This window comes from Mesorhizobium sp. CAU 1741 (assembly GCF_039839275.1).
Lineage (GTDB): Bacteria > Pseudomonadota > Alphaproteobacteria > Rhizobiales > Rhizobiaceae > Aerobium.
The window spans coordinates 1-112933 of record NZ_JBDOQP010000007.1; the positions used below are offsets into that span (position 1 = coordinate 1).

The following is a 112933-nucleotide window of genomic DNA, read 5'->3' on the forward strand; positions in this document are numbered from 1 at the left end:
GTCGTCGGCGGCCTGGCTGACTTCGCTGGTGCCGGAGCGCATGCCGCCAATGGCGCCCGAGATCGTCGACATCGTCTCCTCGAGCTGGTCGGCGGTGCGGTTGAAGTCGTCCTTCAGCTTCTGCGTCTTCGGAGCGAATGGCGCCGTGATGCGATAGGTCAGGTCGCCAGAAGCCAACGCCGACAGGCCATCGGCCAGCGAGGAGATCGCAACATGGTCCTCCTCGGCGACACGGGCCTTCTCGCTCTCGTTGCGGGCCCGCTCGGCCTCGCTCAGCGAGCGCTCTTCCTCGGTCCGGCCCTCAAGCCGCAGCTTCTCGATCGCGGCTTCCTTGAACACCAGCACAGCACGCGCCATCTCGCCGATCTCGTCCTTGCGCGACACAGCAGGAACCTCGACAGAGTTCTCGCCAGACGCCAGACGGCCCATTACCGAGGTAAGGGCGCTGACAGGGCGAGCGATGCTTCGCGAGAGAAGGTAGCCCAGCACTATCGAGATCAGGACGGCACCGAGAAGTCCCAGATACAGCACGGTTTCGGTCAATGCTTCCGCGGCATTGCGTATCGCCACCGCTTCCGCCACTTCGGCGCGTTCGTCAGCCTGCATTGCGTCCATCGATTCCTCAATGGGAGCAATGAGTCCGTCTGCCTTGCCGCTCTGGCCTACGAGTTCGATTGCGCGAAAGCGGGTAATCGGATCGCGCGCGAGAATCACGCCAGCATCGACGATCTCTGCCTGCCAAGCGCTCATTGCAGCTTGTGCGGCGTCGATCCGTGCGACCATCTCGGCCTCATTATCGTGGCCGCGCTGCCATTCACGCAGGTTGTTGAGTTGTTCGTCGAACGCGGCTCGGTGGCTTGCCAGGCGCTCTATATAGTAAGCGTCGTTGCTCAGCAGAAATCCACGGAAGCTGTTCTCCTGCCGCGAGAGCCGGAACTGAGCGTTGGTGATCGTATCAATGGAGCGGCTCGCCGTGGCTTCGGCCTCGACTGCCTGTTCCAACCTTTGCAGGTTCCAGACCATCGTTGCACACATCAAGATGATGGTTGCAACGACCGCAAAAAAGGCAAGCCCGAGCTTGCGCGATATCGACAGATTTGAGAAGGACACGCGAGACCCCCGTAATTCGTGTTCGTGCTCCGCCGAATCACCGGAGCGCCCCTCGCGCATCGTGATCAATGCGCTCCTAACACATCGTCTGACAAGATTAATAAGATGCTAATGGAAGCGATCGAAAGCCGCCAAAATTAGCTTTCCCTAACGTTATGAGGCGTCGTTTCGTAGCCGAATTGGTCCGTCTGCCGAAAGGCGGATCGACCGATTTGAACGGAAATAAGCGTTGCGGCGGGCGTTCGTTCAGCCCGCCATCGCCGCTTCCACCTCGGCCTTGACACGAAGTGCGGCTTGGTCCTTGACCGGTCCATATCCACGTATCTGCATCGGCAGCGACAGCAGTCGAGCCAGCTCGGAATGAGACTGCGCAGACAGACGCTCCAGCGCCATGTCGATAACCTTTTCGTACCAATCGATGAGGCCGCGTTCCATCCGGCGTTCGGCAGTGTAGCCGAACGGATCGAAGGCGGTGCCGCGCAGACGCTTCATGCGGGCAAGCAGCCTTAACGGCATTCTTATCCATGGCCCGAAACTGCGCTTGAGGGGGCGGCCCCGCGCATCACGCGCTGCATTCAGGAACGGCGGCGCGAGGTGGTGGACGATGCGAAACTCGCCATCGAAGTCGCGCTTCAACGCCTCGGCGAATCCGGTCTCGCAATGCAGTCTCGCGACCTCGTATTCGTCCTTGTATGCCATAAGCTTGAAGAGAGACCGCGCGACCGCCGTTGTCACCTGCTCCGAGCCGCATGGGGCCTCGGCGGCGCGAACACGGTCCAAGACCATGCGGTAATGCGCGGCATAGGCCGCATCTTGGTAGTCGGTCAGGAACTCCGCCCGGCGAGCGATCAGATCGTCGAGGGTTTCGCCCTTGGGTTTCGCGGGCGCGATAAGGTCGGCGAGGCGATCAGGCATCGCAGCCGCGATGCGACCGAGCAGGAAGGCGCGATTATTGGCTTCGGTGGCGACTCCGTTCAACTCGATTGCCTGGGCAAGTGCAGCCGCACCGACCGGAACAAGCCCCTGCTGCCAGGCAAAACCGAGCATCATCACATTGGCGAACACGCCGTCGCCCATCAGGCGCTCGGCCAATAGATTGGCGTCGACCGCGGCCAGATCCGCCGCGACGCCCCTGATGGCGGCAATCCGCTGGTCCACGGCGAGGTCGGCGTCACGCCTGCGCACGATGTCTCCGGTGGGCATCTTTGCGAGGTTGACCACCGCCTTCATGCCCGGCCGATAGCTGGCCGAGGCCTTGGGGGACGAAGAAACGACGACGTCGCAGCCGATCAGGGCGTCGGCCGCGCCTTCGTCGATGCGCACCTGGTTGATCGCCTGCGGTGACGAGGCAATGCGCACGAATGACAGGACCGGCCCGAACTTCTGTGCGAAGCCGGTGAAATCGAGGACGGAAGACCCCTTGGCTTCCAGATGCGCCGCCATGGTGACCAGCGCGCCGATGGTGACGACGCCGGTGCCGCCGACCCCGGTGATCAGCAGATCGAACGGGCGGTCGAGCGCCGGCAGTTCGGGTTCTGGCAGGTTCGCCGACACTCCAGCCAGGTCAATTTCCACGCCGGATTTCCTGCGTCGCGTGGCCCCTTCGAGCGTGACGAAGCTCGGGCAGAAGCCGTTGATGCAGGAGAAGTCCTTGTTGCAGGACGACTGGTTGATGGCGCGCTTGGTGCCGAATTCAGTCTCGATGGGCTCGACCGACAGGCAGTTCGACTCCACCGAGCAATCGCCGCAGCCTTCGCAGACAAGGTCGTTGATGACGACGATCCTTTTCGGATCCTCCATCGTGCCGCGCTTGCGGCGCCGACGCTTCTCGGTGGCGCATGTCTGCTCGTAGATGAGCACGGAGACGCCCTTGACCTCACGCAATTCGCGCTGGACCGCGTCGAGATCACGCCTGCCGTGGATGGTGGTGCCGGCAGGGAAGTCGCGCACGGAGAATTTCTCCGGTGCGTCGCTGACGAGCGCAATGCGCTCCACGCCTTCCGCACGCACCTCATGGGCGATCGCTTGCACGGAGACCGGCCCGTCGACAGGCTGGCCGCCGGTCATCGCGACTGCGTCGTTATAAAGGATCTTGTAGGTGATGTTGGCTTTTGCGGCGATCGCCTGCCGGATCGCCATCGATCCGGAATGATACCAGGTGCCCTCACCCAGGTTCTGGAAGATATGGCCCTTGCCTGTGAACAGCGAGGATGCCGCCCAGTTTACGCCTTCTCCGCCCATCTGGATCAGCGAGGTGGTTTCACGATCCATCCAGCTCGCCATGAAATGGCAGCCGATCCCGGCAAGCGCCTTGGAGCCTTCCGGAACCTTGGTCGACGTGTTGTGCGGACAACCGGAGCAGAAATAGGGCGTGCGGGTCGCGCCTTCTACGCTGATCGAAATGGCTGGCGCGCCGCATATTTGGGCAGCGCGCTCGCCGAAGTCACGCCCCGGAAAAAGGCCGTCCAGCCGCTTTGCCACGATCGGTAAGAGCAGGCGCGGCGACAATTCGCCGGTCCATGGTACGAGACGTTCGCCGGCTTCGTCGCGCTTGCCCACCATACGCTTCGGCTTGTCGCCCGGCCAATCGTAGAAATATTCCTTGAACTGGCTTTCGATGATGCCGCGCTTTTCCTCGACGACGAGCACCTCTTCCTTGCCGCGCACGAAGTCGAGCGCGTCGCGGCGGGCAAGCGGCCACACCATGCCGACCTTGTAGATGTCGATGCCGAGTTCCCGGCATTCTGCTTCGCCGATGCCCAGCAGCCGCAGCGCCTCCATCAGGTCGAGATGGCCCTTGCCGGTCGTCACGATGCCAAAGCGCGCATCCCGGACGTCGTAGATGTGACGGTCGATGGGATTGGCGTCGGCGAAGGCAAGAACGGCCTGCTTCTTGGCCTCCATGCGCTCTTCGATCTGCGGGCCCGGCAGGTCGGGCCAGCGATAGTGCAGACCGCCGGCCGGCCCGTCGAAGTCAGGCTCGTGGAAGGCGCGGTCCTGCTGGAGGTCGAAGGATGCGGCGGATTCCACGGTTTCGGAGACGGCCTTGAAGCCGACCCACATGCCGGAAAAGCGTGAAAGGGCGTAACCCCATTCGCCGAATGCGAGGTATTCGGACACGCTTGCCGGATTGAGGGTCGGCATGAACCAGGCCATGAAGGCGACGTCCGACTGATGTGGCATCGAGGACGAGACGCAGCCATGGTCGTCGCCCGCGACCACCAGCACGCCGCCATGGGGCGACGAGCCATAGGCGTTGCCATGCTTGAGCGCGTCGCCGGCCCGGTCGACACCGGGACCCTTGCCGTACCAAAGGGCGAACACGCCATCGACGGTGCGTTCCGGGTTCGTTTCCACCTGCTGCGACCCCAGAACAGCGGTTGCGGCGAGGTCCTCGTTCACCGCCGGCAGAAACTCGATCCCGGCTTCGGAGATGAGTCGCGTGTTCTTCCATAGTTCAAGGTCGACCCCACCAAGAGGAGACCCGCGATAACCGGAGACGAAGCCGCCGGTGTTCAAACCGGCGGCGCGGTCCCTGCGTGACTGGTCGAGCGCGATACGGACCAGCGCCTGTGTGCCTGTCATGAAGACCCGGCCGGATTGCTGCGCATAGCGATCGTCCAGGCGATAGCGGGACAGGTCCCGGCGCGGTTCGTGAGCGGTCATGGGTGCCTCCTTGCGGTGCCTAGAGCAATTCTACTCCAGACGAAGCGGAAGAACTTTCCATTTTGACCCCAGTGTCGCCTGTATGTGATAGGATCACCCAAACGATGCCAAAAAATGAAAGAATTGACCGATGGAGGGCTAGGTGGAGAAACTAACGGAACAGGATCGGCGCCTTCTGGCCGCACTGCAGGCGAATGCGCGAATTTCGAACCAGGAACTGGCCGAAAAGGTGGGGATGTCGGCCTCCGCATGCTGGCGACGCGTGCGTGCGCTGGAACAGGCGGGCGCCATCCGGCGCTACGCCGCCATTCTTGACGGGCCAAGCGTTGGGCAAGCGTTCCATGCGGTGGTTCACGTCATGCTGGCGCGGCACGATCACAGCCATGTCGACACGTTCATCGCGGAGGTGCAACGTCGCCCCGAGGTGCTGGACTGCTTTGCGGTCACCGGCGAGGCCGATTACCATCTGCGGGTCACCTGCGAGGATCTCGACGCCTATAACCGATTCCTTGAAGGGTTTCTGTTTCGCCTGCCGGGCATCGCCAATGTGCGGACAAATCTCGTCTTGAAGACCATCAAGCAGGAGACGGCGCTGCCGCTGTGAGCGCGTTAAGCAGCGGTTCACCAAGAATATTGGGGCTGGCGATCCGCGGACGGCTTGCATGCTAGAGCGTCTGCCACTCAACGGCAGGCGCTACGAAAACATGGCAATCGACCAGGCTTCACTCTTCATCGCGACGGGGATCTGCTGCGCGGCGCTGGGGCTGACGATGCTGAGCGCCTGGGTTCACAACCGCGCAGATGACTTCCTCGCCGGCTGGACGCTGGGCATGCTGCTTCTGGGGGCAGGCGTGCTCCTCAATTACAGCTATCCGGCCGACCGGCTGGCGATCGTCGCCATGGCTTTCACGCTGGAGACCATCGGTTTCGTGGTCGTCTATCTCGCCGCTCGGCAATTTACTGGCCGCGCGGCGTCGCGCAGAACAGCACTGGCGCTGTTGGTCGCGGTTCCGCCCGTGACGGTGCCGATCGTATTCGGCTTCGACGGTATCGGCATCGCCGTCTACAATCTCGTCGCAGGTGCCTTTCTGGCCGCAACCGGGCTGCAATACTGGTCGGTGCGTGCAGAGGCTCGCTCGAGCATCACGGCCCTGACTGCGCTGTATGTGCTTACCGCACTCTCCTTTTTCGCCTGCGGCACGATCATGCTTCATGAAGGCAGTTGGGTGCTTCTGCGCCATCCGGACAATTGGGCCGAGAAGTTCAACGCGATCATGTGCATCATCGGCATCACCGGTATCGGGGCATTGTCGCTGGGGCTGAACAACGCCCGCGCTGCACGCAGGCATCGCGACGAAGCGCGCACCGACGCGCTGACCGGCCTGCTCAATCGCCGCGCCCTCTTCGACGGGTTCTCACGGGCTCGGCTCGACCCCGGCCATGCCGTGATCGCCTTCGACCTCGATCATTTCAAGGCCATCAACGATCGCCATGGCCATGCAGCGGGCGACGAGGTGCTTCGCCGCTTTGCGATGGCCTTGTCCCAGAACCTGCGTGACGGCGACATGGCGGCGCGCACCGGTGGCGAGGAGTTCGTTCTGGTTCTGCACCACGCGTCGCATCAGGTGGCGACAAGCACCGCCGAGCGGATCCGTGCGATATTCGCCGACGATAAGGTTACAACCGCCGGGCACACGATCATCGCCACGGCAAGTGCCGGCGTGGCGTTCGTTTCAGGGCAAAGCGAGAGCTTCGAAGCAGTTCTGCATCGTGCCGACAAGTCGCTTTATCGCGCCAAGGATGGCGGTCGCAACAGGGTCGTCACGCAGTTGCAGGCAGTGGCCTGACTATCCGACGAAGGCGCGCTCGACGACGAATTCGGCGGGCTTGTTGTTGGAGCCTTCCACCAACCCAAAGCCTTCGACAAGCGCCTTCACGTCGCGGATCATGTCCATCGAACCGCAGATCATCACCCGATCGACCGCGGGATCGAAGGGCTCGACGCCGAGATCGGAAAACAGCGCGCGGTTCTCGATCAGCGTCGTGATCCGCCCCATGCGTGGGTGGTCCTCGCGCGTCGTCGTCGCGTGATGGCGAAAGCGTCCATCGACCAGTTCACCGATCAGCGGGTCTTCGATCAAGCCCTTGGCAAGGTCGTTGCCATAGACGAGTTCGCCGACGTCGCGGCAGGTGTGCGTGAGGAAGACCTGCTCGAACTTCTCGTATGTTTCCGGATCGCGCATCAGACTGGCAAACGGGGCGATCCCGGTGCCGGTGGAAATCATCCACAGGCGCTTGGCCGGGGTGAGGGCGTCGAGGACCAGCGTACCTGTGGACTTCTGGCGCATCAGCACGGTGTCGCCGGGCTGGATCTTCTGCAGGTGCTGCGTCAGCGGGCCGTCCGGAACCTTGATCGAATAGAATTCGATTTCCTCGTCCCAGGCGGGGCTGGCGATCGAGTAGGCGCGGAATACCGGCTTTTCCGCGTTTGGCAGACCGATCATGACGAATTCGCCCGAGCGGAAGCGGAAGCTCTGCGGCCGGGTGATGCGGAAGGAGAACAACCGGTCGGTATAATGCTTCACCGAGACCACGCGCTCTGCGTGAACGCCTGCGGGGATCGGAAATTCGGTGGGCCGTGCGAGGCTGGTGTCCGGGTGCGCGGCTGTGTTCATTCCTGCCGTCCTGTCGATTGATACTGTGGCTGGGAGCCGTATCGCGAAACATGTCGCAGCGAGGGCAAGGGTCGATGCTTGCCACTGAAGTTTATTAGTATACAAATGAATAATGCGTCAAGATCAGGGCATGGTCGGGTGTTCCAAATTGTACGTGCAGGGCAGGTTGTTCATTCCGGATTCGTGCGATGAATGAGAAAACGACAGCCCGTGGCACTGTCGTCGGCATCGATGTCGGTGGCACCTTCACCGATTTGCTGCTTGTCGAGCAGGCCAGCGGCAAGGTCAGGGTCGCCAAGGTCCCCACGACGGTCGACAACCAGTCATATGGGGTCGTTGCCGCGCTGGAAAAGACCGGAGTGCCGATCGCCGACATCGACCTGATCGTCCATGGCACGACGACGACAACCAATGCCGTGCTGGAACGTCGTCTGGCCCGAACCGGCATGATCACCACGGCCGGCTTTCGCGACGTGATCGAGCTCGGCCGGCGCACGCGTCCTCAACCATACGGCATGACCGGGGTTTTCGTGCCTGTCATCCCCCGCAATCTCCGGCTCGAAGTCGCGGAAAGACTGGAAGCGTCGGGCGCCGTCCGCGTGCCGCTTGATGAGGACGGCGTGCGTGCCGCCGTGCGCCAGCTTCTGGATGCGGGCTGCGAGTCCCTGGTCATCCATTTCCTGCATTCCTATGCCAATCCGGCGCACGAACTCCGCGCGGCCGAAATCGCGCGTTCTGTGTGGCCGAACGAACACGTCACGACGGGTCATTCGCTTCTGTCGGAAGCGCGCGAATTCGAGCGCGGGGTGACGGCGGCGGTGAATGCCTCGGTCCAGCCCATTCTCAAGCGCTATGTCAGCCGGCTGGCGGACGAACTGCGCGATCGCGGTTACAGCCGCGACTTCCTCGTCATGAACGGCAATGGCGGCATGATCTCGGCGCGGTTCGTTGCCGACGAGGCGGCCAAGACAGTGATGTCGGGTCCTGCATCCGGCGTCATGGCCGCCGCCTACACGGCGCGCCGCGCGGGCATGCCCAACGTCGTCACCTACGACATGGGTGGCACCTCGACCGACGTCGCGCTGATCCGCAACGCCCAGCCCTCGGTCTCCAACGAGATCGAGATCGAATACGCGATGCCGATCCATGTGCCCATGGTGGATGTCCACACCGTCGGCGCCGGCGGCGGATCGATCGCCCGCGTCGACGAGGCCGGGCTCATCCGTGTCGGTCCGGAAAGCGCGGGCGCGACGCCGGGGCCGATCTGCTACGGCCGAGGCGGTACGCAGCCAACCATCTCCGACGCCAATCTCGTGCTGGGCAGGCTGAACCCAAGGAAGCTGCTCGCCGTCGACAGCCCGGTTTCGGTGGAGGCGGTCACCGGCATCTTCGCGGATCGGATCGGCAGGCCGGCAGGACTGGACGGCGTCGCCGCGGCGGGCGCGGTGCTGCGCCTCGGCAATCTCAAGATGGCGGGTGCCATCCGCATGGTATCCGTCGCCAAGGGTCATGATCCGCGCGACTTTGCGCTCTTCGCATTCGGCGGAGCGGGGCCGCTCCACGCATGCGCGCTGGCTCGGGAACTGTCGATCCCGCGTGTGCTCGTGCCTGCAAGGCCGGGCATCACCAATGCGCTGGGCTGCGTGGTCGCGGATCTGCGCCATGACTTCGTGCGCACCGTCAACAGGCCGGTCGCCTCACTCGACGAGGACCACGTCGCCGCGATCCTGCGGCAGCAGGCTGAAGATGGCCGCTCGCTGATCGACAAGGAAGCGATCCAGCCGGATTCGCTGCGCTTCGTCCACTCCGCCGACATGCAGTTCGTTGGCCAGACACATCTCATCAACGTGCCGCTTCCCGGCCCATCCATCGGACGCGACGCGTTGCAGGAGCTGTTCGACAAGGCCTACTACGCACGATTCAAGGTATCGCTGCCGGAGATCCGCGCCAATCTCGTCAATCTCAACACCTCGGTCATCGGCGTGCGGCCCGAGATCGACTTGTCGACCCTGATCGATCCCGCCGGCCGCGAAGAGACACTCGAGGCGGCACTGCTGGAAATGCGGCCGGTCTGGTTCGACGGGCAGTGGATCGATACGCCTGTCTACGCCCGCGAGAAACTTCCTCTCGACGCCGCCATCACCGGGCCAGCCATCCTCGAACAGCTCGACGCGACGACGGTGATCGAGCCGGGCGACCGGGCGACAGGCGACCACGAAGGCAACATCATCATCGAGGTGGGACGATGACCGTGCTCGACGCCATCACCCTGTCGGTCATCGAAGCGGGGTTGCAGCAGGTCTGCGACGAGATGGACCTCGCCTTCTCGCGCTCCGCGTTTTCGCCGATCATCGCCGAGGCCAACGACCGCTCGGACGGGATCTATTCCGCTGAGGACGGCTCACTGATCGCGCAGGGCGTCGGTGGCCTGCCGGTTTTCGTCGGCGTCATGCAATATTCGACCCGCACGATCATCGAGATGATTGCCGGCGGTCGGTGCCTGCCGCCTGAAGAGGGCGACGTCTACATCGTCAACGATCCCTATCTCGGCGGCACGCATCTCATGGACGTGCGTTTTGCCATGCCGGTCTTTCGGGATGGGCGCATCTTCTGCTGGATGTCGAATACCGGGCACTGGCCGGACATCGGCGGTGCGGTGCCCGGCGGGTTTTCTGCATCCGCAACGGCGGTGGAACAGGAAGGGCTGCGCCTGCCGCCGGTGAAGCTGTTCAAGAAGGGCGTGCTTGACCCGGAAATCTACGCCATCATCACGTCCAACATCCGCATTGCGGAACAACGCATCGGCGACATCAAGGCGCAGGCGGCGGCGCTGCATGTGGGGCAGATGCGTCTGTTCGAAATGCTGGATCGTTACGGAGACGAAACAGTCATAAATGCGATCGCGGAGTTGCGCAATCGCGCGGCCAGCCAGATGCGCAGCAAGATCGCATCGATGGCCGACGGCACCTATTCGGGCATTGCCTATGTCGATTCCGACGGCGTCGTGGACGAACCGCTCGAAATACGGCTTGCAATCACCAAGCAGGGCGAAACCCTGACGTTCGATTTCGCCGGGTCCAGCCCGCCGTGCATCGGGCCAATGAACTCGGTACTGGCGACGACACACTCGTCTGTCTATCTGGCAATGCGTCACATCTTCCCGGACGTGCCGATCAGCGCTGGTGCGTTCGAGCCACTGGTGATCAGGCGCCCGGAAGGAACCTTCCTCGACGCGCATTATCCGCGACCGGTGTCGGGCTGTGCGGCGGAAGTGTCACAGCGCATCGCCGAGGCGGTGTTTTCGGCAATGGTCAAGGCACTGCCGGACAAGGTGACCGCCGCGCCCGCCGGCTCGAGCGGCAATTTCAGCCTTGGCGGCTTCGATCCGGTGCGCAACCGTCCGTTCGTGCTCTATCAGCTTTCGGGCGGCGGCTATGGCGGAAATGTCGACCATGACGGGCTTTGCAACGGCTGCTCGACCATCGGCATCTCCAAGTCTCCGCCGGTCGAGATCATGGAGCAGGGCTACCCCATCCTCTACAATCACTATCGCCTGCGCGAGGGCTCTGGCGGCGCGGGCAAGCATCGTGGCGGCATGGGGCTGGACTACGAGATCGAATTGCTGCGCGGCGACGCGCGGGCGTCCTTCGTCATGGACCATGGGCGCTTCGGTCCGCCAGGGGCGCTCGGTGGCGAGGATGGTGCGGTCAATACGGTGACGGTGTTTCGCGATGGCGGAGCGCATGTGCCCAAGCACCTGTCCAAGGAGCAGGACATCGCGATGACGGCGGGCGACCGGGTGCGGGTCGGCACACCAGGCGGCGGTGGCTATGGCGAGCCATTCGCGCGCGCCGCCGAGACGGTGCTCGACGACGTGCGGCTCGGCTACTACACGGCAGTGCAGGCCCGCAGCCTCTTCGGCGTGGCGATCGACGGCGACCAGGTCGATGCCGCAGAGACCGCCAGTCAGCGTAGACGCTGAGACCGACGCGCACCCGGGGCCGGGCGCACGTCATCTCGATTCCGTAGGTCAGCCGTTCTGCGCGGCGATGATGATGATCTCGACCTTGAATTTTGGCGCGGCGAGCTTTGCCTCGCCGGTGGCGCGAGCGGGCGCATTGCCGGGCGCGACCCACGCATCCCATGCCTCGTTCATCTCGGCGAAATCCGCCATGTCCGACAGCCAGATCTGTGCCGACAGGATTCGTTCCTTGGACGAGTTCGACAGCGCCAGCAGCCGGTCTACCTGGGCCAGGATCGACTGGGTCTGCTCCTTCACGCTGGTGCCTTCGCCCACTTGGCCGGCGAGGTAGACGACGCCGTTGTGGATGTTGGCCTGGCTCATGCGCGGGCCGGACTCGTGACGGATGATGTCCATGGATCGTTCCTTCTGGTTGCGTCGACTTGCGTTCTATTGGGTCGGGCTTTGTCCGGCAATGGTTCAAGCGAAACTTGTCCGCTCGGCCTCGACGGCGGCTGCGATGAAGGCCGACACCACCTGGACCCGCCGCAGCGGGCGGACGGTCTCGTGATACACAAGCCAGTATGCGCGGCGGATGGGCGGTGAAATGGGAAGCGCTACCAGATCGTCGTGAACCCGGGCGATGAAGCTGTGCAGGATGCCTATCCCCGCGCCTGAGCGCACCGCCTCGACCTGGCCCAGGGCCGAGGAAACCGCGAAACTCGCCTGCCAGTCGGGCATGATTTCCGGTCCGTAGTCCAGCGACAGGCTTATCAGCAGGTCCGGCACATAGCCGATCAGCCGGTGCCGCTTGAGGTCGGCCAATGTGTCCGGAACGCCGTGCGTGTCCAAATAGGCTCGCGATGCGTAAAGACCGAGCGTGTAGTCAACCAGTTTGCCGGCTATCAATCGACCCTCGGTGGGCCGCTCCACGGTTATGGCGATGTCTGCTTCACGGCGTGAAAGCGAAAACGAGCGCGGGACCGGCACAAGCTGGATCGACAGTTCCGGATAGCGTTCCGTCAGCGCGCCGAGGCGGGGCGCGAGGAACGCCACGCCGAATCCATCCGGTGCGCCGATACGGACCACGCCGGAAATCTCGTCGCTTTCGCCTGCGACTTCGGCGCGCGCGGCGATCATGTCCGCCTCTATGCGTTCGGCCACAGCGAGGAAGCGCTCGCCTTCCTCGGTCAATTCAGAGCCGGTTGTTAGCCGGCGAAAGAGTTTTGCGCCGAGCGCACGCTCCAGTGCCGCGATGCGCCGCGATACGGTTGCGTGGTTCAGCTCCAGTCGCCGCGCCGCGCCGAGGATCTGTCCCGCCCGCGCGACCGCGAGAAAGACGCGCACATCATCCCAGTTCATGAAGCTCTCCTGACTTCAAGTATTGCAGCAAATGAAGAGCGAAAGCACAAGGGCATCAATCCGCGCACATCGGTTGCGGGCGGGCTCGCGTTGCATTGCCGCAGACGAAGGAGTTGAATGTGTCCAACCAAACGCCAGGGAGAGACATCATGCTCGACATCGGACATTTCATCGGCGGCAAGCGCGTTGCCGGCAAGAGCGGCCGCAGCCAGGACATCATGCAGCCGATGGACGGAAGCGTTCGCGGCAAGATCGCGCTCGCTTCGCAGGACGAGCTACGGGAAGCGGTCGCGAACGCCAAGGCGGCGCAGCCGGCATGGGCGGCAACAAACCCGCAGCGCCGTGTGCGTGTGCTGATGAAGTTCCTCGATCTGGTCCACAACGAGTATGACGAACTGGCCGAGATGCTGGCGCGCGAGCACGGCAAGACCATCGCCGACGCCAAGGGCGACATCCAGCGTGGGCTTGAGGTCGTGGAAGTCTGCATAGGCGCGCCACACTTGATGAAGGGCGAGTTCACCGATGGCGCCGGGCCGGGCATCGACGTCTATTCGATGCGCCAGGCGCTCGGAGTTGTCGCCGGCATCACGCCCTTCAACTTCCCCGCAATGATCCCGCTGTGGAAGATCGCCCCGGCGATCGCCTGCGGCAATGCCTTCATCCTGAAGCCGTCGGAGCGCGACCCGTCCGTGCCGATGCGTATCGCCGAACTCTTCATCGAGGCGGGCCTGCCGGCCGGCATCCTCAATGTCGTCAATGGTGACAAGGAAGTCGTGGACGCGATCCTCGACGATCCGGACATCAAGGCCGTCGGCTTCGTCGGCTCGACGCCGATCGCGCAGTACATCTATTCCCGCGCCACAGCGAACGGGAAGCGCGCCCAGTGTTTTGGCGGCGCCAAGAACCACATGATCATCATGCCCGACGCCGATATGGACCAGACCGTGGATGCGTTGATCGGTGCCGGCTACGGGTCGGCTGGCGAACGCTGCATGGCGATCTCGGTCGCGGTGCCCGTGGGCAAGGAAACCGCCGACCGGCTGCTGGAAAAGCTGGTTCCCCGCGTGGAGAGCCTGAAGGTCGGGCCGTCGACCGACAATTCTGCCGATTTCGGGCCGCTGGTGACCAAGCAGGCGCTGGAACGCGTGAAAGGGTATGTCGATATCGGCATCAAGGAAGGCGCCAAGCTCGTGGTGGACGGGCGCAACTTCACCATGCAGGGCTACGAGAACGGCTATTACATGGGCGGCTGCCTGTTCGACGACGTCACGGCCGACATGCGCATCTACAAGGAAGAAATCTTCGGGCCGGTGCTGGCTGTCGTACGTGCCAACACCTACGAAAACGCGATCCAGCTCGCCAACGACCACGAGATGGGCAATGGCGTGGCGATCTTCACCCGCGACGGCGATGCCGCGCGCGACTTTGCAAGCCGCGTTCAGGTCGGCATGGTCGGGGTCAACGTACCGATCCCCGTGCCGATTGCCTACTATACCTTCGGCGGCTGGAAGGCGTCGTCCTTCGGCGATCTGAACCAGCACGGCGCCGACGCTTTCCGCTTCTACACCAAGACCAAGACGGTGACTTCGCGCTGGCCGTCCGGGGTCAAGGATGGTGCGGAATTCGTCATTCCCACTATGAACTGATCGCAACGTCGAACTGCTTTCAACGGGCGCCTGCGGGCGCCCGTTTCGTATGAGCCAGCAAGGGGCAGGGAGCGGCGACAAGTATTCGTGATGGAACGATATGGGGCCGAGAGTCTTTAAATCTGCAAGTTCCCGACGCTGAAAGCGCCGGAATAGCGAACCCAGAGAGCCGTGCACCAGATCGAGATGCCGGCATAAGGAGGCTGCAATGGCACGCGTTTCGCTTATCCTGTCTGCATTGACCGCCGGCGCCATTCTGGCCGCCTCTCCCCTCGCATCCGCAACCAACAGCGAGCCCGCTGCGCCGCAGCCGCTTCCCGTGCAGACCGTGCAGGAGCAGTTGCCCGCCGAGAGCGCCAACATGCTCAGCATGTCGATGTGCGGCGACCGTGATCAGGTTCTCACCGAACTCGCCCAGCAGTTCCGCGAGAAGCCGATGGCGGTTGGACAGGTCGACGGCAATGCTGTGGTCGAAATCCTGGTCTCGGAGACGGGCAGCTGGACCATTCTTGCAACTGGAACGGATGGCCAGAGCTGCATCGTTTCGGCCGGTGAAGGCTTCGAGAGCACGACGCTGGTGCGTGGCATCGACGCCTGATGCAGTTAACGTCTGGCCCGGGCCTGTTCGGCGAGTTTTCGAAGCATCGCCATCAGGCGTTCGGCCTCGCGCGCGGCATGTTTTTCGTCGCCATCAAGGATGGCGCCGATGAGTCCGACATGGTGCTCGGCGGACTGCGCGAGGCCTGAGTCGATCTGGTAGCGATACCAGAATCTGCGGCTGTGCGTTTGCAGCGGCGACGCCACTCTGGCGGCATAGATATTCTCCGCCGCCGCCGCGATGATCTCGTCGACGAGCTTGTCCGCTTCCAGAAAGGCGAGAACGTTTCCCGCCACGACCGCCTTGTTCATGGCCATCGCTGCCAGGCGTAGTCGCGATGCACCCTCCGGCATGATGTTCCGGGCTGCCGAGCGCGCCAGAACGGTTTCAACCCCCATTCGCGCATCGATCACGAGCATCCAGTCGCTCACGTGAAGTGGCGCGATGGCAAGACCCGAGCGGGGCCGCACATCAACTAGACCTTCCCATGCCAAACGCTGGATCGCCTCGCGTACGGGTGTGCGGCCGAGCGCGAGACGTTCGATGAGATCGGCTTGCGTCAGGACGCTGCCCGGTGGCAGTTCCAAGGTGACGATCATCCGCTCGAGCGCACGATAGGCGCGAGCAGAAGTCGGGTCGGATGCCTTTTCCATGGCTGAACGAAGTCCTGTCTCACACAGAAATGTCCATTGGAGAGAGTCGCATTGACAGGGTTCTCCGCGCCTAGATATATCACTGATATATCAGACTGTGCATCACGTATTCCATATCTCGACGTGACAAACGATCTCGTGCAGAACGTCGGAACAAGCCGAAGTTGCGTTGCAAGGATACAGCAGTGGCGGGACTCGAAGGACGGGAAGCAGACGTCGTCATCGTTGGGGGCGGGATCATCGGCATCTGCGCCGCAATTCACCTCGCCGAGGCCGGGCGTCAGGTGACCGTGATCGACCGAACCGGCATCTGCGAGGAGACGAGTTCCGGCAACGCGGCGGCGCTCGCATTTTCCGACATCCTGCCGCTCGCGCAGAAGGGCATGTTGCGCAACTTGCCCCGGTGGCTGATGGATCCGCTCGGGCCGCTGGCGATCCCACCCGCGTACCTGCCGCGCCTGCTGCCCTGGCTGATGCGGTTCTGGCGCGCCGGATGGCCTGACCGTCATGAATCGAGCCTCGCGGCCCAGGCGTCGCTGATGAAGCTTGCCGAAAGCGAATGGATGTCGCTGATGGACCGGTCAGGCACGCGGCAGATGCTGCGCGAGGACGGTTCGCTGGAGCTCTACGAGAGCGAGGCGGAGTTTCGCGCTTCGCTGCCCGGCTGGAAAGCACGTGAAAGCCATGGCGTCGAATTCTGCCATGTCGAGGGCGACGAACTCGCGCGACTGCAACCCGGCCTCGCGCCACAATTCGTGAAGGGCACGTTCGTTCCAGGCTGGAAGACGGTGGCCGACCCGAAACTGCTGGGCAAGGCACTGTGGACATACGCGCAGGGATTGGGTGCTCAGTTGCGGATCGCGACGGTCGAGCAATTGCGGACGGTAGCGACGGGCCAATCGGAAAGCATGATCGAGCTTCGGCTCGGGGACGGCGAGGTCCTGAGATGCTGGGACCTGGTGATCTGCGCCGGCGCGTGGTCGCACACGCTGGCCCGACTCGCAGGAGATCGCATACCTCTTGAGACCGAGCGCGGCTACAACACCACCTTGCCAGCGGGGGCATTCGACCTGAAGCGCCAGCTCATCTTCTCGGGCCACGGCTTCGTCGTCACGCCGCTGGAAACGGGTATCCGGGTTGGTGGCGCGGTTGAACTTGCGGGGCTGAAGAGGCCGCCGGACTATCGCCGTTCCAAGGCCATGCTCGAGAAGGCGCAGCGCTTCCTGCCGGGCATCGACCCGAAGGGTGGGCGCGCGTGGATGGGCTATCGCCCGTCGCTGCCGGATTCCCTGCCGGTCATAGGCGCCGCTTCGTCGCCCCATGTCTTCTATGCCTTCGGTCATGGCCATCTCGGCCTCACCCAGGCCGCCGCAACGGGCCGGCTCGTCAGTGAGCTTGTGGCTGCCCGCCCGCCGGCGCTAAATCTCACCCCGTTCTCACCGCAACGATTCTGAGGCAACGATGCCGCGCCACTCTTTCTTCTGCATTGACGGACACACTTGCGGAAACCCCGTCCGCCTCGTGGCCGGTGGAGGCCCTAGGCTTGATGGCGCCACGATGATGGAAAAGCGGGCGCATTTCCTTTCCGAATATGACTGGATCCGCAAGGGGCTGATGTTCGAGCCGCGCGGCCACGACATGATGTCGGGATCGATCCTCTATCCGCCCACACGCGACGATTGCGACGTCGGCATCCTGTTCATCGAGACGTCGGGCTGCCTGCCGATGTGCGGGCACGGTACCATCGGAACGGTGACGATGGCGATCGAGCACGGGCTCGTGACGCCAAAAACGCCAGGCGTGCTGCGCCTCGATACGCCTGCGGGGCTGGTCGTTGCCGAGTATCGCCAGGACGGAGAGCATGTCGAGGAAGTACGCATCACCAACGTGCCATCCTTCCTCTATGCAGAAGGGTTGGAGGTCGAATGTCCGGATCTGGGACCGTTGCGCGTCGATGTCGCTTATGGCGGCAATTTCTATGCAATCGTGGATCCGCAGGAGAATTTCTCCGACATCGCCGACCACACGGCTGGCCAACTGATCGCGTGGAGCCCGGTCTTGCGGCAGCGGCTGAACGAAGCCTATTCGTTCTCGCATCCGGAGAACCCGGCGATCGACAGGCTCACGCACATTCTGTGGACGGGCCGGCCGACGGTGGAGGGTGCCCATGCCCGCAATGCCGTCTTCTATGGCGATAAGGCGATCGACCGCTCGCCCTGCGGTACCGGCACGTCGGCGCGCATGGCGCAGCTTCACGCCAAGGGCAAGCTGCGGACGGGCGACGCCTTTGTCCATGAATCGATCATCGGCTCGCTGTTCAAGGGCCGGATCGAGCGCGAGGTGCAGGTGGGAAGCAAGTCGGGCATTGTTCCCTCGATCGCCGGCTGGGCCCGCATGACAGGCCTCAACACCATCTTCATCGAAGACCGCGATCCGTTCGCGCATGGCTTTTCCGTATTGTGAAGCATGTCGATCCGGTCGGGCCGGAATCAGTCGAACTTGCAAACAGCACGGGAAAATCCCGGTGAACATGCATGCCACCGGCGCAATATCGGCTCTCGATGCGCGGACATTGCGCCAGTCCGGTGATAGTTTCCGCCGCGCTCAATACTCGACCGCAGGATTGGCAGGGGTCCGATCAGCAGTGCGAAAGTTGCCGGGTAGCGCGAATTTAATCGTTGCAATCCGGCATCGACGGGCTAGGACTAGGGGAACCAAATAAAAGGATGCGCCGGCAAGGCGACGTTCTCGAGGGGTTGCGTAAACAATGGAATATTTCGTTCAGCAGCTTATCAACGGGCTGACGCTGGGCTCCATCTATGGCCTGATCGCGATCGGCTACACGATGGTCTACGGCATCATCGGCATGATCAACTTCGCCCATGGCGACATCTTCATGATCGGCTCGTTCATCGCCCTTGCGACCTTCCTTGTCCTGACGACGGTGCTCGGCTTCGCCTTCCTGCCGGTGGTCCTTCTAATCGTTCTGATCGTCTCCATGCTGTTCACCTCGGCCTGGGGGTGGACGGTCGAGCGTCTGGCCTACCGGCCGTTGCGCGGTTCGTTCCGCCTGGCGCCGCTGATCACCGCCATCGGCATGTCGATCGTGCTGCAGAACTTCGTCCAGGTGACGCAAGGCGCGCGCGTCAAGCCACTGCCGCCGCAAATCCAGGGCGGTATCACGCTGTGGGAAGGTTCAGCAGAGAGCGGGCAGATGGCCGTTCAGCTTTCCTACATGCAGATCATCATCATTCTCACGACGCTGGCGTTGATGACGGCCTTCACGCTGATCATCTCGCGCACCTCGCTCGGTCGCGCCCAGCGGGCGTGCGAGCAGGACCGCAAAATGGCGGCACTGCTTGGCGTCAATGTCGATCGCACGATTTCGCTGACCTTCGTGATGGGCGCAGCACTCGCGGCCGTCGCGGGCCTGATGTTCCTGCTGCTCTACGGCGTCATCGACTTCTATATCGGCTTCCTCGCCGGCGTTAAGGCCTTCACCGCCGCGGTCCTCGGCGGCATCGGATCGCTGCCGGGCGCCATGCTGGGGGGGCTGCTCATCGGCCTGATCGAGGTCTTCTGGTCCGGCTATTTCAGTGTGGAGTACAAGGATGTGGCGGCGTTCTCCATCCTCGCCATCGTGCTGATCTTCCTGCCTTCGGGCCTGCTTGGCAAACCGGAAGTGGAGAAGGTGTAATGGCGACGGCGACTCCTCCATCTTCCGAACAGAAGCCCGTCGGGGCGCAGCGCGATGCCGAGCGTCGCGCCGCCGCGCCGCTCAAGGCGAACGCGTCCGGTGACAACACGCTTGCCGCGTCCATCAAGAGCGCGGCGGTGGCGGCATTCCTCGTTGCGGTTCTCGGCATCTTCTTCTTCGCGCTTCGTACCGACATTGCACCAGGCGGGCTGGACATAACCACCCGCTGGGGTCTCTGGTTCACGGCGATCGTGATCGTGTTCGCGGGCCGTCTGTTGCTGAACCTGTTCGTGTTCAACACCGACCGTCCGGTCACGCGCATGCTGACGGGGGCCGGAAGCGGGATCGGGACGGCCTTGCCGGACCTTGGCAAATGGCTCGGGAGGGCGCTCTTCGCCTTCGCGATCGTGCTGCCGTTCTTCTTCATTATCTTCTTCCCGTCCCAGCAGCGCCAATACATCGACCTCGCCATCCTGATCATGACCTACATCATGCTCGGCTGGGGCCTGAACATCGTCGTGGGCCTCGCAGGGCTGCTCGATCTCGGCTACGTCGCCTTCTATGCCGTCGGCGCCTATTCGTTCGCGCTGCTGTCGACCTATTTCGACTTCATCGGGTTCTGGGTGGCGCTGCCGCTGGCCGGCATCCTGGCGGCCTTCTGGGGCGTGATCCTCGGCTTTCCGGTGCTGCGCCTGCGCGGTGACTATCTCGCCATCGTGACGCTGGCCTTCGGCGAAATCATCCGAGTGGTGCTTCTCAACTGGTACGAATTCACCGGTGGTCCGAACGGTATTTCCGGAATCCCGAAGCCGACATTCTTCGGCCTCGAATTTGCGCGCGGGGAGGGTGGCTTCGCCGACTTCTTCGGCCTCGAATTCTCGACGATCCACCGCTTCGTCTATCTGTATTACATCATCTTCCTGCTCGCGATCATCACCAATATCGTGACGATGCGGCTGCGGCGGCTGCCCGTCGGGCGCGCCTGGGAAGCGTTGCGCGAAGACGAGATCGCCTGCCGGTCGCTGGGCATCAACACAACCAACACGAAGCTGACGGCCTTCGCCATCGGCGCGATGTTCGGCGGCTTCGCCGGGTCGTTCTTCGCCACGCGGCAAGGGTTCATTTCGCCGGAGAGCTTCACCTTCCTCGAGTCCGCCATCATCCTGGCGATCGTCGTGCTGGGTGGTCTTGGATCCCAAATCGGCGTGGTGATCGCATCGATCGTGATGATCGGCGGCATCGAAATGCTGCGCAATATCGGCTTCCTCGGCGAGATCTTTGGCTCGGGCTTCGATCCGACGCAATATCGCATGCTGATTTTCGGCCTCGCCATGGTGCTGATCATGGTCTGGAAGCCGCGCGGCCTGGTCTCGACTCGAGAGCCCTCGGCCGTGCTCAAGGAGAAGAAGAAGATCGGCGCCGACATGGTCGCGCAGGGCGAGGGACACTGATGGCTTCCGCAGCGATGCAGGCGCCGGCCGTGGCCGGCGGAGAAAAGAACTGGGATGTCGATCCCGTTCTTAGCGTCGAACACCTGACGATGCGCTTTGGCGGCCTTGTCGCCATCAACGACCTGTCTTTCAATGTCGGGCGTGGCCAGATCACCGCCCTGATCGGCCCCAACGGCGCGGGCAAGACGACCGTCTTCAACTGCGTCACCGGCTTCTACAAGCCGACCGAGGGCCGCATTGTGATGCGTCATGGCCCCGGCCGCCAGCAGGAGGCCATCGACAAGCTCACCTCAGGCGGGCTGAAATGGCAAAAGACGCAGGAAGGGGCCGTGTTCCTGCTGGAGCGCATGCCCGACTTCGAAATCTCGCAGCAGGCGCGTGTCGCCCGCACTTTCCAGAACATCCGCCTGTTCGGCGGCATGACGGTGCTGGAGAACCTCCTGGTGGCGCAGCACAATGCGTTGATGAAGGCGTCTGTCTTCACTGTCGGCGGCATCATCGGCATCCCCGGTTTCCGCAAGGCGGAGAGCGAAGCGATCGACAGGGCGGTCTACTGGCTGGAGCAGGTGCGGCTGATAGACCGCGCAGACGACCCGGCGGCGGACCTGCCCTATGGCGCCCAGCGCCGCCTCGAGATCGCACGGGCGATGTGCACGGGGCCGCAACTGCTCTGCCTGGACGAACCCGCCGCAGGTCTCAATCCGCGCGAATCCGCAGAGCTCAACGAGCTGCTTCAATACATCCGTGCCAACCATGAGACGTCCATCCTGCTCATTGAGCATGACATGGGCGTGGTGATGGAGATCTCCGACCACATTGTGGTGCTCGACTACGGCGTGAAGATATCGGATGGCGCCGCCGATTTCGTGCGCAACGATCCAAGCGTCATCGCCGCCTATCTCGGCGTCGAGGACGAAGAGATCGAGGTCGTTCCCGAGGTCGCGTCTCTGGTTGAGGAAGGCCTCGGCAAGGACGCAGCCGGGAAGGCAGACACCGATGTAACGGCCACGGTTTCGCCGGCAATTTCCAGCGAGGCCGAGCATCCCGGCAAGAAGCCCGCCGGGATGTCTGCACCGCGCGAAGCCGGCGCAGACAAGCTGACCCGGATCAAGGGTGTTGGTCCCGTGAACGAGAAAAAGCTCAACGGCCTCGGCATCTGGCATTTCGACCAGATTTCGGCTTGGAAGAAGGCCGAGGTCGAGTGGGTAGGCTCATATCTGGCCTTCCCCGGACGCATCGAGCGCGAGGACTGGGTCGGGCAGGCCAAGGCATTGGCCAAGACGAACGGGCGCAAGGCGGGAGGCGCGAAATGAGCACTGCGGCGCAATCCCCGCTTCTTTCGGTTCGCGGGGTCGAAACCTATTATGGCAAGATCGTCGCCCTGCGGGGGGTCGATGTCGATGTCGAGCGTGGCGAAATCGTCACGCTGATCGGTGCCAACGGCGCAGGCAAGTCGACGCTGATGATGACGATCTGCGGCAGCCCGCAGGCTCGCACCGGCAGCATCGTCTATGATGGCCAGGACATCACCACGATGCCGACGCACGAAATCATGCGCATGGGCATCGCGCAGTCGCCGGAAGGGCGGCGTATCTTCGCGCGCATGACGGTGCTGGAAAATCTCCAGATGGGCGCGCAACTCGTCGACCCGAAGCATTTCGACGAGGATCTGCGCAAGGTCTACACGCTGTTCCCGCGCCTGAAGGAGCGCGCTTCCCAGCGCGGCGGCACGCTGTCGGGCGGTGAACAGCAGATGCTGGCGATCGCGCGCGCGCTGATGAGCCGCCCGAAGCTGCTTCTACTGGACGAGCCGTCGCTTGGGCTCGCGCCGCTGATCGTGAAGCAGATTTTCGAGGCGGTGAAGGAACTGAACCGTAATGAGGGCCTGACGGTCTTCCTGGTTGAGCAGAACGCATTCCATGCGCTCAAGCTCGCGCATCGCGGCTATGTGATGGTCAACGGCAACATCACCATGAGTGGTACCGGCGCGGAACTTCTGAAACGGGAGGAAGTGCGCGCCGCCTACCTCGAAGGCGGACGCCACTGAGCGGGGACGAGACGATGGAACACGAAAACTCGCTGATTTGGGAAGTGACCTTCTGGGAATTTCTGTTCGTCACGGTGATGCTTGCCGGCGGGGCAGCCTATCTCACGGGCCGCGCCATCGCCAATTCATGGCTCGGAACCAAGCATGTGGTCGCCTACATGGTCCTTCTGGCCGCAGCGACCCGCTTCATCCATTTCGCCCTGTTCCAGGGTACGCTTCTGTCGGTGCACTACTACCTGGTCGATCTCATCGTCTTGATCGTGATCGCCACGCTCGGTTTCCGGATGACACGCGCCAAGCAAATGTCGCGACAGTACCGCTTCCTTACCGCGGGAAGCGGTCGCTGAAAGCCAAGCCAAAAGACAAGACGGGGGTTGTACTTCCGTCAAAAGTTCGACGATCGAGCCTTTATTTCATTCGGAAATTGGGCTTGTATGTCGTTCAAGCGGGTTGGGAACACCCGCAGGTCGCCGTCCCGGGGTCAGAACACCATCCCCATCGGCGCGTCTTTCTCAGGTGTTTATGGGAGCAATCATGAAGAAGACACTCTTGGCAGGCGTAGCGCTCGGCTTCGCTTTCTCGAGCCCCGCATTTGCGGACATCGCGATCGGCGTTGCCGGTCCGATGACAGGCCAGTACGCCGCTTTCGGCGAGCAGATGAAGGCGGGCGCCGAACAGGCCGTCGAAGACATCAACGAAGCCGGCGGCGTCAACGGCGAAATGCTCACCCTTGAAGTCGGCGACGATGCCTGCGATCCGCGGCAGGCGGTTTCGGTCGCCAACCAGATGGCCGGCAACGGCGTCGTGTTCATGGCAGGCCATTTCTGCTCGGGCTCGTCGATCCCGGCGTCTGCCGTCTACGCCGAGGAAGGCATCATCCAGATATCGCCGGCGTCGACCAACCCGACCTTCACGGACGAGCGTCCGGGCCCGGGCATCTTCCGCACCTGCGGACGCGATGATCAGCAGGGCGAAGTCGCCGGCAAGTTCCTGCGCGAAAACTTCCCGGACGCCAAGATCGCATTCGTCCACGACAAGACCGCTTATGGCATGGGTCTCGCCGACGCCACGATGGCCGTTTACGAAGAAGCTGGCGGCACGCCGGCGCTCTACGAAGCCTACACGGCTGGCGAGAAGGACTACACGGCGCTTGTGTCGAAGCTCAACGAAGAGGGCGTCGACGTGCTCTATGTCGGCGGTTATCACACCGAGGCAGGCCTGATGGCCCGCCAGATGCGCGAGCAGGGCATGGACACCGTGCTGGTATCTGGCGATGCGCTGGTGACTGACGAGTACTGGGCGATCACCGGCGACGCTGGTGAAGGCACGCTGATGACCTTCTCGCCGGATCCGCGCAAGAACGAAGTGGCTGCTCCGGTCGTGGAGAAGATGGAGGCCGCCGGCCGCTCCACCGAAGGCTACTCGCTCTACACCTACGCCGCGATCCAGGCTTGGGCAGCAGCCGTCGAAGCAGCCGGCTCGGTCGACTTCGACCCGGTCGTTGCGGCGCTCAACGACGGTACGTTCGACACCGTGCTCGGTTCGCTCGACTTCGACGACAAGGGCGACGTCACCCTGCCGGGCTACGTCTTCTACGAGTGGAAGGACGGCGCATACGACTATCTCGAGCAGTAAGCTGCAACAGGTATCGATGTGACTTTGGCCCGGCGCATCGCGCCGGGCCATTTCTTTGCGGCCGGAGTTTGCAGTGCAGCATTTTCTGGCTAAGGATAGCGCGCCTCAATTGCATTCAACGGAGTCCACGTCCTTGAAGATCAAGAAGCTCCTCGTCGCCAACCGTTCCGAAATCGCCATCCGGGTCTTCCGTGCGGCCAACGAACTGGGGATCGAGACCGTCGCGATCTGGGCCGAAGAGGACAAATATTCGCTGCATCGCTTCAAGGCCGATGAAAGCTACCAGGTTGGCCGTGGCCAACATCTGAGCAAGGATATGGGGCCGATCGAAAGCTATCTTTCGATCGAAGAGGTGATCCGGGTCGCGAAGCTCTCCGGCGCCGATGCCATTCATCCCGGCTACGGCCTGTTGTCCGAAAGTCCCGAATTCGCCGAGGCCTGCGCGCAGGCCGGCATCACCTTCATCGGCCCGCGGCCGGACACCATGCGCCGGCTCGGCAACAAGGTTGCCGCTCGCAATCTCGCGGTCGAGGTGGGCGTTCCCGTCGTCCCTGCGACCGAGCCGCTGCCCGACGACATCGAAACCGTCAGGAAGATGGCTGCCGAGGTGGGCTACCCCGTGATGCTCAAGGCATCCTGGGGCGGCGGTGGACGCGGCATGCGCGCGATCCGCGAAGAAGCCGACCTCGCGCGCGAAGTCACTGAGGCGAAGCGCGAGGCGAAGGCGGCCTTCGGCAAGGACGAAGTCTATCTCGAAAAGCTCGTGGAGCGGGCGCGCCATGTCGAGGTACAGGTCCTTGGCGATACCCACGGCAACGCCGTCCACCTGTTCGAGCGTGACTGCTCGATCCAGCGGCGCAACCAGAAGGTCGTGGAACGTGCTCCCGCGCCCTATCTCGACGCGGCACAGCGCGAAGAACTATGCGGGCACGCGTTGAAGATCGCGCACGCGACCGACTATGTCGGCGCCGGTACCGTCGAATTCCTGATGGATGCAGACACCGGCAAATTCTACTTCATCGAGGTCAATCCGCGCATCCAGGTCGAGCACACCGTCACCGAGGAAGTGACCGGGATCGACATCGTCAAGGCGCAGATCCACATACTCGAAGGTGCGGAAATCGGCACCGCGGCTTCCGGCGTGCCGGCGCAGGCCGACATCAAGCTCCACGGCCACGCGCTTCAATGCCGCATCACCACCGAGGACCCGGAGCAGAATTTCATCCCCGACTACGGCCGCATCACCGCCTATCGCGGCGCGACCGGCTTCGGCATTCGCCTCGACGGCGGCACCGCCTATTCCGGCGCGGTGATCACGCGTTTCTATGATCCGTTGCTCGAGAAGGTGACGGCGTGGGCGCCATCGCCCGAAGAAGCGATCGCGCGCATGGACCGCGCATTGCGCGAGTTCCGCATTCGCGGCGTCGCGACCAACCTGACGTTTCTGGAAGCCATCATCGGCCACCAGAAATTCCGCGACAACACCTACACCACGAAATTCATCGATACGACGCCGGAACTTTTCAGCCAGGTGAAGCGGCAGGATCGCGCCACCAAGCTGCTGAACTATCTTGCCGACGTCACCGTCAACGGACATCCCGAAACACGTGGGCGGCCGGCCCCCAAGGATGATGCCGCCGCGCCGCGCGTTCCCTATGTCGATTCGCCGGTTCCCGACGGCACCAAGCAGAAGCTCGATGCGCTGGGCCCGGAGAAGTTCGCGCAATGGATGCGGGCCGAAAAGCGCGTGCTGGTCACCGACACGACGATGCGCGACGGCCACCAGTCGCTGCTCGCCACCCGCATGCGCACCTTCGATATCGCTGGCGTCGCCGGCGTCTATGCGCGCGCCCTGCCGGAACTGCTCTCGCTCGAATGCTGGGGCGGCGCCACTTTCGACGTGGCCATGCGATTCCTGACCGAGGATCCGTGGGAGCGCCTCGCCAGGGTGCGCGAGGGCGCGCCGAACCTGCTGCTGCAGATGCTGCTGCGCGGCGCGAACGGCGTCGGCTACACCAACTACCCCGACAATGTCGTGCGCTACTTCGTGCGCCAGGCGGCGGAAGGGGGGATCGACCTCTTCCGCGTGTTCGACTGCCTGAACTGGGTGGAAAACATGCGGGTGGCGATGGACGCCGTCATCGAGCAGGGCAAGCTGTGCGAGGCGGCGATCTGTTACACCGGCGACATCCTCGACCCCGACCGCTCGAAATATGACCTGAAATACTATGTGGCGCTGGCCACGGAACTCGAGGCAGCCGGCGCGCATATCATCGCGCTGAAGGACATGGGCGGGCTGCTGAAGCCGGCGGCGGCACGCGTGCTGTTCAAGGCGCTGCGCGAAACCACCGACCTGCCGATCCACTTCCACACGCACGACACGTCCGGGATCGCGGCCGCGACCGTTCTGGCCGCCGTTGAGGCGGGCGTGGATGCGGTGGATGCGGCAATGGACTCGCTGTCGGGCAACACGTCGCAGCCATGCCTCGGATCGATCGTCGAAGCGCTGCGAGGAGACGAGCGCGACACCGGACTAAATCCCTCTTGGATCCGGCGAATCTCGTTTTACTGGGAGGCGGTGCGCAACCAGTACGCCGCGTTCGAGAGCGATCTCAAGGGGCCGGCCTCGGAGGTCTATCTGCACGAGATGCCGGGCGGGCAGTTTACCAACCTCAAGGAGCAGGCCCGCAGCCTCGGGCTGGAGACGCGCTGGCACGAGGTGGCGCAGGCTTATCACGACGTGAACCTGATGTTCGGGGACATCGTCAAGGTCACGCCGTCGTCGAAGGTCGTCGGCGACATGGCGCTGATGATGGTGAGCCAGGACCTGAGCGTCGCGGACGTCGAGAACCCCGCCAAAGACATCGCGTTCCCCGATTCCGTCGTGTCGATGCTGCGCGGCGATCTTGGCCAGTCGCCGGGCGGCTGGCCGCAAGCCCTGCAGAAGAAGGCGTTGAAAGGCGAGAAGCCGATCACGGTGCGACCAGGCTCGCTACTGGCGCCCGCCGATCTCGACAAGGATCGCGTCGGGATCGAGGAAAAGCTCGAGCGCACGCTTTCTGACGCCGAGTTCGCGTCGTGGCTGATGTATCCGAAGGTGTTCACCGACTTTGCGGCGGCACAGACGGACTACGGCCCTGTCAGCGTGCTGCCGACGCCTTCCTATTTCTACGGGATGGAGCCCGAGGAAGAAGTCTTCGTCGAGATCGAGCGCGGCAAGACGCTCGTCATCCGCTGCCTTGCGATCGGCGACACGGACGACAAGGGCATGGTCACCGTTTTCTTCGAGCTCAATGGCCAGCCGCGCCGCGTCAAGGTGCCGGACAGGGCGCATGGCGCGGGTGCGGGCAAGGTGCGTCGCAAGGCGGAGGCGGGCAACGCTGCCCATGTCGGCGCACCGATGCCCGGCGTGGTGTCGGCGGTCACGGTCGCTGTTGGCCAGGCGGTCAGTGCGGGCGACGTCCTACTTTCCATCGAAGCGATGAAAATGGAGACGGCCTTGCACGCCGAACAGGACGGCAAGGTGGCCGAGGTGCTTGTCAGCGCCGGCGACCAGATCGACGCCAAGGACCTGCTGGTCGTTTACGCTGCGGAATGACGCCCGCTGCTAGCGATAGCTTATGAAGGTCTTGTAGATGTAGCCCGAGCGGCCTTCATAGGTGACAGCGCACCAGTCACAATCGTCCTGTGCTTCGATTTCGGCAAGCGCGGGCACGACTTCAAGCACCTCGGCGTCGTCCTTCGCCTGCGCCCGCATGTTGACGTAGTTGGTGGTGATCGCGGCACGCGTCTGTTGGGCGGGGATCGCGGCTGTTTGTTCGCTCGACGGAGGGCCGACGTCTTCCTCGACCTCCTCGCGCTGGATCGCCTCGAGCGCGGCAATCTCTTCCTCGCTCTCCGCAATCTCCACGTCTGGTACGAAAGCGTTGGCGTCGCGGGCGGCCGACAGGATCGAGGCCGTGCGCTCCGGATCGGGTTCGTCTGAAGGTGCCTCTACGGGTTCGAGATCGGCCTGTGGCTGCTGCTCCTCCGAGACCCGTGATGGCTGAGGCTCTGGCTCAGGCCGCGATCGCGCCGATGCGACGGCTTCCTCGGGTGCGTCCGCCGTTGCGGTCTCGGCAGGCGTGGTCTGCGCCCGCTCCTGTTGCTGGGCGGCATCGATCTGTGCGGATTGGCCAGGGTCGCCGGAAAGCAGCGTGCCCAACAGCGCGATCACCGCAACCCCACCGACCAGCATGAATGCGATCGGGGCGGCGGAATCCGGCAGGCTTTCGTGGATGCGGCGCCAGCGGGCACGGAATCCGCGCTCGGTACCAAGCGGCGAGAGGAAAGGTTGGTCCTTGTTCTGTTTCATGCTGGAAGACTTCTTCACGGTCGGTTCTCCAAACCGGGCAGGTCGCCCGTCCGTCCCTAACCTTGTTCTGCCCGACGGCGCGGGCTCCATCTTCCATGGAATCGGAATGTGGCTGGTGTTGGTCGGGATTGGGGCAATCCGCACCCAGCGCAAACAAACGTCGGACGCGAGGGCTTGACTGCGGCTTAAACCGATTTAGCCTGCGCGCCTTCTGAACGGATTCTCCAAGCGATGACTGCTGTGACCAAATTCGAGGCGGCCCGGCGCGGGCGCTGGGCCATGACGGCGATGTTTCTCGTCAACGGCTTCATCATCGGAAGCTGGGCCCCCCATATTCCGCTGCTGGTGAGCCGCCTTTCGATAAGCGAGTCGACACTGGGCGTGCTGATCCTGCTTTTCGGTCTTGGCGCGCTCGCTGCCATGCCCACATGCGGATTCCTGATGGCGCGCCACGGCTCGCGAAAGGTGCTGCGAAGCTTTGCATTGCTTTCATGCCTCGGGCTCGGCGCAGCGGTGCTGGCCCCGTCCGTCTGGCTGGCGGGCCCTGCGCTGTTCTTCATGGGCGGGGTGGTCGGCGGCACCGACGTCGCCATGAACACCAATGCAGTTGCTGTGGAACAACGCCTGCGCCGCGCCATCATGTCGGCTTCGCATGGCTTCTGGAGCCTTGGCGGCTTCTTCGGGGGCGCGCTGGGTGGCCTGACGATCCAGAACTTCGGCTATCTCGCCCATGCCGGCTTCGTCACCCTGGTCGCGTTCGGGCTCGTCGCGGGTGCAATACCGTTCCTGCTCGACGATGATCATCAGCCGAAGGCGCAAGCACACGACGCCCGGCGCACGACCATGCCGCGAAATCCGATGATCTATCTCGTCGGCCTCGTCGCCCTGTTTGCCATGATCCCCGAAGGCGCGGTGCTCGACTGGGCAGCGCTTTACCTTCAACAGGAGCGCGGCGCCGACATCGCGACCGCAGGCTTTGCCTTCGCGGCCTTTTCGGGAACCATGGCGGCATTGAGGTTTCTGGGTGACCGCGTGCGCAATCGGCTTGGGGCAGTGACCACCGTGCGGGTCTCCAGCCTGATCGCCGCAACGGGAATGATGGTAGCTGGCCTGTCCTCGCAGCCCTGGCTGGCCATCGCCGCTTTCGCTTTTGCGGGCCTCGGCATCGCAAACCTCGTGCCGATCGCGTTCTCCGCTGCCGGCAATCAGCCCGGCATGGCGACCGGTACGGGCATGAGCATCGTGACCACGATGGGGTATTCGGGAATTCTCGTCGCGCCGTCGGCTATCGGCTTCATCGGCGAGCGGACCGGTTTTGGACCGATCTTTGTCGTGCTCGCCGGTATTCTGATCGTGGTGTGCCTGATGGCGCCGCTGGCGCGCGCTGCGGATTTCGTCGCGCGCCAGCCGGCCGAATGATCAGGCAAGACCGGTTTGGTCGCTGATTATATCCTGCCCATCAACAGCAAGATGAGCACGATGACGACAACGACGCCAAGAATACCCGACGGGCCATAGCCCCAGCCACGGGAGTGAGGCCAGGCGGGTATGGCGCCAAGCAGAATCAATATCAGGATAATGAGAAGAATTGTGCCGAGTGACATGACGGATCCCTCCAAGGAAATGGCTTGAAACGACAAGTCAATGCGGTGCTGTCATGAAAGGTTCCCGGCAGCGGCGGGCGATGCGCCGCCGCCGGGAATGGGCTGTCTATTCCGCTGCCTTCGGGTACTCGATGCCGGTTTCCACCGATGCCGGCGTTTCAGCCGCGGCTTCGGATGTTTGCGATGAGCCACCCCGGCGGAACAGCCGCGAAAGCAGGCTGCGATGGCCGGCCGGTCGCTTGTCGCGGGTGAACACCATCAGGGCTGATGGCGTGACGACGAGCGTCAACACGGTCGCGAAGGCGAGGCCATAGACGATCGCGCTCGACAGGGAAATCCACCATTGGGTCGACGGCGCATTGATCGTCGTCTCGTGATGGAAGAGTTCCAGGCCGAGGCCGAAGGCGATGGGCAGCACGCCCATGATCGCCGATACCGCCGTCAGCACGACAGGCCGCGCGCGTTCCCGGCAGGTCTGGAGCACCGCGTCCACCTTCGACCAGCCTTCTTCGCGCAGCCGGTCATAGGTGTCTATCAGCACGATGTTGTTGTTCACCACCACGCCCGCCAGCGCGATCACGCCGATGCCGGACATGACGATGCCGAAGGTCTGGCCGGTCAGCAACAGGCCGAGGAACACACCGATCGTCGACATTACGACGGTCATCAGCACGAGGAACACGCTGGTGAACTTGTTGAATTGTGCCAGCAGCACCAGGAAGATGAGGAAGATCGCCGCTCCGAACGCGTTCATGAGAAACGCGCTGGCCTCGTCGCTTTCCTGGCTTGAGCCCGCCAGCTTCCACTGCGTCTCGCCCAGATCCATGCCTTCCATCATCTGGGTGACCTGCTGCTGGACCTCGGCGACCTGGAAGCCGGACGCGACGTTTGCCTGGACCACCACGGTGCGCGCGCCGTCGATGCGGTTGAGCGTACCGGTGCGCGGCTCCGGCTCCCTCACGACGAAGTTGGAGATCGGTACCGCGCCTTGCGCCGTTTCGACACGCAACTGGTCGAGGGTCGACAGCGTGCGGCGATCCTCGGGCAGCCGGAGACGAATGTCGACTGCATCATCGGCGCCAGCGGGCCGGTAGTCCGTGAGCTTGAGACCGGTGGTCACGAGCTGCACGACGGTGCCGACGGCATTGGGGCTGATGCCGTACTGCGCGGCCTTGGTGCGATCGATCGACAGCGCCCAGTCAACGCCCGGAGGCGGCAGCCCGTCGGAGATGTCGATGACACCCGGGACATCGGCAAGACGTGCCGCAACGTCCGTCACGCGCTCGTTGAGGTTGGTTGGGTCGGACGCGGAGAGCCTGATCTGAACCGGCTTGCCGGTGGGCGGCCCCGCATCGGGAACGCGAACCTCGACGTCAACGCCGGGAATGCCGGCCATCGCCACGCGCAAATCGTCGAGGATGGCGTTGGCGGACTTGCGTTCGCGCCAATCGACGAATTCGTACTGGATAACGCCGACGACGTCCTCGGCGATCTCCTGGCCGCCGCCCTGTGTCTTGCCGACGCGGGTGTAGACGGACTCGATGCCGGGCCAGCCGAGCAGGCGGTTCTCAGCCTCGCGCGTGGCGGCATCCATCTCGGCAAGCGAGAGGTTGCCGCGTGCGTGGACATAGAGCAGGCCGTAATCGGGCTCGACGCTGGGGAAGAATTCGACACCGGCGCCGAACTGCGAGTAGGAATAGAACACGCCACCGAGCAGGCCAACGGTTAGCAGCAGCACCGCTATGGGGAAGCGCACCGCCTGCTTGACGATCGCCATGTACCAGCCATCGCGATGCTCTTCTTCGGGCTCGTGATGCGCCTTGGCGAACTTGGCGCCCAGCACGGGTGTGAAGACAAGCGCGTAGAGCATCGACGCGGCGAGCGTCACGATCAAAGTGATCGGCAGGTATTTCATGAAGTCGCCGACGATGCCCGGCCAGAACAGCAAGGGCGAGAAGGCGGCGATGCGCGTCATGGTGGCGGCGATGACCGGCCCGGCCATGCGCTTTGCTGCCAACTCGAAGGCCTCTTCGCGCGGCATGCCTTCAGACATGCGCCGCTCAGCGAACTCGGTCACGATGATGGCGTCGTCGACGAGCATGCCGACCGCCAGGATGAGGCTGAACAGCACGATCATGTTGATCGTGTAGCCCATCATCGTCAGCGCCAGTATGCCCATCAGGAACGAGGACGGAATCGCCAGACCGATCAGCATCGAGGACCGGCCGGACAGCGCGTAAAGGATGATGATGAAGACCAGAATGACGGCGATGAGGACGTGGTTCTGCAGGTCGTTGAGGAGCTGGTTGACGAAAACCGACTTGTCCTGCGTGTAGGTGACGTTCATGCCCTCGGGCAACTGCGTCGCGAATTGGTCTGCGAGCGCCTTCGCACCGACGATGGTATCGACGATATTGGCGCCGGTGCGCTTCTTCACCTCGATCGCGATTGCCGGTTCACCATTGATGCGGGTGACCGTCTCGGCGTCCTTGTAGGTCGAGCGGATCGTTGCCAGGTCCTGGGCACGAACGACGGCATTCGGGCCGGCGACGATGGGCAGGTTGGCGACGTCCTCGACCGTCTCGATCAACGACGGCACTTTTACCGAATACTTGCCCTCGCTGCCTTCGATTGCGCCGGCGGCGACAAGGCTGTTGGACGCGCCGACACCCTGGATCATCTGGTCGAGCTGCAAGCCGTAGGATGACAGCTTCATCGGGTCGATGACGACTTCGACAAGGTCTTCACGCGCACCCTGCAGCGTCGCCTCGAGCACGCCTGGAATTTCTTCCATGCCGTCGCGCAGTTCGCGTGCGGCCTTCGTCAGCACCGGTTCGGGAACATGGCCCGACAGTGTCACGACGAGGACAGGGAATTCCGAGATATTGACTTCGCTGACGGTCGGCTCCTCGGCGCCCTGCGGGATGTCCGCCCGGGCGTCGTCGACCTTGTTGCGCGTGTCGTCGAGCGCTGTCTTGAGGTCCGTCGACGGATCGAACTCCAGCAGCACGTAGCCGCCGCCCTGATAGGCGGCGGAGCGCATCTCCTTGAGGCCCTTGATCGTCTTGAGGGTCGTTTCCATCGGCCGCAGCAGCAGGCGCTCGGAATCCTCCGGCGAAATGCCCTGATAGGCGAGGCTCACATACATGATCGGGATCGCGACGTCGGGCTCGGCTTCCTTGGGCACCGACTGGTAGGCGAGCGCGCCGGCGATCAGGAAAAACAGCAGCACCGATATGGTCAGCCGCGAATTGCGGATGGCGAGTTTGACGATGTCCATGACGTCTTGCGTCCCCGGGGGCTACTGGGTCGAGCCGGTCGCTTCGCTGACCAGCTTCTTGATTGTTTCGGGATCGGCCTCGACCGGATCGACCTTGTCCCCCTCCGAAATCAGCTCCTGGCCCGCCACGATGACACGGACGTCCTCCGGGATACCGCCGAGAACGAGACCGCCGGGCGTGTCGTCGACCAGGTCGATCGGGTAGAACTTGACGATGTCTTCGGCGTCGACGGCACGGATGCCGAGATCGCCCTCGGCACTGAGCGTGACGACCGAGCGCGGAAGGACCGTCGCGAGGACGGGCTCGGCGCGCAAGGTGATCTCCGCGGTCATGCCGGCGGGGACGCTGCGATCCTCGTTGGGAATGGCTACCTCGACGCGGAATGTACGTGTGGCGGAGGTGGCGTCGCGGCTGATGTGGCGGATCTCGCCCTCCAGTTCGCGGCCATTGACGAGGCGTATCTGGGCCGGATCGCCCGGCTTGACGTAGCCCAAGTCACGTTCCGAGACTTCGCCACGTGCAAGCACCGGGTCTAGATTGAGCACCGTGGCGACCGGTGCGCCAGCCTGCACGGAGCTGCCCAGTTCGACGTCGACCTTGTCGACCACGCCGGCAAATGGCGCGCGCACGATGTTGCGATCAAGATCGGCTTCAGCGGATTCAAGCTGCGATCGCGCCGCAGCGAGGGCTGACAGCGCATTGTCGAGCTGCAGCTTCGGAATGCTGCCGCGCTCGGCGAGACGACGCGACGCGTTGGCTTCCGCCTCGCGCTGGGCGAGAAGCTGGCGCGCGGTCTCGACCGCCGCTTCCTTGCCTTCCGCGTCGAGCTTGACGATGAGCTCGCCGGCCTCGACCCGATCGCCGAGGCTGATCGGCAATTCGCGCACGATGCCGGCTGCGCGCGTGGCAAGCACGGCGCGCTTGTCGGCATCCGTATAGCCGGAGATGCGGATGGCGCGGGCATGCTCGATGCGTGGTGCATCGACCACTCCCACCGTTCGCAGCAGCGCTGCCTCCTTTGCGGGTTCCTTTTCGGCAGGCGTCTGCGCCTCGTCAGCAGCGCTGCCGACCGAGGAGAACTCTCCGGTCGCCACCCATGCCGCAGTGACGATGAAAACGGCGATTGCCGCTACCTTGTGGAACTTTAGCTTGGCCATTTACTTTATCCGCGGGCGGGCTGTCCCGGTCAGTTATCCCAAGGGAAGCCGTCGATATGGGAGCGGTCTTGCCGCCATTCAATCCGTTCTTTCGTCTTCTTGGCGAAAGGCGGGAACTTCTACGCCTTTTTTGCACTGCAATATAGTCGAAATTATTGAAGCGATCATCAATGCTGCCAACACGGTGGCTGCATGTTTACCTATGGCGCGAACATGTTGACAAATTCTGTATTTTTGTCAAGAGTGGATCCATGGAATCAGTTGCCGGGACACTAACTGCCGCCGCTGGGAGCGCAGACGCCAAGCGCACGCGCATCCTCGACGGCGCGCTGAAGGTCTTTCTCGCCTACGGTTTTGGCCGCACTACGATGGACGACATCGCCCGGGCCGCCGAACTGTCGCGTCCGGCGCTCTACCTCGTCTTCCGCAACAAGACCGACATCTATCGCGAGCTTGGGCGCGGCCTTCTGGCGGAGGTTCTTCGCCGGGCCGAGATGGCGCTTGCGGGGCCAGGAACACTGCTCGAACGCCTCGACCACATGACGTGCTTCGCCTTTTTCGATCTCTTCCAGCATATCGAGGAGTCGCCGCACGGTTCGGAACTTTTCGACATCAAGACCAGCCTTGCCGGCGATTTGATGGCGGATTGGAGGCTGCGGATGGTCGAACTGCTGGAGCGAGCCATCGCCGACGAAGCCAGCACAGCCAATGTCGACCTTGCCGCCTGCGAACTTACCCCGAAGGCGCTGGCCGAAGTGTTCCTCGACTCGCTCGAAGGAATGAAATCGCGGCTCAGCGGGCCTCGGTGTCATCTCGAGGCTTCACAGACGAGTGCGCGGGTTCTTGCCGCCGCGCTTCGCCGGTAGGGTGATGGCTCGCTGAAGGGGGCCGTTTGCGGGTCGCGAGGAAACTGCGAACGCGGGCGCCCGGCGTCTTCTTGCGGATCGCCATGCCGGGCGTGAGTTCCCCTGAAATGTCCATCGTCGCCCGTTCGCCGACTGCATCGTAGTTTTCGGCCAGCCAGTCTTCCGCGGCCGAGCGCCCGAGGTCGCGCAGATATTCGAGGAAGGCCCATTCGGCGTTGACCTTGGAGGATGCGGACAGGTCCTTGAAGGCTTCGTCGGCATCGATGCGATGCATCCGGATATTGCGATAGTGCTCCCGGTCGAGCCGGCCGTTGTCGATCAGTTCGTTGACGAAGGCGATGGCACGGAATTCGCGAAGCAGGCCCGAATTGAAGGTGATCTCGTCGATGCGGTTCTGGATTTCGCGGGCCGAACGAGGTGCGCCTTCACGCACCACCGGATTGATCTGCACGAGCAGCACGTCGTCGGTGGGGGTGGCGTAGAAGAACGGGTAGAGCGCCGGGTTGCCGCCGTAGCCGCCATCCCAATAGGGCGTTCCCTCGATCTCAACGGCCTGGAAGATCTGCGGCAGGCACGCCGATGCCATCACCACGTCGAGGGTCATTTCGGCGGTCTCGAAGACACGCAACTGGCCGGTCTCGACATTGGTCGCCGAGACGAAGAGCTTCGGCCCCTTGGATCGGCGCACCCGCTCGAAGTCGATCTCGTCTCGAACGACGTCGCGCAGCGGATTGTGGTTGAAGGGGTTGGCGCTGTAGGGCGAAAAGACGCGGGAGAACGCTTCGTACCAGAGATAGCCGGGCGAATTCTCCACCGTCCAGTTGCCCCACAACACATCCCACGGCATGCGCCTCACAGGGCTGAAACGGCCTGTCCGGCCGACCGCCTTCCAGAAATCATGCAGCTTCTGGCGGGCGCCATCCGCGCCGCCGCTCGCCCAGCCGTCGGCGAACGCGACGGCGTTCATGGCTCCGGCACTCGTGCCCGAGATGGCCGCCAGCTCGATGCGCCCGTCTTCCAGTAGCTTGTCGAGCACACCCCAACTGAACGCGCCGTGCGAACCGCCGCCTTGCAGCGCCAGATTGACAGACTTGATGACGTCCTTTTCGCTCACTGGGCAGTCCAGCCACCGTCGATCGACAGCGTCGTGCCGGTGATCTGCGCGGCGGCGTCGGAGCACAGGAACGCAACAGACGCGCCGATCTGCTCGACGGTCGCAAATTCCTTGGAGGGTTGTTTCTCGAGGATGACGTCGCGGATGGTGGTCTCACGGTCAAGCCCGGCTTCCCGGGCGCGATCCGCGATCTGCGTTTCTACCAGAGGCGTCAGCACGAAGCCGGGGCAAACCGCGTTGCAGGTGACACCCTTGCCCGCGAGTTCCAGTGCGACGGTCTTCGTCAGTCCGACCACGCCATGCTTTGCCGCCACATAGGCGGATTTGTTCGGCGACGCACGCAGCCCGTGCGCGGAAGCGATGTTGACGATACGGCCCCAGCCAGCCTCGCGCATATGCGGGATCGCGGCGGCGCTGGTGTGGAAGGCGGACGACAGGTTGATCGCGATGATGGCGTCCCATTTTTCGACAGGAAATTCATCGACCGGCGCGACATGTTGGATGCCGGCATTGTTGACCAGAATATCCAGCGTATCGAAGCGCGCGATCCCCTGCTGGACAAGCGCGCGGCACTCGTCGGGTTTGCTCATGTCTCCCTTGATGTACACCGCCTCGACCCCGTGCCGGCTGGCGAGGTCTGCCGCGACGGCATGATCCTGGGTCTTGTCGGAGAAGGAGTTGACGACGATGTTGCATCCCTGTTCGGCCAGCGCGTTGGCGATGGCGAGGCCGATGCCCGATGTTGAACCGGTGATGATGGCCGTCCTTCCCGTCAGCATGGCATTTCCTTCCTGCGATGTTGTGTTCTATGTGTCGGACCATACATATTGCACCGCAACATAGTTGCAAGCATGATGGGGTTTTCACGGTACGCGTCTTGCCGGTGCCAGAATTGCCGGATTGTGCTAGGAGCCCACAAGGCCTAGATAGCAGTGACGATCAGGCAGACAGAACGAGTCCGATCCCGATGCAGCATTTCCTCGACCGCCCCCTCGCACGACGCAGGACCGTAGGTGTTCGCGTCGGCGACGTCATGGTCGGTGGCGATACACCGGTGGTCGTGCAGTCGATGACCAATACCGACACCGCCGATATCGACGCGACGGTGGCCCAGGTCGCAGCGCTGCACCGCGCCGGCTCGGAAATCGTGCGCATCACCGTCGATCGCGACGAGAGCGCCGCCGCAGTGCCGAAGATTCGCGACCGGCTCGCCCGGCTCGGCGTCGAGGTTCCGATCGTCGGAGATTTTCACTATATCGGCCACAAGCTGCTCGCCGATCATCCGGCCTGTGCCGAGGCGTTGGCGAAGTACCGCATCAATCCCGGCAATGTCGGCTTCAAGGACAAGAAGGACAAGCAGTTCGCCGCGATCGTCGAGACGGCAATCCGCCATGACAAGCCGGTGCGCATCGGCGTCAACTGGGGATCTCTCGACCAGGAGCTGCTCACCCGTCTGATGGATGACAACCAGAAGGCCGGCTCGCCTCTCACGGCGGTCGACGTGATGCGTGAGGCCATCGTCCAGTCGGCGCTGATCTCGGCGGAACTCGCCGAGGAGATTGGCCTGCCGCGCGAAAAGATCATTCTTTCGGCAAAGGTGAGCCAGGTCCAGGACCTGATTGCCGTCTATATCGAACTCGCCAAGCGCTCCAACCACGCGCTGCACCTCGGTCTTACCGAGGCCGGCATGGGCACCAAGGGTGTGGTCGCTTCCTCTGCGGCCATGGCGATCCTGCTGCAACAGGGCATCGGCGACACGATCCGGATCTCGTTGACCCCGGAGCCGGGCGGCGACCGAACGCGTGAGGTGCAGGTCGCACAGGAACTGCTTCAGACCATGGGCTTCCGCCAGTTCGTGCCGATCGTGGCTGCTTGCCCCGGATGCGGGCGCACCACGTCGACGGTGTTCCAGGAACTCGCGGCCAGCATCCAGGACGATTTGCGCCGCAACATGCCCGTGTGGCGGGAACGCTATCCCGGCGTCGAAGAGCTCAAGGTCGCGGTGATGGGTTGCATCGTAAACGGTCCGGGCGAGTCGAAACATGCCGATATCGGCATTTCGCTGCCGGGCACGGGCGAGACGCCGACCGCGCCGGTATTCATCGACGGACAGAAGGCGGCCACGCTGCGCGGCTCCAACATCGCCCAGGACTTCCAGCAGATGGTCGCCGACTATATCGAGCAGCGTTTCGGCCAGGGCCAGCGCAAGGCGGCCGAGTAGCAGCCCCCGATACAACGCCGGGCGCTAGGCGCTCAACGCGACCTTGTCTTCAGTCATCCACGCATTGATCTTTGCGGCGAGCTTGTTCGGCGATACCGGCTTCGACAGGTAATCGTCCATCCCAGACTCGATGCATTTTTCGCGGTCGCCCTTGAGCGCATGGGCGGTGACGCCGATGATCGGTGTGCGCTGCCCGGTTCCTTCTTCCGCGTGGCGGATCGCGGCCGTCGCCTCAAAGCCGTTCATGTCCGGCATCGACACGTCCATGAGGATGAGGCGCGGCTTGAACTGGCGCTGCAGTTCCACGGCGATACGCCCGTTGGAGGCGATCCGGTAATTCAGGTTGAGCGAGTCGAGAATCTGGCTGAAGACGAGCTGGTTCACCTCGTTGTCTTCCGCCACGAGAATGTCGAGCTGCCGGACAGCGCTCTTGCGCACGACCTGCTGGGGGGCTTGCGGGGCAAGGTTCGATACCGGCTTCGGCGCCGGGCGCGGAACAGGTGTCGCCCGTGCATGCCGCGGCGCCGACCGTGCTGTCTGCATGAGTGTCACCAGCGTCTCCAGCAGGGCCGACGAGCGGGCGGGCTTGTTCAGGTGGGCGGCAATGCCCGACTCCATCGTCAGCTTGCCGGTGATGGCCTGGTCGACGGAGGTCAACAGCAGCACAGGGATGTTCCATGTCGCGGGATTGGCCGCGATGCGGCGCGCAACTTCGAGCCCGTTGATGCCCGGCATCTGGTAGTCGAGGATGATGCAGTCGACCTTGGCGCCGAGTTCGACGGCACGATCAAGGAAAGCGAGGCCGATCTCTCCATTCTCGGTGGCGGCGCAGTCGAAGTGCCAGCTCCGCAATTGCTCAAGCAGGATGTCGCGGTTGACGCGGTTGTCGTCGATGACAAGCACCCGAGCTCCGGTAACGTCGACCGGAACCGGCTTGGCCGGCCTGAAATCCTCGTGCACGGGCAGGGGCACGGTGAACCAGAACGTCGATCCGCGACCGGGTGTGCTCGACATGCCCATCTCGCCGCCCATCAGGTCCACCAGGCGTGAGGCGATCGCGAGACCCAGACCGGTGCCCTCGTGGCGGCGCGTCGACGACGCATCGACCTGGCTGAACTTTTCGAACACCTTGGCCTGCATGTCCTCGGGAATGCCGATGCCCGTATCTTCGACCCGGACAGTCAACTGCGCCACGGCGTCCTCGACATGACCGCTGACGTCGACAAGGACATGCCCCTTTTCCGTGAACTTGACGCCGTTGCCGACGAGATTGGTGACGATCTGGCGAATCCGTCCGACATCTCCGACGACGCATGCAGGCAATTCGGGGTCGACACGCACGATCAGTTCAAGGTCCTTTTCCGCCACTCGGGTGGAGACCAGCGTCGCCACGTCCTCGATCGCTTCGGCGAGGCGAAAAGGTGCCGGGTCGAGGCTGAGCTGCCCGGCGTCGATCTTCGAGAAATCCAGGATGTCGTTGATAATCGTCAGCAATGCATTGCCCGACTTGAGGATGACATCGGCGAAGGTCTTCTGCCGGCCGTCCAGCGTGGTGCGCATCAGAAGCTCCGCCATGCCGAGAACGCCATTCATCGGCGTGCGGATTTCATGGCTCATATTCGCCAGGAACTCGGATTTGGCACGGTCCGCGGATTCCGCCTTGATGCGGGCCGCCTCGATCGATTCATTGGCTTCCTGCAGGTCGTCATGCGCCTTGGCAATATTGCGCATCATCGGCACGAACACCCACATGGTCGTCGTGATGCCGACGAGGAAAATCGTCGCGGCAACCACGAGCATGACGCCTTGTAGCCGGTCATAGCCTTCCAGCATGTCGGCGCGAAGTTCGGCATCGGTCGCCTCGATGTTCGGCCGCACGCGATCCTTGGCAAGGGTTTGAAGCTGGGCGAAGACGCGTTGCGCGGCCGGCAGTGAATAGTCGGAGAATATGTCGAGGCGATCGGCGAGCGTGATCACCTCGAGCACGTCGCGCTTGAGTGGCGTGTTGCCGTTCTCACCTTCCCAGATGCGCATCAGCGACGCGGGCACCGTGACACCCCTGATGTCGTCGAGAACGGCCTGGAGAGCATCGGTCGACCGCTCGGCCGCGATTTCCGAACCATCGGTTATGCGTTCGCTCTCGCCCATCTGAATGTCGCCGTCGGCCGCGAAACCGAATGCGTGGTAGGCCCGCTCCAGCCGGTTGATCGCGTCGCGAAGGTCGCCGCGCACCGCCTCCGTCACGGCATCGGTGTCGATGCTCTGCGCGGCCGCTGACCTTGACGGCGCCGTCGCAAGGCCGAGTTCAATATCGCGCGTTCTGGCTTGCTGCCGTTCTTCGGCAAGTTCACCCTTGAGCCGGGTCTGGTCGAGCATGAGCGCGTGGTAAATGACGTCGCTTGTGGCCTCGCCCATCACGCCGATGACGGCTCCCACCTTGACGTTGGTACGGGCGTCGCCTGCCAGCCAATAGATGATCGTGGCGCCGATCATCACGGCAAGCAGAAAGCCCGTCATGATGAACATCAGGCGGCCGCGCATGTAAGCGCGTGTTACTGCAAACGACATCGGTCCATGCCACTCGTTACAAAAGACATGCCGTTCAAAATCGAGCAATGGGATTAAAGTGCTGTTAATCGAAGGGAATTGTCTCTTCGCAGCACAGAAGAATCGTCAGAACGTCCGGGAAGCCACAAAGATCGCGGCCTGGCGAAGGCGATCCGCGCGCGCTTCGAACGGGGCAAGAAGTTCGGTCGCCTGCCTCACCAGGCCCGTGAGCTGGGTGCGCGCCCAGTCGACGCCGTGCATGTCGACGAGTGTTGCCTTGCCGGCCTCCTTGTCCTTGCCGGCGGCCTTGCCGAGCACGGTGGCGTTGGAAGTCGCGTCGAGAAGGTCGTCGGCGAGCTGGAAGGCAAGGCCTATGGCGGAGCCGAATTCCGCCAGAATATCGCGTTCGGTTCTGCTGGCGCTTCCGATCATGGCGCCCGCCTCGCAGGCAAACCGGATCAACGCGCCCGTCTTCATCGCCTGCAGGGTGACGATCCCTGCCTCATCGGGCCGTGCGCGGGCGGCGGCGAGGTCGAGCGCCTGTCCTCCCGCCATGCCACCGATGCCCGACGCCCGCGCCAGCCGCAACACCAGTTCCGCGCGGGTCTGCGCCGCAAGTTCGGTCGCCTCGTCGGCGATGATGTCGAAGGCATAGGTAAGCAGGCTGTCGCCGGCGAGGATCGCGGTCGCCTCGTTAAAGGCGCGGTGAACGGTCGGCTGGCCACGGCGCAGGTCGTCATCGTCCATTGCCGGCAGATCGTCATGGATCAGCGAATAGCAATGGACACATTCCAGCGCGGCGGCGACGCGCAAGGCCGCCTCGCCATCCGCGTCGAACAGGGCAGCGCTTTCCATCAGAAGAAAGGGTCGAAGGCGCTTGCCGCCATTGAGCACGCCATGGCGGATCGCTGCCAGGAGTTCTGGAGGCCGGTTGATCTCGCCGTCAGACAGGGCCGAACCAAGCAGCCGGTCGAGCATGGTTTCGACAGCCAGGGCCCGCTGTGCCAGCGCGGTCTCGAAGTCGAGTTCAGGGTTCGCTTTCATCGGCGCGAGCGATGCCGCCAAAACTAGCCACGGTCAAGTGGCGCGAAGCGTTGCGCTCCGGTGGAGGCGACTGTATTCGAAGATGATGAAGTGCGAGACGGATCATTGCCGCCAGACCATATCGAGATCGAGCCGGAAGTGAGGCCGCGGACGAAGCGGACGCGCAGGCGCGGCCGGATGCTGACATGGCTGCGTCGCCTCGTCGTGGTCGTCGTCGTGCTTGGCTTCCTGCCCGCCCTGCTTTCGATTGCCTATCTGCCTTCGGCCGTTCACCCGCTGTCGACACTGATGATGAAGGATCTCGCCACCCTTTCGGGGTACGACCGCCGCTGGGTCGGGCTCGACGACGTCAGCCCGCGCCTGGTTCATTCAGTGATGATGTCGGAGGACGGCCAGTTCTGCTCGCATCACGGTATCGATCTGGGTGAGATGCGCGCGATCATGGAGGATTTCCTCGACGGCGAGGCGACGCGCGGAGGCTCGACGATCACCATGCAGACCGTCAAGAACCTGTTCCTGTGGCATGGCCGTTCGTACATCCGCAAGGCGATCGAACTGCCGTACGCCGTTTACCTCGATTTCGTCATGCCGAAGCGGCGGATCATGGAAATCTATCTGAACATCGCCGAGTGGGGGCCTGGCATCTACGGCGTGGAAGCCGCCGCACAGCACCATTTCGGCCAGTCGAGCGGCGACCTTACCTCAAGGCAGGCGGCGCTTCTCGCAGTGACCCTGCCCAATCCCCTCGAGCGCACGCCGGGCAATCCCGGTCCCGGGCTCAATCGGCTGGCGGCGACCATCGAAAGACGTGCGGCACAGGCCGGTGGCTACAACCATTGCCTTTAATAGGCAGGCTCGAAAAATTTGCGTCCCGGTGCTGGTCAAAACCCGCCTGTGCGTGTATAGGCAGCCAACTTTCTTGGATTTCGGCCGCCATGCATGGCCCTTCATCGAGGGCGGCAGCGGCCGTTTGACCGAACACCGGAGCAGGACAAATGGCTGTACCTAAACGAAAGACCTCGCCGTCGAAGCGCGGCATGCGCCGCTCGGCCGATGCGCTGAAGGTCCCGACCTATGTCGAGGACAAGAATTCCGGCGAGCTGCGCCGCCCGCATCACATCGACCTGAAGACCGGCATGTATCGTGGCCGTCAGGTGCTGGAGCCCAAGGAAGGCTGAGCTTTCCTTTCATGCGCCATCGCAAGCTCGAAGACCGGCTCCCGCGCCGGTCTTTTTGTTTGTCGGGCGCTGGCGGCCGGGTTAGGAAGGTGAGGTTCCGCAACGGAGTTCTCGCCCATGCTTGCCCATATCCCGCTGATGATCGTGCCGTTCATTCTCTACAATATCGGGCTTGCGGGGCTGTTCGGCGACCTGAGCGATCCGTGGGCAGCCGACGTGTTCTCGGTCGGCATGCTGTCGGGCGGCACCTGGACGATGACCATTGCCGACCTTTTCGTGCTGCTGGCCCTGCTGCTTCTGTTCGTGGAGGTGCTGAAGGCCACCCGAACCTCCAACGCCTCGCTGCTCGACCACATGTTGTCGACGCTGGTGTTCATCGCGTTCCTGGTCGAATTCCTGCTGGTCGAGCGCGCAGCCTCATCATTGTTCTTCATCTTGACCGCGGTCGCGTTCATCGATGTGCTGGCGGGGTTCTCGATCTCGCTGCGGGCGGCCTCCCGCGACGTCAACCTCCGCTAGACACCAGGAAAATCCAATGCGCGCATTCGACCTGCCCGGCCGCTCGCCCGTCATTGCCGAAAATGGCATGGCCGCGACATCGCATCCGCTTGCCACCGCCACCGCCATCTCGATCCTGAAGGAAGGCGGCAACGCCGTTGACGCGGCCGTTGCCGCGGCTGCCACGCTGTGCGTCGTCGAGCCACATATGACTGGTATCGGTGGCGACTGTTTCGTGATCCTGGCGGAGCCAGACGGCGCGATCCACGGCCTAAACGGCTCGGGCCGCGCTCCGGCGGGCGCCGATGCCGCCTGGTATCGGGACAACGGCCACACAAAAATGCCCCAGTCCGGGGCTCATTCCGTGACCGTGCCAGGCGCGGTCGACGCATGGTCGCGGCTTCTCGCAAAGCATGGCACGCTCGGCTTCGACCGGCTGTTCGCCGATGCGATTTCTTATGCAGAGGGCGGCTTTGCCGTTCATGGCCGCGTTGCGACCGACTGGGCAAAGGCCGTCGACGCGCTCGGCGCCGACGAAGGCGGGCGGGCACATTGCCTGATTTCCGGCAAATCGCCGGCACACGGCTCGCGCTTCCGCTTTCCTGCGTTGGGCGGCACGTTGAAGGCGATCGCGAAAGGCGGCGCCAAGGCCTTCTACGAGGGAGAAGTCGCAGCCGAGATCGTGGCCACGGTCCAATCCAGGGGCGGCTTCATGAGCGAGGCCGATCTCGCTGCCGTCGAGGCCGAATGGGTTACGCCGATCTCCACCTCATACGGCGGCCACGACGTTCTTGAAATCCCGCCAAGCGGGCAGGGCATCACGGCACTGATCCTGCTGCGGCTGATGGCCAAGCTGGAGACCGGCAAGCTCGAACCGGGCAGTGCCATGCGTCGCCATCTGGAGATCGAGGCAGGGCGGCTCGCCTATTCGGTGCGCGACCATCTGGTGTCCGATCCCGCGACCATGACGCGCACGCCGGACGAACTCCTGTCGGACAGGTTCATCGACGCGCTGGCCGCACAAGTGTCGCGCGACAAGCGCAACCCGTCGATCACCATTCCCGACATGCCGCGCGCCAGCACGATCTATCTCACGGTGGTCGACAAGGACCATCGCGCGGTGTCCTTCATCAACTCGGTCTATGCAAGCTTCGGCGCCAAGCTGGTGACGCTCAAATCAGGCGTTGCACTCCAGAACCGCGGCGGCTGCTTCACCATCGAAGAGGGGCATCCCAACGAACTGCGTGGCGGCAAGCGGCCGATGCACACGATCATCCCGGCCATGGCGCTCAAGGACGGCAAGCCGGCGGTGTCGTTCGGCGTGATGGGCGGCGACTACCAGCCCATGGGACATGCGCATGTGTTCTCCAATCTCGTCGACTACGGGATGGACCCACAGGAGGCGCTCGACCATCCTCGGCTGTTCTGGGGCGAGGACGGCGTGCTGGAGGCCGAACAGGGCATCTCCGACGACGTCCGCGCGACGCTGTCGGATATGGGGCATGAGGTGCGTGCAGCCTCGGCGCCTCATGGCGGCGGTCAGATGATCTCCATCGATCGTGAGAGTGGCTTTCTCATCGGCGCCTCCGACCCGCGCAAGGACGGGTGTGCGCTGGGCTGGTGAGCCGGCAGACTTAGTTGGCCCGCGCTTCTCAGCCCTTGTCGATCTGGTCAAGCTTGCGCTGCATGGCGGCGATCTGCTCTTTCAGGTCCTGAAGATCGTCACCCTTGCTGCTTGTGGCTGCCGCGTCGGGCGTCTCCGGTTGCGCCTGCGTGGCCTGCGGCGGAAACGGTGTGAACATGCGCATGGCGTTCTGGAACAGCTCGATGTTGCGCTTGGCCTGATCCTCGATCGCCTTGATCGGCGTGGTGATCTGCATCATCTCCATCGGAGACTTGCCCATCGCGTCCTTCATCTGGTCACGAAACCGCTCCTGCTCCTGGGCGAAGGCGATCATCGACTGTTCAAGGAAGCTTGGCACGACCATCTGCATCTGGTCGCCGTAAAACGAGATCAACTGGCGTAGGAACGGGATAGGCAGCATGTTCTGCCCATCCTTGTTCTCCAGTTCGAAGATGATCTGCGTCAGGACCGGGTGGGTGATGTCGTCGCCGGACTTGGCGTCCTGAACGGTGAAGTTCTCACCCTTCTTTACCATTTCGGCAAGGTCGTCGAGTGTCACATAGGTACTGGTGCCCGTATTGTAGAGGCGGCGGTTGGCATATTTCTTGATTACCACCGTATCGTCTTTTGCGGGCATTCATGACCTCCCAGAATTCAGGAACGCAACGTAATCAGACGTCAAACTGGCGGCCCGAGCGCGAGCCGAACCAAGAGGATATGCGCAAATGCACGGCAATTGAAAGCGGTTTGTGCAGTGCAGGAGCGGGGAAGGGTTCCTATATTCCGGTTTGACTTGAACCATGGAAACGGCAAGAACTGCCGCTAAACAACTGATCCAGTGAATAAGCGAGGAAAGCCCATGTCCGCTTCCGCCATCGTCGTCGCCAGCGCGGCCCGCACGCCCGTCGGCTCCTTCAACGGCGCTTTCGCCAACACGCCTGCCCACGAGCTGGGTGCGGTTGCGATCCGCGAGGCGCTGGCGCGCGCTGGCGTCGACGGCAAGGAAGTCGACGAGGTGGTGCTTGGCCAGATCCTCTCGGCGGGCCAGGGCCAGAACCCCGCGCGCCAGGCGGCGATGGCTGCCGGCATTCCGCAGGAAGCAACGTCCTGGGGCCTCAACCAGCTCTGCGGCTCGGGCCTGCGCGCGATCGCTATCGGCATGCAGCAGATCCAGACCGGAGATGCCGCCATCATCGTCGCCGGCGGTCAGGAGTCGATGTCGATGGCTCCGCATGTGGCGCATCTGCGCAGCGGCGTGAAGATGGGCGACTTCAAGATGATCGATTCGATGATCAAGGACGGCCTCACCGACGCCTTCTACGGCTACCATATGGGCAATACCGCCGAGAACGTCGCCCGCCAGTGGCAGCTTTCGCGTGACGAGCAGGATGCATTCGCCGTCGCGTCGCAGAACAAGGCCGAGGCCGCGCAGAAGGCCGGACGCTTCAAGGACGAGATCGTTCCGGTTACGCTGACCACACGCAAGGGCGAGGTCGTGGTCGACCAGGACGAATATATCCGCCACGGCGCGACGATCGAGGCCATGCAGAAGCTTCGGCCCGCCTTCGACAAGGAAGGCACGGTCACGGCCGGCAACGCGTCCGGCATCAACGACGGCGCGGCCGCCGTGGTGCTGATGAGCGAGGAAGAAGCCGTGCGCCGGGGCATCACGCCGCTGGTGCGCATCGTGTCGTGGGCCACCGCGGGCGTCGATCCGCAGATCATGGGCACCGGGCCGATCCCCGCGTCGCGCAAGGCGCTGCAGAAAGCCGGCTGGAAGGTCGACGAGCTGGATCTGGTCGAAGCCAACGAAGCCTTCGCCGCGCAGGCCTGCGCGGTCAACAAGGATATGGGCTGGAACCCGGAGATCGTGAACGTCAATGGCGGCGCGATCGCGATCGGCCACCCGATCGGCGCGTCAGGCGCGCGCGTTTTCAACACGCTGGTCTTCGAAATGAAGCGTCGCGGTGCGAACAAGGGGCTCGCGACCCTGTGCATCGGCGGCGGCATGGGCGTGGCCATGTGCGTCGAAGCTATGAACTGAGACAACAAGCAGACAGGGAGTGAGGGAAGAAGAGCGGGCCGGGACCGCCATCCCTTACTCTCAGAAGAGCCATGTGAGGGAGGAGAATGACATGACCCGAACGGCAATCGTTACAGGTGGGACGCGCGGTATTGGCGCTGCCATATCCGTTGCCCTGCGTGACGCAGGCTACAAGGTTGCGGCAAACTATGCCGGCAATGACGACGCAGCGGCAAAGTTCAAGGAAGAGACCGGCATTCCGGTCTACAAGTGGTCGGTCGCCGAATACGAGGCCTGTGTCGATGGTGTGGCCCGCGTCGAGGCCGAGCTCGGCCCCGTGGACGTGCTCGTCAACAATGCCGGCATCACCCGCGATGCGATGTTCCACAAGATGACGCCGCAGCAGTGGAAAGAGGTCATCGACACCAATCTCACCGGTGTGTTCAACATGACCCATCCGCTGTGGTCCGGCATGCGCGACCGCAAGTTCGGCCGGGTGATCACGATATCGTCGATCAACGGCCAGAAGGGCCAGGCGGGCCAGGCAAACTATTCCGCCGCCAAGGCTGGCGATCTCGGCCTCACCAAGGCGCTGGCGCAGGAAGGCGCGCGCGCCGGCATCACGGTCAACGCCATCTGTCCCGGCTATATCGCCACCGAGATGGTCAAGGCGATCGACGAGAAGGTGCTCAACGAGCGCATCATCCCGCAGATTCCGGTCGGTCGCCTGGGCGAGCCGGAGGAGATCGCGCGGGTGGTGGTCTTCCTCGCGTCGGACGAAGCAGGCTTCATCACAGGTTCGACCGTTTCGGCCAATGGCGGCCAGTTCTTCGTCTAAGGCAGAACGTCCCGCATCCTCCCAATTCCAATCAATGCCGCGCGTCCGGTCGGTCTCGCGGCATTTTTCGTGCCCAAAGGTTAACGCGCACGGCGAAAGCCTGTGCGAATCACGGTGGACAAGCTGTGGACTAGTTGTGCGCTGCCTGTGGAAGCCACTACATCTTGTGTGGAACAAACCGGGAAGATTGTCTCAGGGGTGATTCGTCGCCGATTCGTTCCGGGTTTGGTCGGAACGTTAACCGGAAACACCCCGCAACCGGCAAAAGGTTAAGCCGGTGTTAATATTTCCCTAATGAAATCTGAAGCTTAGCCGAGAAGTCGCGCGGCCGCTCGGGGAGGCTGACGGCCTTACGGGGAAAAGTTAACGCCGCTGCCGCTTTGCTCTCGATCGCGGCAAACAGCGATTCAGCATGTGCCCGGACAAGTGTCGGTTCTCACCAGATGTAGTGGTGAACAAAACAGGAATATGCGCAGGTAGGTGATTCGTCGCTGATTCGTTCCAGACTCGTTCCAAACCTTAATATGTGCAGTTTTCATTGGCGTGGGGGCGGCAGTCACCTATCTTCGCATCGGCACGCCGGTCTCTTCCGCTCCACCCGGCCCGCATGATAGTTGGAGCGTCCGCTGATGATGCGCCAAGAGGCCCGACCTCCCACGATGAATATCCTCACCAGAGCAGACGCGCCCCTCGTGCTTACCGGCAGGGACGTCACTGCGGTCCTTGGGCCGACAAACACCGGCAAGACGCATCTGGCCATCGACCGCATGATCGCGCACGAGAGCGGCATGATCGGGCTTCCGCTGCGATTGCTGGCGCGCGAGGTCTATAGCCGCGTGGTCGACCGCGTCGGCGCCGACAAGGTCGCGCTGGTGACGGGCGAGGAGAAGATCGTTCCGCCCGGGGCACGGTATTCGGTCTGCACCGTCGAGGCGATGCCACGGGAGACGGACGTCGCGTTCGTGGCCATCGACGAGGTCCAGCTTGCCGCCGATCTCGAACGCGGCCACATCTTTACCGACCGCATCCTGCACCTGCGGGGCCGGCAGGAAACGCTGCTCTTGGGTGCCGCCACGATGCGCGGCATTCTGGAAAAGCTGCTGCGCGGGATTTCCGTCGTGACCCGGCCACGCATGTCGCAACTCGCCTATGCCGGATCGAAGAAGCTGACGCGCCTGCCGCACCGGTCCGCGATCGTGGCGTTCTCGGCAGACGAGGTCTACGGCATCGGAGAACTCATTCGCCGCCAGCGCGGGGGCGCGGCGGTCGTCCTCGGCGCGCTGAGCCCACGTACGCGCAATTCCCAGGTCGAACTCTATCAGTCCGGCGATGTCGACTATCTCATCGCAACCGACGCGATCGGCATGGGCCTGAACCTCGACGTCGACCACGTCGCCTTCGCGCAGAATCGCAAGTTCGACGGGTTCCAGTATCGCGACCTCACCGCAGCCGAACTCGGCCAGATCGCGGGCCGCGCTGGACGCCATGTGCGCGACGGCACGTTCGGCGTCACCGGCCAGGTCGATCCATTGTCCGACGAGCTCGTCGAACGGATCGAATCGCACAATTTCGATTCCGTCAAAGTGCTGCAGTGGCGAAGCGCACGGTTCGATTTTTCGAGCCTGGATGCGCTCAAACGCTCGATCGACGTGATCCCTCCGGTTGAAGGGCTGACGCGGGCCTTGCCGGCGGTGGACGCGCGCGCGCTGGAGCATCTTTCGAAAGACGAGGAGATCCGCAAGCTCGCCACCGGCGCCAAACGGGTGGAGCTCCTGTGGGAGGCATGCGCGCTGCCCGACTATCGTCGCATCGCGCCGGCCCAGCATGCGGACATCATCGGCTCGATCTATCTCGACCTTGCCCGCAAGGGCCATGTCGACGAAAGCTACATGGCAGAGCAGGTTCGGCGCGCCGACACGACCGAGGGCGACATCGACACGCTGTCGCACCGCATCGCGCAGATCAGGACCTGGACTTTCGTCTCGCACCGTCCTGGATGGCTTGCCGATCCGGCACACTGGCAGGAAAAAACGCGCGAGATCGAGGATAGATTGTCCGATGCGCTTCACGAACGATTGACGAAACGCTTCGTAGACCGCAGGACATCCGTGCTGATGAGGCGCCTGAGAGAAAACGCGATGCTTGAAGCTGAAATCAATCCGTCCGGCGATGTCGTCGTCGAGGGACACCATGTGGGAGCGCTCGAAGGATTTCGCTTCACAGCCGACCAGTCCGCGGGAGGCGAGGATGCCAAGGCCGTGAAGGCCGCCGCGCAAAAGGCGCTCGCCAGCGAGTTCGACGCGCGCGCCGAACGCTTCGCCAATGCCGCCAACGGTGATTTCGCGCTGGCGTCCGATGGATTGTTGCGCTGGATCGGCGCGCCTGTCGCGACCCTTACCGGCGGCGAGGACCCGCTCGCGCCGCGCGTCATCCTGCTCGCCGACGAGCAACTGACGGGTCCGTCCCGAGACAAGGTGGCCGCCCGGGCGGAGCGCTTCGTGCGCTACCAGATGGAGACGTTGCTCAAGCCGCTGTTCGACCTCAAGAACGCCGACCAGTTGAGCGGGATCGCTCGCGGCATCGCCTTCAGGTTGGTGGAGAATTTCGGGCTGCTCAACCGCCGCGATGTCGCGGACGAGGTCAAGTCTCTCGACCAGGAAGCGCGTGCCGCGCTGCGTCGGCTGGGCGTGCGCTTCGGCGCTTTCCACATCTTCGTGCCGACGCTGCTTAAGCCGGCGCCGGCCGGTCTTCTGACCCTGCTGTGGTCGCTTCAGAACGACGGCAAGGACAAGCCCGGTTTCGGCGACGTGGTCAACGGACTGGCGTCCGGGCGCACATCGCTGGTGGTCGACACGGCCTTCGAGCCGGCATTCTACCGCCTTGCGGGCTATCGCTCGCTTGGTCGTCGTGCCGTTCGGGTCGACATTCTCGAGCGGCTCGCCGACCTGATCCGTCCGGCGCTGTCATGGCGCGCGGGCACCGGCCAACGTCCGGAAGGCGCTTTCGACGGTGCCGCGTTCATCGTAACGCCGGCGATGATGTCGATCCTCGGGGCAACCTCCGAGGACATCGAGGAAATCCTCAAGGGCCTTGGCTATCGCTCCGAGGCGAAGCCGGCGGCCGAGGTGCAGGCCCGGCTTGAATCGCTGGACGCCGCGGAACGTGAACGCGTCGCCGCCAAGGCGGCAGAGGCCGCTGCCAGGGAAGCCGCCGCAACGCAGGCTGCCGACGTAGAGGCCGCGGTTGTGGCCGACGAAGGGTCGGCGCCGGATGCCGCTGCACAAGTCGAGGCGGTGGCCACGGACGGCGAAACGATAGTCGAGCCCGCCACTGCGGGGCCGGGCGCTACCGTCCCGGCGGAGCCGGACGTCGAGGCGTCCGTGCCGGCTGAACAGGCGCCGGCGGCCGAGGTTGTCGCGACGCCTGGGACAGAAGAGGCCGTCACGGAAGAGCCTGCCTCCGTTGCCGAACCCGCCGAGGAGCCGAAACCGATCCTTTTGTGGCGTCCGGCACGTTTCGAGGGGCGACAGAGGCAAGGGCAACGGCACGGGCAGAGTCGCGGCCGTCCCCAGGGCCAGCAGAATGCGCGCGGCGAGGAAGGCGAGGCTGCTCGGCCTGAAGGCGAAGGCGCGCGCCAGCGTCACGGCCGTGGCAAGTTCAAGGGCAACAAGCCGGGTGGCGGTGGCAAACCGGGCGGTGAGAATCGCCGCCACGAGCGCAATGGCGAGCGGCAGGCCAACACCCGGCCCGCCGGCAAGCCACGCGACGAACGCCCGGCCAAGGTCGATCCGGACTCGCCCTTCGCCAAGCTCGCCGCATTGCGCGACCAACTCAAGAAGTAGATGCCCGGCGAAGGCCGCCAGCGCGTCGACAAATGGCTGTTCTTCGCGCGCGCCATCAAGTCGCGATCGCTCGCGGCCAAACTGGTGCAGGCAGGCAGGGTCAGGCTCAACCGGGACAAGATCGACCAACCGTCGCATCCGGTGAAGATCGGCGACGTGCTGACGATAACGCTGGAGCGCCGGGTCATCATATGGCGGGTGCTGGCGTCGGGGGTCCGGCGTGGTCCGGCCGAGGAGGCGCGCACCCTCTACGAGGACATGACGCCGCCGGCAGAGGCACGGGACGATTCGCTACCGGACGCATTGGTGCCAGTGCGCGCGCAGGGATCCGGCCGGCCGACGAAGAAAGAGCGGCGGCGTATCGACGCCTTGCGTGACGATGAGTGATGCGCCGGAAATCGGGTGCCGGAATATCGTTCCGCGCCACGGCGATTGCGCGCAATGGTCACCCTTGCACAGGCCCGGCAAAGGCGCTACCTCACCGCCGGACAACAGACTAGCCCGACGGCGGGAGCAGCCACATGACCTATGTCGTCACCGACAACTGCATCAAGTGCAAGTATATGGACTGCATCGAGGTGTGTCCGGTCGACTGCTTCTATGAAGGCGAGAACATGCTCGTCATTCATCCCGACGAGTGCATCGACTGCGGTGTCTGCGAGCCGGAATGCCCGGCGGACGCGATCAAGCCCGATACCGAACCGGGCCTTGAGAGGTGGCTGGAGGTGAACACCGAATACGCCTCGAAATGGCCCAACATCACGGCAAAGAAGGAGCCGCCGGCGGACGCGAAAGAGTTCGACGGGGTGGCGAACAAGTTCGAGAACCACTTCTCCGCAGAGCCGGGGGACGGTGATTGAGCCACTTGCGTTGACCTTGCGTCATCGCTGCCTGACCGCGATTTCTTTTCGGCTTCGGCGACATGGCCCGAAGGCGGCCATGCTCGCTCGTGCGGTAAATTGTTGATTCTTTCCACTTTTCGTGTTACATAAAATCAACATGCCTATGACAGACGTCGATAGATGGCGCGAGCGCACCAATCATTGAAAGGCTGAACGCATTCGGGACCAGTGAGATCTGGACCGGGAGAGCGTGATCGCGTCTCCCTCAGATCGTGAACTGCTTTCGAGGCGCGCACCTTTGTCTTGTCCCTGGCAGGTGGCAGGCCGACTCATCGGCCCCAGTCGTATAGCGCGTAGCCAGATGGTTCGCGACATAAAAAGGAGTACAGGGCGTATGGCAACCCAGCAGAAGAAATCCGCAGCCAGACATGGCTTCAAGACCGGTGAGTACATCGTCTATCCGGCGCATGGCGTCGGACAGATCGCGACCATCGAGGAGCAGGAGGTCGCGGGCATGAAGCTGGAATTGTTCGTCATCGACTTCCAGAAGGACAAGATGCGTCTCAAGGTGCCGGTCGCCAAGGCGACGTCCATCGGCATGCGCAAGCTTTCGGAGACGGATTATGTCGACCGCGCTTTGAAGGTCGTTCAGGGTCGTGCCCGCGTGAAGCGCACCATGTGGTCGCGTCGCGCGCAGGAATATGATGCGAAGATCAACTCCGGCGACCTGATCTCGATCTCGGAAGTCGTGCGCGATCTCTACCGCGCCGAGAACCAGCCCGAGCAGTCCTATTCTGAACGTCAGCTCTACGAAGCTGCGCTGGACCGGATGGCGCGCGAGATCGCGGCCGTCAACAAGATGTCCGATACGGAAGCGGTGCGGCTCATCGAGGTGAATCTCAACAAGGGACCACGTCGCGGCGCAAAGGCCGACAACGAGGAATCCGAGCAGGAAGAGGCAGCATAAACGCTGCTTCCCGTTTGTAGTGTTCGACTGAAAGACCCGGCCCTCGCGGCCGGGTCTTTCCGTTTCAGCGTTCTTCTTCCATCGATCACGGCAATGTGTCGGCGTCGAAATGCGGTCCTGGCGCGAATTTGTCCCTCGAAGGGAACCAATCCGGCTGATGATACGTATTTCCTTGCGGGGGCGCGCGGACCGACGCTCTGAATTGTTCGACGGTCCGTTAGTGGCGCCCGCAAATTCAGAGGGAGCGCGATATGGACGACCCAGCACGGCGCAGCATGATCCGCGAAGCGATGAAGGCCCCCTATCTCGCCCGTGACGAGGAACACGACCTCGCCGTGCGATGGAGGGAGCAACACGACCAGCAGGCTCTTCACCGAATAACCGTCGCGCATATGCGCCTCGTCATATCGATGGCGTCCCGGTTCCGGCACTTCGGTCTGTCGATGAGCGACCTCATCCAGGAGGGCCATATAGGGCTGCTTGAGGCGGCGGCCAGATTCGAACCGAACCGTCAGGTAAGATTTTCGACCTATGCGACGTGGTGGATCAGGGCTTCCATGCAGGATTACATCCTTCGCAACTGGTCGATTGTTCGCGGAGGAACGTCTTCGGCGCAAAAGGCGCTGTTCTTCAACCTTCGCCGGTTGAGGGCGCGGCTGGCTCAGGATTCCCGCGTTCTTTCCAATGACGACCTGTATCGCGAAGTCTCTGCCGCGCTCAACGTGGCGGTGGCCGATGTTGCGACGATGGATGCGCGGCTTTCAGGTCCCGATACCTCTCTCAACGCACCATTGAGCGCTAATTCCGAAGGTCAGAGCGCGGAGCGCATGGATCTGCTGGTATCCGATGCGCCGTTGCCCGACGAGGTCGTCGGCGAGGCGATCGATACGGAGAGACGCCAATCGTGGCTAAAGAGCGCGCTGACGACGCTTAGCGATCGGGAACTGCGCATCATCCACGAAAGACGGCTTCAGGACGAAGGAGCGACGCTCGAGGCGCTCGGAGCCAAGCTTGGAATTTCAAAGGAACGCGTGCGCCAGATCGAAGGCCGCGCGCTGGAAAAGCTTCGCGACGCGCTGGTCCGGCAGCATCCGGAAATCGCCAGCGCTGCCTGAGTTTCGGTGAGACCGGCGGCGACGCCGGTTCCACAAATTCCTATGCTGCCTCATCAGCGATCGGTGATGATCTTCACCCGCTGACCGGCCGACACCGTCGCGCCGGGGCTCAATGCATTGATCAACCTGAATACGTCTAGCTTTCCGTCCACGCCTTCCATCTGGGCAGCGAGTGTGGCAATCGTCTGGCCGGGCTCTACGCGGACGACGCGCACGCGTAGCGGCTGCAGCGCAGCCTTCTCGGCACCGGACAACGTCCTGAAGCTATCGCGCACCTGGCTCGCCGTCGCTTCGAGCGCATTGCTCGATTCAGGCGCGGCGGTCAGCAGGCGGTAGACCTGGCCGCCAGCGCGGATGACCGTGACGTCGAATTGCCAGCTCTCGGCGCGCGCGCGCGCCGTGACGGCCTCGTTGCCATTGATGGTGACGGGCCGAATGCTGCCTGGTTCGAGCCCGGCCACCCAGCCGCTGCGAACATAATCGGAAAGTGACGCGCGTCTGTCGATCGAGACCCCATCGAAGCGTACGGCTATGTCGCCGGGGCCGGCGGCGGTGACCGCGGCGGCGGAGTTGTCGATCACGAAACCCTCCGGCACCGTGAACGAAACGCCGAGATTCGGATGCAGGAAGGTGCGTCCGCGCACGTAGCCTTCCTCGGGCGTGTCGCCGAACAAAAGCCCGTCGATTCCGTCGAGGAATGTGTCGCGATCGCGATTGCCCTGCTCTGGTCGTGCGAACTGGCGGGCATGGCGCAGGGCGAGCTCGATACGCTGCGGCGCGTTGGGATGGCTGGCCAGGAAATCGAGGTTCTGGTCGGTGCCGTCGGTCACGTTGCGCGATGCGCTGTAGGCGGACATCGACTGCAGGAAGCGCGCTGCCGCGAAAGGATCGTAGCCGGCGCGAGCGATGGCGCGGATGCCGATCGCGTCGGCCTCGAGTTCCTGATTGCGCGAGAACTGCGCCAGTCGCAGTTTGCCGCGCACAAGAGCGACGCTGGCCGCAGGGTCGCCGCCGAGCACATCGTTGACCACCTGCGACGCCAGAACCTCTTCGGCTTCGCGCCGCTGGCGCTCGATGCCGTGGTTCGCCGTCACATGCGCCATCTCATGGGCGAGAACGGCCGCGAGCTCGGCCGAGTCGTTGGCGAGCGCGAGAAGTCCCCTGGTCACGTAGAGATAGCCACCCGACAACGCGAAGGCGTTGATGTTCGGCGAGTCGAGGATCGTTATCTGATAGGTCTGGTTCGGATTTTCCGGGTCGAGGGTCAGGGAGCCGACTACCTTGGCGACCATGCGCTCGAGCTTTGCGTTGGAGTACTCGCCACCATAGGTCGCAAGGATGCGCGGATGCTGCTCGCGCGCGATCGCAGCCATGCGATCGTTTCGAGTGACGGTGTCTACCGTGACCGGGTTCTGCGAGGGGCGGAATGCGTCGCTGTTCTGCGCGCCGCCGAGCACCTGGCAACCCGCAAGCGCCAGCGCAAGCGCGGCCACCATCGTGCCACGCATGGATATTCCAACCGGCGAATGTCCCCGGTCGCCCGACCTATCCCGCTTTGGCCTTGGCAGAATCGCGCCCTTTCGTCGAATATACCGTCTTCAACGTGTGACCAGCCTATTGGGTTGCAGCTCAGCTAAGCCACAGTCCCATGCGGGAAACAACCGTGCGAAGGCGAACTTTGCGAAGCTCTGCCTCGCAATTGTGTCGGCTTGCAGGCAATGGTGGCTCAGATGCCGATATAGGCGCGGAAACCAGCCGGAGCGCTCGACGAGAACATCTCCTGAGTAGAGGCATGGGCTGCCACGCGCCCATCCTCGATATACGCGACGCTGTCCGAAAGTGCCTGTGCATCGTCTGGATGGTGAGTCGCCATCAGAACCGTCATGCCGCGCTCGCGGTGCAGCGCGCGCACGAGTTCGATCATTTCACGGCGCAGGGCCGGTCCAAGGGAGGCGAATGGTTCATCGAGCAAAAGTACCGGGCGGTTGCGCACGAGCACACGGGCGAGCGCGACGCGCTGGCGCTCGCCTCCCGACAGTTCCGCCGGCAGGCGCCGCTCCTTTCCCGCGAGCCCAGTCTTCGACAGCGCTTCGCGTATGTCTGCCTCATCGGTGTTGGACAAACGCAAGGCCGGCGAGCGCCCCAGGCCGACATTGCTGCGCACGTCGAGATGGGCAAACAGGTTGTTTTCCTGAAACACCATGGAAACAGGCCTTGCCGCCGGCGGTACATCGGTCACGTCGCGCTCGCCGATCAGTACCTTGCCTATGGCCGGCGTCTCGAAGCCGGCGACGAGGTTGAGCAGCGTTGATTTTCCCGAACCGCTCGGCCCCATCACCGCGACGATTTGGGAGGGATCGACGGCCAGATCGAACGTCATCTCCGTTTCATCGTAGCTGAAGCCCACGTCTTCGAGCCGGACCGACGCGCCGTGGGTCATGATTGGCTCCTGGTTCGATCGATCGTCATCATCAGCAACAGACATAACGCTCCGAGAAAAAGGGCGATGCCTGCTGCGTCCTCTGTGCGGTAGCTGCCCATGCGCGCAAGAAGCAGATACGGCAAGGTCTGGACGGAATCCGACCCGAACAGCGCGATGACGCCGAGGTCTCCCAGCGAGAGCGCCATCGCGAACGCCAGTGCGGTTGCAGCGGGGCGGCGCAATGAAGGCCATTCGACGAGCCGCAACCGGTTGAGGCCCGAAATGCCGAGCTGCGCGCACAGCCGCTCATGGCGCTCGCTCGCAGCGTCGTGAGCGGGCCGGATCGCGCGGATCGCGAACGGCATCGCCATGACGGCGTTGACGGTGACCACCATAATCGGAGCAACGGCGAAGACCAGGCCGGTCTGGCGCAGCAGCACGAACCAGCCGGCCCCCACGACGATCGGTGGAATCACCAGCACGAAGCCGGCGCCGGTGTCGAGAACTCGCTCCAGCAGGCCGGGCCGGGCCGTCCGCGCGCGGCGCAATTCCATCGTGCGCCGTGCCGAGACGAGACTGAGCGACAATGCAACGCACAGAACGGCCGAAGCCGACGCGAGCAACAGGCTCGTGGCCGTCGCGGCGTGGACGGCCGGGTCGGCCACCAATCGGGCCAGATCTGCGCGCAAGCCGGCGATGACGGTTGCAACCAGCGGTCCGGCGACGAAAAGCAGTGCAATAATGAGAATTCCACCGTTGATCAGCGTTTCCAAACATCCCGCCAGCACAGGCCGCCGAGGCGCGATTGGGAGGTTCGCGTCACCGGCCATGTTGGTGCCCAGCCGTATCAGCAACACAACGATCAGCGCGGTGAGCACGACCTGCAGAAATGTCAGTGCGACGGCGCGGGCCGGGTCGAAGTCGAAACGAAGCGACTGGTAGATTGCCACCTCAAGCGTCGTGGCGCGGGGGCCACCGCCCAGTGTCAGGACGATCGTGAACGACGTCACACACAGCATGAAGACCAGACCCGCGACCCCGGGCAGGGCGGCGCGCATCACCGGCCATTCGATGAAGCGGAATGATGCGCGAGCGCCCATTCCCAACTGTGCTGCGAGCCGCCACTGGTCGTTCGGCACCGTTTCAATCGCGTGCAGGAAGAGACGCGCGGCGAGCGGCAGGTTGAAGAAGACATGGGCCACCAGGATGCCGGACAGGCCGTATATGCCTTGCCATCGTTGGCCGGTCATCGCGCCGAGCGGATCGGCGAACAGGCCGGCCCGTCCAAGCAGTGCCAGGATGCCGAGCGCTGCGACGATTGCCGGCAGGGCCAACGGCAGTGCGAACAGCCGAAGCATCAAGCCACGGCCGGGAAATGACGGATGCCGTGCCAGCGCGCGTGCAACCAGCATGGCCGGAACCACCGACAGCAATGTCGAGAGCGCCGCCTGCCAAAGCGTGAACCGCACGATGCGGAAGAGATAGGCGTTGAATGCGGAGGCCGCGCCTGACCAGTCGAGAAGCGCTTCGGAGACGAGACCGGCGAAGGCTCCGCCGATCAGGAGACCGACCGCCGCGAGGCTGATCGTGCCGGCAAGGATGCGGCGATCGGTCATGGTCGAAAATTACCGGCTCATGACCGCGAGCCACTCGTCGACCCATGCCTGGCGGTTTTCAGCTATCTCTTCCGGGTCGAAGGCGAGAGTCTCGGCCGGTTGCACGAGATCGTCGAAGGCCGCGTTCAATGGCTTCGACGTTTCTCCGGCCGGAAACATCCAGTTGGTCTCGGGAATCGCGTCCTGGAAGCCGGGTCCGGTCATGAATTCGAGAAATTGCGCGGCGAGTGGGTTCTCGGCCCCCTTGGTCGTGATGCCGGCAACCTCGACCTGGAGGTAATGGCCTTCTTCGAACGCGGCGGCCCTGTATCGGTCGGTGTCTTCCGCAATTACGTGATAGGCGGGGGAGGTGGTGTAGGACAGCACCATCGGCGCTTCTCCACTCGTGAAGAGCCCGTATGCCTCGCTCCATCCCGGGGTGACCGTCAGCACGCGCTGGCTGAGCTTTTCCCAGGCCTCGGGTGCTTCGTCGCCGTAAACGGACTTCACCCACAACAGCAGGCCGAGGCCGGGCGTCGAGGTGCGAGGGTCCTGGATGACGATCTTCTCTTCCGGGTCGCCATCGACCAGTTGCTTGAGGCTTGCCGGCGGGGTGTCGATCGTTTCGGTGTCATAGACGAAGGCGAAATAGCCGTAATCGAACGGTACGAAGGTGTCGTCGTCCCACCCGCCGGGTACGTCCACCTTGTCGAGTGAGAGGCCATGCGGGGCGAACAGGCCCGTCTCCTTTGCCTCGTGAGTGAGATTGGTGTCGAGGCCGAGAACGATGTCCGCCTCGGTTCCCGTGCCCTCCAGTTTCAGCCGATTGAGCAGCGCGACGCCATCAGCGACGGAAACGAAGTCGATGTCGCAGCCGCACTCGGTCTCGAAGGCCTTTTCAACCACCGGTCCGGGTCCCCAGTCGGCGGTAAAGCTCTCATAGGTGTAGACGGTGAGCTTCTCTTGCGCCGCGGCAGGCAGCGCCAGAAAGGCCACGGTCAGGGCAGAAATCGATGTCAGCAATGTGCGCATTAGGCGCCTCCTTGGTTCGTGTTCAAGGGAAATCAGGCGCCTGGATTGCAGCGTCTAATCCCTCCGCCGGTATGAGCCGGATCAGGTTCAGCGGGTTGGCAAGGGTGACCCCTTTTGCCTCTCAGCCGGTGGGCGGCAAAACCGCACCCGGCACCCCGTTAGAGCAATTCGACACATAGGGCGGGTTTGGAGCGTGCGCAAGCGCTTTCGCTTGCTGCCCGATGCATGATAGAGGCGGGGCCAATGACCCGCTTTGCCATCCTTCTCGGGGGCGACCTCGTCGCAACCCCCCGGCTCACGCGCCAGCTCGAAGGCCTGCGGGTCATCGCGGCCGATTCCGGCATTCGGCACGCGGATGCCTTGGGCGTGACACCTGAGCTGTGGACCGGCGACTTCGATTCCGTCGACGACTCCATGCGCACCACCCACCGCGACGTCCCGGTCGAAGCCTTCCCCCCGGAGAAGGACCAGACCGATGGCGAGATCGCCATCGATGCCGCGCTTTCGCGTGGCGCCACCGACCTCCTGCTTGTCGGCGCCTTTGGCGGCGCGCGGGCCGATCATGCCTTCCTGCATCAAGCCGCCGCGTTGAGACTTGCGGAAGGCGGAACGCCATGCCTGCTGACGAGCGGCAGCCAGGAGGGCGTGCCGCTGTTGCCGGGAAGCCGATCGTTCGATTACGCCTCCGGCACCGTCTTCAGCATATTGGCGTTCTCCGACCTTGTCGGGCTGACGCTGTCCGGCGCCAAATGGCCGCTCACAGATCGCGCCGTTTCCTTCGGCTCGTCGCTCACCTTGTCCAACGAAGTTGCTGGCGACCTCACCGTGCGGCTCTCTTCCGGCCGTGCGATGCTGATTGCCCATCCCGTCTCCTATTTCCGCATGTGACCATGGCACCTCCACTTCTTTCCCTCGACGGCATCAAACTGACCTTCGGCGGCACACCGCTGCTCGACGGGGCGGAGCTGTCCGCCTCGGCGGGGGACAAGATCGCACTCGTCGGTCGCAATGGCTCTGGCAAGTCGACGTTGCTCAAGATCGCCGCCGGCATGGTCGAGGCGCAGGACGGCGAGATTTTCCGCCAGCCATCGGCGACAGTGCGCTACCTGCCGCAGGAGCCCGATACGGAGGGCTTTGCAACCGTTCGCGCCTATGTCGAGGCGGGGCTCGGCCCCGCGGACGATCCCTACCGTGCCACCTATCTGATCGAGAGCCTCGGCCTGAGCGGAGACGAAGACCCGAAGACGCTGTCGGGTGGCGAGGCGCGCCGGGCAGCGCTTGCGCGGGTGATGGCGCCAGAGCCCGACGTGCTGCTGCTCGACGAGCCGACCAACCATCTCGACCTCTCGGTCATCGAATGGCTGGAAGGCGAGCTGCAGCGCACCAAATCGGCGCTGATCATGATCTCGCACGATCGCAGGTTCCTCGAGCGCGTCTCTCGGGCGACGGTATGGCTGGACCGCGGCGTCACCCGGCGGCTTGAGAAAGGCTTCGCGCATTTCGAGGAATGGCGAGACCAGATACTCGAGGAAGAAGAGAAGGAGCAGCACAAGCTCGGTCGCCAGATCGTGCGCGAGGAGCACTGGCTGCGCTATGGCGTGACGGCGCGGCGAAAGCGCAACATGCGCCGCCTCGGCGATCTGCATTCGATGCGCGAGCGCTTCCGTACCCACCGGGGCGCAGAAGGCCTTGCCTCAATGGCGGCAGCGGAAGCCAGTGAGTCCGGCAAGCTGGTGATCGAGTCCAGGGCGATTGCGAAGAGCTTCGCGGACCACGTGGTGGTGAAGGAGTTCTCGACGCGCATCCAGCGCGGCGATCGCGTCGGCTTCGTTGGGCCGAACGGCGCCGGCAAGACGACGCTGCTGAAGATGCTGATCGGCGAACTGAAGCCCGATTCCGGCTCCGTGCGGCTGGGCGCAAATCTGGAGATAGCGGCGCTCGACCAGAAGCGTGTTCTTGACCCCACCGAGACGCTGGCCAGCTATCTGACAGACGGTCGCGGCGACAGCCTGATCGTCAATGGCGAACAGAAGCACGTCGTCTCCTACATGAAGGACTTCCTGTTCAAGCCCGAGCAGGCAAGGACGCCGGTGCGCGAACTTTCCGGTGGCGAGCGGGCGCGCCTCGTGCTGGCGCGGATATTGTCGCGGCCGGCAAATCTCCTCGTGCTCGACGAGCCGACCAACGATCTCGACATGGAGACGCTGGACTTGTTGCAGGAGCTGGTTGCCGGCTATCCCGGCACCGTTCTGCTGGTCAGTCACGATCGCGATTTTCTCGACCGCACGGTGACGAGCATCGTCGCGCCAGACGGCGAGGGGCGTTGGATCGAGTATGCCGGTGGCTATTCCGACATGCTGGCGCAAAGGGGCGGCCAGAAGCTCGATGACCGCGCGCAGCGTGCCAGGAAGGACGAGCCGGCGAAGAAAGAGCCAGCCGCCCCCGTGAAGCCGGCGAACACGAAGAAGCTCTCCTACAAGCAGAAGTTCGCGCTGGAGACATTGCCCAAGCAGATGATGGAGGCCGAGGCGAAGATATCCACGCTCGAGCAGAAGATGGCAGATCCGGCCTTTTACACACGCGATCCAGATGGGTTCGCGAGGGTCGCCGCCGAAATCGACGCGCTGCGCGGAAAGCTGACCGCGATGGAAGAAGAATGGCTCGAGCTCGAAATGCTGCGCGAGGAGATTGAAGGCTGACCTTGCGAGACGTCGGTCATGCGCATATTGTTTGCGCATAGAAGGAGTGTTTCCCATGCGCAACGAAGCCCTCGCTAGTCGCAAGGCCGCCAACTTGTCGATCGACGCCACGCTGCTCGGTGAAGCGAAGTCTCTTTCCGTCAATGTTTCCCGCGCCGCGGAGGCTGGCATCGCGGAAGCCGTGCGCAAGGAGAAGGAGCGGCGCTGGAAGGAAGAGAATCACGAAGCGATCGAAGGCTGGAACCAGTGGGTTAGGGACAATGGCTTGCCACTGGCAAAATACCGGCAGTTCTGATGGCAAAGCTTCAGGTATTTGAGAACCCCGACGGGCAGGGATTTCTTCTGGACGTCCAGTCGGACCTCATAGAGGTGCTTGGGACACGCGTCGTCGTTCCTCTCCTTCCGGCTGGAGCGATCCCTCCGGCAATACCCCGGTTGCACCCTCAGATTGATATCGGAGGCGAGCTCTATGTGATGGCCACACAACTCATAAGCGCGGTCCCGACGGAAATCCTCGCCAAGCCCATGCCGCATCAATCCATCGATCAGGATCAGGTAACCGCCGCGCTCGACATGCTGTTTCAAGGTTTCTGAGCCTCACGCGGGTGTTCGGTCCGCGTTCAGCTTCACCGCCAGGCCTTCCATGCGTTCAGCCAGGCTTGAGAGCGCGCCGGTCAGCGCGGCGTCGTTCTTGTCTGCCTTGGTCAGGGCATCGTCGCGGGTCTTGCGAAGAGTCGCAATCTCGCTCTCCATCCCCTTGGTACGCTTTTCAAGTTCCGCCAGTTCGTCCATGACCATGATGCTGGCCATAACCGTCAGGCGTTGGTCGCCGATTTCGCCGAATGAGCCCTTGAGGTGGTTCACATAGCGGTCGAAACGGCCGGCGAGATCGATGAGATGTTCTTCCTGGCCTTCGTCGCAGGCCATGCGATAGGCCTTGCCGTCGATCGTCACCGTTACCTGCGCCATGGCAAATGTCCTATCTGTCCAGCACCGCGCGTATCGTTTCCATGGCGGTCACGAGGCGGCGCGAGACTTCCTTGTTGGCTTCCTCGAGCCGCTCGCTGCGCGCTTCCGAGCCATCGAGCTCCTGGGCGAGGCGCGCGCGGTCGGCATTCATGCGCTGCACCTCGGCCTCCGCCTCGCCATAGTCCTGCTCGCGCTCGAGACGGGCCGCGGCTGCGTCTTCAAGCGCCTCGATCGCCTTCGCGAGACGGGCAATAACTTCCTTGAGGGTGGCTTCCCCGGTCATCGTTAGCGTTCCAGCCGTCGACGTGGCGCCGAATCGAGCGCATTCCCAGCACGTTAGAAGCGGAACATTAGGCGCCGTGTGAAACAGCCGTCAACGCGTCGCACCGATCTATCCCCGTGAAACGCGTCGCCAACGTCGGAAACCACAGGTGTACGCCCGCTGAAACGTTGACTCGGGGCCCGTGCCTGCTATGTGTCGCCTCGCTTTTCCGGGCCTGTTTTGGCTCAATTCCCGCGCCGAATGACGAGCGAGCGATCATGACGACACGCGAAATGCACGACCGCATGGCCAATGCGATCCGGTTCCTTTCCATGGATGCGGTCGAAAAGGCCAATTCGGGCCATCCCGGCCTGCCGATGGGCGCGGCGGATATCGCCACAGTGCTGTTCACGCGCTTCCTTGCCTTCGATCCCAAGCAGCCCAATTGGGCCGATCGCGACCGTTTTGTGCTCTCCGCCGGCCACGGCTCGATGCTGCTCTATTCCCTGCTCTACCTCACGGGCTACGAGGACATCGACCTCGAGCAGATCAAGCATTTCCGTCAGCTCGGCTACAAGACCGCAGGCCATCCGGAATATGGGCATGCGGCAGGCATCGAAACGACTACGGGACCGCTAGGCCAGGGACTGGCGAATTCCGTCGGCATGGCGCTCGCAGAGCGCATTCTCAACGCGCGCTTCGGCGACGATATAGTCGGTCACTACACCTATGTGCTGGCGGGCGACGGTTGCCTGATGGAAGGCATCAGCCAGGAGGCGATCTCGCTGGCGGGGCATCTCAAGCTCAACAGGCTGGTCGTCATCTGGGACGATAACAAGATCTCGATCGACGGCGCGATCTCGCTTTCGGATTCGACGGACCAGCGCAAGCGCTTCGAGGCATCCGGCTGGAATACGCTGGCAGTCGATGGCCACGACCCGGACGCGATCGCTGCAGCGCTCGAGGAAGCGAAGACATCCGATCGCCCGACCCTGATCGCCGCCAAGACCACGATCGGCTTCGGGGCTCCGACGCGCGCGGGCACCAACAAGGCGCATGGATCGCCGCTCGGTGCGGAAGAAATTGCCGGCGCGCGAAAGGCGCTCGGCTGGGACTACGAGCCATTCGTCGTGCCTGATGACATTCTCGACGCATGGCGTGCCGCAGGCGCGCGCGGCGCCGAGACGCGTGCTGCCTGGGAAAAGCGTCTCAACGCTGCCGATGCCGAGACGAAGGCCGAGTTCGAGCGCCGCATGCGTGGAGACCTGCCGGAAGGCTTCGACAAGGCGATCGTCGACTACAAGAAGAAGCTGTCGGCCGACAAGCCCAAGGTGGCGACGCGCAAGTCGTCCGAAATGGCGCTCGAGGTCATCAATGCGTTGATGCCCGAGACGATCGGTGGCTCGGCCGACTTGACCGGGTCCAACAACACCAAGACAAGCCAGACCGGGCCGATCAAGCCCGACGACTATTCCGGCCGCTATGTCTATTACGGCATTCGCGAACACGGCATGGCGGCAGCCATGAACGGCATGGCGCTGCATGGCGGGGTCATTCCTTACGGCGGCACATTCCTCACCTTCTCCGACTATGCGCGTCCGGCAATGCGCCTTGCCTCGCTGATGGGCATCCGCTCGATCTTCGTCATGACGCACGATTCGATCGGGCTGGGCGAAGATGGTCCGACGCACCAGCCCGTCGAGCATCTGGCGGCATTGCGCGCCATTCCCAATCATATCGTGCTGCGTCCCGCCGATGCCGTCGAGGCGGCGGAAGCCTGGCAGATCGCGCTCGAATCGACGGGCGCGCCGGCCACCCTGGCGCTTACCCGCCAGAACCTGCCGACCCTGCGCACCACGCATGCCGACGAGAACCTTTCGGCAAGGGGCGCCTACGAGCTCGAAGCGGCAAGCGACGCCAAGGCGACGATTTTCGCCACCGGCTCCGAAGTGGAGATCGCTGTCGCGGCGCGAGGCGCCTTGGAGAAAAAGGGCATCGCGGCGCGCGTCGTATCTGTCCCGAGCTTCGAGCTTTTCGCCGCGCAGGACGATGCCTATCGCGCATCGGTGCTCGGCAGTGCGCCGGTGAAGATCGCGATAGAGGCGGGCATACGCCAGGGTTGGGACGCCATCATCGGATCCGACGGCATCTTCGTCGGGATGACCGGCTTTGGCGCCAGCGGCAATATCGAGGACCTCTACGAGCATTTCGGGATCACCGCGGATGCTGTCGTCGCGGCGGTCGAGAAGCGCCTGAACCGGGCGTAACCGGGCAAGGTCTGCCGCTGATTTTGTGCTAATCGGTTTTATCCGGACTGGTGCTGGATTCTTGTGCGGCGCGCCGCTATGGAAACGCTGCCTCGGCGGCGCGCCCCATATCGCACCGCCGTAAAACGCTTCTTCAGCACCCCGGGAGACCGTCTCATGACCGTGAAAGTCGCCATCAACGGATTTGGCCGCATCGGCCGGAACATCGTCCGCGCCATCTACGAGAGCGGCCGCAAGGACATCGACGTCGTTGCCATCAACGATCTCGGGCCGGTCGAGACCAACGCCCATCTGCTGCGCTATGACAGCGTTCATGGCCGCTTCCCGAGCGAGGTGAAGGTTGACGGCGACACGATCAGGGTCGGCTCGGACTCGTTCAAGGTGTTTGCCGAGCGCGATCCATCGAAGCTGCCCTGGGGCGAACTTGGCATCGACATCGTGCTCGAATGCACCGGCATCTTCACGTCGAAGGACAAGGCTTCGGCGCACCTGACCGCCGGTGCCAAGCGCGTCATCGTGTCGGCTCCCGCCGATGGCGCGGACCTTACGGTCGTGTACGGCGTCAACCATGACAAGCTCACCTCCGAACACATCGTCATCTCCAACGCCTCGTGCACCACCAACTGCCTTGCGCCGGTGGCGATGGTTCTCAACGACGCGTTCGGCATCGAAAAGGGCTTCATGACGACCGTTCACGCCTATACGGGCGACCAGCCGACGCTCGATACGATGCACAAGGATCTGTACCGCGCCCGCGCTGCCGCCGTGTCGATGATCCCGACATCGACGGGCGCCGCCAAGGCGGTCGGTCTCGTCCTGCCGGAACTCAAGGGCAAGCTCGACGGCGTATCGATCCGCGTGCCGACTCCGAACGTATCGGTGATCGACTTCAAGTTCGTGCCGAAGCGGAAGGTGACGGTTGAAGAGGTCAACCAGGCTCTGGTGGCCGCGGCGGACGGTAAGCTCAAGGGCATTCTGGACTACACCGACGAGCCTCTCGTCTCCATCGACCTCAACCACAACCCAGCATCGTCCACCTTCGCCCTCGACCAGACAAAGGTTATCGACGGCGACCTCGTGCGGGTGATGTCGTGGTACGACAATGAGTGGGGCTTCTCCAACCGCATGGCCGATACGGCCGTGGCGCTGGCGAAGACCATCTGAGGCCCATTCAGGGAGATCGATCCATGGCAGGATTTCGCACGCTCGACGAGGCGGACGTCGCCGGCAAGCGCGTTCTCGTCCGGGTCGATCTCAACGTGCCGACCAAGGACGGCGCGGTGAGCGACGCGACGCGCATCGAGCGTGTCGCGCCGACGATCATCGAGTTGTCCGGCAAGGGCGCGAAGGTGATCCTTCTTGCCCATTTCGGCCGTCCCAAGGGGGAGCCAAGCGCGGAGTTTTCGCTCGCACCGATCGCAAAGGCGACGCAAGAGGTGATCGGCAGGCCGGTGGCATTCGCGGGCGACTGCATCGGCGAGCAAGCGGCCAGGGCCGTTGACGCGATGGCCGATGGCGATGTGCTGCTCTTGGAAAACACGCGTTTCCACAAGGGCGAGGAAAAAAACGACCCGGAATTCGTCAAGGCGCTTGCCGCCAATGGCGATCTCTACGTCAACGACGCGTTTTCCGCCGCTCACCGCGCCCACGCCTCGACCGAAGGGCTGGCGCGGGTGTTGCCGGCCTATGCCGGCCGGACCATGCAGGCGGAACTGGAGGCGCTCGAGAAGGGGCTCGGCAAGCCGGCCAAGCCGGTCGTCGCGATTGTCGGGGGCGCAAAGGTTTCGACCAAGATCGACCTGCTGATGAACCTCGTCAAGCGCGTCGACGCGCTCGTCATCGGTGGCGGCATGGCCAATACCTTCCTTGCTGCCAGGGGCACCGATGTGGGCAAGTCTCTTTGCGAGCACGAGCTTGCGGCGACGGCCAAGCAGATCATGATCGAGGCGGCCAATGCGGGCTGCGCGATCGTACTGCCGACGGATGCGGTCGTGGCGAAGGAGTTCAAGGCGGGTGCCGCAAGCGAGACAGTGCCGGTCGGCGAGGTGCCTCAGGACGGCATGATCCTCGACGTCGGCCCCAGGACGGTCGAAGCGGTCAAGCAATGGATCGAGCGCGCCGAGACGCTGGTGTGGAACGGGCCGCTCGGCGCATTCGAGATCGCGCCCTTCGACGCGGCCACTGTGGCAGCCGCGCGTTTCGCAGCCGACCAGACCAAAGCCGGCAAGCTCGTCTCCGTTGCCGGCGGCGGTGACACGGTGTCGGCACTCAACCATGCCGGCGTGGCCGACGATTTCACCTATGTGTCCACGGCAGGCGGTGCCTTCCTCGAATGGATGGAAGGCAAGGACCTCCCGGGCGTGACCGCTCTTCTCAGGTAGGTCTGGCGCTTCCATCTCTCACTTAAACAATTGAAATCGCTTTCAATCGATTCGAGTGAACCGGCGCGCATTCCGTTCGTTTCATGCTTCTGGTAATCGGCCTTCAAGGCTTGAACAGGAGGCAGGATAATGAGCGGACGTCGGGACGACATGGCGGCGCAGGCTGCGAACAAGGACGGCTTCATTGCCGCGCTCGATCAATCGGGCGGCTCCACCCCCAAGGCGCTCAAGCTCTATGGCGTCGACGAGGGCGCGTGGTCGAGTGACGCCGAGATGTTCGACCTCGTGCACGCGATGCGCACGCGGATCATCAAGTCTCCGGCGTTCACAGGCGACAAGGTAATGGGCGCGATCCTGTTCGAGCAGACCATGGATCGTGACATCGACGGCACGCCGACGGCGCAGTATCTCTGGGAAAAGCGCGGCGTCGTGCCGTTCCTGAAGGTGGACAAGGGCCTTGCCGACGAGAAGGACGGCGTCAAGCTGATGAAGCCGATGCCGGATCTCGAGGCGCTGCTGAAGCGCGCCGTCGAGAAAGGCGTCTTCGGGACCAAAATGCGCTCGGTCATCGACGCCGCGAACCCGGAGGGTATCGCTGCCGTGGTCGCGCAGCAGTTCGAGGTGGGCAGGCAGATCCTGGCGCACGGGCTCGTTCCGATTATCGAGCCGGAAGTGACGATCTCGATTGCCGACAAGGCGGAAGCCGAGGACATGCTGCTCGTGGAAATCCGGAAGCACCTCGATAGCGTGCCCGCCGGCAAGCAGGTGATGCTCAAGCTGACGCTTCCGAACAAACCAAACCTCTACAAGCCGCTGATCGACGATCCGCGCGTCATGCGCGTGGTCGCGCTGTCGGGCGGGTATTCCCGTGACGACGCGAATGCGAAGCTGAAGCAGAATGCGGGCATGATCGCCAGCTTCTCGCGCGCGCTGACGGAGGGGCTTTCGGCCAAGCAGAGCGATGCAGAATTCGATGCCGCGCTGAGCTCGGCGATCGACAGCATCTTCGAGGCATCCCGCAGCACTTAAGGCGAGCTGCGGGCTGCGCTTCCCCTTCACCTTTCAGAACGGCGACTGTAAACGCAGCCGCATGACTCTTCGCGCTCTCCTGTCCTGGCTCGCGTTTCCTGTCTACATCTGGCAGGGCGTTCGCGTGCGTATGCGGTCGCTGCGGCTGCCGCCACCGCGCGGAATGGTACGGCACGAAATCCCTGGCGCCGAGCCGGCCATCCGGCTTCTCGTCGTCGGCGATTCATCGGCGGCGGGCGTCGGCATCGAGACGACGGACGGCCTGCTTGCCGTGCGTCTCGCCCAGTGCCTCTCCAACCGCACCGGTCGGCAGGTGGTCTGGCGCGCGGCAGGGTATAATTCCGCGACCGCCGGCCAACTGCGCGACTACGTCGTTCCCAATCTGGCACCTGAGCCATGGAGCCACATCGTGCTCGCCGTGGGCACGAACGATGCCAAGAATTTCCACACCACGCGCCGCTTCAAGAAGGAATTCGGCGGGCTGATCTACGCCTTGAAGGCCAAATGGCCCGAGGCCCGCATCGTGTGGTCGCCCGTAGTCGACATGGCGCTGATACCGGCGCTGCCGCGCGCGCTCGGCTGGCTGCTCGAAATCCGCGCCTCGCTGATCAACCGGACGGGCGAGAGGCTGTGCCTGGAACGTGGCGTGGTGCCGGCGACGCGCCTGCCGATCCTCGATCCGCAGGCAGGTTTTTCACGCGATGGGTTCCATGCTTCCGAGGCGGGCTATCGGGCCTGGGCGGAGCATCTCGAAGAACTCGTCATGGCCGACGAAGCCGCGCCATCCGTCAGCCGCCATGACTGAGGCCGGCCGTTGCGACGATCATGATGAAGGCGAGCACCGCCAGTTTCCAGAAGTCGGCCCGGCGCTTCAGCCCGGGCAGGCCGAGGGGCTTGATGATCTGGATGATCATCAGTCCGACGATCAGAAGGGAAAGCATCTTGCTCATGCGAAGTGGGGTGTCCCGTTTGTGGCATCCGTTTGAGCAGCATAGTCCCTGACTGTCAAAGCCGGCTGCGGCATTCGCGATGTGCCGCATGGACGCGGGCGGCGGGCGGCGACATAATCGCAGCCGAGAACACGCAGCAGGGAGGAAGCACGTGGCGTCTCGATATCACGAGGTCTATTCGGCCTGGCAGAACGATCCGGAAGCGTTCTGGGCCGAGGCGGCGCAGGACATCGACTGGGTAGAGCCGTGGCGGAAAGTCTTCGAGCCCGAACAGGGCGTCTACGGCAGATGGTTCGTCGGCGGCTCGTGCAATGCGTGCTTCAATGCGGTTGACCGTCATGTCGAGGGCGTTCGCGCCGAACAGGCCGCGCTAATCTATGACAGCCCGATCACCGGCGCCAAGAAGAGCTTCACCTATCGCGAGCTTCAGGAAGAGGTCGTAGCATTGGCGGCGGTGCTGAGGGCACAGGGCGTCGGCAAGGGCGATGTGGTGATCATCTACATGCCTATGGTGCCAGAAGCGGTGTTTGCGATGCTGGCCTGCGCGCGGCTGGGCGCGATCCACTCGGTCGTCTTCGGGGGCTTCGCCGCTCGTGAACTGGCCACCCGCATCGATGATGCGAAGCCCAAGCTGATCGTCTCCGCCTCGTGCGGCATCGAACCAGGCCGCGTCGTCGCCTACAAGCCGCTGCTCGACGGCGCGATCAGCATGGCGAGCCACAAGGTCGATGGTTGCATCGTCCTGCAGCGTGACGAACAGCGTTGCGAACTGATGGCGGGCCGCGACATCGACATGGCCGAAGCGGTGACGCGTGCCAAGCAGGCGCGAAGCGCGGTCGAATGCGTGCCGGTTGCCGCGACCGACCCGCTCTACGTGCTTTACACCTCGGGCACCACCGGCCAGCCCAAAGGCGTCCTGCGCGACACCGGCGGCCATCTCGTCTCGCTCAAATGGTCGATGTGGAACGAGTTCGGCGTCAAGCCGGGCGAGGTTTTCTGGGCCGCCTCCGACGTTGGCTGGGTGGTGGGCCATTCCTACATCGTCTACGCGCCGCTGCTACACGGCTGCACAACGGTCCTGTTCGAAGGCAAGCCTGTTGGTACGCCCGATGCCGGGACCTTCTGGCGCATCATCTCCGAGCATGAGGTGGTGGCGCTGTTCACCGCGCCTACCGCATTCCGCGCCATCAAGGGACAGGACCCGAAGGGCGAATTCGTCGGCAAATACGACATGGCGGCGTTCCGCACCCTGTTTCTTGCCGGCGAGAGAGCCGATCCCGAGACGATCAAATGGGCGGAGGCGCAGCTCGGCGTGCCGGTCATCGACCATTGGTGGCAGACAGAGACCGGCGCACCAATCAGCCAGAACCCGATCGGGCTAGGGCAATTGCCGGTGAAGTATGGGTCGCCGGCCGTTCCGATGCCTGGATATGATATCCGGGTGCTCGACGATGCAGGGAAAGAGCTGCCGCGCGGCACGCTGGGCAACGTGGTGATCAAGATGCCATTGCCGCCCGGCTGCCTGCCGACGCTGTGGCACGCCGACCAGCGGTTTCATGATGCCTATCTCGCGGAATTCCCCGGCTACTACAAGACGGCCGATGCAGGCTATGTCGACGAGGACGGCTACCTCTTCATCATGGCGCGCACCGACGACATCATCAACGTCGCCGGCCACAGGCTTTCCACCGGCGCGATGGAGGAAGTCGTCGCCGAGCATCCCGACGTGGCCGAATGCGCCGTCGTCGGTATCCATGACGCGATGAAAGGCCAGGTTCCCTGTGGCTTCGTGGTGCTCAACGCCGGTGCCTCGCGCGGCAATGGCGAGGTCGAGAAAGAAGTCGTGGCGCTGGTGCGCGACCGTATCGGCCCGGTCGCGGCGTTCAAGTCTGTGGTCACGGTCAAGCGGCTGCCAAAGACGCGCTCGGGCAAGATCCTGCGCGGCACGATGCAGAAGATCGCCGACAGCGAGGCCTGGTCGATGCCCGCGACCATCGATGATCCAGCGATTCTGGACGAGATCACGGAAGCCCTGAAGGAAAGGGGCTTCGGTGGCCGATCGGGGTAGGCCTGCTGGCAGGTTGACCGTCGCCTGAAACAGCGCCTATGTCCTTGATCTTTGGCGGAACGGCTACGACCGCGCGAGATACTGACAGGAGCAGACCATGGCACTTAACGGCAAATCGGCAATCGTCACCGGCGGAGCAGGCGGCATCGGCTACGCGATCGCCGAGCGCTTCCTGAAGGAAGGCGCGCGGGTGGTCATTGCAGATGTCGATGCCGAGAAGGGCGCGAAGGCCGAACAGACGCTGGGTGCCTTGGGCGAAGTCCGCTTCATCAGGACCGACGTCGGCAACAAGGCCGATGTCGAAGCGCTGATGGCGGCGACGATCGATGCTTTCGGCGGCCTCGACGTGCTGGCCAACAATGCCGGCATCGTCCATGGCGCGGATTTCCTCGACCTGGCCGAAGAAGACTTCGACCGCGTGCTGCGGGTCAATCTCAAGGGCGCCTTCCTCGTCGGCCAGGCGGCAGCGAAAATCATGGTCGAGCGCGTCAAGGCAGGCGGCGAGCCCGGCTCAATCGTCAACATGTCGTCGATCAATGCCATATTTGCCATCGCCAACCAGGTGCCGTACTCGGTTTCCAAGGGCGGCATGAGCCAGTTGACCAAGGTCATGGCGCTGTCGCTCGCGCCTTACGGTATCCGCGTCAACGCGATCGGGCCGGGCTCGATCATGACCGACATGCTCGCGAGCGTGAACTCCGATCCCGCAGCGAAGAACCGCATCCTCTCACGCACGCCGATGGGCCGCATCGGCGATCCGTCCGAGATCGCGTCGGTTGCGGCGTTCCTCGCGTCGTCGGATGCGAGCTACGTGACCGGCCAGACGATCTATGCCGATGGCGGGCGCCTGCCGCTCAACTACACGGTGCCGGTGCCTGACGAGGATTAGTCGCAGCCTCGGGGTTTCAAACGGGGCGGCGATGCGGTAGAGGGGCGACCCTCTTCGATCAATTCATCGTCGCTGCGCCGTTGCGTTGGCGAAGCCTTGCGAGCTGTTCTCCATGTCCGGTTTCCATTGTGGTGTCGACTTCGGCACCACCAACTCCACCGTCGGCCTGTGTGCGGCCGGCGCCGATCCGTTCCTGATCCCCGTCGAGGGCGAACAGGTGACGATCCCGTCCGCCCTGTTCTTCAGCCTGGAGGACGGCAGCGTTCATTTCGGTCGCTCCGCGGTCCATGAATATATGGATGGGGCGGAAGGCCGCTTCATGCGGGCACTGAAGTCGATCCTCGGCACCAGCCTGATGAAGGAGACAACGCAGGTCGGCCGCGACCGCATGACGTTCCAGGGCTTGATCGCGCGTTTTCTGCGGCATCTGCGGACCAGGATCGAGGCCGAGCAAGGCAGCCTGCCGGAGAGCGTCGTGCTTGGCCGACCGGTGTTCTTCGTCGATGGGAACGAGGCGGCGGACCGCACGGCGCAGGACCAGCTCGAGGCAGCCGCCCGTGCCGAAGGGTTCAGGCACATCGAGTTCCAGTACGAGCCCGTAGCCGCGGCGCTTTATTTCGAGCGCGAGCTGAACGCTGAAGCACTGGCGCTGGTGGTCGATATCGGCGGCGGCACCTCGGACTTCTCCGTCCTGCGCCTGTCGCCAGAACGGAGCCGCGCGACCGATCGCCGGCAGGATATCTTGAGCACGTCCGGCGTTCATGTCGGCGGTACCGACTTCGACCGGCAGCTCAACATCGCCAAGGTGATGCCACGGATGGGCCTGGGCAGCCGGACCCGCGACGGCAAGCGCCATCTGCCCGTCTGGTACTTCAACGACATGGCCACGTGGCACAAGATCAACCAGCTCTATGCGCCGAAGACGATGCGCGACATCCAGGCGCTGAAGCGCGAAGCGGCAGAGCCCGAGAAGCTGGAGCTTTACGAGCATCTCCTGACATATCGATCCGGGCACCGGCTGGCGGCCGAAGTCGAAAAGGCCAAGATCGAACTGACGGACGCGGAAGCAGCCTCCATCCGGCTGGCCGAACACGGCTTCCTGCTCGACGTGCCGGTCAGCCGGGCCGAATTCGACACGGCCGTCGATGAACTTGTCCATCGGATCGGTACGGCGATCGACACCGCGCTCGCCAATGCCGGCGTTGCCGCAGAGGCCATCGACACCGTGGTCATGACGGGCGGCGGCGCACAGGTGCCGGTCGTCTGGCAGGCGGCGGTGGCACGCTTTCCGCATGCCCAGATTTCGCAGTCCGACCGCTTCGGCGCGGTGGGCCTCGGGCTGGCCGTGGACGCTGCAAGGCGTTTTGCCTGACGCTGCCACCAGCGGCTCCTGACGGCAGGCTGTCGGTTGGGGTATGCGATAACGGTCTCCCATAAGAGAAGGAGACCCGTCATGTCGCAGAACATTGCATTTCTCGGTTTCGTCGAGGACGTCGTCGCGCGTTGGCGCAGCCATCGCGAGAGCGTGCGCACGCGGAACATTGTGGCCGGCCTGTCGCCTCAGATGCGCAAAGACATTGGTTGGCCCGACAGCCTGCCGGACCGCGCCCGCCGTCGCCTCTCGCATGACGGCTCGCCTTTCTGAAATGAGCACCAATGATACTTCCTCCCGCCACCCTCCTGACAGAATGTTGTCAGGAGGGTGTGATATTGGTGCCGCCTCTAGCGAATGGCATTGGAGGACGTATCGTCATGCGCCGCGCAGATCGCCTGTTCCAGATCGTCCAGCACCTGCGGGGCGGGCGGCTCGTCACCGCCCGCATGCTCGGCGAGCGCCTGGAAGTGTCGGAACGCACCATCTACCGCGATATCGCCGATCTGCAGTCGACCGGCGTGCCGATCGACGGCGAGGCGGGTGTTGGCTATCTGATGCGGGAAGGCTTCGACCTTCCGCCGCTCATGTTCACGCGTGACGAGATCGTGGCGCTAGTGGCCGGCGCACGCATGGTGCGGGCCTTCGGCGGCGCCCAGATGGCGCGTGCGGCCGAAGAAGCGCTGGTCAAGATCGGCGCGGTACTGCCCGAGCAGGAAAAGGCGCGCATTGCCCGCACGGAAATCCACATGCCGGGCTGGGTCGTCGATGATGCGACGCGACGCAGTATCGACTTGCTGGAGCGCGCGATCGAGGCGCGGGACGTGCTGAGCCTCAACTACAAGGATGAAGCCGGCAAGGGGTCGATGCGCGACGTGCGTCCGCTCGGCCTCTGGTTCTGGGGCAAGGTCTGGACTCTCGTCGCGTGGTGCGAACTGCGCAATGATTTCCGCGCGTTCCGTATCGACCGCATCGCGGAGGCAGGAGCGTCCGGCCGTACGTTCCGACCCGAACGGGGCAAGCAACTGACCGACTTCTACCGCACCTGGGAAGCCCGCGAGCAGAACTGACGCGGGCTTCGGCCTTGCGGCTAGTCTTCGTCGTCGTCCTGCGTGGTCGACTTGAGCGAGGAAAGCTTCGCGAACACGGCGTCCGCGTCCAGTTCGTCCTCGTCGCCATCGGCCTTGCGATCCCTGACCTCGAGCGACTCGGTCATGGAAGCTGGCAGGAGCGTATCGCCGGTGGGAGCGGCCGCCGGCATGCCGCGCGAGGCGCGCTGAACTTCGAGATCGAGGTCGATCTGCGAGCACAGACCAAGCGTCACCGGGTCCATCGGCACGAGATTTGCGGAGTTCCAGTGGCTCCGGTTGCGGATCTGTTCGATCGTCGACTTGGTGGTGCCGACGAGCCGCGAAATCTGCGCGTCCTTGAGTTCCGGATGGTTCTTCACCAGCCAGAGGATCGCGTTAGGCCGATCCTGGCGCTTCGACAAGGGTGTGTAGCGCGGCGTCCGCCGCTTGGATTCGGGCACGCGCACCTTGGGGTCGGAAAGCTTGAGCTTGTGCTCGGAATCGGCCTCGCCCTTGGCGATCTCGTCGCGCGAGAGCTGGCCGGTCATCACGGGGTCGAGACCCTTGATGCCTTGCGCTGCCTCGCCGTCCGCGATGGCCTTCACCTCAAGCGGGTGCAGCCTGCAGAACTGTGCGATCTGGTCGAACGACAGCGCGGTGTTGTCGACCAGCCACACGGCGGTCGCCTTGGGCATCAGGAGGGTGTTGGACATGAAGAAAATCCTTCTCGTTCGCCCGCGTCCCTGTCGCGGGCGGTGGGCAAAGCCACCAGTATGGGAAATCAGCACCGCATATAACCGCATTCGCCCGCCTTCGCAACGAAAAGCCGTGGATGGCGTTCCGCGATGGCACGGCGGGAGAGGGCTCAAGGAGGCTTATTGACATGATTGTGTCCCTTGTCATCGCGGTGACGGTGTTCGTGGCAATGCCGTTGGCATTTTCCGTCAGGGTATGGCGCCTCGACGAGCCGAACCGCGCTGCGTGGCTGCTTCTGACAGCGGATTCCGCGGTGTTCGTGGCGCTTATCCTTCTCGTCGGCCGGTGGGACATCGCCGGAATCTATACGCCGTTCGTTCTCGCTATGGTGTTCGTGCTGGCTGTCGTGGTTTCCTTGTTCCGTCACGCCGGACGACCTTGGCGACCGTCTCAGGGCTCATCGTTTCTGCGGCGGCACTGGGCGACGTGCGCGACGCTGGCTACGTTTACGCTGGCACTCGCCTATGCCGTGGCCGGTCTGATCCCTGTTGGGCCTGCGCAAGAGCTTGCCTTTCCGCTGCGCGATGGCCGGTTCATGGTGGCGCAAGGTGGTGGGAACTGGCTCGTGAACCATCATTCGGGGCACCCGGCACAGACATATGCCGCAGACATCACGGCGATCGGTCCTACCGGCTTCCGCGCGCCGTCGCTGCTCCCGGATGTGCTGGAACGTTACGCCATCTTCGGCGCGTCGATCGTCAGCCCCTGCGCCGGCGAAGTCGTCGAGGCGGTGGACGGGTTGCCCGACCTTGTGCCTCCAGCAGCGGATCCGGAGAACGCAGCGGGCAACCACGTCACCATCGCCTGTGGCGACCTCCTGGTCGAACTGGCGCACCTTCGCCAAGGCAGTGTCGCGGTCAACGCGGCGGAGCCGATCTCGACCGGCGATCCGATCGGCGAAGTCGGCAATTCGGGCAACACGACGGAACCGCATCTCCACATCCATGCCGTCGATCCGGTGAGCGGGGAGGGCGTGAGAATGTCGTTCGACGGTGGCGTACCCTTCCGCAACAGGGTCTATGCGCGGTAATACGCTCAGGCCACGTCGAGCACGATCTTGCCGATATGGTCGCCTTCCTCCATGCGCTCGTGTGCACGCCAGGCTTCCCGGAGCGGAAAGATCATGTCCATCACTGGCGCGATGCGACGATTGGCGAGCAGCGGCCAGACCTTGGCCTCCAGTTCGGCGGCGATCTCGCCCTTGAATTCGACCGAGCGCGGCCGCAGCGTCGAGCCGGTATGGGTAATGCGCTTGACCATGAGGCGAGAATAGTCAGCGGTTGCGCTGGCGCCGCCAAGTGTGGCGATCTGCACGATCCGCGCGTCCATGGCGGCGGCATGGTAGTTGCGGTCGACGTAGTCGCCACCGACCATGTCGAGTATGACGTCCACGCCTTTGCCGTCGGTGGCTTCCTTCGCGACCCGGACGAAATCTTCATCGCGGTAGTTGATCGCCCGGTCCGCTCCGAGCTCGAGGCAGGCGGCGCATTTCTCCGCCGAGCCGGCCGTCGTCAACACATAGGCGCCGAATGCCGAGGCAAGCTGGATTGCCGTGGTGCCGATGCCGGACGATCCGCCATGAACCAGGAACGTTTCACCCTGGCGAAGTCCGCCGCGTTGAAAGACATTGTGCCAAACGGTGAAGAAGGTCTCGGGGATCGCGGCAGCCTCGGTAAAGGTGATGCCGTGCGGAATTGGCAGCGCATTGCTTTCGTGGACGACGACATATTCGGCATAGCCGCCGCCCGGCGTCAGTGCGGTAACCGGATCGCCGATCCGCCAGCGGCGTGCACCGTCGCCAAGCGCCACGACCTCGCCGGCCGCTTCCAGCCCGGGAAGATCGGACGCCCCCTTGGGCGGCGGGTAGGCGCCCTTGCGCTGCAACACGTCCGGCCGGTTGACGCCGGCGGCGCGGACCTTGATGAGGATTTCGCCAGCGCCGGGGGTCGGGACATCCCTCTTTTCCGGTTTCAGCACCAGCGGGCCGCCGGGTTCGGTGATCGCGATCGCCGTCATCTTCTCGGGGAGTGGTTCATTCGCCATGTGCGTTCCGCCTTCATCCTGCCTGATCTCGTGCGCGCGGTTTGCGTCCACCCGCCGTCTCTATGTAGACTTGCCGAAAGCCCGGGGCAAAACGAAGGAGCAGAAAAATGGCGCTGTTCGACGATGAACCCGTGAAGGCGAAGCGCGTTCACGAGATCGGGCAGGATCTTTCGATGCTGTCGGTCGGTGAGATCGAGGAGCGGATCACCCAGCTCAGACACGAAATCGCCCGCATGGAGACCGAATTGGCCGCAAAGGGTTCCACCAAGCTGGCGGCCGAAGCCCTGTTTCGCAGGGAATAGCAGCGAACCGAGAAAAACGCCGGGCGCATGTCGCAATCCGACGAAGCTTCGCCCCATTCATGACTAGGTTCGCAGTGGCTGTGCGATTCGAGGTCGCCGGCCAGATTCACGCATAAAAGGCCGATCGCACACCATGCTCGCCATCTACCGTCCGATCTTCTCGCTTCTCAGCAGCACCGCCTTCCTTCTGGGCGCGTCGGGCCTTCACGGGCTTCTCCTGCCGTTGAGGGGGCAGGCCGAAGGCTTTTCGACGGCGGCCCTCGGGCTGCTGGGAACGGCATGGGCTGCCGGTTTCATGGCGGGCTGCTTCTTTGCTCCATGGCTCGTGAGACGTGTCGGCCATGTCCGGGCCTTCGGCGCCTGCGCGGCTTCCGCCGCCATCATCGCCCTGCTGACCGGCTTGTGGATCGACGAATTCATCTGGATTCTGCTGCGCGCCGGTACCGGTTTCACCATGGCGGGAGCGTTCATGGTGATCGAGAGCTGGCTCAACGAGCGGTCGACCAACGAGAACAGGGGTACTGTCTTTGGCCTCTACATGATGGTGACCTATGCGGCGATCATGGCGGGCCAGATGATCGTCGTCGTGGCCGACATCGGCACCGCCTCATTGTTCATGGGGGCTGGCATCCTGTTCTGCGCGGCTCTCGTCCCGGTCTCGGTCTCTTCGGCCGCGAGCCCCAAGCCGCTCGCCGATGTCAGGCTCAATCTGCGCGGGCTTTACGCGAACTCGCCTGTCGCGGTGGTCGGCTGCGTGCTGATCGGCATGGCCAACGGCGCCTGGGGAACGCTAGGCGCCGTTTACGGTGCGCGCGCCGGCATCTCGACGCCGGAAATCGCGGTGATGATGAGCCTCGTAGTGATTTCCGGCGCCGTGTCGCAGTTGCCCGTTGGCCGAATATCCGACCGCACCGACCGCCGCTTCGTGCTCGCGGGTGCTGCCTTCGTCTGCGCGATCGTGGCGCTGTCGCTGTTCGTGTTCTCGCCGCGTTCGTCGGTGGCGATCCTGGTGCTCATGGCGGCCTACGGCGCCATGGCCTACACGCTCTATTCGATCGCGGTGGCACATGCCAACGACCACGCCAGTGCGGAGGATTTCGTCAAGGTTTCCGGGGGGTTGCTGTTGCTCTACGGCTTCGGCACCATGATCGGGCCCGTGCTCGGCGCGGTGCTGATGGAGCGGCTGCGGCCCGACAGCCTGTTCCTTGCGACGGCCCTGCCGCATTTCCTGCTCGCCGTCTACGCCCTCATCCGTGTCCGTGCCCGCGCGCCGGTGCCGATCGAGGATCGCGAGGCGTTCAAGACGCTGCCGGCGGAGCGTGCGGTGACCCCGCAAGCGGTGCTGCTCGATCCGCGCAGCGACACCGACGGGAATGGCGATGCGGTGGCCGGAAAGGAAGCGGCATAAGCCGATTGAGTTCGAACGCTCTGGTGGGTTACAAAATGAGCCATGACCCAACCGGATGCGTTCACGGCCATCTCGGATAGCAACCGCCGCTATCTTCTCGAAGAGCTGCGGCGAGGGCCAAAGACGGTCAACGAACTCGCAAACGGCCTGCCGGTCTCGAGGCCGGCGGTGTCGCAGCACCTCAAGGTGCTGCTCGATGCAGGGCTGGTGACGGTACGCTCCGATGGCACAAGGCGTATCTACGCCGTCAGCAATGACGGCTTCCTGAAGCTAAACGTGTGGATCGACCAGTTTTGGGAGGCTTGAGGCCGGTCGCGAGGGGGCCTGCTGGCGAAGCCGATGGCGCGAGCGCCACCGGCGGGGTTGCCAAGTGATGATATGATTCGACCCATGTCGAATTTCGCGAATTGCGCGGGCACCAATCATGCTGGAACGGCGATCCGCTTGCTCTGTCCGGCGCGGGCATATCCGCGCGCCGGATCCTGTCTTATGGAGGGCTCTAGTGCCGTGTGGGCACGCGAAGCTTTTCCATCTGATCCTTGAGCGCCAACTTGCGTCGCTTAAGCCTGGCGAGTTCGAGATCGTCGTATGACGGATGCGCCAACGCTTGGTCTATTTCACGCTCGATATCACCGTGTTTACGCTGAAGCTCTTCAAGATGGGATGCAAGAGACATGTTGGACTCTCCCTTCAAGGTTCCTCGATGTGCCGTCTCGAGGCCGCCACCGCAGGCCGCCTTTCGTGACAGCACAATGACAGTGTGCCATCGAAAGACGTAGCTGTCGAATGCTGTTTGGTAGCGTTTCCTGACGGGCCTTAATGTGTTATGAACACGCACCGGAGGCGACGGCTCCGGAACCCTCCCGATCGGCGAACTGTCGCCGAAATTCTGCAGACGGAACAGCATGTCGGAACAGGAACAGGCCGAAGTTCGGCTCGAGTTTGCCAAGGTCAAGCAGGAACACACCGATTTCGATGCCGCGATCAACGCGATGATCGCAATGGGGTGCGACCCGCTGCAGATACAACGGATGAAGAAGAAGAAACTCGCGCTCAAGGACAGGCTCCAGCAGCTCGAAGACCGAATCATTCCCGATATCATCGCCTGAGAGCACGCCATGTCTGGTCCGAACGCCGACGTCGCCATCATCATGGGCAGCCAGTCCGACTGGGCGACGATGCGCAATGCCGCCGAAACGCTCGATGCGCTGGGCATTTCTCATGAAAGCCTGATCGTTTCCGCCCACAGGACGCCGCAGCGCCTCTACGACTTCGCCACCGGCGCCAAGGCCAAAGGCTTCAAGGTCATCGTCGCGGGCGCCGGCGGCGCCGCGCATCTGCCTGGCATGACGGCGTCGCTCACGCCATTGCCGGTATTCGGCGTGCCAGTCGAATCAAAGGCACTGTCGGGACAGGATTCGCTGCTTTCCATCGTCCAGATGCCTGCGGGAATTCCTGTCGGCACGCTGGCGATCGGCAGGGCGGGGGCCGTCAACGCGGCGCTGCTCGCGGCGGCGGTGCTGGCGCTTTCCGACGAGGCGCTGGCTACCCGCCTCGACGCGTTCCGCGCCGCCCAGACGGAAAAGGTCGCCGCGCGACCCACGGACGACGCATGATCACGCCGCTTCCGGCCGGGTCGACGATCGGCATCATCGGCGGTGGTCAGCTCGGCCGGATGCTCGCGATGGCCGCCGCCCGGCTCGGCTATCGCACGATCGTGCTCGAGCCCCAGGCAGACTGTCCTGCGGCACAGACCGCGAATCGCCAGATCGTGGCCGCCTATGACGATGCGCATGGCCTGGCGGAACTGGCGCGCGAGTGCGCTGTCGTCACCTACGAGTTCGAGAACGTTCCGGTGGAGGCGATTGCAGCGCTTGCCGCCGACGTAGCGGTGTTTCCGCCCGCCCGCGCGCTGGAAGTCGCGCAGGATCGGCTAGCGGAAAAGACGGCGATCAACGCCATGGGAATCGCCACCGCCCGCTTTCTCGCGGTCGACGATGACACGATGCTTGCTGCCGGCATCGAGGGGTTTGGCGGCAATGGCGTCTTGAAGACACGGCGGCTGGGCTATGACGGCAAGGGCCAGCGCGTCTTTCGCAACGCCTCGCGGCAAGATGCGGCCGGCGTGTTCGCGGCCATGGGCAATGCGCCGCTGATCCTCGAAGCCTTCGTCGAATTCGAGCGCGAGGTGTCGGCCATCGCCGCACGCGGGCAGGACGGTCGTGTCGTGGCGTATGATGCTGCCGAGAACGTTCACCGCGATGGCATTCTGCATACGTCGACCGTTCCGGCACAGGTGTCGGAAGCGACGCTTGCGCAAGCGCGGAATGCTGCCGCGACGATCCTCGAAGGGCTCGATTACGTGGGCGTCATCGGCGTCGAGTTCTTTGTTCTGTCCGATGGCGCGCTTATCGTGAACGAGATCGCGCCGCGCGTGCACAATTCCGGCCACTGGACGGAGGCGGCCTGCATGGTGTCACAGTTCGAACAGCATATCCGCGCCATTTGCGGCCTGCCTCTGGGCGATCCCGCAAGGCACAGCGACTGCGTCATGGAGAACCTGATCGGCGAGGATGTGGCGCGGGTTGGGGACCTGCTGGCGGAATCCGGCGTGATGGTTCATCTCTATGGCAAGGCGCAGGCCCGGCCGGGCCGAAAGATGGGACATTTTACCCGCCTCGGCGGCTGAGACAGCGTCTCGCGGTTGACAGGGCACCGGAGTCTCGTTTAAGAGCCAGCCCAGTTTTCGGCGCGCCTTGAGCGCGCCTTTGTGTTGGCCCGGATGGGCATTCGAGAACGGGCTGGACCGATGAAGATCAAGAATTCGCTCAAGGCACTCAAGAGCCGCCACCGTGACAACCGCATGGTTCGTCGCAAGGGTCGCGTCTACATCATCAACAAGAGCGCCCCGCGCTTCAAGGCGCGCCAGGGCTGATAGGCCCAAGCGCAGCTTCACGCGAAATTCAGTTTGACGTTCCGACATGCGCGGGTAGATTCCCGTGCATGCGGAACGTTTTTGTCATTTCCATCGCGATTCTGGTTGGATTGTCCTCTGCGGCAATCGCCCAGACGACCGGACGGTCATCTACGGGCATCGCTGCCGAACAACCCGCAGAGCGGATCGAGGGCCTGTTCGACGAGCTGAAGAAGGCGCGCAACGAGCAGGCGGCCGAACGCATCTCGTCGCGCATCCGTCAGGAATGGGCGCGTTCTGGCAGCGCCTCGATCGATCTCCTCATGCAATGGTCGCAAGAGGCGATGAACGAAAAGAAGAACGGCGCTGCGATGGATTTCCTCGACCAGGTGGTCACGCTCGCACCCGACTATGCGGAGGGGTGGAACCGGCGTGCCACCTTGCATTTCGCGATGGACAACTATGCCAAGTCGATGGCCGACATCGAGCGTGTGTTGCGGCTTGAGCCGCGCCACTTCGGCGCGCTCGGCGGCATGGCGACAATTCTCAAGAACACCGGGCGCAACGAAGCCGCGATGCACGCCTATGAGCGCCTGCTGCAGGTCTATCCGATGATGCGTCCGGCGCAGAGCGAATTGGGACGCCTCGCCGATGAGTTGACGGGCGAACGCATCTGACGTCTCCTGCCCACCCGTCGCTTCTCCCGATCGGCAATTGCATATGAATCTCGTCCTGGCGGCCGTCTATTTTCTGCTTTCCGTGACCCTGTTGCTCGCCGGCGCAAGCCGCGTTGGCGCATGGGCGATCGAGCGCAACAATCCTCCGGTGGGAGAATTCGCCGACATCGCCGGCGCCCGGCTCCACTATGTTCACGTCGCCGCCGATACGGATGCCGACCTGCCGCCGATCGTCTTTATCCATGGCGCAAGCGGCAATCTGCTCGACCAGATGGGGCCGGCTCGGCCACTGCTCGAAGGCCGGGCCGAGATGCTGTTCATGGACCGCCCAGGATATGGCTGGTCTGAACGCGGGTCCGGCAATGAAGACCCCGACGGGCAGGCGGACGCCATCGCGGCGCTGATGGACAATCGCGGCATCGCCAGCGCGGTGATCGTCGGCCACTCGTTTGGTGCCGCCGTTGCCGCAGCATTGACGCTCAGGCATCCCGACAAGGTTCAGGGGGTGGTCTTTCTCTCGGGCGCGACTCACCCATGGCCGGGTGGCGCCACGTCCTGGTACTACGACATTGCGGCAATTCCGTTCCTCGGCAGGCTGTTCGTCGAGACGCTTGCCTGGCCTGGCGGCGTCCTGCAGATAGACGGGGCGTCATCGAGCGTGTTTTCTCCCAACGAGAAGCCCGAGCGCTATGTCGAGGATGCCGGCATCCGGCTCGTCCTGCGCCCGGCAGCGTTTCGTGCCAATGCGATCGACGTTGCCGGACTCTATGATCACGCTGTGCGGACCGCGCCGCGCTATGGCGAGATCGCCGTCCCGACGATCGTCATATCCGGCAATCGCGACACCGTCGTCCTCGAGCGGATCCACTCCGTCGGTCTTGCACGCGACATTCCCGGTGCGGAACTGGTCTGGGTCGACAATCTCGGCCACAAACCCGACTGGGTGGCGCCGGATCTCGTCGCGGTGGCGATCGAAAAAGCTGCGGGTCGGCCTGTGGACGTCCAGGCGGCGGCGCGCGTCGTGGAGGCGCGTATCGCCCACGATGCCTTCGGGCCGGTCGAGCCGAGGGAAGAAGCGCCGGAACTCAGCCCGGCGCAGTAGCGTCAGGTGGTGCCGCTGTCAGTGGCCGCCCTGTCCATCGGCACCGACATAGGCGATGCGCAGCATGTTTGTGGCGCCTGGCGTGCCGAGCGGTACACCTGCCGTGATGATCACACGGTCGCCGGCCCGCGCGAACCCTTCCTGGTAAGCGATACGACAGGCGCGATCGACCATGTCGTCCAGATTGCTCGCATCCTCGGTGACGACGCAGTGCGTGCCCCAGACGAGCGACAGCCGCCGCGCGGTCTCTACGACCGGCGACAGCGCGATGATCGGAAGCTGCGGGCGTTCCCGGGCGGCGCGCAACCCCGTCGTTCCCGACGAGGTGTAGGTGACGATCGCAGAAAGCTTCAGCGTCTCGCCGATCTGGCGTGAGGCGAGCGAGATCGCATCCGCGCCCGTTGCCTCGGGTTCCGAACGCTGGGCGTTGATGATGCCGGGATAGAGCGGATCCTTCTCGACCTGCACCGCAATCGCGTTCATCGTCGCCACCGCCTCGACCGGATAATCGCCGGCTGCCGATTCGGCCGAAAGCATCACCGCGTCCGCGCCCTCGAATACCGCGATCGACACGTCGGAGACCTCGGCGCGGGTCGGCACCGGGGCCGTGATCATCGATTCGAGCATCTGGGTGGCGACCACCACCGGCTTGCCGGCACGGCGCGCCGCACGGGTGATCTGCTTCTGGATGCCGGGAACCGCTTCGAGTGGCATCTCCACGCCGAGATCGCCGCGCGCCACCATCAGTGCGTCGGACAATTCGATGATTTCCGCCAGGCGGGTGACGGCCTGCGGCTTCTCGATCTTCGACATGATCGCAGCGCGACCACGGGCGATCTTGCGCACCTCGGCGACGTCTTCCGGACGCTGTACGAAGGACAGGGCCACCCAGTCCACGCCCGTCGCAAGGACAGCGTCCAGATCCTTGCGGTCCTTTTCCGTCAGCGCGCCAACGGGAAGGTCGGTGTCGGGAAGGCTGACGCCCTTCTTATCGGATATCTTGGTGCCGGAGACGACCGTGCAGGTGATCGTCTTGCCATCGGTCTTCTCGGCCTTGAGCTGCAGGCGACCGTCGTCGATCAGCAGGCGATCGCCCGGGACGACCGACTTGAGGATTTCCGGATGCGGCAGGTGCACACGCTTGTTGTTGCCGGGCGTGGGATCGGCATCGAGGATGAAGGTCTCCCCGGGTACCAGCTCCACCGAACCGTTCTCGAATTTGCCAACGCGCAGTTTCGGGCCCTGAAGATCGGCAAGGATGCCGATCGGCCTGCCGACCTCCTTCTCGATCTTGCGCAATCGCTCGACCAGAGTGCGCATCAGCTCGTGGCTGGCATGGCTCATATTGATTCGGAACACGTCGGCGCCGGCTTCGAAAAGCTTGCGGATCATGTGTTCTTCGGAGGATGCGGGGCCGAGCGTTGCGAGTATCTTGACCTTGCGGCTGCGTCTCATGGATTGCCTGTTCCCGTAATGGCGGCCGGGCCGCCTTCAGCAGGCTCGTCGGTCAACTGGACCATCCAGCTCGACTGTTCCTGTGTGTCGTATTCCTGGAAGCCTGCACGCTGGAATCCCCTGGCGAAACAGTCGCCGGCGCCGGCGATCTTGAACTCACGTTCGGCCACGCACATGTTGACAGGCCCGTCCCAGCGCCCGCCGCGCTCTGCGTCCTCGGCGTAAAGGTAATAGAACCGCGACGACAGCGCGCCCTCGATCAGCGTTTTGCAGGTGGAACCCTCGACATGCCACCAGCCTTCGGTCACCCAGCCGGTGCTGGCGCGATAGCCGATGGCGACGCCGACGAGGCTCTGGGTGGCATTGCAGACGCGGAAATCGGCCAGAGCCGGGGTGGCCAGCACCAGGCCGGCACCGAGGCTGCCCAGCCCCGCGATGCCCGCAAGCATGCAGGATCGCAAAGCAGTCCTCAAAGCCGTCTTCATGACCGTTGCCGCCTGAATCGCCATATCACAAGCCTCTTTTCGAAGAAGTCCGGTCGCGTGTCAACGCATCGAGCCTTTGGAAGCGAACCGATTTAGGCCGTCTTGCGTGTGCTGTCCGCCATCGCCTCGCGGTGTTGTCCAAAAGCTTGGCGAAACAGCGGCATTGCATGGCCGGCTTGTTCATGGAAGACAGTTTGGCTCAAGTTCAAACCACCGGATCCCGCAATGACGCGCGACGCCCTCTTTGCACCGTTCGAGATCATCGAAGGCGATCGCGGCCGCGGGCTGGTGATCATCGCCGACCATGCGGGGCGTTCGCTGCCGGAGGAATATGGCGATCTCGGTCTTCCGGCCACCGAGTTCGACCGGCATATCGCCTATGACATCGGCGTCGAAGCGGTGACGCGGGCACTGGCGCTGGAACTCGACGCACCGGCTGTAATGGCGCATTTTTCCCGGCTTCTGATCGACGCCAACCGTGGTGAAGACGATCCGACGCTCATCCGCCAGCTCTATGACGGCACCGTCATTGCGGCAAATTATCCGATGAGCGACGAGGAACGCGAGCGCCGGCTCGAGCGATACCATCGACCCTATCACGATGCGGTCGGCTCGATGGTAGCGTCGGTGGCGCAGGCAACCGGCGCCGCGCCGCTCATCGTGTCGATCCACTCCTTCACCCCCACGATGCAGGGACGCGCCCGTCCGTGGCATGTCGGGGTGCTGTGGGATTCGGATGACCGCGCCGTGCGACCGCTCATCGAAATGCTGGGCCGGTATCCGGACATGGTGGTCGGCGACAACGAGCCTTATGATGGGGCATTGCGCGGCGACACGATGTTCCGCCACGCCATCGTCAACGGCTATGCCCATGTGCTCATCGAGATCAGGCAGGACCTGATTGCAAACGAGAACGACGCGAAGGCCTGGGGCATCCAACTTGCCGAAATCCTTGAAGGCATCAACCGCATGCCCGATATGCACGTTGTGAAGCAGTACGGCTCGCGTACGGGACCGTTGTGAAGGAGCACGCGCGATGACAGACCTGACCGAGAACCAGAAACGCGACTTCGAGGCCGCCGCCTTTCGCAGGCTTGTGCAGCACCTGCGAGAGCGGACGGACGTTCAGAACATCGACATGATGAATCTCGCCGGCTTCTGCCGGAATTGCCTCTCCAACTGGTATCAGGACGCTGCCAACGAGGCGGGTGCGCCCCTGGACAAGGCGCAGGCGCGCGAGATCGTCTACGGCATGCCGTATGATGATTGGCGATCGAAATACCAGGCTGAAGCAACACCTGCCCAGCAGGCCTCGTTTGAAGGAAACCGGCCAAAAGACCATTGATTCCTGTTCGCGTGTCGGGCAACCAAGCGCCATCCTCAATTCGCCCCGAGTCGGCGGCGTTCAAGATTTCGGAGTTCCGACATGGCTGATGACATTACCGATGATTCTGCGCAGACCGTGGCCGCTGGCCAGCTTCGCGCCTTCATCGAGCGTATAGAGCGTCTCGAGGAAGAGAAGCAGACGATCGCAGATGACATCAAGGAAGTGTTCGCGGAGGCCAAGGGCACCGGCTTCGACACCAAGGCGATGCGAACCATCATCCGGCTGCGCAAGAAGGACAAGGCGGAACGCGAGGAGGAAGAAGCGATGCTCGACCTCTACATGGCCGCGCTCGGCATGGCCTGATCTTTCGTGCCGATCCTCAACAGCGCGCATAAAATGCAGGCAGAGGCCGCCGCGTGGCGGCAATGGCTGCACGAGCGCCCGGAGATCGGCTTCGACCTGACACAAACCGAAGCCTTCGTGGCTGGAAAGCTCGAGGCGTTCGGCTGCGACGAGATCGTGCGCGGCGTTGGCGGGTCCGGCATCGTGGCGGTTATTCGCGGTCGGCTTGGCGACGGGCCCACGATCGGGCTGCGCTCCGACATGGATGCGCTGCCCATGCTGGAAGATTCCAGCATCCCTCATGCGTCCCATGAACCGGGAAAGATGCATGCCTGCGGCCATGATGGTCACATGGCGATGCTGCTCGGCGCGGCAAAACACCTTGCCGAAAGCCGCAATTTCGCCGGCTCCGTGGCGGTGGTGTTCCAGCCAGCGGAAGAAATCGGCCAAGGCGCGCTTGCGATGCTAGGCGACGGGCTCATCGAGCGTTTTGGGATTTCACGGATGTTCGGCATGCACAACATGCCCGGCATCCCCGCCGGCCAGTTCGCGATGCGTCACGGTGCGATCATGGCGGCCGTCGCCAAATTCACGATCCGCATCGCGGGCCGGGGCGGACACGCCGCGCGGCCGCATTTCACGATCGACCCGATCGTCACAGGGGCGCAGATCATCGACGCGCTGCAGACTATCGTGGCGCGGCAGGCCGACCCAGTAGCCTCCCTGGTCGTCACGGTAACCCGCGTGATCGCCGGCACGGCGTACAACATCATCCCCGAGACGATCGAGATCTGGGGCACGACACGCGCGCTCGACATGGACGATGCCGCGATGGCGCAGCGGCGTATCCGCGAGATATGCGCCGGGCTCGCCACGGCATCGGGCGCTCAGATCGAGGTCGATTATGACCAGGCCCATCCGGTGACGTTCAACACGCCGGAGGAAGCCGATTTTGTCGCAGGCATCGCCCGCGACATCGCCGGAACGGTCGATGCCGACGTTCGGCCGGTGATGGCCGGCGAGGATTTCTCGCACATGCTGAATGCGCGGCCGGGTGCGCTCGTTTTCATCGGCAACGGCGACACTCCCGGCCTTCATCACCCGGCCTACGATTTCGACGACGAAATCATTCCCGCCGGCATCAGCTACTGGGTGCGACTGGTGGAGGCGGCGCTCACACCGCCGGCTCGAACTCCAGAGCCACACCGTTGATGCAATAGCGCAGCCCGGTCGGCGGCGGGCCGTCGGGGAAGACATGGCCGAGATGGCTGCCGCAATTGGCGCAATGAACCTCCGTGCGGACCATGCCGTAGGAACGGTCCTCGGTCACTTCGACGGACCCGGGCAGCGGATCGTTGAAGCTCGGCCAGCCGGTACCGCTCTCGAACTTCAGCGTCGATTCGAACAGCGGCTGGTCGCAGCCGATGCAGGTGAAGGTGCCCGGGCGCTTCTCGTACAAGAGCGCACAGCTTCCCGGCCGCTCGGTGCCGTGCTGGCGCATCACCTGATACTGCTCCGGCGTCAGAAGCGCGCGCCATTCCGCATCGGTGCGGGTGACGGGGTAGGTCTTGGCATCCATCATGGTTGCTCCTGAAAGAGGGGGTCGCCGCATATGTAATGCGCGGCACCCCGCGCCTCAATGCTTGCGCGACAGTTCCTTCGTCATGCGTTCCAGCCCGTCCAGCGTCAGCGGATACATGCGCTCTGAAAACAGCTCCGCCACCATCTTGATGGAATGGGTGTAGGACCAGTGCTTCTCGCGTACGGGGTTGATCCAGACGGCGTTCGGCCATTGCGCCGTGACCCGCGCCAGCCAGGTTGCGCCCGGTTCCTCGTTCCAGTGCTCGACCGAGCCGCCCGGATAAGCGATCTCGTAGGGGCTCATCGATGCGTCTCCGACGAAGATGACCTTGTAGTCGGACCCGTATTTGTGCAGCACGTCGAGCGTGGGGATCACTTCCGCATGGCGCCGGCGGTTGTCCTTCCACACGCCTTCATAAAGGCAGTTGTGGAAGTAGAAATATTCCATGTGCTTGAACTCGACGCGTGCCGCCGAAAACAGCTCCTCCACGATCCTGATGTGATCGTCCATCGAGCCGCCGACATCGAAGAACATCAGCAGCTTGACGGCGTTGCGCCGCTCCGGCCGCGTCTGGACGTCGAGATAGCCATGCTCGGCGGTGGCCGTGATTGTGCCGGGCAGGTCGAGTTCTTCCACCGCGCCTTCGCGCACCCAGCGGCGCAGGCGCTTGAGCGCCACCTTGATGTTGCGGGTGCCGAGTTCGACGGAATCGTCGAAATTCCTGAATTCGCGCTTGTCCCAGACCTTGACCGCGCGACGGTGGCGGCTTTCAGCTTGGCCGATGCGCACACCTTCGGGATTGTAGCCATAGGCGCCGAAGGGCGAAGTACCGGCGGTGCCGATCCATTTCGAGCCGCCCTGGTGCCTGCCCTTCTGCTCCTCGAGACGCTGCTTGAGCGTCTCCATCAGCTTCTCGAAGCCGCCCAGCGACTCGACCAGCTTCTTTTCCTCTTCGGTCAGGTGCTTTTCGGCGAGCCGGCGCAGCCATTCCTCCGGCAGGTTGGCCACATCGACGTGGCCTTCGCCGGATACCGCCTCAAGCCCCTTGAACACATGCGAGAATACCTGGTCGAAGCGGTCGATGTGCCGCTCGTCCTTCACCAGCGCCGCGCGTGAGAGATAATAGAAGCCCTCGACGTCGTACTCGACCAGACCCGCATCCATGCCTTCGAGCAGCGACAGGTACTCCCGCAGCGACACGGGCACCTTGGCGGCCTTGAGTTCGAGGAAGAAGGGCAGGAACATGGGCGCCTACAGCAGGTCGTATTCGATAAAGCCGGTCTTGCGGGCGACACGATCGTAGAGGCGGCGTGCGGTGCCGTTCGTCTCCTGGGTCATCCAATAGACGTTGGTGACGCCGCGTTCGGCTGCCGCCTTGCGAACGGCCTCGATCAAAGCTTCGCCCGCACCCTTGCCGCGCGCCTCCGGCGTCGTGAACAGGTCCTGCAGATAGCAGTTGCCTTCCAGCGACCAGCAGGAGCGATGGAAGAGATAATGCACCAGCCCGACCGTCTTGCCGTCGGCAAGCGCCACGAACCCGCGGGGCTCGAATTCGCCGTCACTGAACAATCGCTCCCAGGTTGCGGTATAGACCGTTTCCGGCACCGTCGCTTCATAGAATTCCAGATACGCCGTCCACAGCTTGCGCCAGTCGGCGTGATCGGATTGAGCGAGGGGGCGGATGGTGACAGTCATCGGTGGGTACTTTCACTGTGGTGGCTGCGGGATTGGTCAGGCATGGATCCTCGGGTTTCACCCGAGGATGACGAAGGTGGGAATGAAGGCCCTACCTACTGACCCACCCGGTTTTCACAAACCTCTCAACCTCGTCATCCTCGGGCTTGACCCGAGGATCCATGCCTGACCCCATCCGTCGCGCGCAACGGTCCAGTTCGGTCAATTGCGTTGACGGAACGTGCCTCATCCCTGACGCCGGGCCATGAAGGCGAGGCGTTCGAACAAGTGCACGTCCTGCTCGTTCTTGAGCAGCGCGCCATGCAGGCGGGGAAGCGCGTTCTTGGCGTCGCCGCGCAGATCCTCCGGGCTGATGTCGTCGGATACCAGCAGGCGAATCCAGTCGAGCGCCTCGGATGTCGACGGCTTCTTCTTGAGGCCTGGAACGTCGCGGATCTCATAGAACTGGCTCAGCGCCGCGCTCACCAGGCGCTGCTTGATGCCCGGATAATGGACGTCGACGATGCGCTGCAGCGTCTCCATCTCGGGAAAGCGGATATAGTGGAAGAAGCAGCGGCGCAGGAAGGCGTCCGGCAGTTCCTTCTCGTTGTTGGAGGTGATGATGACGATGGGGCGCTGCCGGGCACGGACCGTCTCGCCGGTCTCGTAGACATGGAACTCCATCTTGTCGAGTTCCTGCAGAAGGTCGTTTGGAAACTCGATGTCGGCCTTGTCGATCTCGTCGATCAGCAGCACCACCTTGCGATCGGCGGTAAACGCCTCCCACAGCTTGCCGTGGCGGATATAGTTGGAGATGTCGTTGAAGCGCTCGTCGCCGAGCTGACTGTCGCGCAAGCGCGAGACGGCATCGTATTCGTAAAGGCCCTGCTGCGCGCGCGTGGTCGACTTGACGTGCCATTCGATCAGGTCGAGACCGAGAGCCGCTGCCACCTGCCTGGCCAGTTCCGTCTTGCCGGTGCCGGGCTCGCCCTTGACCAGCAACGGCCGTTCCAGCGCGATCGCCGCGTTGACTGCGACCATCAGATCCTTGTCGGCGACATAGGCCGCCGTTCCTTCGAAACGCATTCATGCTCTCCAATTCGTCGCGGGGGACAGTAGTGAGGGCAACGCCCAAGGGCAAGGCATCGGTCGGTCTCCACCGCAAACGCTCAGACCGGCTTTCTCGCGGGCGGACGCGGCGATTGTCTTAATGGCCTGGCAGGAGGCCAATAGAATCGCGTGGTGGGCATAGTTGTCGAACTGGCCGGGTCCCGTAGAATGGACAACGGTATGATCGCATTGAATTCATTCGGCGACGGGCTAATTGATTGGGTCTGGCCGGAAAGTTTCGAAGTGTTCTCCGGTGTCAGGCATATCACGGGCGGGTGCGGCTTCAATAAGGTCGCCTTCGCCAACTGGGCGATATTCGGAAGCTCGCCATTCGTGGATTTCGCGCCAGAGAGCCCTGAAGACATCCGAGAAATTCAGATCAACTGTGAAGGTGAAATCGGCTTCAGTGATCTGAGCATCCGACACGGCGAAGGTAAGCCCATCTGCAGTGGTAAGTAGGCGCTTCATCGTGACAGCGGTCCCCGCTGAGATAAAGGGGAAATGGGTACGGTTTCTGAACAGGCTTCGTTCGACCGATGCGAGGTGCCCAACGTCAGATTTGCAGCGCCAACGCTGTTGAAGGCTTTGAGCATCAGGGCCGCGACGAACCGTGACAGATACTTGAGCGCTGATTGTGACATCCCGTGCGGGTGATTGGCCGCTGTTCTTGACGGCAATCTTCAAAAGGAAGTCGTCCCCAGTTCCTCGCTCTAAAGTGCAGGCCTCTATTCCGAGATAGGCACGAACTTGCGCTTCACCGATGCGCCTCGTTTCGGCGACGGCATCTTTGGCGGCAGTGGTGGCGTTCTTCGCCTCTTCGACGGTGGCCGCAGCGGCTTCCGCGGCGCGTCGGGTGTAGACCAAGGTCCTCCAGATCAGCACAACACCAACAGCGGTGAGAACGGTGGCGGCAACGCTGAACACGGCCATAGCCCATTGCGCAAGCGTATCCTCTGTCTTAACCAAGCGTTCGAACCAGTATCGCCATCCTAGCTCATCTGCGCTGACGCTAGGCTCGCCTATACGATCGTTGCGATCGGTCTCGTTCAATTGCTGTTCGTTGGGGACCGTGGGCTGGCTAAACTCTGGAACCGTCCATACGAGCAATAGCAGCGCCAAGCCTAACCCGGCTATAAATCCAAGTGCTGAATGAGCGAACCCATTGCGTCTAGACATGTGAGCAAGAATGCTGCCGTGATTTCCCCTGAGACGGGTCATTACGGATGTTCATTTGCCTGTGGTCAACTCCAATTGTCGCATCAAACCGAAATCGCCCGCACCAGCGCAACGGGCCGCGCAATCCTCTGGCAAGTGAGCGCGGCTGCGCCTATATTGGCGGTGGCGATCTGCGCTTCCCGACAGGAGCACTTATTCCCCGGGGCCTTACTGATCCTTAGGGAGCTGTCCCTGGCCGGACTCGTGGGTTCGGACACACGGCGCCCACCTACTTTGTAGGCACCCGGGATCAACCGCGACATCGGTCGTCGTGGATCGTCATTTCCCGCCTCTCAGGCGAGTGGCCGGCGCATTTCGAGCGCGGTGTCGAAGCGGGTGGCGATGGTGCCCGAAACCGCGAAACCCGCCTTTCGATAAAACGGCTCGGCGTCCCTGCCTGCAACAACGACAAGCACCCGCGCGCTGCGCGAGCCGGCCAGTTCCGCCGCGTGGCCGACGAGCGCGCGTCCTATGCCGGCGCGCCACCTTGCCGGCTCGACGAACAGACCGTCCAGCTCCATCTCATCACGCCCGCGCGCGATCAGGACGTGAAAACCGACGATGCTCTCTTCTGCCTCGGCGACCCAGACATTGCCGTGTGCGATCTGATGCGCCGGCAGGTGGATGGATTCCGGATGGGCAAGCAGTTGCGCGCGATAGGTTTCGGACACCAGGGAGGCTCGCCGCTGGAGATTCTCGAGTGCAGCGCGAAGCGGTGGGGTGGCCGGACGTATGTTCAGCGTCTGGGTCATTCGTGTCGGTTGCCTGTTCGTATCACTGCCTTATAACATCCTGGCCAACCTGCCGAGGAGCCTGTCCTGCCTGCCGCTGACCTGAAGAAGACATTGCGCGCCGAAGCGCTTGCGCGCCGCGACGGGCTCGATGCGGTGTGGCGGGTGGAAGCCTCGCTTGCGATGGCGGAGGCGGCCGGGCTGATCGACGTCGAGCCGGGCATGGTTGTGTCGGGATACTGGCCGATGCGCTCCGAGGTCGACGTGCGGCCCTTGATGTTCGCGCTGATGGAAAGGGGCGCGCGGCTTTGCCTGCCGGCGATCCTCGACAAGACGACGATCGTCTTCCGCGAACTGAAGCGCGGCGCGCCGCTCGTCGAGATGGGGTTCGGAACCGCCGGGCCCGGCGAGGAAGCGGAAGTGCTGGACCCGACCGTGATGCTGATGCCGCTCGCGGCCTATGACGCGCGCGGCCATCGCATCGGCTATGGCGGCGGCTATTACGATCGCGCCATCGAGCGGCTTCACGACAAGGGCATCCAGCCGCGACTGATCGCGGTGGCCTTCGATTGCCAGCTCGTCGACACGGTGCCGAACGAGGATCATGACGTGCAGCTCGGCGAATTGCTGAGCGAAAGCGGCTTGCGCGCATTTCCGCTGTCTCTATAGAGGGGCGATGAGGCTTCTATTTCTTGGCGACATGGTCGGGCGCTCCGGCCGCACGGCGGTCTGGGAGCGGCTTCCCGGCCTGATTTCCGACTATCGGCTCGATTTCGTGATCGTCAATGGCGAGAACGCGGCTGGAGGCTTCGGCATCACCGAGGACATCTACCTGCGAACGCTCGAGGCGGGCGCCGACGTGGTGACGACCGGCAACCATGTGTGGGACCAGCGCGAGGCACTCGACTTCGCATCACGCTCCGACCGGTTCATCCGGCCCGCCAACTTTCCCGTCGGAACGCCGGGCAGGGGGACGGGGCTGTACGAGGCCAAGAACGGCGCGCGCGTCTTCGTCACCAACATCATGGGGCGCGTCTTCATGCATCCCGAGCTCGACGACCCGTTCCAGGCCGCGGAGCGCGAACTGGCCGCGTGTCCGCTGGGCGACGTGGCCGATGCGGTGGTGATCGACTTCCATGCCGAGGCCACCTCGGAAAAGATGTGCATGGGGCACTTCGTCGACGGCAGGGCCAGCCTTGTCGTGGGCACCCATACGCACCAGCCGACGGCCGACCATCAGATCCTGGATGGTGGCACGGGCTACCTCAGCGACGCCGGCATGTGCGGCGACTACAATTCCTCGCTCGGCATGGAGAAGGAGGAGCCGCTCAACCGGTTCCTGTCGAAGGTGCCGAAGGGGCGGTTCGAAGCGGCAGGCGGCCCGGCGACGATCTGCGGCGTCGGGCTCGACATCTCCGACCGGACCGGCTTGTGCGAGCGCATCGCACCGCTGCGGCTGGGGCCGAGGCTCGAGGAAACGGTGCCCGCTTTCTGGAACTGAGTCCGACGGTCGGCGCGGTCACGGAACCGCAATGAACGTCGCGCATTAAGGCGGTCAGCGTTGGCGTTGACGGGCTCGTCGCGCGTCCTTAACTGTTATCTGAATTTCATCGGTAATCCGGGGGCTTTGATGATCGAGTTTTTCGCCGGCCATTTTGATTGGCTGAACAGTCCGGCCGCATGGGTCGCGCTCGGTACGCTGATCGTGCTGGAAGTCGTTCTCGGCATCGACAACCTGATCTTCATATCGATCCTGACCAACAAGCTCCCCAAGGAACATCAGGCCCGTGCGCGCCGGATCGGCATCGGCGGCGCGCTGGTCATGCGCCTTGCGCTGCTGGCTACGGTCTCGTTCATCGTGCAGCTTACAGATCCGGTGTTCGAACTGTTCGGTCACGGCTTCTCATGGCGCGATCTCATCCTCATCGCGGGCGGCCTGTTCCTGGTGTGGAAGGCGACCAAGGAAATCCACCATTCGGTCGACCCGGAAGACAGCAAGGAAAACATGGTCGGAGAGGTGGTGAAGATTTCCATCGCCGGCGCGATCGCCCAGATCCTGGTGCTCGACCTGGTGTTCTCGATCGACTCGATCATCACCGCAGTCGGCATGACCGACGAGATCGCGATCATGTACATTGCCGTCATCGTGACGGTGTCGATCATGCTTCTGGCGGCGGAACCGCTCGCCAACTTCATCGGCAAAAACCCGACGATCGTCATGCTGGCGCTCGCCTTCCTGCTGATGATCGGCATGACGCTGATTGCCGAAGGCATGGGCTTCCATGTGCCGAAGGGCTACATCTACGCCGCCATGGGCTTCTCGGCCCTGGTCGAGGTGCTCAACATGCTGGCGCGGCGCAGGCGCAAGCCCAAAGCTCCCGAAGGCGTCTGAGAAGAGTCAGATGTCCTTTCCCGGGCCCGGCGGAATCTCGCCGGGCTGCGGAATGAGCATCGAGCGCTCCTTCAGCCAGGGGTGGATCTCCACCGCCCTGCGAAGGCTTGCCTGGCCAATCTCCATGCGGCCCTGGCGCATCAGGATCATCGCCTTTCCCGCCAGCGCGGCGAAGTGCAGCGGCTCGAGCGCGAGGGCGCGCTCGATGTCTTCGAGCGACCCGTCGAAATCCTGCTTGAGGAAGCGCACGAAAGCGCGCTGGTTCCAGCCTTCCGCATAGGCGGGCGCGTCGCGCACGACGACGTCGAGGATCGCCAGCGCGCCGTCCCAGTCATAGCGTTCGCGCTTGCGCATCGCCTCGGCGACCGCTTCCTCGACGGCGGGCGTTGGCGCCAGCGCCATCCACATGCGCCAGATGTCGTCTTCCGCGCGCCGGCCTTCGTCCTGTGACGCCGCGCTGCCCAGCCTTTGGAAGAGAATGCGGCGGCTCCGCTCTCGACGGCTTTCGGCATAGGCGGCGAGAGGGGCGATCGGGGCCGCCAGCACTGCCAGCGCGACAAGGAATTGTCGCCGAGTGCGCATGGTCATATCCCGTCGAGCACGAGGATCGTCGGGCGGCGCGGCAGGTCGCGCATCGAGACGGAAAACGAGCGCTCCTCCGAAAAGCGCACGTCGAAGGTCTCGCCCATGCTGCCGGTGAATTCGCCGATCGGCGTGGCGTGGCGGTGCATGGGCAGGATGAGCGACGAAAACAGCCGCTTGGCGATCTCGCTCATTGCGCCGACCGATAGCGTCATGCCGCCATCGATCGGCACCATGACAATGTCGAGCCGCCCGATCGCGCCATAGTGCTCGTCTTCGAGATGGTGGTGCAGATGACCGAGATGGCCGATGCACAGACCGGCAACCTCGAAGATGAAGATGGAGTTGCCGCTTTCCTCCATGGCGCCCCAACGGCGGATGTCGGTCGGCACGTTGCGGATGTAGACATCGTCGACCACGACGGCATGGCGGGCAGGGCCGCCTTCCGGATTCCAGCCGCGCAGCACATGCTCGATCGCGGGATCGGGATTTTCCGTGTAGTGCGTGCGGTGCGCCTTATTCATGGTCACGACGCGGGGAAGCGGATCGCTTCCGTACACACCGCTGAAGTCGGTGGCGATGCGCACGCCGCCCGGCGTCTCGATGACATAGGTGGAATGGCCGGCATAGGTGATGGTGACCGTGCCGTCGTCGACGGCCTGGGCGGGGGTGAAGCTGGCATAGGTGGCGCGTGGCAGCGCCTGGGCCATGGCGAGGCACTGGCTGGGCACGGGCGCATCGGCGTCCTGCGCAAGGGCAGGCAGTGCGAATGGCAGGAAGAGGAATGAAAGGGCAAGGCGGCGGACAAGGCGCATGGCGGTTCTCCGAGGCTGCGAATATATCGAGCCTAGCCGCTGGAGGCGGGCGCGCCACGGCTTTTGGACGCAACGGCAGTCACGATTTCGCGAGAGTAGCCGGCTCGCGAGGCCTTCTGGACGTTTCAGGGTGATTTCTCTATAAGGCGCGCCATCCGGCAAAATCGCGAATACGTCCGCACAGGGGTGTCATGGCAGGTCATTCACAATTCAAGAACATCATGCATCGCAAGGGTCGGCAGGACGCCGTCCGTTCGAAGATGTTTTCCAAGCTCGCGCGCGAGATCACCGTTGCCGCGAAGATGGGCGCGCCTGACCCGGACATGAACGCGCGTCTCCGCCTTGCCGTGCAGAACGCCAAGGCGCAGTCGATGCCGAAGGACAACATCCAGCGCGCCATCAATAAGGCGTCGGGCGGCGATGCCGAGACCTATGATGAGGTCCGCTACGAGGGCTACGGGCCGGGCGGCGTGGCCGTCATCGTCGAGGCGCTGACCGACAATCGCAATCGCACAGCCTCCAACGTGCGCGCCGCGTTCACCAAGGCGGGCGGCGCGATGGGCGAGACGGGATCGGTGGCCTTCATGTTCGATCGCGTCGGCGAGATTGTCTACAAGATCGAGGCCGGCGATGCCGACGCAGTGATGGAAGCCGCCATCGAAGCGGGCGCCGAGGACGTCCAGTCCGACGAAGAGGGCCACGTCATCCTCTGCGCGTTCGAGGATATCGGTGACGTGACCGCTGCGCTCGAAAAGGCGCTCGGGGAAGCCGAATCGGTCAAGACGATCTGGAAGCCGCAGACCTCGACGCCGGTCGACGAGGATCGGGCGCGCTCGATCCTGAAACTGGTCGCGACTCTCGACGATGACGACGACGTCCAGAACGTCTACGCCAATTTCGAAGTCGACGACGAGACGATGGCGAAGCTGAGCGCGGCGTGAGCCAGCAGAAGCCCGTCATCCGTATTGCCTATTGCACACAGTGCCAGTGGCTCCTGCGCGCCGCATGGATGGCGCAGGAACTGCTCTCGACGTTCGGACCCGACATAAGCGAGGTCTCGCTGGTGCCGGGAACTGGTGGCGTGTTCGAGATCACGCTCGACGGAGAGGTCATCTGGGAGCGCAAGCGCGACGGCGGATTTCCGGAAGCCAAGGTGCTGAAGCAGCGTGTGAGAGACCGGGTTTGGCCAGAGCGCGATCTGGGGCACTCCGACCGCAAGGACTGAAATAGCGGTCGTGTCCGGCTCAGTGGTGGCGGCTGCCGTGCCGGCCCCACAATCCGCCCAAGGCGGCGCCAAGTGCGATGCCGATCGCCACGCCCACCCCTACATTGTCCATCGCGACGCCGATGCCGGCTCCCACGCCGACCCCGACCGCTATACCCACGCCCATATCGGAGTAGCTCATTACTGATCTCCCGGTCATGTGTTGAGCAACAACCCGCAAGCGGCTTCGCGGGTTCCAGGAATTGTGCCGACAAAAGAAGAACCCGCCACGAGGGCGGGTTCTCTGCAAGCCGGCAAGATGCGGAAAGCCTAGATGCCGAGGCCTTCGTAGCGCTTCTTGAACTTGGACAGGCGACCACCGCGATCGAGCAGCGTCTGCGTGCCGCCGGTCCATGCGGGGTGCGTGGTCGGGTCGATATCGAGGTTCATCGTATCGCCTTCCTTGCCCCAGGTGGAGCGGGTCATGTATTCGGTACCATCGGTCATGACGACCTTGATGGTGTGGTAATCGGGATGGATATCGGTTTTCATCGGCTTCGTCCTGGCTGTCGGGGCTTTCGCGCGGCACTTCGCTGCGGCGATGCGCCCACTATCAAAACCTGAAGGCGCAGCTAAGGAAGGGCCGCAGCTTCAAAAACGGTCGGCTGGCCTATACAGGAGCCGGTGAAAATGCACAAGGCCGATGGCGCGGCAAATTCCTGGCCGGGCCAGGAGGGACGGAGTGGATGACAGAACCGATTCAGGGACGCGACAGGCGTAGTCGCTCGATCGGGCCACTGCGACGCCTGGTGCCCTATGTTCGGCCGTATCGCGCGCTCGTCCTGGGCGCGATCGTGTCATTGCTGGCTGCCGCGCTGACGACGCTGACGCTGCCGCTCGCGGTGCGGCGGATGATCGACCACGGGTTCAACAATTCCGACTCGGTGCTGATCTCGAACTACTTCTCCATGCTGGTGGTGCTCGCCGGCGTCCTCGCCCTGGCTTCCGCGGGGCGCTATTATTTCGTCATCACGCTGGGCGAGCGTATCGTCTCCGATATCCGGCGCAACGTCTTTGCCCATGTCACGCGGCTTTCACCGGGGTTCTTCGATACGATCCAGTCCGGCGAAATCGTCTCGCGCCTGACTGCCGACACGACGCAGATCAAGTCTGCGGTCGGCGCCACCGCATCGGTGGCGCTTCGCAACCTGATAATGGGCTTCGGTGCGCTGGCGATGATGGTGATCACCAGTCCCAAGCTGTCGGGCCTGGTGATAGCGGCCATACCGGTCATCGTGCTACCGCTCGTGGCTTTCGGGCGGTCCGTGCGCCGCAGGTCGCGCTTCGCGCAGGATACGCTGGCGGAGGCGTCCGCCTACGCGAGCGAGCAGATCGGTGCCGTTCGCACGCTTCAGGCCTTCACCAACGAGGCGCTGGTGACAGGACGCTTTGGCGCCGCCGTCGAGACGGCCTTCGCAGCGGCGCGGTCGTCGGTGCTGGCGCGCGCGTTTCTCACCTTTTTCGCCATCTTCACCATCTTCGCGTCGGTCGTCGCGGTGCTGTGGTTCGGTGCAGCGGACGTGCTCGCCGGCACGCTGTCACCGGGTACCCTCAGCCAGTTCCTGCTTTATGCGGTGTTTGCCGCCGGCGCACTGGGGGCGTTGTCGGAGGTGTGGGGAGAGCTGAGCCAGGCGGCAGGCGCCGCCGAGCGCCTGAGCGAACTGCTTGACGAGGAGCCAGCCGTCAAGGCGCCCGCCGCTCCGATGCGGATGCCGAAGCCGGCGCGCGGCGAGGTCGCTTTCTGCGACGTCGCCTTCGCCTATCCCGCCCGTCCCGACCAGGCCGCGTTGAAGAAACTCTCCTTCCGTGTCGCGCCGGGCGAGACCGTGGCGATCGTCGGTCCGTCGGGTGCCGGCAAGAGCACGATCTTCTCGCTGCTCATGCGCTTCTACGATCCCGAAGCCGGCTCGGTTCTCATCGACGGCATCGACGTGCGCCAGGCAGACCCGCACGACGTGCGCGGCCGCATCGCGATCGTGCCGCAGGACGTGACGGTGTTTGCGGCGAGTGCGGCGGAGAATATTTCGTTCGGTCGTCCCGGTGCGAGCCGCGAAGAGGTCGAGACCGCGGCACGTGACGCCCACGCGCAGGAATTCATCTCGCGCCTTTCCGCCGGCTACGACACGCAGCTCGGCGAGCGCGGCGTCATGCTGTCGGGCGGCCAGCGCCAGCGCATCGCGATCGCGCGCGCAATCCTGCGCGATGCACCGATCCTGCTGCTGGACGAGGCGACGTCAGCGCTGGACGCCGAAAGCGAGACGCTGGTGCAGACAGCGTTGGAACGGCTGATGGAGGGCCGCACCACGATCGTCATCGCGCATCGGCTCGCGACCGTCCTGAAGGCCGACCGCATCCTGGTGATGGAAGACGGAAGTATCGTCGAAGAAGGGACGCATCGCAGCCTCGTGGCCGCCGGGGGCGTCTATGCGCGCCTCGCGAAACTACAGTTCGGCGATGGCGGCGAAGCCTTTTCGCGGGCGGCGGAGTAGGAGACTTCCGCACGGCATCGGGAGGATATACTTTTCTTATAGTATATCTTGGAGGTTGCCGTGCAAGTCGCAAAATGGGGTAACTGCCTCGCAGTCAGGTTGCCTGCAGCGGTTGTTGAGGCGCTCAAACTCAAGGAGGGCGACGAAATCGAGATCCATGTCGCAGGGGAGCGGGCGTTTGACGTCGAACGTGATCGCAGCCGTGAAAAAGCTCTCGAGCGGCTGCGGTCGTTACGCAAGCCGTTGCCCGCCGGATGGAAATTCGATCGCGACGAGGCGACGACGCGGTGACCGCGCCGCGTGAATTCCTTCATACCAACATACTGGTCTATGCGTTCAGCACCGATGTGAAATCATCGGCGGCGGAGGCGTTGCTGGCCAGAGGATGCGTCATCAGCGTTCAGGGGCTCAACGAGTTCGCCAATGTCGCGCGCCGCAAGCTACTGATGGATTGGCGGGAGGTGGATGAGGCTCTGGCAGTGCTACGCGCGCTTTGCCGCGAAATCGTCCCTGTCGATCTGGAAACGCATGCGTTGGGGATGGCGCTAGCCTCCCAGCACAACTTCTCCGTATTTGACGCACTCATGCTGGCAAGCGCTCTGCGCGGCGATTGCAGCACGTTCTGGAGTGAGGACATGCAGGCGGGAATGTTGGTCGATCAGCGGCTGCGGATCGCCAATCCTTTCCGCAGCCTGTGAGGTCGCCTCGAGGACCGTCGTTCAACCCAGCAGGTTTCTCGCCGTGCGCATGAAGATGCCCGCGCCGATGGCGATGAGGTCGTCGGGGAAGTCGTAGTCGGGATTGTGCAGCGCCGGGACGTCGACGCCCGCGCCGAGAAACAGCATCGCCGATTTCGACGTATGTCCGAAAATGCCGAAATCCTCCGAAGCGCGCATCGGCAGTTCCTCTCCGTCGTGGGCGACGCCCTCGGCTTCGAGCGCGGCGCGCAGGTGGTCGACGGCTTCGGGCGCGTTGAGGCTGGCAACGAAGATCTCGTGGTAGTCGATGGTGTGGCGCAGACCGTGCGCGGCAGCCTCCCGTTGCGCCAGCGCTTCGGCGGCGCTGCAAAGGCCCTCCATGCGCTCGTCCAGCCGCGTGCGCAGCGTTGCCCACACCTCGGCATGGCCCGGCGCGATGCCGAACACGGCTTCGCCCATGCTTGCATGCGTGACGGTCACCATGGCGAAATCGTCTTCATGGAAACTGCCGCCGCCGAGCGATGCAAGCGCCGGCATGAGATGGGTCATCGCCATCATCGGCGACGTTCCCGTTTCAGGCATAGAGGAGTGCGCAGTCTTGCCCTCGAACATGATGCGCATGCCGCGAGAGGCGCAGTTGACGACGCCCGGCTTGAGCCGGACATGCCCAAGCGGGGTGCCGGGAAGATTGTGCAGCGAAAAGGCGAAGTCCGGCCGGATCGTATCGTAGCGCGGGTCGGCGACGACGCCGGCGGCGCCGTTGCCGGTCTCTTCGGCAGGCTGGAACATAAGCACCACGCGCCCTGTGGCGGGTTTTTGCCGCCCGAACTGACGGGCGAGCGCGGCAAGGATCGCCGTGTGCCCGTCATGGCCGCACATATGCGACTTGCCGTGAACGGTGGAGCGGTGGGGGATCTCCGACAGTTCCTCGATCGGCAGGGCGTCCAGCTCGGAGCGGAACAGAACCGTCGGACCGGGTATGCCGCTGTCGTAGACAAGCGCGACGCCGTATCCGCCGAGATTGGTCAGAACTTCGCTCGGACCCGTGTCGGCGGCAAACTCGACCACGCGCCGTGCCGTCTGCTCCTCCTCGTTCGAAATCTCGGGGAACCGGTGCAACTCACGGCGGAAGGCGACGAGATCTGCGATGTCCTGGTTGGTCAATTGCATGGATGACTGGTCTTTTCTCTTGTCGTTACAGATTTGCGGCCGCGTGCCTGCCGGCATTCCTGCCTGAGAAGATGCAGCCGCCGAGGAAGGTTCCCTCGAGCGCGTTGTAGCCGTGATAGCCGCCACCGCCGAAGCCCGCCACCTCTCCCGCCGCATAAAGGCCGGAAATGGGCTGTCCGGCGCCGTCGAGCGCCTGGGCATCGAGGTTGGTGTGCAGGCCGCCCAGCGTCTTGCGCGTGAGGATGTGCAGCCTGACGGCGATGAGCGGCCCATGGGCCGGATCGAGGATGCGGTGCGGCCGGGCAGTGCGGATGAGCTTGTCGCCGAGATAGGCGCGGGCGCCGCGGATCGCGGTGACCTGTGCATCCTTGGAGAAAGGATTGTCGATCTGGCGGTCGCGTGCCTCGATCTGCATCGCGAGGTGCTCATGATCGAGAAGGGGCACGTCGGTCAGCGCGTTCATGCCGGCGACCAGTTCGGGCAGGGTGTCGCGGACGACGAAATCCGCGCCGTTTGCCTTGAAAGCCTCGACGGGTGGCGTCGCGCCGGAGCCGCGCCGGCTCTTGAGAACCTGCAGCCATTTCTTCGACGTCAGATCAGGGTTCTGCTCGGAGCCCGACAAGGCGAATTCCTTCTCGATGATCGACTGAGTCAGCACGAACCAAGAATAGTCATGGCCTGTGGCAAGGATGTGTTTCAGAGTCGACAGGGTGTCGAAGCCGGGCATGCAGGGCGGGGGAAGACGGTCGCCGCGGGCGTCGAACCACATCGAGGACGGCCCCGGCAGGATGCGGATGCCATGCTCGGGCCAGATCGGTGACCAATTGCGCACGCCTTCGGTGTAGTGCCACATGCGGTCGGCATTGATCAGCGCGGCGCCGGCCTGCTGCGCGATCGCGACCATGCGGCCATCGACGTGGTGGGGGACGCCGGCGATCATGGTTTTCGGAGCCGGACCGAGTCTCTCCACCGGCCAAGCCTTGCGCACGAGGTCGAAATTGCCGCCGATGCCGCCGGACGTGACAAGAATCGCGCCAGCCGAAAGCTCAAAACTTCCGGTCACTTCGCGGCTGGAGCGCTGGCCGCGCTCGACCTCCGATGATTCGAGTATATCGCCGGACACGCCGGTGACGGCGCCGTTGGTGGTGACGAGGCGCCCCGCGCGATGGCGAAACCGAATGTCGACCCTGCCGCTGTCTCGGTGCGCGGCTATGCGGCGCAGAAACGGCTCCAGCACGCCGGGACCTGTGCCCCAGGTGATGTGGAAGCGCGGAACGGAATTGCCGTGTCCATGGGCGTGGGCGCCGCCGCGCTCGGCCCAGCCGACGACCGGAAACCAGCGCATGCCCATGGCGTGGAGCCACTGGCGCATCTCGCCGGCGGCGAAGTCGATAAAGGCCTCGGCGACGCGTCGCGGCCAGAAATCTTCCGCACGGTCAAATTGGGCGGAGCCGAGCCAGTCGCCCAGCGCAAGGGCATGGCTGTCGCTGATCCGCATCCGGCGTTGTTCAGGACTGTCGACGAAAAAGAGGCCGCCCAGCGACCAGAATGCCTGGCCGCCCAGCGACTGCTCGCCTTCCTGTTCAAGGATAACGACGCGCTTGCCGGCGTCGGCCAGTTCACATGCCGCCACGAGACCGGCAAGGCCGCCCCCGATGACGATTGCATCCGCATCCTGCGCCATGGTTCCTCCCGCATTCATGCGCGGGAACGTTGACGCGGTTTTCCCTGCAGGGTCAACGCGGAAGCAAAAAAGAAGGCCGCCTTGTCGGGCGGCCTTCTGTGGCGAAGCGGTTCAAGGAACCAATCAGCCGTTGGTGAGGGCGTAGATGCCCTGGTTCACGGCATTGAGCTGGTTGGAAAGCGTCTGGTAGCTTCCCTCGCTCAGCGACCCTGCCTGGTCTGCGGCGGCCTGACGGATCGAATCGAGCTGCGAATGGATCCGGGCGACCTCGGCTTCATTGACCGGGCCATTCTGGCGGGCGTTGATGACGCCTGTCTCGGCGGCCTTGATCTGGCTCTTGAGGAGCTTGTCGTAGGTGACGCTCGACCCGCTCTGCAGAGTGTTTACCGAAGCTTCGTAGCTGGCATCGGCGGGAGACTGACGCACCGCGTCGGCTGCACCCAGACGATTGCTGTTGATGGCACTGGTGCTCATGTTGTCGATGCCGGTGGCGAGAGACTGGGAGTAGGTGACGTCAGCGGGTGACGGCCTCGTCAGGGGTTCGGCAAAGGCACCAGCGAGAGGTGCGGAGACGATGAGGGCGGCGAGTGCTGACTTGAGGATAGTATGTGTCATTTCGTTTATTCCACTGTGACGGATCGGCGTTGGGAGCCGCCAATCCAGAACCAGCCGTCCAGACAACTCTGGGCTGCACTCTCTCCAAAATGCACCCGGTTGTCCCGGCTGTTCTGCAGGTATGTGGCCGGTGGTTCCCGTTCAAGCGATCACGTCAAATGACGTGGCAGCAACACCCGTTCGGCGATAGCCAAGCACTTGAAATACAACCGTTTCGTCGACTAAAATTTTTTTAGTGAACGCAGTGTCGCTCTCAAGATCATCATATCTTCGTCATCGGCTCAGCGCGATTCATGGCGCAATAATAGGCACTTATGGCGAATGCTCGGGGCGCGGCCATGATTTGACGTAGAGGAACACGTCCATTTCACGGGCCAGCCGGTCGCCAAATGCGGCGTCGGCAGGCTTGGCTATGGTTAATAAATGATTGCCGCGTCAGGCCGTGCCGTAGCGCTTTTCCAGATGACGACGGAAATGATCCGCGTTGAGCGGCTCGCCGGTCGCGCGCTCGATCAGTTCCGGCGTCGACCAGCGCGACGCCTGCGACCAGATGTGGTCGGATCGCCATTGATTGACCCGGTCGAAGCGGCCTTGCGCGAAGTCGTCGCCCATATCGGGAGATTCGCGTTCGATGGCCGCCCACTGCTGCGCGGCGATCATTGCCCCCAAGGTGTATGACGGGAAATAGCCGAAGGCGCCGGCGGGCCAGTGGACGTCTTGCATCGGGCCATCGGCGGGCGCGTCGATGGTCGAAAGCCCGAGATAGTCCTTCATCTTGGTGTCCCAGGCCTCGGGCAGGTCGGCGACCTCGAGCCGCCCGGAGATCAGGTCCTGCTCCAGTTCGAAGCGCAGGATGACGTGCAGCGGGTATGTCACCTCGTCGGCATCGACGCGGATCAGCCCGCGCTCGACGCCATGGACGTGCGGAAGGATATCGTCGAGGGTCCAGCTCTCGCCGAGATAGCGCTCGACCACGGGCAGAGCCCATTGCCAGAAGGCGGGATTGCGGCCGATCTGCTTCTCGACGAACAGGCTCTGGCTCTCGTGCATGGCCATGCCGCGTGCCTTGGCTGACGGCCAGTGTGCGTTCTCGCGCGGCAGCCCCTGCTCGTAGAGCGCGTGCCCCGTCTCGTGCAGCACGCCCATCAAGGACGAGAGGAATTCGCTGGTGCGGTAGCGCGTGGTGATGCGCACATCAGTCGGGACGCCGCCGCAAAACGGATGGTGCGATATCGACAGGCTGCCGTGGGTGACGTCGAACCCGACGGCTGCCATCATTGCAAGGCCGAGTTCCCGCTGCTTCTCGATGGGATAGGCGCCCGACAAAGGCTTCAGCGGGTGTCTTGAAAGGCGCTCTTCCTGGATCGCCAGGGCTCTCGGCACGAAATCGACCAGAAAGGCCTTGAGTTCATCGAGGACCGGCGCGATGTCGGCGACGCGATTTCCGGGATCGTACTGCTCCATCATCGCGTCATAGGGCTCAAGCCCGAGCGCGTCGGAGCGCAACGCGGCTTCCTCGCGCGCGAGTTCCACCACACCGGTCAGCGCCGGCTGGAAACCGGCCCAGTCGTTGCGAGCCCGCATGTCGCGCCACAATTGTTCGCAACGCATGCGGGTGCGTGTCTGGCGCTCCACGAATTCGGGCGGCAGGCAGGTCAGGTTGAGATGGCTGCGGCGGAATTCCCGCAGCGCTATCGCCTGCTCTTCGTTCAGCGCCTCTCCTTCGGCGGTCTCGATCCAGCCGGAGATGTCCGGCGCCGTCGCCATGCGATGGCGCATGCCGGCGAGAGTCGCCATCGATTCGGCACGGGCCTCGCCGCCACCTACCGCCATGTTGGTTGCCTCGTCGGCCCCGAGGATCGACAGGGCATGGTCGATCGCGTCGATGCGGCGGTAGAGGTCGTCGAGTTTTTCGAATGACATGGCTATCTGCTTTTCTGCGTGGCTGCTCGCATCCAATAGACCGAACCGGGGAACTCTGCGCGTCGGTGCCAGAGCGCGTCGATCGCATCGTCGTTGAGCAGCGTCTGGCCGAGCACGGCATCGACGCTAGTATCCTGGCCGAGATCGCGATCGATCGTGACGAACAGGAACGGCTCGGCGCCGCGCGCTGCCTCAGGCTGCTCCGGACCATGCCAGGAAAAGTTGCCTTCGTTCGACGCCAGGCTGGCCGCGACCGTCAGCTCCGCCGCCGCGCGCGCCGGAACCGCCACATCGTCGGTGCTGGACTCCTCGTAGGCTGTCTCCATCGGCTGCGGGCCGTCGACCTCGTCCCAGAGCTGCATCTCGTCGGGGGTCGGCGAATAGGAGAGGCACCCGCGGCCGCCGCAATCCAATCCCTCCGCCTCCTCGTCTCCGATCTCTCGCCTTGCGGCCTCGATGACGGCGGCCGTCTGGCCCATCAACGGCATGGTGACAATCCGCCAGGCGACGTGCGGCCCGACCCCGAAGGCGTCGGGCGTATCCGCATTTTCCTCACCGTAGGCATCGATCACCTGCTGGCGGATGATCGGCCCGAAATTGTATCGCTCGACGGTGACGAACGACAACGGCGTGTCGGCCTGGATCATCTGCCCGTAGCGAACCATGTAGCGCACACGAGACAGCGGTGCTTCCATGGAATCGATCAGCAGAAGCGCTTTCTCCACGGGGCTGGCCGCGCCGTCGGGGCGCATCGCCCCAGAGCCTGAGAAAAGGCCGACAAGCTCGCCGTCGACGATTTCGGCATCCTCCTGGGCAAAGCCGTCGGCGTTTATGAAGGACGCTATTGCGTCATCGACCTCGTCGGCATTGGCGGCAGAACAAAGGATGGCGGCCGTGACGGTGATGCAAAGGGCAAGGGGCTTGAGCATGGCAGTGGCGACGGTTTTCATGTTTGATGCTGGGTTCAACGACGGTCAGAAATCCGCATTCGTCTACCTCAACGCTCGGTGAGCTTGAGCTCAATACGGCGGTTGCGGTTGCGCGCCTCGGGCGTGTCCGCTGGGTCGAGCGGCTGGAATTCGCCAAAGCCGGCCGCGACCAGTCTTTCGGGCGGCACACCGTTCTCGATCAGGAATTTGACCACCGAGGTCGCGCGCGCCGACGAGAGTTCCCAGTTGTCGCGATACCGACCGGTGCCGGAAAGTGGGATGTTGTCGGTGTGGCCATCGACCCGGAGCACCCAGTTGATCTCCGGCGGAATCTCGCGCTGCAATTCGAGGATGGCGCCGGCGAGCTTTTCCATCTCCTCGCGGCCGGCATCGTTGATCACGTCCGATCCGGACGGGAAAAGCACCTCCGACTGGAATACGAAGCGGTCGCCGACGATGCGGATGTTCTCACGGTCCGACAAAATCTCGCGCAGACGGCCGAAGAAGTCGGAGCGATAGCGGTTCAGTTCCTGAACGCGCTGCGCCAGCGCGACGTTGAGGCGGCGGCCGAGATCGGCGATCTTGGTATTGGATTCGGCATCGCGGGCCTCGGACGCTTCGAGCGCCGCCTCCAGCGCGCCGATCTGGCTGCGGAGCGCGGAAATCTGGCGGTTGAGCAGTTCCACCTGGCTGAGCGCCCGCTGGCTGATCTGGCGCTCGGCGTCGAGTTCTCCCGAAAGCTGGCCAGCGCGTGCCTCGGCTTCCTCGCTGACGCCCGCTCCGGATGCGAGCAGGTCTTCGAGACGCGAACGTTCACCCTCGGATTCCTCCAGCGATGCGCGCATGTTGGAGAGCATGTCCTCCAGGTCCTGCGTGTTGGATTGCTCCAGCGCCAGCAGCTGCGTCAATTCGTTGATCTGCGAATTGAGGCGCGTGAGCACCTCGTCGCGGCCGGTGATTTCCTGGCTGAGCAGGAACTGCGCCAGCACGAATACGGAAAGCAGAAACATGATGGCGAGAAGCAGCGTCGACAAAACGTCGACGAAGCCGGGCCAATAGTCGATATGGCGATCGCCGCGCCGGTTGCGCGCAAGCGCCATGTCAGCTCTTCTCCTGCTTGCGGATGGCGTCTGCAAGCTTGTCGAGGGTCACGCGCATTGCCTTCTGCTCGTTGGCCTGGGCCTCGACCCAGTCGCGCATGATCTGCTGCTCGTTGCGCATGTTCTTGACCAAGCCGGATATGCCATCGGCCAGGCTCGCCATGGAGGCGGCGATGCGCGGACTGGAGGCGCCTTCTCCCTCCTGCATCGTGCGCAGGCGCTCCGACAGCGCCTTGAGTTCTTCGGTATTGTTTGCCTTGTCGGCCCCGACAACGAAGTCGGAACCGACATCGGTGACGGATGACAGCCAGTTTTCCAGCTCGGTGTAGAAGCGCGTCTGGGCGCGGCCGGCCTGCAGATCGAGAAAGCCGAGTACGAGCGAGCCCGCGAGACCGAAGAGCGACGAGGAAAACGCCGTCCCCATGCCGGCGAGTGGCGCCGTGAGGCCGTCCTTCAGCGAATCGATCACGTCATTGGTGTTGCCCGAGCCCGGGTCAAGCGTCTGGATCGTGTTGCCGATCGAACTGATCGTCTGCAGCAGGCCCCAGAAAGTACCGAGCAGGCCGAGGAACACGAGCAGGCCGGTGAGATAGCGGCTGATGTCGCGGCTCTCGTCCAGTCGGGTCGCGATCGAGTCGAGGATCGAGCGCATCGACGTGGTCGACAGCGACATCGCCGACGACCGTCCCAGCAGTGCCTTCATCGGCGCGAGCAGCACCGGATCGCGCGCCTGGGTGCCGGCACGGAACGAATTGACCCAGCGCACCTCGCGGAACAGGCGCAGGACCTGACCGAAAACCAGCAGAATACCGACCGCAAGCACGCCGAGAATGAGCCCGTTCAAGCCCGGATTGGTCTGGAAGGCCGACGAGATCTGGCGGTAGAGAATGGCGACGACGAAGCCGGCGATCGCCAGGAAGATCAGCATCGAGAACAGGAAAACCTGGGGGCTCGACAGGTTTCGCGGATCGTATTCCGAGTCCTCGGACAGGCCGTCGTCCGCTCCCAAGGATCTGAGAAATGCCATTCGCGCGCCTCTAATTCGAATTCCGCATCAAAGTGATCGCGACTCTAAACGGAATTATGACGAAATTGAAAGACGTTGTGCCGGGCGCACCGCCGCGCGTCGCTCCCGTCAAACCCCCGATGCCTTGTGATACGGTTCAGGCCGTCTTCTGGATCGTCTTGAGCAACGCACGGTGGATCGGTTCGTTGCCGGCGACGATGCTGCCTTCGTCGAACATGTCCTGCCCACCCTTGTGGTCGGTACAGAAGCCACCGGCCTCGCGCACCAGCAGGATGCCCGCAGCGACGTCCCAAGGCGCAAGCCAGTTTTCCCAGTAGCCGTCGACGCGTCCCGCCGCCACATAGGCGAGGTCGAGGGCGGCCGAGCCGAACCTGCGGATGCCGGCGGTCTCTCCCATGACGTTCTTGAGTTCGAGCAGCGCCCGGCCATGATGGCCGCGTCCGAGATGCGGGACGCCGGTGCTCACCACCGCGTCGGAGAGATGCTTGCGCGCCGCGACAC

At 63.5% G+C, this 112933-nt stretch carries 110 protein-coding genes, 1 other RNA gene and 1 riboswitch (1 of these 112 cut by a window edge); of the genes, 66 read left to right on the plus strand and 45 right to left on the minus strand.

Features of this window, described 5'->3' with window-relative positions; genetic code table 11:
- Both AAFN84_RS22445 and AAFN84_RS22450 read right to left on the minus strand, forming a co-directional pair.
- The coding region (locus tag AAFN84_RS22445) for a HAMP domain-containing protein (RefSeq protein WP_347516948.1) at positions 1–1110 on the minus strand (1110 nt) is incomplete at its 3' end.
- Positions 1111–1356: 246 nt separating this feature from the next.
- The gene (locus tag AAFN84_RS22450) at positions 1357–4776 is read right to left on the minus strand and encodes an indolepyruvate ferredoxin oxidoreductase family protein (RefSeq protein WP_347516949.1); all 3420 of its coding nucleotides are present in this window, start codon (positions 4774–4776) and stop codon (positions 1357–1359) included.
- Positions 4777–4918: 142 nt separating this feature from the next.
- On the opposite strand from AAFN84_RS22450, the gene AAFN84_RS22455 reads away from it, so the two are divergent.
- Together AAFN84_RS22455 and AAFN84_RS22460 are read left to right on the plus strand one after the other, a co-directional pair.
- Entirely contained in the window at positions 4919–5380 is a 462-nt protein-coding gene (locus AAFN84_RS22455) for an Lrp/AsnC family transcriptional regulator (RefSeq protein WP_347516950.1), read from the plus strand.
- Positions 5381–5438: 58 nt separating this feature from the next.
- Positions 5439–6623, plus strand: a complete 1185-nt coding sequence (locus tag AAFN84_RS22460; RefSeq protein WP_347516951.1) for a diguanylate cyclase — start codon at positions 5439–5441, stop codon at positions 6621–6623.
- Here AAFN84_RS22460 and AAFN84_RS22465 read toward each other — a convergent pair whose 3' ends face one another.
- Positions 6624–7451, minus strand: coding sequence for a ferredoxin--NADP reductase (locus AAFN84_RS22465; RefSeq protein ID WP_347516952.1), 828 nt, complete (start codon positions 7449–7451; stop codon positions 6624–6626).
- 188 nt (positions 7452–7639) lie between these two features.
- On the opposite strand from AAFN84_RS22465, the gene AAFN84_RS22470 reads away from it, so the two are divergent.
- Positions 7640–9700: a hydantoinase/oxoprolinase family protein gene (locus tag AAFN84_RS22470; RefSeq protein ID WP_347516953.1), complete on the plus strand. Its 2061-nt coding sequence runs from the start codon at positions 7640–7642 to the stop codon at positions 9698–9700.
- On the plus strand, positions 9697–11433 hold the full coding sequence (locus AAFN84_RS22475; RefSeq protein ID WP_347516954.1) for a hydantoinase B/oxoprolinase family protein: 1737 nt from the start codon (positions 9697–9699) through the stop codon (positions 11431–11433). Before AAFN84_RS22470 ends, AAFN84_RS22475 begins: the two co-directional genes overlap by 4 nt.
- 48 nt (positions 11434–11481) lie before the next feature.
- Here the strand turns inward: AAFN84_RS22475 and AAFN84_RS22480 are convergent, their stop codons facing one another.
- Both AAFN84_RS22480 and AAFN84_RS22485 read right to left on the minus strand, forming a co-directional pair.
- A complete protein-coding gene (locus AAFN84_RS22480; RefSeq protein WP_347516955.1) occupies positions 11482–11829 on the minus strand; it encodes a RidA family protein in 348 nt (115 codons plus the stop codon).
- Between the two features lie 63 nt (positions 11830–11892).
- Positions 11893–12774, minus strand: a complete 882-nt coding sequence (locus AAFN84_RS22485) for a LysR family transcriptional regulator (protein WP_347516956.1) — start codon at positions 12772–12774, stop codon at positions 11893–11895.
- 149 nt (positions 12775–12923) lie between these two features.
- Between AAFN84_RS22485 and AAFN84_RS22490 the strand changes: the two genes are divergently transcribed.
- Both AAFN84_RS22490 and AAFN84_RS22495 read left to right on the plus strand, forming a co-directional pair.
- Positions 12924–14420, plus strand: a complete 1497-nt coding sequence (locus tag AAFN84_RS22490; RefSeq protein ID WP_347516957.1) for a CoA-acylating methylmalonate-semialdehyde dehydrogenase — start codon at positions 12924–12926, stop codon at positions 14418–14420.
- 208 nt (positions 14421–14628) lie between these two features.
- The gene (locus tag AAFN84_RS22495; protein ID WP_347516958.1) at positions 14629–15018 is read left to right on the plus strand and encodes a hypothetical protein; all 390 of its coding nucleotides are present in this window, start codon (positions 14629–14631) and stop codon (positions 15016–15018) included.
- 5 nt (positions 15019–15023) lie between these two features.
- Here the strand turns inward: AAFN84_RS22495 and AAFN84_RS22500 are convergent, their stop codons facing one another.
- Complete coding sequence (locus AAFN84_RS22500; RefSeq protein ID WP_347516959.1) at positions 15024–15671, minus strand: GntR family transcriptional regulator; 648 nt, start codon at positions 15669–15671, stop codon at positions 15024–15026.
- 185 nt (positions 15672–15856) lie between these two features.
- Here AAFN84_RS22500 and AAFN84_RS22505 point away from each other — a divergent pair, with 185 nt between their 5' ends.
- The 9 genes from AAFN84_RS22505 to pyc all read left to right on the plus strand — a co-directional run bounded on the left by AAFN84_RS22505 (position 15857) and on the right by pyc (position 28099).
- Positions 15857–17125: an FAD-binding oxidoreductase gene (locus AAFN84_RS22505; protein WP_347516960.1), complete on the plus strand. Its 1269-nt coding sequence runs from the start codon at positions 15857–15859 to the stop codon at positions 17123–17125.
- 7 nt (positions 17126–17132) lie between these two features.
- Positions 17133–18134: a 4-hydroxyproline epimerase gene (locus AAFN84_RS22510; RefSeq protein WP_347516961.1), complete on the plus strand. Its 1002-nt coding sequence runs from the start codon at positions 17133–17135 to the stop codon at positions 18132–18134.
- 304 nt (positions 18135–18438) lie between these two features.
- Entirely contained in the window at positions 18439–19368 is a 930-nt protein-coding gene (locus AAFN84_RS22515; protein WP_347516962.1) for a branched-chain amino acid ABC transporter permease LivH, read from the plus strand.
- Entirely contained in the window at positions 19368–20819 is a 1452-nt protein-coding gene (gene livM, locus AAFN84_RS22520) for a high-affinity branched-chain amino acid ABC transporter permease LivM (RefSeq protein ID WP_347516963.1), read from the plus strand. Before AAFN84_RS22515 ends, livM begins: the two co-directional genes overlap by 1 nt.
- Before the next feature lie 14 nt (positions 20820–20833).
- Positions 20834–22132, plus strand: coding sequence for an ATP-binding cassette domain-containing protein (locus AAFN84_RS22525; RefSeq protein WP_347517231.1), 1299 nt, complete (start codon positions 20834–20836; stop codon positions 22130–22132).
- Entirely contained in the window at positions 22129–22866 is a 738-nt protein-coding gene (locus AAFN84_RS22530; protein ID WP_347516964.1) for an ABC transporter ATP-binding protein, read from the plus strand. Before AAFN84_RS22525 ends, AAFN84_RS22530 begins: the two co-directional genes overlap by 4 nt.
- Before the next feature lie 14 nt (positions 22867–22880).
- A complete protein-coding gene (locus tag AAFN84_RS22535; RefSeq protein ID WP_347516965.1) occupies positions 22881–23213 on the plus strand; it encodes a DUF6867 family protein in 333 nt (110 codons plus the stop codon).
- Positions 23214–23400: 187 nt separating this feature from the next.
- Entirely contained in the window at positions 23401–24501 is a 1101-nt protein-coding gene (locus AAFN84_RS22540) for a branched-chain amino acid ABC transporter substrate-binding protein (RefSeq protein ID WP_347516966.1), read from the plus strand.
- A 133-nt stretch (positions 24502–24634) separates the two neighbouring features.
- The gene (pyc, locus tag AAFN84_RS22545) at positions 24635–28099 is read left to right on the plus strand and encodes a pyruvate carboxylase (protein ID WP_347516967.1); all 3465 of its coding nucleotides are present in this window, start codon (positions 24635–24637) and stop codon (positions 28097–28099) included.
- A gap of 9 nt (positions 28100–28108) precedes the next feature.
- On the opposite strand, the gene AAFN84_RS22550 is transcribed toward pyc, so the two are convergent.
- Positions 28109–28855, minus strand: coding sequence for an SH3 domain-containing protein (locus AAFN84_RS22550; protein WP_347516968.1), 747 nt, complete (start codon positions 28853–28855; stop codon positions 28109–28111).
- Between the two features lie 231 nt (positions 28856–29086).
- Between AAFN84_RS22550 and AAFN84_RS22555 the strand changes: the two genes are divergently transcribed.
- A complete protein-coding gene (locus AAFN84_RS22555) occupies positions 29087–30274 on the plus strand; it encodes an MFS transporter (RefSeq protein WP_347516969.1) in 1188 nt (395 codons plus the stop codon).
- Between the two features lie 26 nt (positions 30275–30300).
- Here AAFN84_RS22555 and AAFN84_RS22560 read toward each other — a convergent pair whose 3' ends face one another.
- From AAFN84_RS22560 to AAFN84_RS22570, 3 genes are all read right to left on the minus strand, one after another.
- Positions 30301–30459, minus strand: a complete 159-nt coding sequence (locus AAFN84_RS22560) for a DUF3309 family protein (protein WP_347516970.1) — start codon at positions 30457–30459, stop codon at positions 30301–30303.
- A gap of 106 nt (positions 30460–30565) precedes the next feature.
- On the minus strand, positions 30566–33739 hold the full coding sequence (locus AAFN84_RS22565) for an efflux RND transporter permease subunit (RefSeq protein WP_347516971.1): 3174 nt from the start codon (positions 33737–33739) through the stop codon (positions 30566–30568).
- Positions 33740–33760: 21 nt separating this feature from the next.
- Positions 33761–34897 carry an efflux RND transporter periplasmic adaptor subunit gene (locus tag AAFN84_RS22570; RefSeq protein ID WP_347516972.1) on the minus strand — a complete coding sequence of 379 codons (1137 nt, stop codon included), beginning with the start codon at positions 34895–34897 and terminating at the stop codon, positions 33761–33763.
- A gap of 251 nt (positions 34898–35148) precedes the next feature.
- Here AAFN84_RS22570 and AAFN84_RS22575 point away from each other — a divergent pair, with 251 nt between their 5' ends.
- A complete protein-coding gene (locus AAFN84_RS22575) occupies positions 35149–35763 on the plus strand; it encodes a helix-turn-helix domain-containing protein (RefSeq protein WP_347516973.1) in 615 nt (204 codons plus the stop codon).
- Here AAFN84_RS22575 and AAFN84_RS22580 read toward each other — a convergent pair.
- Entirely contained in the window at positions 35690–36877 is a 1188-nt protein-coding gene (locus AAFN84_RS22580) for a patatin-like phospholipase family protein (RefSeq protein WP_347516974.1), read from the minus strand. The two genes, AAFN84_RS22575 and AAFN84_RS22580, sit on opposite strands and share 74 nt — an antisense overlap.
- Positions 36874–37656, minus strand: a complete 783-nt coding sequence (locus AAFN84_RS22585; protein ID WP_347516975.1) for a 3-hydroxybutyrate dehydrogenase — start codon at positions 37654–37656, stop codon at positions 36874–36876. Before AAFN84_RS22585 ends, AAFN84_RS22580 begins: the two co-directional genes overlap by 4 nt.
- Positions 37657–37844: 188 nt before the next feature.
- Here AAFN84_RS22585 and ispG point away from each other — a divergent pair, with 188 nt between their 5' ends.
- Complete coding sequence (ispG, locus tag AAFN84_RS22590) at positions 37845–39098, plus strand: flavodoxin-dependent (E)-4-hydroxy-3-methylbut-2-enyl-diphosphate synthase (RefSeq protein WP_347516976.1); 1254 nt, start codon at positions 37845–37847, stop codon at positions 39096–39098.
- A 24-nt stretch (positions 39099–39122) separates the two neighbouring features.
- On the opposite strand, the gene AAFN84_RS22595 is transcribed toward ispG, so the two are convergent.
- Together AAFN84_RS22595 and AAFN84_RS22600 are read right to left on the minus strand one after the other, a co-directional pair.
- A complete protein-coding gene (locus tag AAFN84_RS22595; RefSeq protein WP_347516977.1) occupies positions 39123–41666 on the minus strand; it encodes a response regulator in 2544 nt (847 codons plus the stop codon).
- A gap of 105 nt (positions 41667–41771) precedes the next feature.
- On the minus strand, positions 41772–42689 hold the full coding sequence (locus AAFN84_RS22600) for a polyprenyl synthetase family protein (protein ID WP_347516978.1): 918 nt from the start codon (positions 42687–42689) through the stop codon (positions 41772–41774).
- A 177-nt stretch (positions 42690–42866) separates the two neighbouring features.
- Here AAFN84_RS22600 and mtgA point away from each other — a divergent pair, with 177 nt between their 5' ends.
- The 4 genes from mtgA (at position 42867) to ggt (ending at position 45989) form a co-directional block, all read left to right on the plus strand.
- A complete protein-coding gene (gene mtgA, locus AAFN84_RS22605) occupies positions 42867–43535 on the plus strand; it encodes a monofunctional biosynthetic peptidoglycan transglycosylase (protein WP_347516979.1) in 669 nt (222 codons plus the stop codon).
- A gap of 149 nt (positions 43536–43684) precedes the next feature.
- Positions 43685–43867 carry a 50S ribosomal protein L32 gene (rpmF, locus tag AAFN84_RS22610; protein WP_347516980.1) on the plus strand — a complete coding sequence of 61 codons (183 nt, stop codon included), beginning with the start codon at positions 43685–43687 and terminating at the stop codon, positions 43865–43867.
- 117 nt (positions 43868–43984) lie between these two features.
- Positions 43985–44386 carry a hypothetical protein gene (locus tag AAFN84_RS22615; protein WP_347516981.1) on the plus strand — a complete coding sequence of 134 codons (402 nt, stop codon included), beginning with the start codon at positions 43985–43987 and terminating at the stop codon, positions 44384–44386.
- A gap of 16 nt (positions 44387–44402) precedes the next feature.
- Positions 44403–45989, plus strand: coding sequence for a gamma-glutamyltransferase (gene ggt, locus AAFN84_RS22620; protein WP_347516982.1), 1587 nt, complete (start codon positions 44403–44405; stop codon positions 45987–45989).
- 28 nt (positions 45990–46017) lie between these two features.
- Here ggt and phaR read toward each other — a convergent pair whose 3' ends face one another.
- Entirely contained in the window at positions 46018–46626 is a 609-nt protein-coding gene (gene phaR, locus AAFN84_RS22625; RefSeq protein WP_347516983.1) for a polyhydroxyalkanoate synthesis repressor PhaR, read from the minus strand.
- A gap of 222 nt (positions 46627–46848) precedes the next feature.
- Between phaR and AAFN84_RS22630 the strand changes: the two genes are divergently transcribed.
- From AAFN84_RS22630 to AAFN84_RS22660, 7 genes are all read left to right on the plus strand, one after another.
- Positions 46849–48033, plus strand: a complete 1185-nt coding sequence (locus tag AAFN84_RS22630; protein WP_347516984.1) for an acetyl-CoA C-acetyltransferase — start codon at positions 46849–46851, stop codon at positions 48031–48033.
- Between the two features lie 91 nt (positions 48034–48124).
- Complete coding sequence (gene phbB, locus AAFN84_RS22635; protein WP_347516985.1) at positions 48125–48850, plus strand: acetoacetyl-CoA reductase; 726 nt, start codon at positions 48125–48127, stop codon at positions 48848–48850.
- A 659-nt stretch (positions 48851–49509) separates the two neighbouring features.
- Positions 49510–52692, plus strand: coding sequence for a helicase-related protein (locus tag AAFN84_RS22640; protein WP_347517232.1), 3183 nt, complete (start codon positions 49510–49512; stop codon positions 52690–52692).
- Complete coding sequence (locus AAFN84_RS22645; RefSeq protein ID WP_347516986.1) at positions 52693–53079, plus strand: RNA-binding S4 domain-containing protein; 387 nt, start codon at positions 52693–52695, stop codon at positions 53077–53079.
- 134 nt (positions 53080–53213) lie between these two features.
- On the plus strand, positions 53214–53552 hold the full coding sequence (gene fdxA, locus AAFN84_RS22650) for a ferredoxin FdxA (protein ID WP_347516987.1): 339 nt from the start codon (positions 53214–53216) through the stop codon (positions 53550–53552).
- A 376-nt stretch (positions 53553–53928) separates the two neighbouring features.
- On the plus strand, positions 53929–54501 hold the full coding sequence (locus tag AAFN84_RS22655) for a CarD family transcriptional regulator (RefSeq protein WP_347516988.1): 573 nt from the start codon (positions 53929–53931) through the stop codon (positions 54499–54501).
- Between the two features lie 251 nt (positions 54502–54752).
- Positions 54753–55616: an RNA polymerase factor sigma-32 gene (locus AAFN84_RS22660; RefSeq protein ID WP_347516989.1), complete on the plus strand. Its 864-nt coding sequence runs from the start codon at positions 54753–54755 to the stop codon at positions 55614–55616.
- 53 nt (positions 55617–55669) lie between these two features.
- On the opposite strand, the gene AAFN84_RS22665 is transcribed toward AAFN84_RS22660, so the two are convergent.
- The 4 genes from AAFN84_RS22665 to thiB form a co-directional block, all read right to left on the minus strand.
- Positions 55670–57124 (minus strand): M48 family metalloprotease, encoded by a 1455-nt coding sequence (locus AAFN84_RS22665; RefSeq protein ID WP_347516990.1) that lies wholly within the window; start codon positions 57122–57124, stop codon positions 55670–55672.
- 218 nt (positions 57125–57342) lie between these two features.
- Positions 57343–58056: a thiamine ABC transporter ATP-binding protein gene (gene thiQ, locus AAFN84_RS22670; protein WP_347516991.1), complete on the minus strand. Its 714-nt coding sequence runs from the start codon at positions 58054–58056 to the stop codon at positions 57343–57345.
- Positions 58053–59654, minus strand: coding sequence for a thiamine/thiamine pyrophosphate ABC transporter permease (thiP, locus tag AAFN84_RS22675; protein WP_347516992.1), 1602 nt, complete (start codon positions 59652–59654; stop codon positions 58053–58055). The genes thiQ and thiP overlap by 4 nt, the downstream gene beginning before the upstream one ends.
- A gap of 9 nt (positions 59655–59663) precedes the next feature.
- Positions 59664–60665 (minus strand): thiamine ABC transporter substrate binding subunit, encoded by a 1002-nt coding sequence (gene thiB, locus AAFN84_RS22680; RefSeq protein WP_347516993.1) that lies wholly within the window; start codon positions 60663–60665, stop codon positions 59664–59666.
- A 41-nt stretch (positions 60666–60706) separates the two neighbouring features.
- Positions 60707–60833, minus strand: a riboswitch (TPP riboswitch).
- A gap of 75 nt (positions 60834–60908) precedes the next feature.
- Here thiB and AAFN84_RS22685 point away from each other — a divergent pair.
- From AAFN84_RS22685 to AAFN84_RS22700, 4 genes are read left to right on the plus strand one after another with little or no spacing between them, the layout of a single operon-like run.
- Positions 60909–61553, plus strand: a complete 645-nt coding sequence (locus AAFN84_RS22685; protein WP_347516994.1) for a thiamine diphosphokinase — start codon at positions 60909–60911, stop codon at positions 61551–61553.
- Positions 61554–61555: 2 nt separating this feature from the next.
- A complete protein-coding gene (locus tag AAFN84_RS22690; RefSeq protein ID WP_347516995.1) occupies positions 61556–63364 on the plus strand; it encodes an ABC-F family ATP-binding cassette domain-containing protein in 1809 nt (602 codons plus the stop codon).
- Positions 63365–63419: 55 nt separating this feature from the next.
- Positions 63420–63659: a type II toxin-antitoxin system CcdA family antitoxin gene (locus AAFN84_RS22695; RefSeq protein WP_347516996.1), complete on the plus strand. Its 240-nt coding sequence runs from the start codon at positions 63420–63422 to the stop codon at positions 63657–63659.
- Complete coding sequence (locus AAFN84_RS22700; RefSeq protein ID WP_347516997.1) at positions 63659–63958, plus strand: CcdB family protein; 300 nt, start codon at positions 63659–63661, stop codon at positions 63956–63958. The genes AAFN84_RS22695 and AAFN84_RS22700 overlap by 1 nt, the downstream gene beginning before the upstream one ends.
- 3 nt (positions 63959–63961) lie before the next feature.
- On the opposite strand, the gene AAFN84_RS22705 is transcribed toward AAFN84_RS22700, so the two are convergent.
- Together AAFN84_RS22705 and AAFN84_RS22710 are read right to left on the minus strand one after the other, a co-directional pair.
- Entirely contained in the window at positions 63962–64333 is a 372-nt protein-coding gene (locus AAFN84_RS22705; RefSeq protein ID WP_347516998.1) for a cell division protein ZapA, read from the minus strand.
- A gap of 10 nt (positions 64334–64343) precedes the next feature.
- The gene (locus AAFN84_RS22710; RefSeq protein ID WP_347516999.1) at positions 64344–64616 is read right to left on the minus strand and encodes a DUF4164 domain-containing protein; all 273 of its coding nucleotides are present in this window, start codon (positions 64614–64616) and stop codon (positions 64344–64346) included.
- 257 nt (positions 64617–64873) lie between these two features.
- Between AAFN84_RS22710 and tkt the strand changes: the two genes are divergently transcribed.
- From tkt to AAFN84_RS22735, 5 genes are all read left to right on the plus strand, one after another.
- Positions 64874–66862: a transketolase gene (tkt, locus tag AAFN84_RS22715; protein ID WP_347517000.1), complete on the plus strand. Its 1989-nt coding sequence runs from the start codon at positions 64874–64876 to the stop codon at positions 66860–66862.
- A 156-nt stretch (positions 66863–67018) separates the two neighbouring features.
- Positions 67019–68026, plus strand: coding sequence for a type I glyceraldehyde-3-phosphate dehydrogenase (gene gap, locus AAFN84_RS22720; protein WP_347517001.1), 1008 nt, complete (start codon positions 67019–67021; stop codon positions 68024–68026).
- Between the two features lie 23 nt (positions 68027–68049).
- The gene (locus tag AAFN84_RS22725; RefSeq protein ID WP_347517002.1) at positions 68050–69243 is read left to right on the plus strand and encodes a phosphoglycerate kinase; all 1194 of its coding nucleotides are present in this window, start codon (positions 68050–68052) and stop codon (positions 69241–69243) included.
- A 129-nt stretch (positions 69244–69372) separates the two neighbouring features.
- Positions 69373–70272 carry a fructose bisphosphate aldolase gene (locus AAFN84_RS22730; protein ID WP_347517003.1) on the plus strand — a complete coding sequence of 300 codons (900 nt, stop codon included), beginning with the start codon at positions 69373–69375 and terminating at the stop codon, positions 70270–70272.
- A gap of 61 nt (positions 70273–70333) precedes the next feature.
- Positions 70334–71077: an SGNH/GDSL hydrolase family protein gene (locus tag AAFN84_RS22735; protein WP_347517004.1), complete on the plus strand. Its 744-nt coding sequence runs from the start codon at positions 70334–70336 to the stop codon at positions 71075–71077.
- Here the strand turns inward: AAFN84_RS22735 and AAFN84_RS22740 are convergent.
- On the minus strand, positions 71061–71222 hold the full coding sequence (locus AAFN84_RS22740) for a hypothetical protein (protein ID WP_347517005.1): 162 nt from the start codon (positions 71220–71222) through the stop codon (positions 71061–71063). The genes AAFN84_RS22735 and AAFN84_RS22740 overlap by 17 nt on opposite strands.
- A 151-nt stretch (positions 71223–71373) precedes the next feature.
- Between AAFN84_RS22740 and AAFN84_RS22745 the strand changes: the two genes are divergently transcribed.
- The 5 genes from AAFN84_RS22745 to AAFN84_RS22765 all read left to right on the plus strand — a co-directional run bounded on the left by AAFN84_RS22745 (position 71374) and on the right by AAFN84_RS22765 (position 76621).
- Positions 71374–73290 (plus strand): propionyl-CoA synthetase, encoded by a 1917-nt coding sequence (locus tag AAFN84_RS22745; protein WP_347517006.1) that lies wholly within the window; start codon positions 71374–71376, stop codon positions 73288–73290.
- A 97-nt stretch (positions 73291–73387) separates the two neighbouring features.
- Positions 73388–74179 carry an SDR family oxidoreductase gene (locus AAFN84_RS22750; RefSeq protein WP_347517007.1) on the plus strand — a complete coding sequence of 264 codons (792 nt, stop codon included), beginning with the start codon at positions 73388–73390 and terminating at the stop codon, positions 74177–74179.
- Positions 74180–74291: 112 nt separating this feature from the next.
- Positions 74292–75551, plus strand: a complete 1260-nt coding sequence (locus AAFN84_RS22755; RefSeq protein WP_347517008.1) for an Hsp70 family protein — start codon at positions 74292–74294, stop codon at positions 75549–75551.
- A gap of 81 nt (positions 75552–75632) precedes the next feature.
- Complete coding sequence (locus AAFN84_RS22760) at positions 75633–75824, plus strand: hypothetical protein (RefSeq protein ID WP_347517009.1); 192 nt, start codon at positions 75633–75635, stop codon at positions 75822–75824.
- A 107-nt stretch (positions 75825–75931) separates the two neighbouring features.
- Positions 75932–76621: a YafY family protein gene (locus AAFN84_RS22765; RefSeq protein WP_347517010.1), complete on the plus strand. Its 690-nt coding sequence runs from the start codon at positions 75932–75934 to the stop codon at positions 76619–76621.
- Between the two features lie 20 nt (positions 76622–76641).
- Here AAFN84_RS22765 and AAFN84_RS22770 read toward each other — a convergent pair whose 3' ends face one another.
- Positions 76642–77334, minus strand: a complete 693-nt coding sequence (locus tag AAFN84_RS22770; protein ID WP_347517011.1) for a DUF1013 domain-containing protein — start codon at positions 77332–77334, stop codon at positions 76642–76644.
- Positions 77335–77504: 170 nt separating this feature from the next.
- Between AAFN84_RS22770 and AAFN84_RS22775 the strand changes: the two genes are divergently transcribed.
- Positions 77505–78407 carry a M23 family metallopeptidase gene (locus AAFN84_RS22775; protein WP_347517012.1) on the plus strand — a complete coding sequence of 301 codons (903 nt, stop codon included), beginning with the start codon at positions 77505–77507 and terminating at the stop codon, positions 78405–78407.
- Between the two features lie 5 nt (positions 78408–78412).
- Here the strand turns inward: AAFN84_RS22775 and AAFN84_RS22780 are convergent, their stop codons facing one another.
- Complete coding sequence (locus tag AAFN84_RS22780) at positions 78413–79420, minus strand: NAD(P)H-quinone oxidoreductase (protein ID WP_347517013.1); 1008 nt, start codon at positions 79418–79420, stop codon at positions 78413–78415.
- Between the two features lie 107 nt (positions 79421–79527).
- On the opposite strand from AAFN84_RS22780, the gene AAFN84_RS22785 reads away from it, so the two are divergent.
- The 3 genes from AAFN84_RS22785 (at position 79528) to AAFN84_RS22795 (ending at position 81436) form a co-directional block, all read left to right on the plus strand.
- A complete protein-coding gene (locus AAFN84_RS22785; RefSeq protein WP_347517014.1) occupies positions 79528–79722 on the plus strand; it encodes a DUF1192 domain-containing protein in 195 nt (64 codons plus the stop codon).
- 133 nt (positions 79723–79855) lie between these two features.
- On the plus strand, positions 79856–81130 hold the full coding sequence (locus AAFN84_RS22790; protein ID WP_347517015.1) for an MFS transporter: 1275 nt from the start codon (positions 79856–79858) through the stop codon (positions 81128–81130).
- A 42-nt stretch (positions 81131–81172) separates the two neighbouring features.
- The gene (locus tag AAFN84_RS22795) at positions 81173–81436 is read left to right on the plus strand and encodes a metalloregulator ArsR/SmtB family transcription factor (RefSeq protein ID WP_347517016.1); all 264 of its coding nucleotides are present in this window, start codon (positions 81173–81175) and stop codon (positions 81434–81436) included.
- 193 nt (positions 81437–81629) lie between these two features.
- On the opposite strand, the gene AAFN84_RS22800 is transcribed toward AAFN84_RS22795, so the two are convergent.
- Positions 81630–81806: a DUF465 domain-containing protein gene (locus AAFN84_RS22800; RefSeq protein ID WP_347517017.1), complete on the minus strand. Its 177-nt coding sequence runs from the start codon at positions 81804–81806 to the stop codon at positions 81630–81632.
- Positions 81807–82035: 229 nt separating this feature from the next.
- Between AAFN84_RS22800 and AAFN84_RS22805 the strand changes: the two genes are divergently transcribed.
- The 6 genes from AAFN84_RS22805 (at position 82036) to AAFN84_RS22830 (ending at position 85823) form a co-directional block, all read left to right on the plus strand.
- Complete coding sequence (locus AAFN84_RS22805) at positions 82036–82239, plus strand: YdcH family protein (protein ID WP_347517018.1); 204 nt, start codon at positions 82036–82038, stop codon at positions 82237–82239.
- A gap of 9 nt (positions 82240–82248) precedes the next feature.
- Positions 82249–82746, plus strand: coding sequence for a 5-(carboxyamino)imidazole ribonucleotide mutase (purE, locus tag AAFN84_RS22810; RefSeq protein ID WP_347517019.1), 498 nt, complete (start codon positions 82249–82251; stop codon positions 82744–82746).
- The gene (locus tag AAFN84_RS22815; RefSeq protein ID WP_347517020.1) at positions 82743–83819 is read left to right on the plus strand and encodes a 5-(carboxyamino)imidazole ribonucleotide synthase; all 1077 of its coding nucleotides are present in this window, start codon (positions 82743–82745) and stop codon (positions 83817–83819) included. Before purE ends, AAFN84_RS22815 begins: the two co-directional genes overlap by 4 nt.
- 120 nt (positions 83820–83939) lie before the next feature.
- Complete coding sequence (ykgO, locus tag AAFN84_RS22820) at positions 83940–84065, plus strand: type B 50S ribosomal protein L36 (protein WP_347517022.1); 126 nt, start codon at positions 83940–83942, stop codon at positions 84063–84065.
- A gap of 68 nt (positions 84066–84133) precedes the next feature.
- Entirely contained in the window at positions 84134–84721 is a 588-nt protein-coding gene (locus AAFN84_RS22825) for a hypothetical protein (RefSeq protein WP_347517023.1), read from the plus strand.
- A 43-nt stretch (positions 84722–84764) separates the two neighbouring features.
- Entirely contained in the window at positions 84765–85823 is a 1059-nt protein-coding gene (locus AAFN84_RS22830) for an alpha/beta hydrolase (RefSeq protein WP_347517024.1), read from the plus strand.
- 18 nt (positions 85824–85841) lie between these two features.
- Here the strand turns inward: AAFN84_RS22830 and pyk are convergent, their stop codons facing one another.
- Entirely contained in the window at positions 85842–87278 is a 1437-nt protein-coding gene (pyk, locus tag AAFN84_RS22835) for a pyruvate kinase (RefSeq protein WP_347517025.1), read from the minus strand.
- A complete protein-coding gene (locus tag AAFN84_RS22840) occupies positions 87275–87763 on the minus strand; it encodes a DUF1036 domain-containing protein (protein WP_347517233.1) in 489 nt (162 codons plus the stop codon). The genes pyk and AAFN84_RS22840 overlap by 4 nt, the downstream gene beginning before the upstream one ends.
- Before the next feature lie 225 nt (positions 87764–87988).
- Here AAFN84_RS22840 and AAFN84_RS22845 point away from each other — a divergent pair, with 225 nt between their 5' ends.
- From AAFN84_RS22845 to AAFN84_RS22860, 4 genes are all read left to right on the plus strand, one after another.
- A complete protein-coding gene (locus AAFN84_RS22845) occupies positions 87989–88786 on the plus strand; it encodes an N-formylglutamate amidohydrolase (protein ID WP_347517026.1) in 798 nt (265 codons plus the stop codon).
- A 13-nt stretch (positions 88787–88799) separates the two neighbouring features.
- Entirely contained in the window at positions 88800–89108 is a 309-nt protein-coding gene (locus AAFN84_RS22850) for a DUF1244 domain-containing protein (protein ID WP_347517027.1), read from the plus strand.
- 81 nt (positions 89109–89189) lie between these two features.
- Positions 89190–89453, plus strand: coding sequence for a DUF2312 domain-containing protein (locus AAFN84_RS22855; RefSeq protein ID WP_347517028.1), 264 nt, complete (start codon positions 89190–89192; stop codon positions 89451–89453).
- A gap of 6 nt (positions 89454–89459) precedes the next feature.
- Positions 89460–90644 (plus strand): M20 aminoacylase family protein, encoded by a 1185-nt coding sequence (locus tag AAFN84_RS22860; RefSeq protein WP_347517029.1) that lies wholly within the window; start codon positions 89460–89462, stop codon positions 90642–90644.
- Here AAFN84_RS22860 and msrB read toward each other — a convergent pair.
- The 5 genes from msrB to AAFN84_RS22885 all read right to left on the minus strand — a co-directional run bounded on the left by msrB (position 90607) and on the right by AAFN84_RS22885 (position 94848).
- On the minus strand, positions 90607–91011 hold the full coding sequence (gene msrB / locus AAFN84_RS22865; protein WP_347517234.1) for a peptide-methionine (R)-S-oxide reductase MsrB: 405 nt from the start codon (positions 91009–91011) through the stop codon (positions 90607–90609). The two genes, AAFN84_RS22860 and msrB, sit on opposite strands and share 38 nt — an antisense overlap.
- Positions 91012–91068: 57 nt before the next feature.
- The gene (locus tag AAFN84_RS22870) at positions 91069–92259 is read right to left on the minus strand and encodes a VWA domain-containing protein (protein ID WP_347517030.1); all 1191 of its coding nucleotides are present in this window, start codon (positions 92257–92259) and stop codon (positions 91069–91071) included.
- A gap of 6 nt (positions 92260–92265) precedes the next feature.
- Entirely contained in the window at positions 92266–92709 is a 444-nt protein-coding gene (locus AAFN84_RS22875; RefSeq protein WP_347517031.1) for a GNAT family N-acetyltransferase, read from the minus strand.
- A 225-nt stretch (positions 92710–92934) separates the two neighbouring features.
- Positions 92935–93774 carry a MoxR family ATPase gene (locus AAFN84_RS22880; RefSeq protein ID WP_347517032.1) on the minus strand — a complete coding sequence of 280 codons (840 nt, stop codon included), beginning with the start codon at positions 93772–93774 and terminating at the stop codon, positions 92935–92937.
- Positions 93775–94008: 234 nt separating this feature from the next.
- On the minus strand, positions 94009–94848 hold the full coding sequence (locus AAFN84_RS22885) for a hypothetical protein (RefSeq protein ID WP_347517033.1): 840 nt from the start codon (positions 94846–94848) through the stop codon (positions 94009–94011).
- A 290-nt stretch (positions 94849–95138) separates the two neighbouring features.
- Between AAFN84_RS22885 and ssrS the strand changes: the two genes are divergently transcribed.
- A non-coding RNA gene (gene ssrS / locus AAFN84_RS22890) (6S RNA) lies at positions 95139–95295 on the plus strand.
- 11 nt (positions 95296–95306) lie between these two features.
- Here ssrS and AAFN84_RS22895 read toward each other — a convergent pair.
- The gene (locus AAFN84_RS22895) at positions 95307–95765 is read right to left on the minus strand and encodes a GNAT family N-acetyltransferase (protein ID WP_347517034.1); all 459 of its coding nucleotides are present in this window, start codon (positions 95763–95765) and stop codon (positions 95307–95309) included.
- 93 nt (positions 95766–95858) lie between these two features.
- Here AAFN84_RS22895 and AAFN84_RS22900 point away from each other — a divergent pair, with 93 nt between their 5' ends.
- The 3 genes from AAFN84_RS22900 to AAFN84_RS22910 all read left to right on the plus strand — a co-directional run bounded on the left by AAFN84_RS22900 (position 95859) and on the right by AAFN84_RS22910 (position 98136).
- Positions 95859–96413, plus strand: coding sequence for a 5-formyltetrahydrofolate cyclo-ligase (locus AAFN84_RS22900; RefSeq protein WP_347517035.1), 555 nt, complete (start codon positions 95859–95861; stop codon positions 96411–96413).
- 7 nt (positions 96414–96420) lie between these two features.
- Positions 96421–97245, plus strand: coding sequence for a YmdB family metallophosphoesterase (locus AAFN84_RS22905; protein WP_347517036.1), 825 nt, complete (start codon positions 96421–96423; stop codon positions 97243–97245).
- 129 nt (positions 97246–97374) lie between these two features.
- A complete protein-coding gene (locus AAFN84_RS22910; RefSeq protein ID WP_347517037.1) occupies positions 97375–98136 on the plus strand; it encodes a TerC family protein in 762 nt (253 codons plus the stop codon).
- Positions 98137–98142: 6 nt separating this feature from the next.
- Here AAFN84_RS22910 and AAFN84_RS22915 read toward each other — a convergent pair whose 3' ends face one another.
- Entirely contained in the window at positions 98143–98718 is a 576-nt protein-coding gene (locus tag AAFN84_RS22915) for a hypothetical protein (protein ID WP_347517038.1), read from the minus strand.
- A 2-nt stretch (positions 98719–98720) separates the two neighbouring features.
- On the minus strand, positions 98721–99533 hold the full coding sequence (locus tag AAFN84_RS22920; protein WP_347517039.1) for an MBL fold metallo-hydrolase: 813 nt from the start codon (positions 99531–99533) through the stop codon (positions 98721–98723).
- 191 nt (positions 99534–99724) lie between these two features.
- Here AAFN84_RS22920 and AAFN84_RS22925 point away from each other — a divergent pair, with 191 nt between their 5' ends.
- On the plus strand, positions 99725–100474 hold the full coding sequence (locus tag AAFN84_RS22925; protein ID WP_347517040.1) for a YebC/PmpR family DNA-binding transcriptional regulator: 750 nt from the start codon (positions 99725–99727) through the stop codon (positions 100472–100474).
- The gene (locus AAFN84_RS22930) at positions 100471–100758 is read left to right on the plus strand and encodes a SelT/SelW/SelH family protein (protein WP_347517041.1); all 288 of its coding nucleotides are present in this window, start codon (positions 100471–100473) and stop codon (positions 100756–100758) included. Before AAFN84_RS22925 ends, AAFN84_RS22930 begins: the two co-directional genes overlap by 4 nt.
- A gap of 19 nt (positions 100759–100777) precedes the next feature.
- Here the strand turns inward: AAFN84_RS22930 and AAFN84_RS22935 are convergent, their stop codons facing one another.
- Positions 100778–100939, minus strand: coding sequence for a hypothetical protein (locus tag AAFN84_RS22935; RefSeq protein ID WP_347517246.1), 162 nt, complete (start codon positions 100937–100939; stop codon positions 100778–100780).
- A 128-nt stretch (positions 100940–101067) separates the two neighbouring features.
- Complete coding sequence (gene rpmE / locus AAFN84_RS22940) at positions 101068–101289, minus strand: 50S ribosomal protein L31 (RefSeq protein ID WP_347517042.1); 222 nt, start codon at positions 101287–101289, stop codon at positions 101068–101070.
- 194 nt (positions 101290–101483) lie between these two features.
- Here rpmE and AAFN84_RS22945 point away from each other — a divergent pair, with 194 nt between their 5' ends.
- From AAFN84_RS22945 to AAFN84_RS22955, 3 genes are read left to right on the plus strand one after another with little or no spacing between them, the layout of a single operon-like run.
- Positions 101484–103286 carry an ABC transporter transmembrane domain-containing protein gene (locus AAFN84_RS22945; protein WP_347517043.1) on the plus strand — a complete coding sequence of 601 codons (1803 nt, stop codon included), beginning with the start codon at positions 101484–101486 and terminating at the stop codon, positions 103284–103286.
- Positions 103287–103346: 60 nt separating this feature from the next.
- On the plus strand, positions 103347–103577 hold the full coding sequence (locus AAFN84_RS22950; protein ID WP_347517044.1) for an AbrB/MazE/SpoVT family DNA-binding domain-containing protein: 231 nt from the start codon (positions 103347–103349) through the stop codon (positions 103575–103577).
- On the plus strand, positions 103574–103984 hold the full coding sequence (locus AAFN84_RS22955) for a PIN domain-containing protein (protein WP_347517045.1): 411 nt from the start codon (positions 103574–103576) through the stop codon (positions 103982–103984). The genes AAFN84_RS22950 and AAFN84_RS22955 overlap by 4 nt, the downstream gene beginning before the upstream one ends.
- A gap of 21 nt (positions 103985–104005) precedes the next feature.
- Here AAFN84_RS22955 and AAFN84_RS22960 read toward each other — a convergent pair whose 3' ends face one another.
- From AAFN84_RS22960 to AAFN84_RS22995, 8 genes are all read right to left on the minus strand, one after another.
- Complete coding sequence (locus AAFN84_RS22960; protein ID WP_347517046.1) at positions 104006–105154, minus strand: amidohydrolase; 1149 nt, start codon at positions 105152–105154, stop codon at positions 104006–104008.
- 25 nt (positions 105155–105179) lie between these two features.
- On the minus strand, positions 105180–106838 hold the full coding sequence (locus AAFN84_RS22965) for an FAD-binding dehydrogenase (protein ID WP_347517047.1): 1659 nt from the start codon (positions 106836–106838) through the stop codon (positions 105180–105182).
- 123 nt (positions 106839–106961) lie between these two features.
- Positions 106962–107453, minus strand: a complete 492-nt coding sequence (locus tag AAFN84_RS22970) for a hypothetical protein (protein WP_347517048.1) — start codon at positions 107451–107453, stop codon at positions 106962–106964.
- Between the two features lie 435 nt (positions 107454–107888).
- Positions 107889–109376: a carboxypeptidase M32 gene (locus tag AAFN84_RS22975; protein WP_347517049.1), complete on the minus strand. Its 1488-nt coding sequence runs from the start codon at positions 109374–109376 to the stop codon at positions 107889–107891.
- Positions 109377–109378: 2 nt separating this feature from the next.
- Positions 109379–110326, minus strand: a complete 948-nt coding sequence (locus tag AAFN84_RS22980) for a hypothetical protein (RefSeq protein ID WP_347517050.1) — start codon at positions 110324–110326, stop codon at positions 109379–109381.
- Between the two features lie 47 nt (positions 110327–110373).
- Entirely contained in the window at positions 110374–111405 is a 1032-nt protein-coding gene (locus AAFN84_RS22985; RefSeq protein WP_347517051.1) for a peptidoglycan -binding protein, read from the minus strand.
- Position 111406: 1 nt separating this feature from the next.
- Positions 111407–112432 carry a MotA/TolQ/ExbB proton channel family protein gene (locus AAFN84_RS22990; RefSeq protein ID WP_347517052.1) on the minus strand — a complete coding sequence of 342 codons (1026 nt, stop codon included), beginning with the start codon at positions 112430–112432 and terminating at the stop codon, positions 111407–111409.
- A gap of 136 nt (positions 112433–112568) precedes the next feature.
- A protein-coding gene (locus AAFN84_RS22995; RefSeq protein ID WP_347517053.1) for an inositol monophosphatase family protein crosses the window boundary here: on the minus strand, positions 112569–112933 show its 3' portion. The gene runs 427 nt beyond the window's last position; the window shows 365 of its 792 coding nt (coding positions 428–792); the start codon falls outside the window, past its right edge; it ends in the stop codon at positions 112569–112571.

Coding starts and splice junctions, on each gene's coding strand:
- AAFN84_RS22450 (WP_347516949.1), bottom strand. CDS start 4,776: ATGACCGCTCACGAACCGCGCCGGGACCTGTCCCGCTATCGCCTGGAC.
- AAFN84_RS22460 (WP_347516951.1), top strand. CDS start 5,439: ATGCTAGAGCGTCTGCCACTCAACGGCAGGCGCTACGAAAACATGGCA.
- AAFN84_RS22465 (WP_347516952.1), bottom strand. CDS start 7,451: ATGAACACAGCCGCGCACCCGGACACCAGCCTCGCACGGCCCACCGAA.
- AAFN84_RS22470 (WP_347516953.1), top strand. CDS start 7,640: ATGAATGAGAAAACGACAGCCCGTGGCACTGTCGTCGGCATCGATGTC.
- AAFN84_RS22475 (WP_347516954.1), top strand. CDS start 9,697: ATGACCGTGCTCGACGCCATCACCCTGTCGGTCATCGAAGCGGGGTTG.
- AAFN84_RS22480 (WP_347516955.1), bottom strand. CDS start 11,829: ATGGACATCATCCGTCACGAGTCCGGCCCGCGCATGAGCCAGGCCAAC.
- AAFN84_RS22485 (WP_347516956.1), bottom strand. CDS start 12,774: ATGAACTGGGATGATGTGCGCGTCTTTCTCGCGGTCGCGCGGGCGGGA.
- AAFN84_RS22490 (WP_347516957.1), top strand. CDS start 12,924: ATGCTCGACATCGGACATTTCATCGGCGGCAAGCGCGTTGCCGGCAAG.
- AAFN84_RS22495 (WP_347516958.1), top strand. CDS start 14,629: ATGGCACGCGTTTCGCTTATCCTGTCTGCATTGACCGCCGGCGCCATT.
- AAFN84_RS22500 (WP_347516959.1), bottom strand. CDS start 15,671: ATGGAAAAGGCATCCGACCCGACTTCTGCTCGCGCCTATCGTGCGCTC.
- AAFN84_RS22510 (WP_347516961.1), top strand. CDS start 17,133: ATGCCGCGCCACTCTTTCTTCTGCATTGACGGACACACTTGCGGAAAC.
- AAFN84_RS22515 (WP_347516962.1), top strand. CDS start 18,439: ATGGAATATTTCGTTCAGCAGCTTATCAACGGGCTGACGCTGGGCTCC.
- livM (WP_347516963.1), top strand. CDS start 19,368: ATGGCGACGGCGACTCCTCCATCTTCCGAACAGAAGCCCGTCGGGGCG.
- AAFN84_RS22525 (WP_347517231.1), top strand. CDS start 20,834: ATGCAGGCGCCGGCCGTGGCCGGCGGAGAAAAGAACTGGGATGTCGAT.
- AAFN84_RS22530 (WP_347516964.1), top strand. CDS start 22,129: ATGAGCACTGCGGCGCAATCCCCGCTTCTTTCGGTTCGCGGGGTCGAA.
- AAFN84_RS22535 (WP_347516965.1), top strand. CDS start 22,881: ATGGAACACGAAAACTCGCTGATTTGGGAAGTGACCTTCTGGGAATTT.
- AAFN84_RS22540 (WP_347516966.1), top strand. CDS start 23,401: ATGAAGAAGACACTCTTGGCAGGCGTAGCGCTCGGCTTCGCTTTCTCG.
- AAFN84_RS22550 (WP_347516968.1), bottom strand. CDS start 28,855: ATGAAACAGAACAAGGACCAACCTTTCCTCTCGCCGCTTGGTACCGAG.
- AAFN84_RS22555 (WP_347516969.1), top strand. CDS start 29,087: ATGACTGCTGTGACCAAATTCGAGGCGGCCCGGCGCGGGCGCTGGGCC.
- AAFN84_RS22560 (WP_347516970.1), bottom strand. CDS start 30,459: ATGTCACTCGGCACAATTCTTCTCATTATCCTGATATTGATTCTGCTT.
- AAFN84_RS22565 (WP_347516971.1), bottom strand. CDS start 33,739: ATGGACATCGTCAAACTCGCCATCCGCAATTCGCGGCTGACCATATCG.
- AAFN84_RS22570 (WP_347516972.1), bottom strand. CDS start 34,897: ATGGCCAAGCTAAAGTTCCACAAGGTAGCGGCAATCGCCGTTTTCATC.
- AAFN84_RS22575 (WP_347516973.1), top strand. CDS start 35,149: ATGGAATCAGTTGCCGGGACACTAACTGCCGCCGCTGGGAGCGCAGAC.
- AAFN84_RS22585 (WP_347516975.1), bottom strand. CDS start 37,656: ATGCTGACGGGAAGGACGGCCATCATCACCGGTTCAACATCGGGCATC.
- ispG (WP_347516976.1), top strand. CDS start 37,845: ATGCAGCATTTCCTCGACCGCCCCCTCGCACGACGCAGGACCGTAGGT.
- AAFN84_RS22595 (WP_347516977.1), bottom strand. CDS start 41,666: ATGTCGTTTGCAGTAACACGCGCTTACATGCGCGGCCGCCTGATGTTC.
- AAFN84_RS22600 (WP_347516978.1), bottom strand. CDS start 42,689: ATGAAAGCGAACCCTGAACTCGACTTCGAGACCGCGCTGGCACAGCGG.
- mtgA (WP_347516979.1), top strand. CDS start 42,867: ATGCTGACATGGCTGCGTCGCCTCGTCGTGGTCGTCGTCGTGCTTGGC.
- rpmF (WP_347516980.1), top strand. CDS start 43,685: ATGGCTGTACCTAAACGAAAGACCTCGCCGTCGAAGCGCGGCATGCGC.
- AAFN84_RS22615 (WP_347516981.1), top strand. CDS start 43,985: ATGCTTGCCCATATCCCGCTGATGATCGTGCCGTTCATTCTCTACAAT.
- ggt (WP_347516982.1), top strand. CDS start 44,403: ATGCGCGCATTCGACCTGCCCGGCCGCTCGCCCGTCATTGCCGAAAAT.
- phaR (WP_347516983.1), bottom strand. CDS start 46,626: ATGCCCGCAAAAGACGATACGGTGGTAATCAAGAAATATGCCAACCGC.
- AAFN84_RS22630 (WP_347516984.1), top strand. CDS start 46,849: ATGTCCGCTTCCGCCATCGTCGTCGCCAGCGCGGCCCGCACGCCCGTC.
- phbB (WP_347516985.1), top strand. CDS start 48,125: ATGACCCGAACGGCAATCGTTACAGGTGGGACGCGCGGTATTGGCGCT.
- AAFN84_RS22640 (WP_347517232.1), top strand. CDS start 49,510: ATGAATATCCTCACCAGAGCAGACGCGCCCCTCGTGCTTACCGGCAGG.
- AAFN84_RS22645 (WP_347516986.1), top strand. CDS start 52,693: ATGCCCGGCGAAGGCCGCCAGCGCGTCGACAAATGGCTGTTCTTCGCG.
- fdxA (WP_347516987.1), top strand. CDS start 53,214: ATGACCTATGTCGTCACCGACAACTGCATCAAGTGCAAGTATATGGAC.
- AAFN84_RS22655 (WP_347516988.1), top strand. CDS start 53,929: ATGGCAACCCAGCAGAAGAAATCCGCAGCCAGACATGGCTTCAAGACC.
- AAFN84_RS22660 (WP_347516989.1), top strand. CDS start 54,753: ATGGACGACCCAGCACGGCGCAGCATGATCCGCGAAGCGATGAAGGCC.
- AAFN84_RS22665 (WP_347516990.1), bottom strand. CDS start 57,124: ATGCGTGGCACGATGGTGGCCGCGCTTGCGCTGGCGCTTGCGGGTTGC.
- thiQ (WP_347516991.1), bottom strand. CDS start 58,056: ATGACCCACGGCGCGTCGGTCCGGCTCGAAGACGTGGGCTTCAGCTAC.
- thiP (WP_347516992.1), bottom strand. CDS start 59,654: ATGACCGATCGCCGCATCCTTGCCGGCACGATCAGCCTCGCGGCGGTC.
- thiB (WP_347516993.1), bottom strand. CDS start 60,665: ATGCGCACATTGCTGACATCGATTTCTGCCCTGACCGTGGCCTTTCTG.
- AAFN84_RS22685 (WP_347516994.1), top strand. CDS start 60,909: ATGACCCGCTTTGCCATCCTTCTCGGGGGCGACCTCGTCGCAACCCCC.
- AAFN84_RS22690 (WP_347516995.1), top strand. CDS start 61,556: ATGGCACCTCCACTTCTTTCCCTCGACGGCATCAAACTGACCTTCGGC.
- AAFN84_RS22695 (WP_347516996.1), top strand. CDS start 63,420: ATGCGCAACGAAGCCCTCGCTAGTCGCAAGGCCGCCAACTTGTCGATC.
- AAFN84_RS22700 (WP_347516997.1), top strand. CDS start 63,659: ATGGCAAAGCTTCAGGTATTTGAGAACCCCGACGGGCAGGGATTTCTT.
- AAFN84_RS22705 (WP_347516998.1), bottom strand. CDS start 64,333: ATGGCGCAGGTAACGGTGACGATCGACGGCAAGGCCTATCGCATGGCC.
- AAFN84_RS22710 (WP_347516999.1), bottom strand. CDS start 64,616: ATGACCGGGGAAGCCACCCTCAAGGAAGTTATTGCCCGTCTCGCGAAG.
- tkt (WP_347517000.1), top strand. CDS start 64,874: ATGACGACACGCGAAATGCACGACCGCATGGCCAATGCGATCCGGTTC.
- gap (WP_347517001.1), top strand. CDS start 67,019: ATGACCGTGAAAGTCGCCATCAACGGATTTGGCCGCATCGGCCGGAAC.
- AAFN84_RS22725 (WP_347517002.1), top strand. CDS start 68,050: ATGGCAGGATTTCGCACGCTCGACGAGGCGGACGTCGCCGGCAAGCGC.
- AAFN84_RS22730 (WP_347517003.1), top strand. CDS start 69,373: ATGAGCGGACGTCGGGACGACATGGCGGCGCAGGCTGCGAACAAGGAC.
- AAFN84_RS22735 (WP_347517004.1), top strand. CDS start 70,334: ATGACTCTTCGCGCTCTCCTGTCCTGGCTCGCGTTTCCTGTCTACATC.
- AAFN84_RS22740 (WP_347517005.1), bottom strand. CDS start 71,222: ATGAGCAAGATGCTTTCCCTTCTGATCGTCGGACTGATGATCATCCAG.
- AAFN84_RS22750 (WP_347517007.1), top strand. CDS start 73,388: ATGGCACTTAACGGCAAATCGGCAATCGTCACCGGCGGAGCAGGCGGC.
- AAFN84_RS22755 (WP_347517008.1), top strand. CDS start 74,292: ATGTCCGGTTTCCATTGTGGTGTCGACTTCGGCACCACCAACTCCACC.
- AAFN84_RS22760 (WP_347517009.1), top strand. CDS start 75,633: ATGTCGCAGAACATTGCATTTCTCGGTTTCGTCGAGGACGTCGTCGCG.
- AAFN84_RS22765 (WP_347517010.1), top strand. CDS start 75,932: ATGCGCCGCGCAGATCGCCTGTTCCAGATCGTCCAGCACCTGCGGGGC.
- AAFN84_RS22770 (WP_347517011.1), bottom strand. CDS start 77,334: ATGTCCAACACCCTCCTGATGCCCAAGGCGACCGCCGTGTGGCTGGTC.
- AAFN84_RS22775 (WP_347517012.1), top strand. CDS start 77,505: ATGATTGTGTCCCTTGTCATCGCGGTGACGGTGTTCGTGGCAATGCCG.
- AAFN84_RS22780 (WP_347517013.1), bottom strand. CDS start 79,420: ATGGCGAATGAACCACTCCCCGAGAAGATGACGGCGATCGCGATCACC.
- AAFN84_RS22785 (WP_347517014.1), top strand. CDS start 79,528: ATGGCGCTGTTCGACGATGAACCCGTGAAGGCGAAGCGCGTTCACGAG.
- AAFN84_RS22790 (WP_347517015.1), top strand. CDS start 79,856: ATGCTCGCCATCTACCGTCCGATCTTCTCGCTTCTCAGCAGCACCGCC.
- AAFN84_RS22795 (WP_347517016.1), top strand. CDS start 81,173: ATGACCCAACCGGATGCGTTCACGGCCATCTCGGATAGCAACCGCCGC.
- AAFN84_RS22800 (WP_347517017.1), bottom strand. CDS start 81,806: ATGTCTCTTGCATCCCATCTTGAAGAGCTTCAGCGTAAACACGGTGAT.
- AAFN84_RS22805 (WP_347517018.1), top strand. CDS start 82,036: ATGTCGGAACAGGAACAGGCCGAAGTTCGGCTCGAGTTTGCCAAGGTC.
- purE (WP_347517019.1), top strand. CDS start 82,249: ATGTCTGGTCCGAACGCCGACGTCGCCATCATCATGGGCAGCCAGTCC.
- AAFN84_RS22815 (WP_347517020.1), top strand. CDS start 82,743: ATGATCACGCCGCTTCCGGCCGGGTCGACGATCGGCATCATCGGCGGT.
- ykgO (WP_347517022.1), top strand. CDS start 83,940: ATGAAGATCAAGAATTCGCTCAAGGCACTCAAGAGCCGCCACCGTGAC.
- AAFN84_RS22825 (WP_347517023.1), top strand. CDS start 84,134: ATGCGGAACGTTTTTGTCATTTCCATCGCGATTCTGGTTGGATTGTCC.
- AAFN84_RS22830 (WP_347517024.1), top strand. CDS start 84,765: ATGAATCTCGTCCTGGCGGCCGTCTATTTTCTGCTTTCCGTGACCCTG.
- pyk (WP_347517025.1), bottom strand. CDS start 87,278: ATGAGACGCAGCCGCAAGGTCAAGATACTCGCAACGCTCGGCCCCGCA.
- AAFN84_RS22840 (WP_347517233.1), bottom strand. CDS start 87,763: ATGAAGACGGCTTTGAGGACTGCTTTGCGATCCTGCATGCTTGCGGGC.
- AAFN84_RS22845 (WP_347517026.1), top strand. CDS start 87,989: ATGACGCGCGACGCCCTCTTTGCACCGTTCGAGATCATCGAAGGCGAT.
- AAFN84_RS22850 (WP_347517027.1), top strand. CDS start 88,800: ATGACAGACCTGACCGAGAACCAGAAACGCGACTTCGAGGCCGCCGCC.
- AAFN84_RS22855 (WP_347517028.1), top strand. CDS start 89,190: ATGGCTGATGACATTACCGATGATTCTGCGCAGACCGTGGCCGCTGGC.
- msrB (WP_347517234.1), bottom strand. CDS start 91,011: ATGGATGCCAAGACCTACCCCGTCACCCGCACCGATGCGGAATGGCGC.
- AAFN84_RS22870 (WP_347517030.1), bottom strand. CDS start 92,259: ATGTTCCTGCCCTTCTTCCTCGAACTCAAGGCCGCCAAGGTGCCCGTG.
- AAFN84_RS22875 (WP_347517031.1), bottom strand. CDS start 92,709: ATGACTGTCACCATCCGCCCCCTCGCTCAATCCGATCACGCCGACTGG.
- AAFN84_RS22880 (WP_347517032.1), bottom strand. CDS start 93,774: ATGCGTTTCGAAGGAACGGCGGCCTATGTCGCCGACAAGGATCTGATG.
- AAFN84_RS22895 (WP_347517034.1), bottom strand. CDS start 95,765: ATGACCCAGACGCTGAACATACGTCCGGCCACCCCACCGCTTCGCGCT.
- AAFN84_RS22905 (WP_347517036.1), top strand. CDS start 96,421: ATGAGGCTTCTATTTCTTGGCGACATGGTCGGGCGCTCCGGCCGCACG.
- AAFN84_RS22910 (WP_347517037.1), top strand. CDS start 97,375: ATGATCGAGTTTTTCGCCGGCCATTTTGATTGGCTGAACAGTCCGGCC.
- AAFN84_RS22915 (WP_347517038.1), bottom strand. CDS start 98,718: ATGCGCACTCGGCGACAATTCCTTGTCGCGCTGGCAGTGCTGGCGGCC.
- AAFN84_RS22920 (WP_347517039.1), bottom strand. CDS start 99,533: ATGCGCCTTGTCCGCCGCCTTGCCCTTTCATTCCTCTTCCTGCCATTC.
- AAFN84_RS22925 (WP_347517040.1), top strand. CDS start 99,725: ATGGCAGGTCATTCACAATTCAAGAACATCATGCATCGCAAGGGTCGG.
- AAFN84_RS22935 (WP_347517246.1), bottom strand. CDS start 100,939: ATGAGCTACTCCGATATGGGCGTGGGTATAGCGGTCGGGGTCGGCGTG.
- rpmE (WP_347517042.1), bottom strand. CDS start 101,289: ATGAAAACCGATATCCATCCCGATTACCACACCATCAAGGTCGTCATG.
- AAFN84_RS22945 (WP_347517043.1), top strand. CDS start 101,484: ATGACAGAACCGATTCAGGGACGCGACAGGCGTAGTCGCTCGATCGGG.
- AAFN84_RS22960 (WP_347517046.1), bottom strand. CDS start 105,154: ATGCAATTGACCAACCAGGACATCGCAGATCTCGTCGCCTTCCGCCGT.
- AAFN84_RS22965 (WP_347517047.1), bottom strand. CDS start 106,838: ATGGCGCAGGATGCGGATGCAATCGTCATCGGGGGCGGCCTTGCCGGT.
- AAFN84_RS22970 (WP_347517048.1), bottom strand. CDS start 107,453: ATGACACATACTATCCTCAAGTCAGCACTCGCCGCCCTCATCGTCTCC.
- AAFN84_RS22975 (WP_347517049.1), bottom strand. CDS start 109,376: ATGTCATTCGAAAAACTCGACGACCTCTACCGCCGCATCGACGCGATC.
- AAFN84_RS22980 (WP_347517050.1), bottom strand. CDS start 110,326: ATGAAAACCGTCGCCACTGCCATGCTCAAGCCCCTTGCCCTTTGCATC.
- AAFN84_RS22985 (WP_347517051.1), bottom strand. CDS start 111,405: ATGGCGCTTGCGCGCAACCGGCGCGGCGATCGCCATATCGACTATTGG.
- AAFN84_RS22990 (WP_347517052.1), bottom strand. CDS start 112,432: ATGGCATTTCTCAGATCCTTGGGAGCGGACGACGGCCTGTCCGAGGAC.